We start from the raw sequence: 112158 nt of genomic DNA, 5'->3' as shown, positions 1-112158 counted from the left end.
ACGTCCGCCACGGCCAGGCCGTAGCGGGCGGCGGCGAGGCGGTCCACGTCGACATCGATGTAGCGCCCGCCGGTGAGCCGCTCGGCGAGCGCGGACGACACGCCCGGCACCGCCTTCACCACGGCCTCGATGCGCGTGGTGAGCCGATCGATGGTGGCCAGGTCGGCGCCGGCAACCTTGACGCCCACGGGGCTCTTGATTCCGGTGGCCAGCATGTCGATGCGGTTGCGGATGGGCGGCACCCACACGTTGGACAGGCCCGGTACCCTGACGACGCGGTCCAGCTCCTCCACCAGCTTGTCCGGCGTCATGCCGGGTCGCCATTGCTCGCGGGGCTTGAACTGGATCGTCGTCTCGAACATCTCCAGCGGCGCCGGGTCGGTGGCCGTGTCGGCGCGGCCTGCCTTGCCGAACACGCGCTCGACCTCGGGCACAGTCTTGATGAGCCTGTCTGTCTGTTGCAGCAGCTCGGCCGCCTTGGACACCGAGATGCCCGGCAGCGCTGACGGCATGTAGAGCAGATCGCCCTCGTCCAGCGGCGGCATGAACTCACCGCCCAGCCGCAGCACGGGCACCGCCGTGACTGCCAGCACCAGCGCAGCGATGCCCAACGTGGCCTTCGGGAAGCGCAGCACGGCTTCCAGCGCCGGCCGGTAGATGGCGATGAGGCCGCGGTTGATGGGGTTGGCAGTTTCCTTGGGAATGCGCCCACGGATCAGATAGCCCATCAGCACCGGCACCAGCGTGACCGACAGGCCAGCCGCCGCTGCCATCGCATAGGTCTTGGTGAAGGCCAGCGGCGAGAACAGCCGCCCCTCCTGCGCCTCCAGCGTGAAGACAGGCAGAAAGGACAGGGTGATGACCAGCAGCGAGAAGAACAGCGCCGGCCCGACCTCCACTGCCGCCTTGGCCATCAGCGCCCAGCGCTCGGCGTCGCCAGGCTGGCGGTCGTGCGCCTCCTCGAAATGCTCGACATGCTTGTGCGCCGCCTCCACCAGCACGACGCTGGCGTCCACCATGGCGCCAAGCGCAATGGCCACGCCGCCCAGGCTGAGGATGTTGGCGCTGACGCCCTGCCAGTGCATCACGATGAAGGCCGTCAGCACACCCACGGGCAGCGTCACGACGGCCACCAGCGCCGAGCGCAGGTGGAACAGGAACACCCCGCAGACGAGGGCCACGACGATGAACTCTTCGATGAGCTTCTCGCGTAGGTTGTCCACGGCGCGATCGATGAGCTTGGAGCGGTCATAGGTCTCAACCACCTCCACGCCAGCAGGCAGGCTGGGCTTGAGCGCGTCCAGCCTGGCCTTCACGGCCGCAATGACCGTGCGCGCGTTCTTGCCCGAGCGCATCACCACGATGCCGCCCGCCACCTCGCCCTGGCCGTCCAGCTCGGCCACGCCGCGGCGCATCTCGGGGCCGACCTGGACAAAAGCGACATCGCGCAGCAGCACCGGCGTTGCCCCGACCACCTTCAGCGGGATGGTTCGGAAATCGTCGAGCGAGTTCAGGAAGCCGCGCGAGCGCACCATGTACTCGGTCTCGGCCATCTCGACGACGGAGCCGCCCGAGGCCTGATTGGCCTTGCCCAGCGCCTCGACGACCATCGCATGCGTGACGCCTTGGGCCCGCATGCGATCCGGGTCGAGCACGACCTGGTACTGCCTGACCATGCCGCCCACGCTGGCCACTTCGGCCACATCGGGCACCGTCTTCAGCTCGAATTTCAGGAACCAGTCGTTCAGCGCGCGCAACTGGCCCAGGTCGTTCTTGCCGGTGCGGTCCACCAGCGCGTACTCGTAGACCCAGCCGACGCCGGTCGCATCGGGGCCGAGGGCCGCCGTGGCGCCCGCAGGCAGCTTGCCCTGCACCTGGTTGAGGTACTCGACCACCCGCGAGCGCGCCCAGTAGGGATCGGTCTTGTCGTCGAAGAGGATGTAGACGAAGGAGTCGCCGAAGAAGGAATAGCCGCGCACGGTCTTGGCACCGGGCACGCTGAGCATGGTCGTCGTCAGCGGGTAGGTGACGAGGTCCTCGACCACCTGGGGTGGCTTGCCCGGGTAGGTGGTGCGCACGATGACCTGGGTGTCGGACAGGTCCGGCAGCGCATCGACCGGCGTGTGCAGCGCCGACCAGAGGCCCGTCGCGACCAAGAAGGCGGTGGCAATCAGTACCAGGAAACGGTTGCCCACCGACCAACGGATCAGGGCGGCGATCATGGGACGCTCCCAGCCTTCTGCATAGACATCTCACGACCCGGCGCCGAAGCGCCTGACGCAGGCGACATGCCACCCAGTACCGAACGCAGCCGGGCCTCCGAATCGACCAGGAACTGCCCACTGGCAACAACTTGATCGCCCTCGGTCAACCCTTCAAGGACCTCGAACTGCTCGCCCAGCTCGGCGCCCAGCTTGACGTCGCGGGGCTCGAAGGTGCCGTCACCCTTGCGCACGATGACGACGGCGCGCGTGCCGGTGCGGATCACGGCTTCGGCCGGCACCACCAGTCGGGACACGGCGGGGCCGGCCACCTGCAGCCGAAGCAGCATGCCTGGCGTCAGCCGGCCGGTGCGGTTGTCCACCTCGAAGCGAGCCTGCAGCGTGCGGCTGCTCGCGTTGACCTGGGGCAGGATTTCGGACAGCGTGCCTGCGAAGGTTTGCGTCGCGTCGGCCTGTAGCGCCGCTGTCACCTTCTGGCCAGGCTTGAGAAGTGCTACCTGTGCCTCGGGCACTTCGACGATGGCCCAGACCTTCTCCAAGCCCGAGATCCGGAACAGCGTCGTGCCGGGGCTGACGGCGGCACCTTCGCGCACGCCGAGTTCCGAGATGACGCCACCGGCCGGCGCGCTCAATGTGAAGCGAGCCTGCGCGACGCCGGCGTCCTCGCTCTGGCGCACGAGGGCCTCCGGGATGGACATCGCTCTCAGTCGGTCACGGGCGGCAGCGACGAGTTCGGGCGCCACGCCCGCGCGCTTGAGCGCCAGCAGTTCGTTCTGCGGGCCTAACCACTCGGGCGCGAAGATCGTTGCAAGCGCCTGGCCCTTGTGAACCCGCTCCATCGGCGCGCGAACCAGCAGCTTCTCGACATAGCCGACAACGCGGGTCTGCACGGCAACCTCCAGCCGCTCGTTGAACTGCACGGCGCCAACGGCATCGAAGCTGGACGCGGTGTCAGCTCGCGTCACCATAGCCGTGCGGATGCCCAGGTTCTGCTGGACGGCCGAGCTGATCTTTACGCCAGCGTCGCCTGCCTCATCTGCGTAAACAGGCACGAGTTGCATGTCCATGAAGGGTGACTTGCCCGGCTTGTCGAAGCGGGGGCCCGGGACCATTGGATCGTGCCAATACAGCGCCTTGCGCTCCGGCGCAGGTGGCTCGGCGGCGGCGCCGCCGGCAGTGAGCCGGCCGGCGAAGAACGAGCCCGCGAGCAGGGCCGCCATAGCGATGGCCAACAGGGTCAAGGTGTGAGCGCGCTTCATCGTGCGCCTCCTTCGGTGACAGGCTTGAAGGCGAGCTGGGCCCGAGTCCGGGCCAGCTCGCGCTGGAGCGACAGCAACTTGCGCTGGGCGACGACCTCGGCATGGCGCGCCTCGAAGAGCGCCAGCAGCGGGGTCTGGTTGGAGCGATAGCCCGCCATCGCTGCGGCCGTGCGCTGGCCGGCGGGCTCCAGGACGGACACGCGGTAGCGCGCTATCCGTTCCGCTAGGCGCTCGGCGTCGGCGTCCAGGCTTCTGTACTCGGTGGAAGCGATGCGCTGTGCTTCAGCCAGGCCGGCTTCTGCCCTGTCGACCAGGGCGAACTTTGCGGCGGTCTCGCGGTCTTGCCGGTGGGAAGGCGCGATGGGGATCGGGATGCTGACGCCCACCGAGACCATGTCTGAGTAGCCCGTGCGCTGGCCGTAAGACACGCCCCAAGTCCAGTTGGGCTGCCGGTTCGTCTGCGCGACGCTTGCGTCCTGGCGGGTCAGCTCCACGTCGCTCTGCGCGGAAATCACCGCCGGATGGCTAGCGACGAAGGCGGCTTCGTCGGACACCGCCGCGAAGACCGGAGGTTCAACACCATTGGCAACGGGACCGATCCAACGCTGCAACTGCAGGTCGGCCTGGCGTTGAGCTTGTCGAGCCTCGGCCACCTCGTCTTCAGCGATCCCGCGCGCGCTGGTCAAGGCCAGGACTTCCGGACCACTGCCTGCCGCCGTCGCGAGCTTGGCCTTGGCGGCCTCAAGCTCTTCGTGGCTGTGGTGCGCCATCAGATCAGCAAGCGCGAGAGCCTCGGCCGCGTAGAACGTGTCGACGTAGGCCAGTGCAGCTTGCAGGCGGGTTTCGGCGCCCGCGATGAAAACCATGGCCGCCTCTCGGTCGACCGCGGCCTGGGCCGCAGCCCGCTGGGCGGTGCGCTTTTCCGCAGACAACCATTCCTGGCTGATGCCGATGCGCTTCATCGTCATGCTGTCGGCCGTGGTGCTGAGCCGGTCGCGGCCGGTGACCGGGAGGTTGTCGATGCCTGCGGAGAGCACCGGATCGGGAAGCCGTCCGGCAACGCGGGCAGCTTCCGCGGCGCTAAATGCGCCGGCTTGCGCGCCGCGCGTGGTCGCCGAGCGCTGGACAGCAAGCTCGAGCGCCCGTTCAAGCGAGAGAGGAGCTGCCGGAGCTAGGCCGGGCAGCAAGGCAGCAGCCAACAGGGCCGCGCGCCAGTGAGGGGTGAGCATGGGAACTCCGACGACAAACGAAACGTTTGCCGGCATGCGGACATGCCGCGCCGGCGCCAGTCAGTCGACGGAGGAGGTCAGACTCGGAGTCTGAGCGTGGAAAGGAAGAGTGGGTCCGGAGGCGGCTGAGCCTCGGTCGTGGCCGCAGCGGGGACGGTCGTGGCCTCGACAGGGTCGAGAACCAGCGGCAGTTCCAGCACCTGGACCAACATCGGCAGCGACACCGTCGGGACCTTGACGGCCTCGAAGGACTGCGCAGCACTAGAGGAGTGCTCTGCGCACAGCCCAGGTTGGTCCTGGTCCATGCCTTCGCAGGGCACTCCGGCCGCCATCATTGCAGCCATCGCCGCTGGGTCTGCCTGTTGTGGGCAGACATAGCTTGCCAGCGCCAGCTGTGAGAACAGCAGCGACAGCACCACGAAGAACGCGGTGGTCAGGCGACGGGTGGAGCGGCGGAGCATGGGCACGCAAAGTTTAGCGCCACATATTTAGGCGGCAGGGTCGGGATGTGAATGGCCCTTCTCGTCATGCTCCTCGGCAAGCGCGGCCGTAGCGCTCTTGAAATGGTCCTCCTCATCAGTTTGACCACAAGGCACCAGCTCGCACTGCACGGTGATGTGGTGGATGCCAAATGTCTCCGCCAAGCGCCTGCGCACCTCGGGCAGGACTTGCTTCTCGGCGTTCACCTCCGGCTCCGTCACAAGGTGGACCGTAAGCGTGCTCTTGCCGCTCGTCACCGCCCAGACGTGCAGGTCGTGCAGGCTTTTGACGCCAGGCACTGCCAGCAGGAGCTTCTTCAGCTCGACCATGTCGACGTTTTCGGGCACCCCTTCCAACAGGATGTTGATGCTCGACTTGAGCAACGTCCAGGTCCGGGGCACGACCCACAGGCCGATGAGGATGGCGACCGCTGAGTCGACCCAGGCCCAGCCTGTGAACTTCAGGATGACGGCGCCGACGATGACGCCGACCGAGCCAATCATGTCGGCCCACACCTCGAGATAGGCACCCTTCACGTTCAGGCTCGACTCCTGGCCGCCCTGAAGGACGCGCATGCTGACAAGGTTGACCAGCAGGCCGACGACTGCGATGACGAGCATCGCTGTCGACTGGATTTCTGGCGGTGCCTTGATGCGCAGGTAGGCCTCGTAGAGGATGTAGACCGCCACGCCGAATAGCAGCATGGCGTTGAACGCAGCGGCCAGGATTTCGAAGCGGTGGTAGCCGAAGGTCCTTTGGGCATCGGCCGGCCGCGTGGCTATTCGGATGGCCGCAAGCGCGATGGCCAGCGCCGCGACGTCCGTGAACATGTGCGCTGCGTCGGAGATGAGCGCGAGGCTCTGAGACACGATGCCGCCGACCAACTCGACGAACAGGAACACCGTCGTAAGCCCGAAGGCAATCTTCAGCGAGCGCTGGTTCGCGCCCGCTGTGTGGTCGTGGCCTGCTGACCCGCGAGCGTGGTCGTGCGACATCTTCGGTTCTCCTTAGGCTCTCATCGGAGTCGCAGCCGGCGCTTCGACCTCGTCGTCATCCCGCCGGTGCGCCCACCGATACAGCAGCGGCAGCACCAGCAGCGTCAGCGCCGTCGAAGACAGGATGCCGCCAATGACGACGGTGGCCAGTGGGCGCTGCACTTCGGCCCCGGTGCCGGTGGCGATTGCCATGGGCACAAAGCCAAGCGAGGCAACCAAGGCCGTCATCAGCACGGGACGCAACCGGGTCAGCGCACCCTCCCAGATGGCTTCATCAAGGCTCTTGCCCTCCTCGCGAAGGCTACGGATGAATGACAGCATGACCAGGCCGTTGAGCACTGCAACACCGGACAGGGCGATGAAGCCGACCGCCGCCGAAATCGACAGCGGGATGCCTCTCAGCCAAAGTGCCAGCACACCCCCGGTGAGGGCAAACGGGATGCCGGTAAAGACCAAGAGGCCGTCCTTGGCGTTGCCGAACATGGTGAACAGCAGGGCGAACACCATGGCCAGAGCCAGGGGCACCACAACCTGCAATCGCTGCGACGCGGACTGCAACTGCTCGAAAGTGCCGCCCCAGGCCGTCCAGTAGCCCGTCGGAATCTTCACGCTCGTCATCGCCGCTTGCGCGTCGGCCACGAAGGAGCCAAGGTCTCGACCGGTCACATTGGCGCTGACAACCACCCGGCGTTTGCCGTTCTCACGGGAGACCTGGTTGGGTCCCGGTGCGACTTCAAGCGTTGCGACCTCGCCGAGCGGGATGTACGAGGCTCGACCTTCGCCGCTCGACTTCGGCAGCGGGATGGGTAGACGCTTCAGCGCCTCCACGTCCTGCCGGACGTCCTCTGGCAGCCGGACGAGGATGTCGAAGCGCCGGTCACCCTGGAAGAAGGTGCCAGCTTCTCGCCCGCCGACGGCCGTCGCCACAGCCTCCTGCACATCGGTCATGTTCAGGCCGTAGCGCGTGGCCTTGGCCCGGTCAATGTTGACTGAGAGCATGGGCAAGCCGGTCGTCTGTTCGACCTTCACCTCGGTTGCACCCGGCACTTTCTGCAGCGCGGCCGCAATCTTGTTGGCCGTCTCGTTCAGAGCGTCGTTGTCGTCACCGAACACCTTGACCGCAACATCCGAGCGCACGCCGCTGATCAGCTCGTTGAAGCGGAGCTGGATGGGCTGCGAGAACTCGTAGTTGTTGCCTGGGACCTTTGCTGCTTCGTCGCGGATGGCGGCCAGCAACTCGTCGCGTGTCTTGCGCGGTTCGGGCCACTGGTCCATGGCTTTCAGCATGATGTAGCCGTCGCTGATGTTCGGCGGCATAGGGTCCGAAGCAATCTCTGCGGTGCCAGTGCGCGCAAAGATGCGCTCAATCTCAGGGAACTTGGCCATGAGCGTCGACTCGAGCTGCTTCTGCATCTCCACGGACTGCGTCAGGCTCGTGCCCGGAATGCGCAGTGCCTGGATGGCAAAGTCGCCTTCGTTGAGGTTGGGCACGAACTCGCTGCCCAGTTTGGTGGCCACGATGACCGACAGGGCCACCACAACCGTAACAAGCGTCATCACGACGGGCGCGTTGCCCAGGGTCGCCTTGAGCGCAGGCTCGTAGCGGCGCTTGGCCCACTCCATCAGGCGGTTCTCCTTCTCGGTCACGCGCTCGCCGATGAACAGCGCCACGGCAGCGGGGACGAAGGTCACCGACAGCACCATCGCGCCGAGCAGGGCGAGCAGCACCGTGTAGGCCATCGGATGGAACATCTTGCCCTCCACGCCAGTCAGGGCAAGGATGGGCACATAGACCACCATGATGATGAGCTGCCCGAACAGCAGCGGCCGACGAGCCTCCTTGGCAGCAGCAAACACCTCGTGGAAGCGCTCGGCGCGCGTCAGCGACCGGCCCTTGTGCGCCTGGACATGCGCCAGCCGGCGCACCGCGTTCTCGATGATGACCACCGCCCCGTCCACGATGATGCCGAAGTCCAAGGCGCCCAGGCTCATCAGGTTGGCGCTGATGCCGTACTTGACCATGCCGGTGAAGGTGAAGAGCATCGACAGCGGGATGACCATCGCCGTGATGAGCGCGGCCCGGAAGTTGCCGAGGAAGGCGAACAGCACCGCGATGACCAGTAGCGCACCTTCGACCAGGTTCTTCTGAACGGTCTTGATGGCCTTGTCGACCAGCGTGGTCCGGTCGTAGACCGTGACGGCCTTGACCCCGGCCGGCAGCGTCTTGTTGATGGCCTCCATCTGCTTGTCCACGGCCCGCGAGACAGTGCGGCTGTTCTCGCCCATCAACATGAAGACGGTGCCGAGCACCACCTCCTGGCCGTTTTCGGTGGCTGCGCCGGTGCGCAGCTCCCGACCCAGTTCCACGGCTGCGACGTCACGGACACGGATGGGTTGCCCCTGCGCGGTGCCGATGATGATTTCGCCGATGTCCTCGATGGACTTGACCTGACCAGGGGCTCGCACCAGGTACTGCTCGCCGCGCCGCTCGATGTAGCCGGCGCCGAGGTTGGAGTTGTTCTTCTCCAGCGCGTTGACGACGTCGGCCAGGCTGAGACCGAACGCGCCGAGGCGCTCGAGGTTGGGCGCCACGACGTACTGCTTCGCGAAGCCGCCGATGGAGTTGATTTCGGTGACGCCGGGCACGTTGCGCAGCTGCGGCTTGACGACCCAGTCCTGGATTTCGCGCAGGTCGGTCGGCGTGTAGGCCGTGCCGTCGGGCTTCTTCGCGCCCTTCACCGCCTCGACTGTCCACAGGTAGATTTCTCCGAGACCCGTGGAGATGGGACCCATGCTCGGAGTCACCCCGGCAGGCAGTCGCTCGCGCGCCTCCTGCAGGCGCTGGTTGACGAGCTGGCGCGCGAAGTAGATGTCGGTGCCATCCTTGAAGATGACGGTGACCTGGGACAGGCCGTAGCGCGACAGGGAACGTGTCTGCTCCAGGCCTGGCAGGCCAGCCATGACTGTCTCGATGGGATAGGTGACGCGCTGCTCGGTCTCCAGCGGCGAATAGCCAGGTGCCTGGCTGTTGACGACGACCTGCACGTTGGAGATGTCGACGACGGCGTCGATAGGCAGCTTGGTGTAGCTGTAGGCCCCGAGGGCTGCCATGGCCAGCACTGCGAGCATGACCAGCCAGCGCTGTTCGATGCAGAAGCGGATGATGCGTTCAAACATGTCCGTCCTCCCGCTCAGTGTTCGTGGCCCGCGCTGGCTTTACCCAGTTCGGACTTGAGGACAAAGGTGTTCTTGGACGCGACCTGGTCGCCAGCCTTGAGACCGCTGAGCACCTCGACCGCGCGACCGTCTGAGCGGCCTACCTTGACGGGCGTTGCCTCGAAACCGCCGGACACGGCCTTGAAGACCATCGCCTGGTTCTCGATGGTCTGGACCGCGTCCGACGGCACCGTCAGAGGGACGTCCTGGTTCTCGCCGTAGACAGCGACGGTCACGAAGAGACCGGGACGCCATGCCCCATCGGGATTGGTCAGAGTTACGCGGGCGCGGGCGGTGCGGGTCTGTTCGCCCAGTAGCGCGCCGACGTAGGAGATGGTCCCTTCGACCTTGCTCTCGAACGCGGTCGACGAGACCGACACGCGCTGGCCGACACGAACCGTGGCCAGGTCCTTGGGCGCGACGTTGAACTCCGCCCAGACCGACCGGAGGTCGGAGACGGTGAAGATGCTGGCGTCTTCCTTGACCGCCTCGCCGAGCGCCAGGTGCTTCTCGACCACGGTGCCGTCGAACGGCGCGCGCAGCTCGAAGCGATTGAGGTTCGCCGACGAACCAGTCGCGCCAGGTGCGCCGACGGCTGCGAGCTTCTGGGTCGCGTTGCGGACCGCGATGTCCGCCTCACGCAGGGCAGACTGGGCCTGCAGGTAGTCCTGCTCGGCAGAAATCTTCTCTTGCCAGAGCTTCTTCTCGCGCTCGAAGGTGACACGCGCCGCATCACGGCGCTCCTGGGCGGTCAGAAGCTCGCTGCGCTGCTCGGACAGCGAGTTGCTGGCGATGACGGCCAGCACCTCGCCCTTGCGCACCGACTGGCCGAGATTGGCGACGACCTGCTCGGCCACACCGGCCAAGCGCGGCACGACGTGGGCCGTGCGGTCCTCGTTGAAGCGGATTTCGCCGGTGAACTCGGCGGCGGCTTGGAGCTTTGCCGGGCCTGCGACTTGCATCGCGATGCCCGCTTTCTTGACCTGGTCCTCGGTCAGCTTGACCGAGCGCTCTTCATGCTCCTCGTGTGCTTCCTTGGCAGCCGGCGCAGCCTTCTTGTCGTCTTCGCCCTCTTTGTGTGCGTGGCCGGTCTCTTCGGCATGCTCTGCCTCTTCGCCGGTTTTGTGCCGTTCGGTGAGCAGCAGTCCGCCGCCGGCCAAGATGCCGACAAGGACGATGACCGCCATCGCGATGCGTTGTTTCTTCGTGATTGCCATGTTCGTGTTCCGTTTCAGCGACCGAGCAGGCGGTCGATGGCCGTGGCGGCCTGGTGTGCGTTGGAGAGCGTGCTGAGGTAGCGCGCTCGGGCTTGCAGCAGGGATCGCTGCGCGTCGATGACGTCGAGGAAGCCGAACTTGCCGGCTTCGAAGCCCTTGCTGGCTGAGTCGTAGGCCTGCTGAGCTGCGGGCAGGACCGTCGACTGCAGCGCCTGCAACGATGTGCGGGCAATGGACAACTGCGCCGCCGCTGTCTGCAGTTCGGAAAGAACACGCAGACGCGCGGCCTGGAACTCGTCCTCTGCCTTGTCGGCGCGCTTGCTGGCTTCGTAGACCGCGCCTTGGTTGCGGTCGAAGAGCGGCAGCGGGACGGACAGACCGACGATGGCCTGAGTGCGTCCCAGTTCGTTGTCGCGCTTCGCGCCGACGCTCAGCGTCACGTCCGGCGTCGCCTTGCTGCGCTCGACACCCACCAGCGCCTTGCGGCGCTCCACCTCGGTACGGGCGGCCAGCAGCGCCGGAGCCTCCTCGAGCCGGCCCATCAGCTCGGGCAGAGGTGCGCGTTCCGGGATGACGTTGATGTCGCCTGCGACGCGAACGAACCGTGGCTCTGCGTCGCCCCAGAGGTTGGCCAGTGCATGACGGGAGGTCGTCAGCTCCGCTTGCGCTTCGGCGAGTTCGAGCTGCGCATTGGCCTGGTCCACCTGGGCTCGGGTGGCGTCCACCGGCGAGACCTTGCCGGCCGCTACACGCTTTGATACGGCCTGGGCGCCGCTCGTGGCGAGGTCTGCCGAGTTGCCCGCAAGCTTCGAGCGCTCCTGCGCCGCGAGCACCGCGAAGTACGCCGCGATGGCCGACGAACGAACCTGGGCTTTCGCGTTGGTCAGCTCGACCTGCGCAAGGTCGCGGGCACGCTCAGCCGCGTTGACACGGGCGGCGCGTTTGCCACCCAGTTCCAACGGAATGTTCAGCGTCGTCGTTGTGGTTCGCGTTGCGCTGCGTGTGTCCTCGACGCTTGCAGCGAGTTCCGGGTTCCGGAATGCACCGGCCTGCCGGACGGAGCCGTCGTGGGCTTCAAGCTCTCGCTGCGCCGCCGACACCACGAAGCTTCGCGATGTCGCCAGGTCGAGTGCCTGCTCGAGGGTGAGTGTGTCCGCCGCCTGCTGGGCGCGGACAGTGAAAGGGCTGAGCAATGCGGCCGCCAGCCCGAGCGGCCAAAGAATTCTTCTCATCGAATCTCATAGGTTGAAACCAGGGATTCGGCGAGACGGGTGTGGTTGGAAGTCCTCCTGTCTCGCCGGCTAGGCGAGACGGCGCCACTGCGGGCGGTCTGGCGCCCTGGTGGGCGCGGACGCAAGAGCGTCAGAGGTGACGGCGACCAAGCCGGCCGCAAGGCCTGTGGGCCACAGGCCTGCCAGTGCATCGGCGGCTATGGCCGAACTGCTGATGTGGCAAGAAGCACAGTCGTTGTCCACGACCAACTTCTTCGCCATGGGTTTCTTCGCTTCAGCGTCGTGTGCGTCTGCCTTGTGCTCGTGCTGGTGGTGGCCGAAGTGCTTGGCACCTTGCGTTGTCGTCTCATGCTCGCAGTACGCGGCCGCAGCACCCCAGGCGACCTGAAGAGGCAGCAGGAATGACAGCGCCACCAGGAAGGCGGTGGTCAGGCGGTGGAGGCGACGGATAGTCATCAGTGTTGGCAGTCTAGCGGTTCGGCTTTCGCCGGCGCCCGTCGCACGCCATCATCCCTGCTGCTCCGGCTTGGATGAGGCACGTCCGTGCCAGAGGAAGAACCCGAGCACGAACGCCAGAACGACCGCCTGGGCGGCCAGACCGATGGTGGATGGGTACACCCCCAGGAGTTCAAGGCGCGGGGACGGCAGAGCGCTCGGGACAATCCAACCGGCCTCCTGCAAAGCTGCGACCCCCTTGCCCGTGAGCACGACGGCGAGCACGGCGACAAGCCAGGAGCTGGCGGAGAAGAACTTGCTGATGGGCAACGTTGCGCTGAAGCGCAGAAGCAGGACGGTGATTGCTACCAGGGACAAGATGCCAGCAGCCAGCCCGGCCAGGATGGCGTGGTCGTTGCCCTGGCCCCAAAGCGCCGCGTAGAACAGGATGGTCTCGAAGACCTCGCGATACACCGCGATGAAGGCCAGGCCGAACATGAAGAGCGCTGACTTGCGGTTCAGGGCGGCAGACATGCGCTCACGCAAATATGCCTGCCACTGCCCGGCAACGCTCTTCTGGTGCATCCACACGCCAACGCTCACGAGCACTGCCGCAGCGAAGAGGCTCGACAACCCCTCTGTCACTTCACGGTTCGCTCCACTGATGGTGACAAGGTAAGTTGCCGCACCCCACGTCGCCGCGCCTGCGAGGAGCGCCGTCACCCAACCGGCGTGGACGTAGCCCAGCACATCCGGACGTTCCGCCTTGCGCAGGAACGCAATCATGGCGACCACGACGAGCAAGGCCTCAAGACCCTCGCGCAGCAGGATGGTGAGGCTGCCCAGGAAGGCAGCTGTCCAGTCCGCCTTTGAGTCCGCAAGCACCTTGTCGCCCAGCGTGAAGAGCTGTTCCACATCGGCCGCCGATGCGGCCACTTGTTCGACCGGGGACCTGTCCGAGATGCTTGACCGATAACGGCCCATCGACACTTCAATCTGGTTCTTCAGCGAGCCATCCTTGGCCGCGAGTGCATGCTCGTAGGGCTCAACACCGTCCAGATATGACGACAGGGCAAGGTCCTGTGCCTTCTTGAGATCGCCTGCCTTGTACGCGGCCAGGCTGTCCTTGAGCTGCTTGCGCGCCAGCGACAGGCTGCCGCTTGCAGCCTGGCTCAGTACATCGGGATGCGCGTGCAGGTAGGCCATCACAGCGCTCGCGTCCTTTTCGCCAAGCGACTCAGCCAAGTCGTTCTGCGTCAGACCGACGAAGCGGTCGACGTTGGGAACAGCGGCTTTCGCCTTCTCTCCTTCAACCCATACCTTCTTGCCTTGCCCGACCTCATCGCTGTCATGCGCGAAGGTGCCAAGGTAGGTGGCAACGGCCCATCGGTCTTCTTCGGAAAGCTGACCGAACGCGGGCATGGCCGTTCCGGCGATGCCTTGCGACACTGCTTGGTAGAGCGCAAAGAGGCTGCGTTGGCGCGCACGCTCCTTGTCGGTGAACGCGACGGGCGGCGGGTTCAATGCCTTGCCCACCGGACCCATGCCGTCGCCCGTCGTGCCGTGGCAGCTCGCGCAGTTTTCGGCGTAGACCTTCGCTCCAAGTGCCACGTCCGGGATGTTCGACGGCGCCAGCGGGACGGGATAGGCAGCGACAAGATGCTTGGCCAGAGCCTTGGACAGCGTGCCGACCTGGCTTGCGTCAGCTCGGGCGCCGATGGCCGCCTCAAGCTCGGTGGCCTGGGCAATCAGCGCGGCCTTTTCGCCCTTGGCTTCCAGTCCTTCGATTTTGGTTCGCGCCGTCAGCACAAACTCCTTCATCTCGTCGTACTCGGACTGCGAGACGACCTTGCCATCTTTGACGGCACCGGCGTAGTCGACGGCCAGGTAGTCGAGGATTTGCCAAACGCGCTTCACGTCGGCTTCCGACGCTTGCGAAACGCCTGAGAAGATGAACGCAGCGAGGACGGCGAAGGCCTTGGCGCCTCGTTTGACTGTCTTAGTGAGACTCATTTCGGTTCTTGTGCAAAAAGATGGCCCGCGCGACGCGAGCCATTCGGTCCAGGACTTAACGCGAGCTCTTCAGCAGGCGCAGTCCGTTGAAGACAACCAGCAGGCTGGCACCCATGTCAGCAAAAACAGCCATCCACATCGTGGCGCTACCGAACACCGCCAAGACGAAGAACACGGCCTTGATGCCAAGTGCAAGGACGATGTTCTGCCAGAGGATGGCGTAAGTGCGCTTGGACAGCCTGATGGTCTCGGGCACCTTGCGCAGGTCATCGTTCATGATGAGCACGTCGGCCGCCTCCTTGGCCGTATCGGTGCCAGCGCCACCCATCGAGAATCCCACGGCAGCCGCAGCCAGGCTTGGCGAGTCGTTGACGCCATCGCCGACCATGCCCGTCTGCTGGGCTTGACCCAGCTCGGAAATCACCTTGAGCTTGTCCTCTGGCAGCAGGTTGGCCTGAACGTCGTCGATACCGACCTGGCTGGCAATCGCCTTGGCGGTCGACGGGTTGTCGCCGGTCAGCATGATGGAACGGATGCCGAGTGCCTTGAGGTCAGCGACGGCCTGCCTGCTGGTTTCCTTGACGGTGTCGGCCACCGCGAACAGTCCCAGGACGTGCTCCTGGTCTGCCAGCAAGGACAGCGTGCGCCCCTGCGCCTCGTGCTCCTCAAGCCGCGCCTCCAGCTCGGCGGAGCACAGGCCTCGCTCATGCACCCAGCGGTGATTACCAAGGATGTACTGGCGGCCATTGACCGTGCCGTGAACGCCTCGGCCCATGTCGGCTCCGAAGTCTTCGACGGGAAGTGCGTCACCGTCCAGGCCGGTCGCGACGGCCTTGGACACGGGGTGGTCTGAGCGCGAGGCCAGGCTCTTGGCGATGCGCAGCACCTCCGCTTCCGGCAGGTCCTGCGGCAAGGCCGCGTGGGCGACGAGTCGCGGCTTGCCCTCGGTCAACGTGCCGGTCTTGTCGAGGGCGACCACCTTGAGCTTTCGCGCCTCCTCAAGGTGGACGCCGCCCTTGATGAGGATGCCGCGACGTGCCGCAGCAGCCAAGCCGCTGACGACGGTCACGGGCGTCGAGATGACGAGAGCGCACGGACAGGCGATAACGAGCAGGACCAACGCCTTGTAGAGCGCGGTCAGCCACGGCCAACCCATGAGGAACGGCGTTCCGACAGCGACAGCAAGCGCCAGCACGAAGATGGCCGGCGTGTAGATGGCCGCGAACTTGTCAACGAAACGCTGAGTTGGCGCGCGCTGGCCTTGGGCTTGTTCGACGGCATGAATGATGCCGGCCAGCACTGTGTCGCTGGCGGACTTGGTCACTTCGAACTCGAGCGACCCACTCTGATTGATCGTCCCCGCGAAGACGCTGTCGCCTGGCGCCTTGTCGACAGGAATGCTTTCGCCGGTGACTGGGGACTGGTCGACGGCACTCTGACCGGCGGTGACGCGGCCATCGAGGGCGAAGCGCTCTCCGGGCTTGACGCGGGCGGTCGAGCCAACCGCCACGGTCTTGGCGTCCGCGCTGGCCCAGGCGCCGTCCGTCTGGCGCACCTCCACTTGCGGCGGCGACAAAGCCAGCAGGCCGGTGATCGCGTTGCGCGCCCGCTCCACCGAGCGCGCCTCGATGAGCTCGGCCAGGGAATACAGCGCCATCACCATCGCGGCTTCCGGCCACTGCCCAATGGCAAATGCACCGGCGACGGCCACAGACATCAGGGCGTTGATGTTGAGCTGCCCATGCAACAGGGCCGAAAGGCCTTTGCGGAACACGGCAAGACCCGACAGCGCAATGGCACCTGCCGCGATGGCCATACCCACGGCCTTCCAGGCCAAGGTGTCCGGCGCGACGAAGTGGACCAGCTCCGCGCCGACGGCAACGAGCAGCGCCGCCACCAGGCGAATCAGTTCGGCGCGCTGAGCCTTGGCTGTGTCCTCCGCAGGAGGCGGTGCTGACAGCGTCTCCGTCTTGAAGCCGATGCCATTGATGGCGGCAATGACTGGCTCCCAGGTTGCCTGCGGGGCGTCGATATCCAACGCGCGTGCGGGGAGGTCGAACCGCAAACCGCGCACCTCAGGGAAGCGCTCCAGCGCCCGGCGTATCTGGCCCTCCTCGGTCGGACAGTCCATGGCGGGGATGCGCAGCAGCAGGCCGCCGGACGTCGCGGCGACTGGGGCCTTGGTCTCTGCGCCGCAGGTCGAGCCGCAGCATGGCGACTCCTGGGGGTGCGCATGGCTGGGTTCGCTCCCATGGGCTTGTCCAGCCCCATGCGCATGGTCGTGCTCATCGTGATGGTCGGCATGGTCGCCGTGCGCGTGCTTGTGGGTGCTCATGCTTGCTCGTGTGTCGGGTGCGAAGGTATTTGACAACCTGTAGCTGCTACAGAGTCAAGCCCCTACACTTTCTGCTGGATAGTCGGAGAAATCATGAAGATTGGTGACCTGTCCACCGCGTCGTCCACGCCTATCGAGACCATTCGCTTCTACGAGCGCGAGGGTTTGCTGCCCGCGCCGGGCCGGACGCAGGGGAACTTTCGCGTGTACGAGGCGCCGCACCTGGAGCGGCTGCAGTTCATCCGCTACTGCCGCGGTCTCGACATGTCATTGGACGAGGTGCGGGCTCTGCTGCGCTTCAAGGATGCCCCCGGTGAGGACTGTGGTGACGTCAATGCGCTGCTCGACGAACACATCAGCCATGTGTCCAAGCGCATCAAAGAACTGCGTACGCTTGAAAAGCAATTGAAGGAGCTGAGGCAGCGGTGCGGCGATGTCCGGCCGGCTGACCAATGCGGCATCCTTGCCGGCTTGGCAGAGGCGTCGCAAGAGTCATCGCCGGCCGAGCAGCCCGGCACCCATCTACGCTCCGTGCACAAGCACTGATCACGGAAAGGAACAGAGTTAGCGTTGACTCGTGCAGCAACTGCGATCGACTGCAACGCCCGCTCGACCGCCTGGCACAGCGAGGTCTTCCAGGATGGTGCAGTCGACGGCAGCCCCGCCAGCGCATGCCGTATCGCAGCTATGCACGAACTGGGTCATGTTGGCTTCGAGCGCCCGCAGCTCAGCAAGCTTCTCCCGAACCTGGTCCAGGTGCCGCGCCGCGATGTCGCGCACCTCAACGCAAGGCCGATCGGGTTCGTCGACCAGGCTCACCAGCTCACGCACCTGATCGATGGAGAACCCGAAATCGCGGCAGCGCCGGATGAAGGTCAGGCGACCTACGGCGGCGTCGCCGTAGACCCGCCGGCCGGCTTCCGTGCGCGGCCCCGGCGGCAGCAGCCCGATCTCCTCGTAGTACCGGATCGTCGGCACCGAGCAGCCGGTCTGCTGGGCGACCACGCCAATGGAGCGGTTCGGCGACTTGTTCATGCGCTCAGCTTAGCGTTTGCATCCGCAGCCCGAACCTGACGGGCTTTCAGCTTCCGCAGCGGGCAGGAACTGGGAGAACAGCCAGCGCGCGCTGGCAGCGTTTTGCTCGGGGCCTGTGATGTCCAGTCGAACGGCGTCGGCGTCGGACGTCAATCGGAACTCCAGGAAGGCGCAGCAGCTTCTTTCCAGTTCCACGACCTGCGCCAACTCCTCCTGGACACCAGGGTCGTAGACCAAGTGCAGCGTCGAGCCTCTGAGCTCGTGAGAGCGCAGAAACGCCTGTGTGAGCTGACGAATCCGCACCAGGCGAGGCCCCATCTCAGATGGACCCAACGTGCAGGCAATCGGCGCCGGCTCAGCGGCAAGCATGCTGGGCCTCCGTGGAACACGCCTCGGCGCACTCGCACTTGGCACGGTGGGCGGCGTCGCGTCGCTTCCACCACAAAACGCCAAGCAGGCCTAGCGCGATCACGGCCAGGACGGCTGCAGCGGGCAGGAACTCGTCGGCACATGCCCACAGCGCACTTCCAAACGCTGCGAGCCCGCCAGCGATGCCCAGCAGCGGGATAGCGCAGCACGCGGCACAGGCGGCCCCAAGGCCAAGAGCAAGTTTCCAGGGTTTCATGAGGGCTCCTTGATGATCAGATCGACAAGGTAGAACCTCAAGCCACTTGAGGAGCAAGCGATTCTTGCCAACGCCGTCTGAGGACAATGAGCTGATGGAAATCCTCAAGACCTTCGGCTTGTTCGTCGCGACGGCGTTGGCCGAGATCGTCGGCTGCTATCTGCCCTACCTGTGGTTGAAGCAGGGCAAATCGCCCTGGTTGCTGCTGCCGGCGGCGTTGAGCCTCGCGTTGTTCGCATGGCTGCTGGCCCAACATCCCACGGCCGCCGGGCGCGTCTATGCGGCCTACGGCGGGGTTTACATCGGCGTTGCCATTCTCTGGCTGTGGCTGGTGGACAAGATCGAGCCATCCAGAAGCGACTTGGTGGGCGTAGCCATATGCTTCGTCGGCATGGGCGTCATCATGTTTTGGCCGCAGGGGCGAACCTAAGCACTAAGAAACGACAAGGGCGTTGACGGCACGTCCAGCGGGCGGAGGCTCTTCTGCCACCAGCCCACGTCTCGCCACTCGCGTTCTTGAAGCCAACGTTGCGATAGACGCCCAGCGCCTCGAAACCAACCGCCTCGTGTAGGCCCACGCTGCCAGCATTCGGCAGGGCGATGCCGGCAAAGGCCTGGAAGTAGCCCAGTTCCGCCAGCAGCGGCAGTAGCCGCTCGTAGAGCGCCCGGCCGACACCCTTGCCGCGCATGTCCTCGCGCACGTAGACCCGCGGCCAGCTCGCTTGGCCGGCTGCTTCCCCGGACAGCTGTCATCCCTGCTGGCACGGCGACAGGCGAGCCGATGACGGCTTCATGTCCCATACCGTGAACCTTGCTACTTGCCGCGGAAGGCCGCAATCGCTGCGGCGCCGTCCTTGGTCGTCGATCGCGAGCTTCCGGTTTGGGCACTTTGCAGCCGCTCGACTGCCGGATCCGAGCGGCTGAAACCAGCCTGAAGCGGTCCCGCCACCTGTCGTTGGTTGTCTCAATGGACGATACCCGCCGTGGCTGTTGCCCAGGGAGGGCCTAATCTGATAGCGCTGTAAATTTGGCGCTGGCACCGGGGAGCCCAACCGGCTCTTCCCGCCCAATTATCGAGAATTACCAGCAATTACCAGTACAGGCCGAATCCCGCCGAGGCAGACCTTCCTATGGGAGGCGCTGAGGCGATAGCGCCACCTCCGAGCGACCATCAGCAGAGGTGTTGTAGCCGTGCTGAGCCCGGAAATTTGGGCGGCCAGGCAGACCTTTCATGCACTCCTCGAACCGTCCAGCAACGCCAAAATCAGCCTCATTCGGACCCGTCCAGACACGCGTTCAGGAAATTTGGCGCGCACGCGATATCCCCAACCGACGTGGGCTGAGAACAGTGCCTGCCGGCGTGTTTGGGCACATTGCTGCCCTACGGCTCGCAAAGCCGAGCGGCGTCTACCAGCTTGAAGCAGTCGGCATCTCTGCACGCGGCGCTGAACCGAATGGCCGAGTCGCCGGACACGCTGGCCTGCACTACACGTCCGGACAAGGTGCTCATCAGGCGCTGGATTCCGTGCTCAGAAGACGCTGGACCTGATGCTCAGGGCGCGCCGGATTATGCAAAGCTTGATGAGCGTCTGCGTTTCCAATACTGAGCATCATCTCTGACCTCCGTTGAGGGGATACATGGAAGCTGCGGAAGCACCCGACAACTACTCCCCAATGCTTGGCGATTGGCGGTGCGCCAAGGCCTTATGGGTGGCTGGCGTAGACGGCACGCCACTTCCTGCACCGCGGGCGGCCCATCAGGTCACCACCTTGGTCACGGCCCATAGGCAAACCAGCTTTACGACGCCAAGCGCGACTGCGCTGCACCTGAATGCGGGCTGGAGGGCGGCACGGGCCGCGGCGAACTTGAAGCCGACGATCCAGTGGAAGGAAGCGGTTCTCACTCCAGGCATGGCCGTCGGACAGGCGGACGTCAGCACTGCAGAGGTTCTCTTCGACTACCTGGAGCTCGCGATGACCGCCGCAATGAGCAGCTACGCTGCGGCAGAAGCTTTCGCCAACAGCGTCGTCATCGATGAGGCAACGGGGCCACTCAAGCTTAAACGCAAGAAGGCCTGGGAGCACCTCTCTCCAGAGGACGTGGAGCGAAACGTCACCACGGACGAGAAGCTCAAGCGCATCGTGCCGGATCTGCTGGGCCTACCAACGCCGGCTGGGAAGAAGGTGTGGCAAGACTATGTGGCGCTGAAGCATCTGCGAGATTCCGTGACTCACTTCAAGCGACGCGACCAGGCCCGCCACGCGGACAAGCTGAACGAGCCGACTGCGCTTCAAGACTTGCTCAATGCGGATCCATGCTCGCTTCCAGAAGCGGCCATGGCGATCATTCGCTACTTCTACAAAGCGAGTGAAATTCCGAGGTGGATGGCGAACCCGACGTGGAATCGACACGTCGGCTGAACAGGATTCGCGCTCAGACCTGTATCCGCTGGTCTGTTCGCCCAGCGAGTCATGAAATATGCGGCAGTTGCGTCAGTCGCTCTTCGACTACCTCGCCGTGAGGACGAACGGTCATTGGTTTGGTCGAAGCCGCCTGGCAATGTCGTCGTCATCCGGCTCCCTTTCGGCACTGGCCCGAAACAGCGCGACCTTCACTTGCGAGCCCAGCACGATGGCGTAGTCCAACGCCTCCTCGATGGGCACCACCAAATCCCCTGCGGGCGCGACCATCTCGGCATAGGAGAACAGGTCTTGAATCCGCTCTTGAGGGGACGGATGCGTTTCGCTCTCCGAAGACGGCTGCTCCAGAACCATGTAGCCCACATCGTCGCAAAGGCGCAGGGCGTAAAACAGTAGGGCCGGGCCGATCAGATGCCGAGATGTCTCGCTTCTCTCCGCATCTCCTACTGCACGGCAGATCGCAAAGCCGAGAGCATCGCAACCGAGCTCCATCTCCTTGAGCGTCATGCCAGGAGGAACGCCGTTGGTCTCTGGATGTCGCTCGTGCAGGATGAAGTGGCCCAGCTCGTGCCCAACGATGAAGGTCTCCATGGAGCGGCAAATCTCCAATCGATGAAAATCCAAGCGCGAGTCCTGCTTGAACTCACCGAACCCAAGCATCGAATCCGACCTCACATAGCGCATCAACAGCTTGATGCCTGGAAGAATGACCGCGGCATCACGCACAGCAAGGATCGCGGCCTCGCTCGAGCGTTCCGCCTCCGGGATCTTGGCGATGGCGTAGATGGTCGCTGCGAAAATCTTTGACCAGTAGTTGCAGAAGCTCGACGTCCCTTGCCCTATGAAGAGGATGTGCTTGTCGGCCGAGGGCCAGCCCGAGGGCGACGGCTCTACGCTAGGGGCATTGGCGAGCACAACTGGTCGCTGTATCGACAGGCCCAACTGGCGCGCCGCCGCCAGCGCTTTCTCGAGGATTGGCGTGAAGATCTGCTTTGCAAACACCGAGTCGTACCCGGTCTGGTCCTGGAACGTCAGGAAAGGGTTGTTGAGCGGATTCGGCGTGCCGCCCTGTGAGGCGGCGATGTCGTCGAACTTCGCAGCAAGGCGTTCTCGATTGCTCTCGAACCAGCGTCGTTGTCCCGCCAAGAAATCTTCAGCGCCCTCGCTGACTAGCGTTCCCTGAAGGTGGGCGACAAATCGCTGCCACTCCTGTTCGTTGAAAGCGTCGTCGGCCGGCTCGCCTGAAGTCATCAGAACCTCCCCTGGTATCTGGAATGGATTCTCGGCGCGTGGCCGCAGCCATCGCGTCGATTTCGCACCGACGTCATGGACCGGTATTTCTGGGCATACAACCTATGCCTCGGCGGCATACAGGTTCGTTGGGGTGCCTGTGCGCCGGCCCGTCCGCAGCAGTTTCCAGCGCTAGAGACCGACGTTCAGCCTGCCCGCCAGCGGTGAGCTGGCAAGGCACTGGGCAAGCATCAGCAAGCGCTCATGTTCGGGGCTGCCAGCGGATCAGGACTAGACTTGGATTCAAAGTGCTAGCGGCGCCAATGCGCGCCAAGTGGCCGAGACGCCGCGACGGAGCGCGCAGACTTGCGCGAGGCGAGGAGGAGAAATGACTTTCCATGTGGCGGAGAAGCATGCCGGCCTGTTTGAACAGGTTGAGCGACGCTTTCGCCTGCTGCTCTCCAGGAACGTCGTGACGGGAATCACCGAGACGCAGTTCGACAAGTGGCTCAGCAACCTGGTCACGGACGAAGAGCAGTATCTCGGCGCCCGGCTGCTGGAGAACTTGACCTTCCGCTCGGAGCCAATGGTCGGCAGCGCCATCGGCCACATCCTCGAGTGCATCCTTCCGTCCGAGCTTCGGCGTTCGGGCGCCGCCGTACGCAGCGTCGATGAGTTTGTCGCCTCACTGCGCTCGCCTGGAATGGGGCGTCTGGTCAGGTTTGTTGAGGTTGACGACCCCAAGGGCCGCACGCCAGGTAAGAGTGGCGCCTTGGTGATGCGGGAATTGCATCGCCTCGGAGGCGTCGACAAGTCGCTCACCTGCCTGCCAGAGAACATCGGCACGCTGCCGAAGGCGGTGAAATGCTTGGTCTTTGTCGACGACATGCTGGGCACGGGCACACAGTTCAAGGCGTTCTGCGACAAGTACAAGTTGGAGCAGGAAGCGGCCAATCGCACGTTGATCTACTGCCCGCTTGCAGCCTTCCATACCGGCCTTGACCACCTGGCGACGGAGTGTCCGTGGATGAAGGTCTGTCCCGTCGAGCAGTTCGGTGAACAGCATCGCTTCTTCCGCGGCGACGCGAACAAGCCCGAGATGTGGGCCGTCGACCAGGTCAACACCGTCGCCGATGTCCGTCAGTTCGTCGAGGACCTGTGCAAGTCCCATGGCATCCGTGCTGCCGGCGACTACGCCCTTGAACTGTTGCTTGGCTTTCACCATGCCACGCCGAACAACACCTTGCCGATCATGTACGCGCAGACGGCGACCTGGAACAACCTCTTGATCCGATGAGGGCGAGATGACCGCGATTGCCGATCTCTTCCTAGATCCCCGTGCCGACTACCTGTCATCGGACTCGCTGTTCTCGCAGTTCATCGTGCCGCCTTTCCTGGAGCGCATCCCTACCTTCACGGGGAAGGGTTCGGTGCGCATCTTGGGCGGCCGCGGATGCGGCAAGACGATGTTCATCCGCTACTTCAGCCACGGCTCGTCGTTGAATGCCAAGCGCGTGGACATCCTCGAGTCCGAGCTGAAGTCGGTCGGCCTGTACATCCGCCCGGACACGGGCTTCTGCGGGCTGATGAGCGCGGCTTGGCTGGGCGAGCAGCCAGCCAAGCTGGCGTTCTCGCACTACGTCGCCCTCAACCTGCTGAAGGACGCCTGCCAAGCTGTGGAGTCCATCCGCTCGGCCAACTTCGTCGGCGGGCGCATCGATGTCGGCGACCCGCAGCTCAGCGTAGCGCTCTGCAAGCAACTCGGAGTCGAAGATCGTCGAGTGAGCGCGCTCGAGGACGTCATGGACCTCAGGCTCGTGGATCTCGAGGACTGGGTGCGCAACCCGAAGCATGCGCCGCAGCCCAAGTTCATCGACTTCGCTTCAGCGCTTCCTCGGTTCGCGCGTGACCTCGCGGCTTCAACGCAACGCCTAGCGGAGCTGGAGTTCCGGGCCTTTATCGACGAGTTCGAGAACCTGCCCAGCCCGCACCGGGAGGTCATCTGTGACGCGATCAAGCACCCAAGTGATCGCCTCGTCGTCAACATTGCGCACAAGAAGCAGGCCGTCGTTGATTTCAAGACAAGCAGCGACGAGCGCGTGGTGGAAGGGCATGACCTCCGCACCATCGATCTTGAGGAACAGCTGTCGTACAAGACGGGCGAGTTCGAGCTCCTCGCGGCAGAACTTTTCCTGTTGCGCGTGCACCAGGCCGAGGCCCAGTTCGACTGCCCCCTGTTCAAGCCGGAGCAGCTTCACGATCCCAAGTACCTGAAGCAACGGTTGTCGAAGCCCTACCGCGATCAGGTCTTACGCTGCGTGCGGGAGATCCTTCCGAGCCCGAGCGCGGCCAGCATCGCTGCAGACGCGCTGAAGGACCCTGTCCTCAAGAAGCGGCTGCGCGACATGATCCAGAAGGGTCTTGTCCTGCAGAAGCTCACCAAGAAGGTCACCGCCGATGAGCTGATCGACGACGCACACCCTGAGGTGAGCATCGTCATGGGCGCGCTGCTGAACCGGCGCAGCCAGATCGGCAAGGACCTGCTGGACCAGTACCACGCGGCAATCAAGAGCCCTAGCCCGGCGGACGCCTTTCACAAGGTCGGGGGGTGGATCGACAACAACCTGCACGGTTGCCTGTTCCACCTCTACGCCGGCCTGCCGAGACGAGCCAACATCAACTACGCCGGGTTCGACCGCTTCTGCATGATGGCGGATCCGAACCTGCGCTTCTTCCAGGCGCTGTGCCACGCCACCCTGGCCTTGGCGTTCAAGCGGCAAGGCGGCAAGGACGTCTCCGGACCCTTGCGCGTCGACATCGATACCCAGGCCAACGCGGCCAAGCAGGTGTCGGACAAGCTCTTCCAGGACATCCTCCAGCTCGGTGGACACGGCAATCAGCTGCTGGAGATCACCGGCCGGCTCGGCCGTGTCTTCGAGGCCTTCAATCGTCGCCGCAGTCAAAGCGAGCCAGAGGTGAACCACCTCTCCATCGACAACGCCGACTGGGCGAAGCTGTCCGACAAGGCCAACCTCCTGCTCCGTGAAGCCAAGATCTGGTCGGTGCTCTACGAGGCGAAGGACACCAAGAACAAGTCGGACTACGACATCGCTCAGACAGACCTGATCCTCAACCCGATCTACGCACCTCACTTCAGCATCAGCTACCGCAAGCGCCGCAAGGTCACCCTGCACCCTTCGCAGGCTGACGTTTTGCTGTGCCAGTCGACGGAGAGCTATGAAGTGGTCCTCAAGCAGTTGGTTGACCCCAACGAGCTCGACACCGCCGAGCCACCGCAGGAATTGTTCTGAGGTCGGCCATGCAATTCATCCGACAAGATGTGGTCACAGAGGCCGAGGCGCGCCAGATCGGCCAGTTCGACATCGCCTTCTATGGTCGCGACGACCTGGACGACCGCAGTCGCCACTCGGCCGAGCTGACGCGAGCCGCGGCACGTAAGCACTACCGCGTGCAGTACGACCCAGCGGCCTATTCGCTGACGATCGGCGACAAGGTCTTCAAGGTCGATGACCTTGAAGCGGTTTTCCAGCAGTTCCGGGCGCGGTCCATCGTGCTGGATGCGACGACGATGGAGTACCCCGAGATCCTCTACGTGCTCAGCGCCTACCGTCGCGCCGCTGTGCGCCCGCGTTGCGGCTTCTTCTATGTCGAGCCGGAGGGCTATCGCCAGAAGACGTCTGGATCGGCGATCGTTCCAGGCAATGCCTTTGACCTGAGCGAAGGCTTCCGCGGCAACCTGCATTTGCCGCCGTTCTCACGCATGCTCAGCGGCACGAACAAGGCGCACCTCGTGGCCTTCCTCGGCTTCGAAGGCGACCGCTTGATGCGCGTGCTGGACGCCGACGACGGCCACTTCTACGAGCGCGTGAGCATCGTGTTCGGCATCCCGCCGTTCCAGCCCAGTTGGGACCTCCATGCGCTCATGGCCAACTCCAGTCTCCTCGAGCGCAAGAACACGACAGTCTTGTACTGCGGCGCCAACAGCCCACGCGCGGCATACAACCTCCTCGCGGACGCCCACGCCGGGCTTCAGGCAGGGAAGACCAACCGCCTGTGCGTCGCGCCCTTCGGCACCAAGCCTATGGCGCTTGGCGCGGCGCTATACCGCCTTGACCACGAGGTCCTCTCCCCAATCTACGACCATCCGGTGCGCAAGATGGATCGCACCTTTGGTGTCCATCGGCGCCACTGGTACGAGATCGACATGGCCCAGTAGGGCCGACGTGGCTCAGGACTTCACAGGCACCGGCATCTGGATGAGAGAGGCGACGGTGATGTGCTTGGCACACGACCCCTTGGCGGCGGCCTGGCGCCAACCAGTGCCGGCCTCGCTGAGGACCCAGTCCGCCACTCGGGAGTGGTACTTGCGCGGCACTCGAAGCCGGTACACCGCCTCTGTGTAGTGCCGCTGCCCGCGAGTGACCAACGCCTGCCGGCCCATGCAGCGGGTACCCACGCGAGGCAGCAGGATGTCGCTCGCGGCAGCAACTTGGAACCCGTGATCGCGGTCCACGCCGAACTCCACCTCGAGCCCCTCCTGAGGGAAGTCGGACGTGTGGAAACACGAGATGCCCATCTCGCCGAACTGCGACCGCGTGCGGCTGCCTCGGATGACGGAAGCCCCAAGGTCGTGCAAGGTTGTGCAGCCTGCAGCACCGCGGAGGCTGGCGCTCAACGCCTGAAACTCGTGGAACGCGAAGTCCAAACGATGTGTCGCTTCCTGCGGGCTCACCCACCTCTCCGCAACAACATCAAGGTTGTCCCCCGCCAGCTTGCCAACCCTGACGCGCTGCAGCTTTGACTTTCCGAAGCGAGCCACAAGAACAAAGGACTGCACCTCGGCCTTCCAGTCGAAGGCGTTTACGGGCAACTCGAAGCATTCCACCTCGCTCGCCGAGGACAGCAACGCATGACGGAACGCTACGAGCCGCGCATCCTCAGCAATGGGAGCGCCGACGATGAAGGCAGCCTCGCCCGGACGGCGCAGCCGCGCAAGCGACTCGAGCATGAAGTACAGATCCAACTGCACCCAGTCGAAGATCTGCGGAATGCCCGGGCAGAGCTCAGCGAGCCGACGTTGGGCCTCGATGCCAAGCGCCTGCATGCCGTACGGAGGGTTGCCGACCACGCGCGAGTAAAGGCGCCCGCCGAGCAGCGGCGTTAGCTGGCTAGGCGACAGCACATCGCCTTGAAGGAAGCCGGCGCGTGCGTCCAGTGGACCGCGATCCATTAAGCGCCCATCCAGTTCCACACCCAGGTACGAAGCAGGGTTGCGGCCCTCCAGGCAGGCACGCGCCAGATTGCCCGTGCCAGAGCCCAGTTCAAGCCAAGACTCCCGTTCGCCGGACAGCATGTCGACCACGCGACGAGCCAACGCCGGTGGCGTCATCACCTGAGCGCGTTTCTTCTTAGCGGATCGGGTCAGGCGGTATCGCATCAAAGGCCTTCAGGGCTGCACTTCTCGTCGTTTCGGCACGATCTTGAATAGCTGTTCCTTGCGCGTTAGGATATGCCAATATGCCAAGAATTGCAATGGAGCCAAGCGCCGAAGTAGCCCAGGGCAGGACCCTGTTGGCGGCCTACTTGGCGCGGCCTGGCAACTCTGGATCTGATCTTTCACGCAGGAGTGGCGTCCCGCAATACACGGTCTCGAAGTTCCTCACGGGGCGAATCAAGTCTATGACCCCGCCGGTTAAACAGCTGCTGCAATTTGCCGAAATTGGCATAGATGCAGGCTTGACTAAGCTGACTTCGGATCCACGGATTCAGCGCGCGTTGGGAAGTGCTTGGGATGGCACCGAACAGGGCGTCTCCCTGTTGGCCAGTGCCATCAGTGCTCTGGCACCCGTGATCCGGGACGCCAGGCTCAAGTAGCGAGCCCTACATACGTCCCTCCTCCCGCAGGCGTTGACCAAGCTCGTGAGTTCGAGCCTCGCCCCTAAGGCGACGTCATGGCCATGAGGTGGCTGGCAACGCCAGCTCTCGTCCGCCTTCGGCCTCACGGAAGAGTAGTTGATAGAGCCCCGCGCCTCGACGAACCCTTTGGCCGCCCTGTACTCGCCGAGCAGCAGGGTGAGGTCGTAGATGACTTATTGGCTGTGCGCGTCCGCGTAGTCGCCTCAGAACTCATAGGCCATCTCGGCCAACGGCTGTGCTTTCCACCACGCACGCGGCGCCCTGGCAGCAGCTTTCAGTTAGCTAGCCCAGCAAGCCGTTCATGCAATCGAAATTGGCGCGGCAGATCAGATTGCGGCCGGCATGTTCCTGGGTGTCGAGGCCGGCATTGACCATCTCCTTCAGATGAAAGGACAGGGTTGCCGGTGGCCTCCCCAGGGCATCGTGGATGGCGCCAGGGGTCAGCCCAGACTCGCCGACGACATCCAGGGCATGGAAAACCTGCAGCCGCAGCGGCTGGGCCAGATCGGCAAGCCCCTTGATGACAAGCTGCGTGGTGGACTGCCGTGGAGCCCCGTCGTCAGCAGTGGCAGGCCCGGATTATGGCGTTTTCCCATATTCCCACTTCCCTCTGATCCTGCGCGGCCTCGTGAGCAACCGCTGCAGGATGAGAAGCCCGCTTCATAGTGAGAAGTACCAGCTGTTCCTTGAGGAACTCCACACCCTCAGGGCGGATGCTGGGCTGAGTCAGTCGGAGCTGGCGGCGCGGATGCAGGTGGGCCAAGACCTCATCAGCCGCTGTGAGGCCGGCCGCCGTCGCGTCGACGTGTTCGAGCTGGCTCTTTGGACGCATGCCTGCGATACCACCCTCGAAGCCTTCGTCAAGAAGCTGGACGAGCGCATCCAGCGTCACCAACTGCCGAGCCTGCTTTAGCCCGCTCGCTTCAAGAGGCCTTGTCCGCAGTCGTCGCCACAGCGACCTTGGGCCGCGCAATGGCTAGCGGTTTGGCCGAGCCGATGATCAGACCTGCAGCATGCCGAGGTTCAGTTGCCTGGAGGTTGCGGGCCTGTTCCCGCGTCAGACCAGTGGCGAACACGCGCGCCGCCTTCTCCGCCATCTCAGCCGAAATGACGACGAACTTGCCGGGGGCGACTCGGACTCGCTTCATGCGCGGGCCCCGTCACTTGTCGATGAGTGGGTCGACCTGAAATATCTGGCTGAGCCGTGACCGGGTTGGCCTCGCGGCCCGCTTGCCTGCTTTGCCCGGCTTCGCCCGCAGCCGAAGGGCGTCAAGCCGCCGCAGGTCGACATCGAGTTCCTTCAGGAAGCGCAGGAAGCCATAGTCCAAAGCCTCCAGCCAGTCGCGCAGACCGATGACGTCCAGGCGGGTCTGGCCACACTCGACGTAGCTGACCGCACCCTGGCTGCGGCCCAGCAGGAGCGCGAGGTCGGCCTGGCGCAGGCCGCGGGACTCCCGAAGCTTGCGCAGCTTGTCCAGAAAGATCTTGTTGTGGCGGCTGTGCAGGGTTTTGGCCATGGATTTCTCTCAGCCTCCACCGTAGCCCAGGCGACTCCGTATCAAAAATCTGGATATGGCCGCATGCCGCGAAGAATTGCCGTCAGGTCAACAATCCGGTCGCCGAACGCCTCGCTGTTCGCGGCAGCAACCCGATGCTTCTTTCGCTCCCGCAGTACGAGTGTCAGGGCCCGCAGGACCTGGGAGAACCAGGTAGCAGGCATTGGCGGGTCGTGGAGATGCCGCTGGCTCCATCGTTTCTCTTGACGATCGCGCACCCGGATGGAGAGAAGCTCGACCGTGGCATCCGAGGAAATCCGCCGAGGGCCATAGCCGCGTCCAAGCTGCTGCCACCGCTACCGCAGGTCAAGACCAGGGTGCTGCGGTCGCGGTCGCCGCGAACGGGCCGAGGTCGGCGACGCGCCGCGCGGGCGGCTGAATGAGCACGGAACGCTACTTCGAGATCCGCAAAGAGATCGGGCTCGGGTTCTTCAACGGCAGGGAGCAGTACGACCAGCTGATCGAACCTGGTCAGGGCTTCCTCATTTTCAACGGCCGCGACATCTACTGGGTCGTGGACGGTCAAGAGCGGATGTCCGACACCATCAACGAGGCCATCTCGATTTGGCTGGCGCAGGGGCGCATCGAAGAAGTGTGTCAGAGGCCTGCTGCGTGATGCCTGAACGCTACTTCGCGATATGCAAAGTGACTTCGCTGCGTTGTTGCGGCGGCAGTAGGGAGTACAGCCGCGCGCGCATCTGTGAGGTTGGTGCGTGAGGTCGAGCCAACTCGGAGATCTCGTCTTCAGCTTCGCCAATGACAGGGAAGCTTCGGCAGTTGAGGCGCAACCGACCATGGAAGTGCACTCGTGGCGGGTGATCCGAACGCCGTTAAACAAGCTGCATCTGCTGACACTCTGGAATCTGAGCGCCGAGAGCGGCACAGTGCGAGTGAGTTCGACGATCGCAGCCGTCGACAGTGACGCGTGCGTAGTGACCACGTCGTCCGGGCGTCGCTACGAATTGATGTGCCCGCCCGAGACGCGTGAGTTCGAGCGCGATGTGCTGCAGCGTGGAGCGGTCAAGTTGGGCATGGGGGACGCGGTTGACGTCAGCGTGTTCGCCTGGGATCAACTGAGCATCGATTGAAGCCGCACCTCAACATGGAGAGCGTATGACCGTTCCCGCCAGCGTCGCAGCATTCTTAGCCAAGCAGCGTGATCTGCTGGACCGCCTCGAACAGTTCGCCAAGACGCCGGAGTACTGTCGCCTCTTGACAGCAGCGGCCCCCTTGATCGAAGGCGACTTGGATCCATGGCTCGCCGAGTGGCTGATTCAGCCAGTCGTCCGCCTGGATGAGCAGCCAAACGATGAGGCGATCCGGCATGGCGAGCCTCCAATCCACACCGTGTGCCGCCAAGGCGGTGTTGACTTGATCGAGCAGCAAATTGCTCGAATTGCAGCCTTGGCGTCCTACTGGGCCGACGCATGAGCAATGGTTGACCAGCAAGGTCAGAAAGGAAAGCTAATCGACCGGCATCCATGGGCGGCACGGCTACTTTCGCTTCGACTTCTTGGCACTTTCGAGCCTGGCTCGAAGCAACCGCACCTCCTGCTGCAACTCGATGTACAGCACGAGCAGCGCCTGATTTCTTTTCTTTAACCCTGCGACAGTGTCTCTTTGGTCGACCGCCTTGGGCATCGCCGCCGCGCGCTTCTTGGCCGGAGCTTTGGGGCCGTGGATCTTCCCAACCAACGTGGGATGAGCCGCGTAAAGATTCGACCTGCTAACTCCTGCGCGCCGGCAGATCTCCGCGACTGAGAGTTTCTGACCCGGGTTCTCACGCGTGTGAGCGTCAAGCTCTATCTGGATTCGTTCCTTGACCGATAGATCGGTCTGCGCTGGCTTTGCCACTGCCTAGGGTCCTGAGGCGGCCGTCGGGGAGACCCGCGGAAGCAGGTCGGCAACGATTTTCTCGGAATTGGCGCGGCGTCGCTGAACCCAAACGATCGTTTGCTTGGTTAGGTTAGGTCGCTTAAGGAATTCCTCATCGCGGCTCAACCTCGCCTCCCACCACGGCCGGTGTTGATCGGTCACCGCAAAATTTGAACAGGTGGAACAGACATCAGGGGATCGATGGGTTTCATTGGGACCACGGCTGTCGCCATGGCATGCAGACAGCGCTTGGGAGTAAACACAATATCCCCAGTCACACGGCGCAAGTTGAACACCATCATCGATGAGCTTCTCAATCAGTCGTTTTAGCCCCTTTTTCCCTTTGAAGCCCGGCACCAAGGATCTGGTTCTCGAAATGGCATCAGCCGCTTTTCCAGCTGCGCGAGGCGCACTTAGCAGATTCATCAGATTGGTGGCCAGATCTATCCGCCCCTCTTCGGAGAGCATCTTCTGCAGCTCAATATCGTAGCCGGCATAGGACCCATCCGTGATCGTTGAGCTGATATGGCCGAAATGGCGAGCGAGCGGCCCTAGCGCAGACTTATTTCTGATTACAACGAATCTAGCGAAAGTTTTTCTAGCAGCATGCGGATGAATTCTCTTAATTGGCGGCGCCCCAGATCTAAAGGGAGCGACCGCAAATCTTTTCAGATAATTCGTCAGGATTCCAGAATCAGTCCGATGTAACCGACGCCCAGCCTGAAAAAACGTCCCCGTCTGATGAGCTAGCCACAGTGACGTTCGCCCACTGTCCTTCCTCGCATTTGCCGTAATCCTCAAAAGTAGATTGACCGCATCCACGATTTCCTCGCAAGCGATCCATGACCGCTGACGACCGCCTTGCTTGGCCGCGATTCCCCGTACGCGAATGACGTCAATGCCATTTGAATCTTTGGTTTTAACCACACAATTGTGATCGAGACGAGCGAACTCTCCAATGCGAAAACCAATGAGAAAGAGCATAATGACCGAACAGGCACCATATGTTAACGTGGTCGCCGCCCGAAGAAGCTGATAGGTAGTCTTATCTGGCATCTGAAGCATAGAGCGCAAGCGCGCGACCTCTGGCTCATGCTCAAGCTGCAGATAAAGGCGCGTCCTTGCTGCGGATCGAGCTCCCTTGGTTAATCCAACGATTTTCGACTGAGCCCAGATCCTGTCGAGAATCTTGACCACAAATGAGCCGAAACTTTGAACCCAATCAAAGGCGTCGTTTAAGAGTGCCAAGGCAGCTTCTTCCTCGATTGCCTTCCAGCTTGATAGTGGCTTCGCCCTAGACGTCGGGACCTCAAGCGTCAGCGGGTTTACTCGAAGGGGGGCCAAATATCTTGATCGGAGCATCCACATTTGGTTCAGGACATTCGTGCGGAAAATTCGCGTATGTTTTGAGACCGGGCCAGCTCCATCCCCGCGCTGCGAACGCTCCTCCATAAAGGTGTACAGATCATCCGACGTGAGGGAGGAAAATCTCCAAATGTCCCTTTGGGTCATCCAAATTACCAGTTTCCGCACTTCCCAGTAACAGTTCAATACTGTTCCATGCGCCAAATGGTCTACGCCGACTGACCGCTTTTGATCTCTAGGTGCCTCAATCCAGGCATCCATGAAACTCTGGACAGATTTGAGCAAGTAGCTGCGCTGATGTTTGGTTCCGCTTGATATTTGTGCCAACAACGTTTTCCAGTCGATATTTGGCTCGCCGTTATCGCGGTCATAAAGCTCATTCGTAGCTAGAAACCATTTGGTCTTGGTGCGACGCACTATGGTGGAAGTTGTCATTTGCCTATTACTCCAAGCGCGGAATTAGTCGAGGTGACGCCAACGGTTTGGCGCGCTCAAGTATTGGTGCGCTCACCGCAGGGAGGAGTTCATCCACGATCTTGAGTCGGGTAGGCTCATAGATCGCCTCGTAGCGCTTCCACCAGCCTTCCACTTGAGAACGAGTTCGGGCCTCCTCCAACGCCTCGGCAGAGGAAAGCAGGCGAGCCACGACCGAAACGTCGTCAAGTGGAATGACAGCACCAGGGCAAGCTGAGCAGCCGAAGAACTTGACGCACATGCTTCCGCGGATGCTGCCCGGCGCTATTCCTGCGAGCGGATCCTTGCACCTGAATCCGAAGGTTGTTTCCATGCCTTGAGTAGGAATATCGAGATCCGGTCTCTCCGCCTCTTTTTCCTGATCAAAGGAACGAACGCCCTTAGCCAATTGAACAAATTTCACTTGATGCGCGTGAATTACCTGCTCTTCTCGATCCAAAACGGACTGCGTTGCCGTATAGCGCCGGGTGGTTGAAGGCTCTTCATGATTCAACCGATCTTGCGCATCTCGCTCACTACCGCGCACGGCTTGGACTACCTGAGCTCCAGTGCGGCGCAAATCCCGGAACTGAAATTGAGGCAACGAATGTCTTTCAATGAACGCTCTCAGTTCTTGCAGCAATGCTTCTTTGCCCGGCATTCCGACCGTCCTGGTGTACCAGCGGTAGCAAATGAAGAGCTTATTCCGACTGTTTCGAACGGCCCGCGACCTCAGCTCATCGGTGAGCCTATTCAGCCTGCGAACCAAATTTGGCGCGCTCCATTCCTTTCCTTTCGGAAAGTCTGCACGCTGTTCACGTGAGCTACGCTTCTTGAGCCAGATTATCCGTTCTATATCATCCCGAATTGGATGATTTATGACGCAATTCGATTCGGCAATCTTTATAGATTCCGGATTTCCGCTTGATTGAGCCAAAATCGCAACGAGAAAAGGCAATAGGTCTTTTGGAGAAAGATACGCAACGTCAGCTATACGACGCGAGCCACCAAACCTTTCGACTCTTCGTGAAAGTGCTCCGCCGGCGCGATGGTAGGCTGGCTGCTTGGCAAAGCGACCCTTTCCAGCGATCATTAGGTCGCGGGTTAAACTTAGAAAATCCCGCTCCTCAGGGGATTCTGTTTTTCCGGAATAGATTCTTCGAACTTGCGCTCGTTCTTTCTCTGTTCGCTCAATGTCGTCGTAGCACGCGCGCAATATTTCTTTAAGCAGGGGCTCGGGGATCCCGGCTTTTGCCACCCCGAATTCGAGTTTTCGAATTTTCGGAACTACTAGACTGAGATCCTTGGCGACAATATTTGGTGTATTTCTCTCACACCATGCCAGCAGCTGACGAACTTTGGTAAGCGAGACTTGTGCACTGGGGCCCAATGATGACTTATCAAGCCAATCAGCAAAAGTCGACAGCACGTCTCTTGAAAGTGGAAACTGATCGATGATTCCAAGTTCCAACAGGCATCTCGACAGCTTTCTTAGCGCTATGAATGCTTTGCTTTGGGTTTCTATACTTCGGTGACCTAAATTTGCCTCAAGCGATCTTCGAAGCGCTCGAGAAATACCAAAAGGCAATCCAAGTTCTGCAAAATCAAATATGAATGGATCCATCCCTTCTCTCGGGATTTTGTAAACGAGCAAGGCAAGTCGCGGCGCACCCATATTTATCTCTCAAAAAGGGAATCGAGCGCGTTCATAACCGCTTCGTTTGTAATTGATGCGGCCTGGGTATATATCTCCGAGGTTTCCGAGTTCGCGTGACCGAGGAGTATCTGAAGCGTCTTGAGTGGGTTAACTTCTTCGTCCTTCAGCCTGTGGCGTTCGAGGCTGCTGTGCACTTTTATTGCGAAGGTATGCCTCAAGTGATGCAATGTCGCTCTACTCCCTATTCGGTCGGCGACCTTTCTAAATTCCCTGCTGAGCATTTGGCGTGAGATTTCATTGCCAGCGTCAGACAGAAATGTCAGGCCTTTAAACTGCAAGCTCGATGGATTTGGACGCTCCGTCAGGACATACCAGTTCGTCTCTTCGACGAGAGCTGATGGTGCGTAGACGGTAACTTCTCGCGATCCCTTTCTGAGAAGCTGGAATGAGGCCAATCCACCGTCATTAAGTGCGATCTGTTCTGGTGTCGGTAGGAGGGCCTCTCGCAAGCTGCAGACCTCGAATCTGCGGAAGCCCGTCGCTACTGACCACTTCCACATCAATCGATACGGCATGGGCGCAAGGCGCATGAGCCGTCGAATCTCTTCTTCTGAGAGCGACACAGGCAGGCGCTTGATAGTGCGCGTGCTGGACCGAGGACCACCTCTGCTGAGACGTCCTACGCCGCCATTCCAGGTGCCACCACGTCCATAGTTCGATTCAACTAGGAAGGCCCCGAACGGCGATCCAAGGACTCCGCGTTGCTCGCCCCACAGGTGGAACAGCTCCGGCACGACGATCCGCAAATTGACTGTCGCACTGGAATAGCCTTGACGGTCCGACATTCGGACGTGACTGACCTTCGCGCGGTAAAGCCCGTGAGTCTCTTCATCAACGTCCTCAAGGGCAATGCGCTTCCCGCGCAAGTACCGCAGCCAAGGAAGAAGTGCTTCACCGTAGGTCCGGACCGTGTCACCGCAGATTGACTTGCTGCGAAGGGCTGTGAACCCAAGGAACATCGTGGCCTCCCAACAGGGCAGGCCTGATGGATCTTCGATGACCGCAAGCAGCGGCAAGTCGCTGCAGTTTCGCGGGACCTCATCAAGGTCTTCGATTTCCGGAACCAGCTCGCGTAGGAGTCCAAGGTCTCCTGCGATACGCTGCGGATCAATGAGCACTAAGCGAAAGTCATTCGCGTTCGGCATGGCAAGCCTCCGTTTCAAGGCGAACCGTAGCCGCGTGGCTCACATTCAGGACCGGACGGACAGTCTTGTACACCTAATGCCCGAATTTCCCCGCGCCGCGCTGGAAGCCCTGCGCGAGCCGCTGGAGACCGGCCGCATCCTGATCTCGCGCGCCGCCCGCCAGGCCGAGTTCCCGGCGCGCTTCCAGCTCGTCGCCGCGATGAACCCCTGCCCCTGTGGTCATCTGGGCAGTCCCCTGAAAGCCTGCCGCTGCTCGCCGGACCAGGTCTCACGCTACCAGGGCCGGCTCAGCGGTCCCTTCCTCGACCGGCTCGACCTGCTCATCGAAGTGGCTGCCGTGCCGCCGCGCGACCTGCAGGACCTGGCCCCGGGCGAGCCCAGCGCCGTCGTCGCGGAACGGGTCGCCGCAGCGCGTGAGCGGGCCGTGGCGCGCCAGGGCGTGGCCAACGCCCAGCTGCAGGCCCAGGACCTGGCCGAACATGCGGTGCTGGAGCCCGCAGCCAAGGCTTTGCTGGAGCGCTCGGCCGAGCGCCTGGGCTGGTCGGCACGCAGCTTTCACCGCGTGCTGCGCGTGGCCCGCACGGTGGCCGATCTGGCGGGAGCGGCGGCGATTGGCAGCGCCCATGTCGCCGAAGCCATCCAGCTCCGCCGGGGGCTGCCCGGGCAGGCGGGCTGACCATGCGCCGCCGCATCGGGCTGGCGCTCGGGCTGGCCACCGCGCTGCTGCTGGCGGCGATCGCGGTGCCGTCGCAGGCCGCGACGATCAGCATTGCCGTGCCCAGCGGCCCGGTCGCCCTGCCGCTGCTGGTCGCCATCGAGCAGCACCTGTTCCAGGCCGAGGGGCTGGACGTCGTACGCATTCCCTGCAACAGCGGCAAAGCCTGCCTGGCCGCGCTGCGCTCTGGCGTCGCCGAAGTCGCCGCGGGCGCCGAATTTGCCGTCGCGATGACGGCTGCGCAGACACCGGCCGTCACCATCCTGGCGTCCATCGGCGAGTCGACCGCTCAGATCAAGCTCATCGCCAGCCGGCGCGCCGGCGTGCGCGAGAGCCGGGACATGGCCGGCAAGCGCATCGCCACGGTGGCGGGCACCTCGGCCGAGTACTTCCTGGACCGCTGGCTCACCTATCAAGGCATCGACCCCGACCGCGTCAAGCTGAGCTTCGCCGAGCCCGGCGCGTTGGGCGATCTCGTGCAGCAGGGCAAGGCCGCCGCGGCGGTCGTGTGGGAGCCGGAGGCGGCCCGCATCGAGGAGCGGCTTGGCGCCGATTCGATCCGCCTGCCCTCGGCCCATGTCTACACCCAGCACTTCTGCATCGTCGCCCAGGCCCGCGCCGTCGAACGGGACCGGCCGCGTTTCGAGAAGGTCCTGCGCGCCCTGCTGCGGGCCCAGCGCTTCATCGCAGAGTCGCCCAACGAGGCCCAGGCCATCCTGGCGGCCAACCTGAAGGTCAGCGCCGCGGTGGCGCAGCGCCTGATGGCCGAACAGGACTACCGGCTCGCCCTGCATACCTCGCTGCCGGCGACGATGCTCAGCCAGATCCGCTGGCAACTGGGCCAGGACGGCAAGGCGACGGAACCGGTCCCTTCCATGCAGCAGCTGATCGACGCCCGCCCGCTGCAGTCACTCGCCCCGGGCTCGGTCACGCTGACACGATGAGGTTCGCCTTGAACGCACGACGCCTGCTGGCATTGCTGGTGGCATGGCTGGCAGGTACCGTCACCGCGGCGCCGCTGACCGTGGCGGTGTCCCGGTCGCCGCATTCGCTGCCGGTGCTGGTGGCCCTGTCCGAGGGGCTGTTCGAGGCCGAAGGCCTGACGGTCAAGGCCATCGAGGCGCCCAGCGGCCGCCGCTGCCTGAAGCTGATGGCCGAAGGCCAGGCCGACCTCGGCACGGCCGCCGACACCGCCATCGCCTTCGAATCCTTCGAACGCACCGATTTCTCCGTCATCGCGACCTTCTCCAGTACATCCAGCGACGTCGAGCTGGTCACCCGCCGCAGCGCGGGCATCAAGACCGCCCGCGACCTCGTCGGCAAGCGCGTCGGCGTCGTCAAAGGCACCTCGGCGCAATACTTCCTGGACACCTTCCTGCTCAACAACGATGTTGATCCCAAGAACGTCCTGCAGGTCGCCATCCAGCCCGAGGGCGCGCTGGACGCCATGGCCGCCGGCCAGGTGGATGCAGTGGCCGTCTTCCAGCCCTTTGCCTATGCGGCGGCGCACAGCCCGCGCGTGAATGGTGTCGTGCTCAGCGAATCCGGGGACTACAAGCAGACCTTCAACCTCGTGGTCCAGACGAGCGTCCTGAAGGCGCGGCGGCCCGACCTGGAGCGCTTCCTCAAGGCCATCCACCGCGCCAACGAATTCATCCGCGCCCAGCCACGCCGGGCCGAGGCCATCTTCGTGAACCGGCTGGGCGTCGAGCCCGGCTTTGCGCGCTGGTCGATGCAGCGCACCCACGCCGAGCTGTCCCTGGACGAGGCCTTGCTGCGCACGCTGCAGTCGCAGGCGAACTGGGCGGTGAGGGAGGGCTATGCCACCGGCAGAAAGCCTGCCGATTACCGCACCCTGGTCGACGCCGCGCCGCTGCGCGCCGTGCTGCCCAACGCCGTCGGCCTGCCTCGCTGACCTGCACCACCATGAAGATCCGCTCCCTCTTCATTGCCGCTGGGGCCGTTGCCGCGCTGGTGGGCACGTCGGCCATCGTCGCGATGTGGACGGCCACCCGGCTGGAAGGCCGCGCGGAAGCCCAGCAGCAACGGGCGCAGCAGGTGGCGCGCGACGTGGCAGGCCTGGTCGGCGCGACCTACGTGTTCCAGCGCGAGCGCGACGAGCTCTCGATCTCGGAATGGAAGAGCTGGCACGCCAACATCGTGCGTGACCTGGCAGGCGCCGATCTTCAGGGATCAGCGCATGCCGAAGTCGAATTGCTGAGAGACGCGGCCGGCCGGCTGCCTGCTCTCTTTGAGCGCGCGCTGAAGACGGCGGCCGCGCCAGACAGCGACTTCCAGCGCCGCCGCCACGACCAGGCCTTCGAGCTGCTGCTCGGCGACACCCAAGCCATGGCGGACGCGGCCTTCCGCTGGTCACGCAACGCTGGCGACGCGCGCAGGCTCGCGGAGGACGTGCACGAGCAGGTCACCATGGCCGCGGTAGTCGCCTTCAGCATGCTGCTGGTCGTGCTGGCCAGTGTTGGTGTGCGCCGCGTGCTGCGGCCGCTGGCCCTGCTCACGCAGGCCACCGAGGCCCTCGAGCGCGGCGAGCAGGTGCCGTTGTTCGGCAGCACGGCCCGGGACGAGCTCGGCACCCTCAAGCGCCGCTTTGACGCCATGACCATCGCCCTGCAGCGCCGCACGGGCGAGCTGCGCGAAGCCGAGCAACGCATGCGCGCCGTTGCGGACAACGTCCCCGTGCTCATCACCGAGTTCGATGCCGGCGCCCGCATCGTGTTCGCCAATGCAACGGCCGGGCGGATCTACGGCGTGCCGGCCGAAGCGCTTGTCGGCAAGCATGTCAGCGACGTGCGCGGCGAGGACGGGGCGCGGCAACTGCAACCCCACATCGAGGCTGTGCTGCAGGGTCAGTCCGTCGAGTTCGACAGCACGCAGGCACTGCCCGGGGCGCAGCGGCATTTCCATCAACTCTATGTACCCAGGCGCGACGCGTTCGACACGGTGGTGGGCTTCTATTCGGTGTCGATGGACATCACCGAACGCAAGGCCGCCGAGCTGGCCGTCCAGGCTTCGGAACATCGGCTGAAGGACATCACGGACAACATCCCCGTCGTGGTCTCCCACTTCGACAAGGACCTGCGCGCGGACTTTGGCAACCTGGCCGCCGAGCGCGTGCTGCGCCGCCCCATCTCCGAGCTGCTGGGCCAGACCTTCCGCGAGATCCGGGGAGACGCGGTGTGGGAGATCGCCAAGCCCCATATCGACGCCGTGATGCAAGGGCAGCCCCGCCAGTTCGAATCCTTCGTGACCCATGGCGATGGCACCCTGTACTTCGCGCAACGCTATGTGCCCGACGTCGATGCGGCCGGCCAGGTCCAGGGCTTCTATTCCGTCTCCTTCGACATCACGGAGCGGCGCCAGGCCGAGGCGAAGCTGGCCGAAAGCGAGAAACGGTTGCGTGACATCGCCGACAACCTGCCGGTGATGATTTCCTATATCGACAAGGACCAGCGCCTGCTGTTCCTGAACGAGACCTTCAGCAAGTGGACGGGCCTGGATCACCGCACCACCGTCGGCAAGACCGTGGCGGAGGCCGTGCCGGCGGCGCTGTACGAACAGCGCCGCGAGCACCTGGCGCGGGCGCTTGGCGGCGAGCGTGTCGAGTTCCATGTCGAATCCACGGCGGCCGGCGCGGCCCGCTCGCTGCACAACCTCTACCTGCCCGACATCGCCGAGGACGGCTCAGTCCGCGGCCTCTATGCGCTCAGCACGGACGTGACCGAACGCCGGCAGCTCGAGCGCCAGCTTGCCGAGCTGGCCCGCACCGACGCCCTCACCGGGCTGCCCAACCGCTACAGCTTCAACGAGCAGCTGGCCGCGGTGATCAAGCGGGCCCACCGGGCGCAAAGCTTCACGGCGCTGCTGTTCCTCGACATCGACCGGTTCAAGCTCATCAACGACAGCCATGGCCACGGTGTCGGCGACGAGGTGCTGCGCGAGTTTGCGCGGCGGCTGCAGCAACTGGTCAGGGGCACCGACTTTGTCGGCCGGCTGGCGGGTGATGAATTCGTCGTCGTGCTGGAAGGCCTGCGCGCTGCCACCGAGGCCGAGATCGTCGCCGGCAAGATCATCGAGGCCATCAACCGGCCGTTTGCCACATCGGCCGGCGAACTGTCGATAGCGACGAGCATCGGCATCGCCGTTCACCCGCGCGACGAACTCGGCGGCGAGGAACTGCTCGGCCGGGCCGACCAGGCCCTGTATCTCGCCAAGGGCGCGGGGCGCAACCAGTACCGGTTGCACGCGTCGTAGCGGGCCTCGTCAGGGCCTGACGAGCTGGCCGTCCCGCTCGCGCACCGTGTCGCCGGCCCTCAGCATGGGATCGGCGCCGAGTTCGACGCGGTGCATCTGGCCGTGGCGATCGACGACCTGCGCGACCCAGACGGTGGACTTCTTGGCGTTCTTCTCGACCTCATTACCGGCATAGCCGCCAGCGGCAGCCCCGCCGACGGTCGCCAGCTTCTTGCCGGTGCCGCCGCCCACCTGGTTGCCCAGCAGGCCGCCAATGACGGCACCACCCACGACACCCAGGCCGCTGCCCTTGCCCTTGCGGGTCTCGCTGTGGATTTCCTGCACCCACAAGCAGCCGTCGCAGAGCGCGCTGCGCTGAGCCTGCGTCGGGACGGACAGCACCGGGGCCGGGTTGTCCTCGGCGCGAACGGAAGTGGACAGGGTGGCCGCCAGGGCCGCGGTGGCAATCAGCAACTTCATCGCATCACTCCTTGGAACCCGCCCTGCCCTGGCTTCGCGCCGCGTCAGGCGCGCACGAAGCCGTTCTCGGTCAGCCTGACCTCATCGCCGACGCGCAGGCCCGGGTCGGCGCTGCGCTCGAAGCGGCGCAGACGGCCATCACGCTCGCGCACCTGCACGATCCAGACGTTGTAGCTCTTCTGGTTCTTCTCGATCTCGTTGCCGGCATAACCGCCACCCACGGCGCCCGCCACGGTGGCGAGCTTCTTGCCGTTGCCGCCACCCACCATATTGCCCAGCAGGCCGCCGACGACGGCGCCGCCCACGGCACCGACGCCGCTGCCCTTGCCACGGCGCGCCTCGGTATGCACGTCGGTCACGCGGCCGCAGCTGTCGCACAGCGCGGGCGGGGCCTGGGTTTCAACCACGGGCGCCGGCTGGGCCTGGCGTACCGGGTCGGCACTGGCCAGCCGTTGCGGTGCGGCGGTGGTCTGCTGCTGTGTCGTCGCGGCAATCGGCTCACTGGTGACCGTCTGCGACCGGCCCACTGCATAGGCGCCACCGAGCAGCGCCAGCACGACGGCGACGCCGGCGACGATCTGCGTGGACTTGACGGAATTCATGGGGGTCGACATGGGGCCTCCGATGTGGTTGGTATGACCCGAAGCATGCCGCCCCTACAGCGGCCCTCCCTGTAGGACGAAACCGCTTCAGGCCCAGGGTGTCGACCTAGCCCAACAGCGGCGCCAGCGCGCGGCGCGCCTCGGTCTCGTCCAAGCCACAGCGCACGGCCCAGTCGGCGAGCTGGTCGTCGCCGATGCGGCCGACATTGAAGTACGCCGCGTCAGGGTGCGCCAGGTAGAAGCCGCTGACGCTGGCCGCTGGCGTCATTGCCATGCTGTCGGTCAGGCCCATGCCGATCTCGTCGGGCGCGAGCACGCGAAACAGGTCGCGCTTGGAGAGATGGTCGGGGCAGGCCGGGTAGCCGGGCGCGGGGCGGATGCCTTCGTACTTCTCGGCCACGAGCTCTGCATTGCTCAGCGCCTCGGCCGGCGCATAGCCCCAGAACTCACGCCGCACGCGCTCGTGCAGCCACTCTGCGGCGGCCTCGGCCAGGCGGTCGGCCAGGGCCTTGAGCATGATGGCCGAATAGTCGTCATGGGTGGCGAGGAAGTCCGCCTCCTTCTTGTCGACGCCCAGGCCCGCGGTGACGGCGAACATGCCGACGTGGTCGCCCTCTTCCGCAACAAAATCGGACAGGCAGCGGTTGGGGCGCTTCACTCCTTCGACGACGGGCCTCTCTGACTGCATGCGCAGGCCGTGCCAGACCATGGGCGGTTCGCTGCGAATGGCAATGTCGTCCTCGTTGACGCGCGCGGCCGGGTAGAGGCCGAAGACGGCATGCGCCTGCAGCCAGCGGCCGTCGATGATCTTTTTCAGCATCGCCTGCGCATCGGCAAACACCTTGCGCGCCTCGCTGCCAACGACAGCGTCATCAAGGATGGCCGGATACGGGCCAGCCAGGTCCCAGGTCTGGAAATAAGGGCCCCAGTCGATGTAGCGGGCCAGTTCCGCAAGGTCCAGGTTCTTCAGCACACGACGACCGGTGAACTTCGGGGCGGGCGCGACGCGGCTCAGGTCCAGCACGGCCTTGTTGGCCCGTGCGGCAGCCAGCGTCACCAGCGGCGTCTGCTTCTTGTTGGCATGCAGTTCGCGGGTCTTCTCGATGTCGGCTTTCAGCTCTGCGATATAGGCCGCGGCGCGGTCGTCGCTGAGCAGCTCGGTGCACACGCCCACGGCGCGCGACGCATCGGGCACGTAGACCACCGGGCCGTCGTAGTGCGGCGAGATCTTGACGGCCGTGTGCACGCGGCTGGTCGTGGCGCCGCCGATCAGCAGCGGCATGTGGCGCGAAGCGAAGTAGTCGTCGCGCTGCATCTCGGCCGCGACGTGCTGCATCTCCTCCAGGCTCGGCGTGATCAGCCCGGACAGGCCGATGATGTCCGCGCCCTCTTCCTTGGCTTTGCGCAGAATGTCCTGGGCCGGCACCATGACGCCCATGTTGACGACCTCGTAGTTGTTGCACTGCAAGACCACCGTGACGATGTTCTTGCCGATGTCGTGCACGTCGCCCTTGACGGTGGCGATGACGATCTTCCCCTTGGGCTTGGCGTCGCCGCCGCCCTCGATCAGCAGCCGCTTTTCTTCCTCGATATAGGGCAGCAGGTGGGCCACGGCCTGCTTCATAACGCGCGCGCTCTTCACCACCTGCGGCAGGAACATCTTGCCCTGGCCGAACAGGTCGCCGACGACATTCATGCCGGCCATCAACGGGCCTTCGATGACGTGCAGCGGCCGGCCGCCCTTGGCCAGAATGGCCTGCCAGGCTTCCTCGGTGTCTTCGGTGATGAAGTCGGTGATGCCATGCACCAGCGCGTGCGACAGCCGCTGGTTCACATCGCCGGCGCGCCAGGCCAGACGGGCCGAATCGTCCTTGCCGGCACTCTTGGCGCGGTCGGCGATCTCGATGAGGCGCTCGCCCGCATCCGCGCGGCGGTTCAGCACAACGTCCTCGACGCGCTCGCGCAACTCGGCATCAAGGTCGTCGTACACGCCCACCATGCCGGCATTGACGATACCCATGTCCATGCCCGCCTGGATGGCGTGGTACAGGAAGACGGTGTGGATGGCCTCGCGCACCGGCTCGTTGCCACGGAAGCTGAAAGACACGTTGGACACGCCGCCTGACACCTTGGCGCCGGGCAGGTTCTGCTTGATCCAGCGCGTGGCTTCGATGAAGTCCACGGCGTAGTTGTCGTGCTCCTCGATGCCGGTCGCGATGGCGAAGATGTTGGGGTCGAAGATGATGTCCTCGGCCGGGAAGCCGACCTCGTCGACCAGGATGCGGTAGGCCCGCTCGCAGATTTCGGTCTTGCGGGCGAAGGTGTCGGCCTGGCCCTTCTCGTCGAAGGCCATCACCACGGCCGCGGCACCGTAGCGGCGCACGAGCTTGGCCTGGCGGCGGAACTCATCCTCGCCTTCCTTCATCGAGATGGAGTTGACGATGCCCTTGCCCTGGATGCACTTGAGGCCAGCCTCGATGACGCTCCACTTGGACGAGTCGATCATGATCGGCACGCGCGCGATCTCGGGCTCACCGGCGATCAGGTTCAGGAAGCGCACCATGGCCGCCTGGCTGTCCAGCATGGCCTCGTCCATGTTGATGTCGATGACCTGGGCGCCGTTCTCGACCTGCTGGCGCGCGACGGCCAGCGCCTTCTCGAACTCCCCCGCCAGGATCATGCGCGCGAAGGCCTTGGAGCCGGTGACGTTGGTGCGCTCGCCGATGTTGACGAACAGGCTGCCGGCATCGATGGCGACGGGCTCGAGGCCAGAGAGCTTCAGTGCAGGAGGCGAAGGGGGCGTGGTCATCGATGGGGCTCAGGCAGAGGATCGATGAGCGCCGTTTTCAGAAATCCGAGCCTGGCAGGCAAGAAAACCCGTCGCAGCGCTCCTCGGATGGCCGGGAATTCTACGCAGCCACCCCTTCGTCCTCGCTCAAGATCGGCTTGCCGAAGCCGAAGGCCGTTGAGAATGCCTCAATCCATGGCCTCTGAACTCATCCCTCTACCGACCCGCACGCTGCGCCTGGGCATGACCCTGCCGTACGACCTGTTCGACGCCAACGGCAAGCTGCTGTTCGCGCGCGGCCAGGTGCTGCGCGACTCGCCGCTGGTGCGCAGCCTCGTCGATGGCGGCGCGTGGGTGAACTCCGCAGACACCATGGAGTACCAGCGCGCGCTGGCCCATCGGCTGGACACCATGGTCATGCAGGACGTGCCGCTGTCCGACATCGTCAAAGCCGACGGCAGTTTCCGGCTCGACACTCTGGCCCCGACCAAGGTGGAACTCGGCCCGCGCGAGGCCTGGTCCAACCTGCTGCTGCACACCCACAGCCTGCTGCGCGAGGCCGATCCGGTTGATTTCACCGCCCGGCTGGCCGCGCTGCGCGACACCGCATTGAAGCGCCTGCACGCCCACCCCGACGCAACCCTGATGCTGCTGATCTTCGAGAGCAGCCAGGAATTCGGCGACTACAGCGCCCGTCACGCGCTGTTGACGCTGCTGCTCTGCGACCTGGTCGCCCAGCAGATGCAACTGGCACCGGAACTGCGCAGCGCGCTGCAGGGCGCCGCGCTGACGATGAACTACGGCGCCGGCCCCGCCCACGACCGCTTGGCCAGCCAGCTCGACGCTGCCACGCCCGCCCAGCGCCAGGCCCTGGCCGCTCACGGCGACCGCGCCGCGCAGCGCCTGGCCCAGGTCGGCGTCACCGACCCCGTCTGGCTGACCGCCGTGCGCCTCCATCACGAGGCCGGGCCCGGCCCGCTCGGCAGCCGCAGCGATGGCGAGAAGCTGGCCCGACTGCTGCGCCGCATCGACCTCTTCGGCGCGCGCTTGTCGCCCCGCCGCAGCCGCCAGGCCATGAGCGGCGCCGCGGCCGCCCGCGCCGTCTTCCTCGACGAACTCGGCCAGCCCGACGAAGCCGGCGCGGCGCTGATCAAGACCGTGGGCCTGTACCCACCTGGCAGCATCGTGCGCCTGGCCAATGGCGAAGTCGGGCTGGTCTTCAAGCGCGGCTTCAGCGCCAACGAGCCTCTCGTCGCTGCACTGATCGGCAAGAGCGGCAGCCCGTTGAGCAACCCCGTGCCACGCGATACGCGACTGGCCGCCCAGGCCATCTCGGCCAGCCTGGCACCGGCGGATTTCAAGCTGCGCGTGAATCTGGAAGCCCTGCTGAAGCTCTAGACGGCGGTTGATTTCGACCGGCAAGAGCGGCCCGCGGGCCGCTCTTTTCATTCCGCCGCTTGCATTCGCCGGACTGTGCATATATTCTGTGTATACACATTATGCACAGTAGTCTCTTCATCTCGCAGACCGACGCGAGGCCGATGTACCTCCAGATCGTCGAGCAGATCCGCCAACGCGTGGCCGCCGGGGACTGGCCGGCGGGGCAGGAGCTGCCGTCCATCCGCGCGCTGGCGGCGGACCTGCGCGTCAGCGTCATCACCGTGAAGCGCGCCTACCTGGACCTGGAATCCGAAGGCGTCATCGTCACCCGCCACGGCAAGGGCTCCTTTGTGGCCGATGCGCAAGGCCTGGCCAAGGACATGCGCCTAGCCCAGCTCGATACCCACCTCGCCGCCGCCGGCGAGATTGCCAGATCACTGGCCATGCCCGAGCCCGAATTGATCGAACGACTGCGCAGCGCGCTGAATCAGGAGCCCGACAAATGAGCGCGAAAGCCATTGAGATGAACGGCGTGCGCAAGGCGTTCCGCTTCTTCACGCTGGAGAACGTGTCCCTCGACCTTGAGCAGGGCCAGATCATGGGGCTCGTCGGCCCGAACGGCGCCGGCAAGAGCACCACCATCCGGCTGCTGATGGGCCTGCTGACACCTGACGCTGGCAGCATTCGCCTGCTCGGCCACGACATGCCTCAAGACCAGGCCGCCGCCAAAGCCGATGTCGGTTTCGTCAGCGACGACATGAAGCTGCTGCCGCAGGCGACGCTGGCCTGGCACATGGACTTCGTCGCGTCCCTCTACCCCGGCTGGGACGCGCAGTACGCCACCCAGTTGCTCAAGCGCTTTGGCCTGCATGCGGGGCAGACCGCCAAGAGCCTGTCCACCGGCGAGCAGGCCAAGGCTCTGCTGCTGCTGGCCTTGGCTCGCCGCCCGCGCCTGCTGGTGCTGGACGAGCCCACCTCGGGCATGGACCCGGTCGCCCGCCAGGAACTGCTGACCGAGTTCATGGACGTGCTGCGCGACGACAGCCGCTCCATCCTGTTCTCGTCGCACAACACGCTGGACGTGGAGCGCATTTCCGACCGCATCACCTTCATCGATCGTGGCCGAGTCGTGGCGTCCAACAACAAGGAGGACTTCCTCGAACGCTGGCGCACGCTGCGTTTGCGGCTACCGGACGGTGCGCCCGATTGGCGTCTGCCAGAGATCGTCCACCGCGACGTCGACGGCCCCAACGTCACGCTGACCATCGACGGCTTCAACGACGACTTCCTTGCCCGCCTCGGCGCACCGGTGCAAGAGGTGCACCGCATGAGCCTGGAAGAAGTCTTCGTCGCCACCGTCATGCACAGCCGGCAAGCCCAAGAGGCACACCCGTCATGAAGCTGCTCACCCGCAAGCTCGTTGCCAAGGAGCTCTACGTCTACCGCTGGCTGCTCGTCGGCGCCACCGCTGCCGGCTTTGCCGGGCTGCTGACCGCGGCCAGCGGCGAGGTGGGCTTCAACATCGGCTTCATCGTCTGGCTGACGGCGATCATTGCGTTGGGCGTCATGCTGGCGCTGTTCGGCGTCGCCTCCGAACGCAAGGACCGCTCGCTGCTGTTCGTGCTGAGCCTGCCGCTGTCGCCAGGCGACTATGTGCGCGCCAAGCTGCTGGGCCTGCTCGCCAGCTTCCTGTTGCCGTGGGCTGGCTTAAGCGCCGGCGCGGTGGCGCTGATCCTCGTCATGCCGGGCATTGCCGATGGGCTGCTGCCCTACGCCGTGCTGCTGTGCGTCTTCCTGCTGCTGAACTTCGCGCTGGTGCTGTGCGCCGCGCTGAACATCAGCTCCGAGGCGGGCATGGGCGGCGTCATCATCCTCACGAACATGTCGGTCTCGCTCTTCATGATGGGCGTCGGCCGCATTCCCGAGGTGGGGCAGTACATGCTCGCCGCCACCCCCGTCTGGAACGGCACGTTCTGGCTGCTCCTCGCCGCTGAAGCGGCGCTCACCGTCCTCGCCCTGTCCCTGCCCCTGTTCACCGCCGCACGTCGGCGCGACTTCCTGTGAGGAGGCATGAACCAACCCCTCACGCCCGCTCATCCCACCGCAACGCCGCCACTCGGCGTTGCAAATGCTCGCCGTAGCACGGGCTACGGCTCCGCTTTGCGCCTTGATTGGCGACGCCGCGACGGCCTGCTCGGCCGCGCGGGGTCGATCCACACCTCCTAGGGAAACACCATGACTTCACAACCCAACGGCGAGAGGCTGCACGCCCTCGACGCAGTGCGGAGCTTTGCCCTTTTGCTGGGCGTGGCCTTCCACGCCAGCATGTCCTTCATCCCCGGCATCCCCAAGGGGCTATGGGCCATGAGCGACAACTCGCCCAGTGCCTTCCTGGGCGACGCGGCCTTCGTCGCGCACAGCTTCCGCATGACGCTGTTCTTCTTCATCGCCGGCTACTTCGCGCGGCTGCAGCACCAGAAGCTGGGCACCGCGGGCTTCTGGCTCAACCGCGGCAAGCGCATCGCCGTGCCGCTGGTCGTCGGCTGGCCACTGCTGTTCGTCGCCATCATCTTCGTGTGGGGACTGGGCATGCAGAAGGTGTTTAACGGCGCGCCGCCGGCCCCTCCGGAAATGCCCAGGACCTTTGGCGCGCTGCCGCTGTTCCACCTGTGGTTCCTCTACCAGCTGTTGTGGCTGTATGCCGGCGCCCTGCTGCTGCGCAGTGCCATCGCGGCGCTGGACCGGGGCCAGGTGCTGCGCGGCTGGCTGGACCGCATCACGACCGCTGCCTTGCGCTGGCCGGCCGGTGCGCTGCTTCTGGGCCTGCCGCTCGCGGGCTGCCTGCTGTCCCTGCAGATGTGGATGCCCGCGGTCGGCATCCCCACACCGGACCAGTCGTTGATCCCGCAACTGCCCGCCACGGTCGGCTTCGGCACGGCCTTCATGTTCGGCTGGCTGGTGCATCGCGCGCCAGATGCGCTGGCGGCGCTGCGCGCACGCTGGCTGCCGCATCTGGCGCTGGCCATCGCGTCCTCGGCCGTCTGCCTCTACATCCTGAGAACCCAGCCGCCATTCGGGATGCCTGATACGCCGAAGCTGATCTTCGCGTTGTCCTTCGTTGCTTCGGCCTGGTCGTGGACCTTCGCCATCACGGGCCTCGCGCTGCGTTTCCTGTCCGGCCACAGCCCGGCCCTGCGCTACGTGGCCGATGCGTCCTACTGGATCTACCTCGTCCACCTGCCGTTGGTGTGCGCCGTGCAGGTCTGGGTGGGCGACTGGCCGCTGCACTGGAGCGTGAAGTACCTGCTCGTCCTGCTGGGCAGCCTCGCCGTGCTGCTGCTGAGCTACCAGGGGCTGGTGCGCTCGACGGTCATCGGCAAGGTCCTCAACGGCAAGGCTTATCCCCGACGCGCCGTTGCCGTCTCCACCGAAGAAGCGACGACCGATGACGTCGTCGCCTCGCTGTGCGGCGTGTCCAAGCGCTACGGCAAGCTGGAGGCGCTGAGCAGCGTCGACCTGCAGCTCAAGCGCGGCGAACTGCTCGCACTACTGGGCCCCAACGGCGCCGGCAAATCCACGGCCATCTCGCTGTGGCTGGGCCTGCACGACGCCGACGCCGGCATCGTGCGCCTGCTCGGCGGCTCGCCGCAGGACATTGCGCGGCGCCAGGGGCTGGGCGTCATGATGCAGGATGTTGAGTTGCCAAAGGATCTCAAGGTGCATGAGCTGGTCGCGCTGTCGGCCAGCTACTACCAGCACCCGCTGAGCGTGAAGGACGCGCTGGACCGCGCCGGCATCACGGCACTGGCCAACCGGCCCTACGGCAAGCTCTCCGGCGGCCAGAAGCGCCAGGTGCAGTTCGCCATCGCCGTCTGCGGGCGCCCTCGGGTGCTGTTCCTGGACGAGCCCACCGTCGGTCTCGACATCCAGGCCCGCGAGCTGATGTGGGCCAACATCCGTGCACTGCTGCGCGAGGGCTGCTCCATCCTGCTGACGACGCACTATCTGGAAGAGGCGGAAGCACTGGCGACCCGCGTGGCCGTGCTCGGCAAGGGCCGCGTCATCGCCTCGGGCAGCGTGGCTGAGATGCGCGCGCTCGTATCTCGCCGCCACATCCGCTGCGAGACCTCGCTGGTGCCGGGCGACGTGCGCCGGTGGCCGGGCGTGGTGGACGTGAGTTGTGACCACGACCAGCTCGCCATCGTCGCCACGGATGCCGAAGCGGTGGTGCGCCGCCTGCTCGCGGCCGACCCGCAGCTCTCGCGCCTGGAAGTGAAGCAGGCCGGGCTCAATGACGCTTTCAACGAACTGACCCGGGAGGCCGCATGACCACCTTGACCCGCCCCACCCCGGCTTTCGCGCCGGCCCACCGCACCACATCGCCCTACACGGCCGAGATCCGCCTCGAACTCATCCGCCTGCTGCGCGCGCCGGCCTTTGCGCTGCCGATGTTCGTGCTGCCGGTGGCCCTGTACCTGCTGTTCGCCTTCGCGGTGGCCGGCGAGATGACGGCCAAGGACCCGGACGCCGCCCGCTTCATGTTCGCCGGCTTCTCGCTGATGGCCGTGACCATGGCCGCGGTGTTCGCCACCTGCCCGTCCATCGCCATGGAACGAGAGCTGGGCCTGCTGACCCTCAAGCGCGCCCAGCCCGCGCCGCCCGGCGCCTGGCTGACGGCCAAGATCGTCGCTGGCGTCGTGACCGGCGTGATCGCCTACCTGCCCATCCTCGTCGTCACCGCCGTCAGCGGCCAGGCTGGATTGAGCGCCGGCCAACTCGCGGCCATGAGCGTCGTGCTCATCACCGGCGCCATCCCTTTTTGCGCCCTGGGTCTGATGGTCGGCGCGCTGGCCAGCGGTTCGGCCGCGCCGGCCTACGCCCACCTGCTCTACCTGCCGGGGCTCTACCTGTCGGGCGTGTTCTTCCCGCTGCCCAAGTCCATGTACTTCCAGGCGCCGTTCTGGCCGCAGTTCCACCTCAACCAGCTCGTCTTCGCCGCGGGCGGGGTGGAGAAGTTCCGCTGGATCGCACCGGAGATGGCCTTCGCCATGCTGTTCGGGTTCACGGTGCTTTGCTCCGGGATTGCGCTGTACCGCCTGAAGCGGCGCGGCTGACAAACACAAGGGCGGCCCGCAGGCCGCCCTGGCTCTTCAGCCTCAAGGCCGATCAGCGCTTGACCGAGCCATTGGCCGCGCCGTCCACGGCCACCGACTTGTCGGCGCGCGAGGCCTTGGCCGAGGCGCCGCCCGCAGCCTGGGTCTGGCGGCCGGTGGCCTGGCCGCTGGCATTGCCGCTGACTTCCTTCTTGCTGGCGCTGCCCGCGGCGGCACCCCCCAGCGTCAGCGGCGAGGCGGCGGCGGGCGCGGTGGAGGCCGTGGGCGTGGCCGGAGTTGCCGGCATGGCGGGTGTCGTGGCCGTCGGCGTGGCCGGGTTGGCGGGCGTCGTCGCGGCCGGCGTATCGCCACGGCTCAGCGTACCGTTCAGCATGCCGCTGCCTTGGCCCGCCAGATTGCCACTGACGCCGTTGGCCGTGCCATTCAGCGCGCCGCTGACGCTGCCATCGGCGCTGCCCGAGGCATTGCCCAGCGAGTCCTTGGCGCCTTCGCCGGCGGTCTTCAGCTCACCCACCTTGTCGGTCGCGGTGGACTTCACCTCGCCGACCTTGGCCGTCGCCGTGTCCTTGACGCCGCCGACGGCGCCCTTGGTCTTGTCCAGCGTGCCCTTGACGAGGGAACCGTCCGCCGAGCCGCTGGCATTGCCGTTCGCGCGGCCACCGACATCGAGCTGGCGGGGCGACAGCGCGCCATTCACACCGCCGGTCAAGCCACCGGTGAGGCCGCCACCGCCACCGCCGAGCAGGCCGGCGTGGGCGTTGGAAGCGAGCAGGCCGGCCGCGACGGCCGAAATGGTCAACACGGTGCTCAGCGTGGTGCGAAGAACTTGGGTGCGACGAGTTGCAAACATGATGGATCTCCGGGTGGTTGTTGCGGAAGAGCCAGCCATTCCGGCCCTTTCACTGAGTACAACGACCGCTGCCGAGACTTCCTTCCCGATCGAGATGCAAGTGTCTGTTTCAGCGTGCCTGGCGTGCTTGCAGCTGCTCGGGTACCACGCGCAGGTCTTCGGCGACGAGGCCACGGCCATAGACTGGATCGCGGCCGGGCGCGCCCAGATCGATGGCGGCAGCGGCCAGGCGCTCCAGCACTGCCGCAGCGGCGGCCGGGTCGGGCTCGCGCAGTTCCGCAGCAAGCAGGCCCGCCACCAGCGGTGCCGCAAACGAGGTGCCGCGCGCGATGCCATAGCCGCCTCCACTGCGGGCCACGGCGACATCGGCGCCCGGCGCCGTCAGCAGCACCTGTGGCCCCTGCGCCGCCTCGGGCAGCACGCGGCGCGATGGGTTGACGCCGGTCACGCCGACGACGCCGGCATAGGAAGCCGGGAACAGCGGTGGCGCGGCCGGGCCGTCGTTGCCGACCGCCGCGACCAGCAGATGCCCGCGCTTGACCAGGGCCGCGACGCCCTGCTCCAGCAGCCGGTTCGGTGGGCCGACCAGGCTCAGGTTGATGACGGCGACGCGCTCGCGCGCCATCCAGGCCAGGGCGCGCACGACCTCCTCGGCCGAGCCGCCGTCGGGCTTGTCACAGTACACGTCGGCAGCAAACAGCTCGGCCTTGGGTGAAGCGCCAGCAAAGCCGCGGTCGCGGCCGACGAGCAGGGAGGCGATGGCCGTGCCATGTTCGCTCGCTACCACACTGCCAGCGCAGCCGAAGCTGCCGCCGGCCGCATGGCGCAGGGCGGTGTGACGGCGGTCCACGCCGCCGTCGATGAGGCCTACCCGCACCGGGCCGCGCGGCTTGGCTGGGGCGACAGCGGCGCCGGGTGCGAGCTCGCCGCTGCGCGAATACAGATGGTTGAAGTCGGCCTGCAGATCGGGTTGGGCGGCGCGCAGCTTGTCCAGCGCCTCGGCTGTGCCCAGGCTCGCGGGCACACTCAGCACGACCTCGCGAAGTTCCAGCTCGGGCCAGGCCTCCTCGCGCAGCTTGACGAGGCCCAGGGCCGCCGCTGCGGCCAAGGCGGCAGCGCTGGGCGAGAGCAGCACGAGTTCGCGGCGGCGCATCAGCTCGCCCCGCGGGTCGGCCTCGACGACGTCCGAATGGCGCTGCAGCAGGTCGCGCACCGTCGTCGCGCGCAGGTCGACCAGCTGCGTGGCCGACGACAGCAGCTCGGGCAGGGGTTGCACGACGCGGTCCACGACACGGTCCACCACACCGGGCAGGCGCGACACGCCCGGCAGTTGCGGCAGGCGCAGCTGGGCCTGGGCCGGCACGGCCAGGGCGGCGAGGGTCAAAGCGAGAAGAGGTTTCATGGCGTCGCAACAGCTTTTGTGAGGATAACGAGCGAGGGAGGGAAGAAAATCCATGCCTCGTCCGTTGTCCCTGTATCGATGCCCGAGAACCTTTCCGAACTTCGCCAGGAAATTGCTGCCCTGCTGCCGCGGCTGCGCCGTTTCGGCCGCACGCTGGCCCACTCCCGCGAAGACGCCGACGACCTTGTGCAGGTCGCCATCGAGAAGGCGCTGAACCGCACCGACCAGTGGACGCCTGGAACGCGTCTGGACAGCTGGATGTTTCGCATCATGCAGAACGCGTGGATCGATGAACTGAGGGCCCGTGAACGGCGCGGCCAGACTTTCCTGCCCGAGGAGGAAGGCGAGCACGTGGGCGATGACGGCGCTTCGGGTTCTCAGCTCGACGCCATCCTCGTGCGCAAGGCCGTGGCCAGGCTCAGCGAGGAGCACCGCACGGTGGTCGGCCTGGTGCTGGTTGAGGGCCTGAGCTATCAGGAAACCGCCGAGACGCTGGGCGTGCCGGTCGGCACTGTGACGAGCCGCGTCGCCCGCGCCCGCGAGGCGCTGCAGGAACTGCTGGGAGAGTGGCCATGAACATGAACGAGGATCAACTGAAAGCCGAGCGCCGCCGCCTGGCCGCCGCCTTCGACGGCGTGCTGAAGGAGCCCGTGCCGGAGCGCCTCAGGGCCTTGCTGGCCGAGCCGGCCGCGCAGGTCGTGGACCTCGGCACCGTGCGCGCCCAGCGGCGGGCCATGTCCAGCTGGGCCGCCTGGGGCGGCATGGCCGCAACACTGCTGCTGGGCACGCTGATCGGCACCCGCCTGACGCCACCGGGCGCGACCGATGAAAACCGCCTTGTCGCCACCGGCGCCATCGCCCAGGCGCTGGACCGCCAGCTCGCCAGCGCACCAGGCGGCGCAGTGGCCGTGCAGGTCAGCTTCAAGGCCAGGGACGGCCGCTACTGCCGCAGCTTCACGACCACCGCCTCGGCCGGCCTGGCCTGCCGCGACGGCGACGGCGCCTGGGCCCTGCAGCAGGTCGCGGCCGTGGCGCCCACGCCCGGCACCGGCATGCGCCAGGCCGCCACCGCCCTGCCACCCGCCGTGCTGGGTGCGATGGACGGGCTCATCGCCGGCGAAGCCCTCAACGCCGAGCAGGAGCGCACCGCGCGCGACGCCGGCTGGCACTGAAAGCACCGCGGCTGGGCTAGCATGGGGCAGCCGGGGAGGGCAAACCACATACCAACCCCTAACTTTGCCTTCGCATGCCCTGGCGAATCTCTGCAAGCCTGCTGCGCTTCAAGCGCTACCTGATCCTCGGCAACCTCGTCATCCTGGCGATGGTTGTCCTGGTCGCGCTGCGGGTCGCCTATGCCAGCCAGCAGACCCATGAGGCGCAGGCGCGCCAGACGGCGGCCAATCTGGCGCACACGCTGGGGCAGAACGTCAGCGCGGGCTTCAGGCTGGTGGACAACAGCCTGCAGTCCTTGCTGAAGCGGCTGGATGAGCTGCCGGCCAAGGGGGCGGACCTTCGCGAGATCGCGCGCATTGCCGAGGAGCAGCGGGCCCTGGTGCCCACCATCGATGCGCTGCGCGTGACCGACGCCAACGGCCTGGTGCTCAACCCCGGCGACAGGCCGGCCGTGTCCATGGCCGACCGCGACTATTTCCGCGCGGCGCAGGCCGACCCGACGCGCACGGCCATTTCCGAGCCCCAGCGCGGGCGCATCATCGGCGGCTGGGGCCTGGTCCTGGCACGCGCCCGCACCGCCGCCGATGGCCGCTTCTTGGGCGTGGTCTACGCCAGCATCAAGACGGAGCGCTTCCGGGACGACTTCAAGCGTGCCAACGTCGGCGCCCAGGGGGCCGTGACGCTGCGCTCCAGCTCGCTGCAGCTGATCGCGCGATATTCACCGCTGGATGCCAACCCCGAGGCCGGCACGGGCACGACCCGGGTGTCCGAACAGCTGCGCGCGGCACTGGCCGCGAACCCGAGGCAGGGCAGCTTCGTCACGCGCACGGCGCTGGATGGCGTGGAACGCGCCACCGCCTACGAGACCGTGCCCGACTACCCGATGCTGATGCTGGCGGGCCTGGCCACCGAGGACTTCTACGCCGGCTGGCGCCGGGAGGTCGGCGTGCTGGCCGCGCTGCTGTTGCTGCTGGAGGCGCTGCTGGTCGCGTTCTCGGTCTTCATCTACCGCGCCCAGGCCCGGCAGGTGCAGGAGCGCAGCCGCGTCGAACTGCTGGCCGCCGAGCGCGGCGCGCTGCTGGACAACGAGCTGGTGGCGATGGTCAGGCTGCGCGGCCGCAGCGAGGTCTGGCACAACGCCGCCCTGGACCGGCTGTTCGGCTACGAGCCTGGCGAGCTGAGCGGCCAGCCCTCACGGTTGCTCTATCTCGACGATGAGTCCTACGCCCAGATCGGCCGCGCCTCCCAGCGCCTGGAGGCACCGCACCGCTACCGCACCCAGCTGCGCATGCGGCGCAAGGACGGCAGCCCGGTCTGGATCGACCTGAGCGGCACAGCCCTGCCGGACGGCGAGTCGTTGTGGCTGATGCTGGACATCACGGCCATCAAGCACAGCGAGGAGCAGGCCCGCCACCTGGCCTTCCACGACATGCTGACCGGCCTGCCCAACCGGCACCTGCTGTTCGAGCGCCTGGCCTTCCTGCTGCGCGACGCCGAACGCAACGACCGCTGGCTGGCTGTCTGCTATCTGGACCTGGACGGCTTCAAGGCCATCAACGACGCCCAGGGCCATGACGCCGGCGACGCGCTGCTGCGCATCACCGCCGAGCGCCTGAGCGCCAGCGTGCGCGGCAACGACGTGGTGGCGCGTATCGGCGGCGATGAGTTCGTGCTGGTGCTCAACCAGCTCAACGGCCTCTACGACGAAAGGCATGCGCTGAACCGGCTGCTGACCGCCTTCGAGGCGCCCATCCCCCTGCCGGGCGGCGGCGAGGCCCGGGTGGGGATCAGCATCGGCGTGGCCATGTACCCGCGGCATGGGCGCGACGTCAACACCCTGATCACCTGCGCCGACCGGGCCATGCTGGCCGGCAAGCGCACCGGCAAGGGCCGCTGGGTCATGTATGAAGACGAGGACGGGTCGACAGCTTGAGCCGCGCGCTCAACGGCCACCCCCCTGGGTCAGCAGGTCACGGTTCGGGGATGCGGCTGATCTGCACGCTGACGATCTTCCAGGCGCCGCCACGCTTCACGTAGATGTCGATGTAGCGGTAGTGGCTCTTGAAGGCCTGGCCCTGATAGCGGCCCGTCATGCGCGTGCGGCCGCTGAGCAGGGCCGTGTCGCCATAGACGCGCACCTCGAAGTCCTCGACGGTGTAAGGGTCGATGACAAGGTCGGGCGAGACCAGCCCTTCGACAAAGCTGGCCTTGGTTTCGACATTGCCGCGGCCGTCGATCTGGCGGAAGTCGTCGGCCATGTTGGCCTCGATGGCGGCGCGGTCCCGGCGGACGATGGCCTGGTCCCAGACATCCGACTGGGCCTTGAGCTGCGCGAGCAGCTCGGCCGGCGGGGCGGCCTGGGCCAGGCCGGCTGCCAGCATCAACCCCATCAAGAGACCGCGACGCTTCATCAGACCACTTTCAGACTGCGCCAGATCAGCCCCGTGATCAGCTCGCGGGCACGGTCGAAGTCCTCTTCTTCCAATGCTGGCTTGCCCATGTAGAGAGCGAACTGCGGCCCCAGATCGGCATAGGCCTGGGTGGACGACCAGATCAGGAACATCAGGTGGGTGAAATCGACGCGCCGGATGCGGCCCTCGGCCGCCCAGCCCTCGAAACGCGCCACGTCGGCATGCAGCAGCGGCATGACCTGGGCCTTGAGCACGTCCTGGTAGCGCGGCGCGCCAGCCATGATCTCGCGCGTGAAAACGGCGTTGCCGCTGGGCCGTTCACGGCTGAATCGTAGTTTTGCCGACACATAGGTGTGGATGGCGGCTTCGGGTTCGTCGGCCTCGGTGATGGCGTTCATGTTGGCCATCCACTCGCCCATCACGCTGTCCAGCACGGCGCGGTAAAGCTCCTCCTTGCTGGGCCAGTGATAGAGCAGGTTCTGGCGCGACAGATCGAGCACGGCAGCGATGCTGTCGAGGCTGACACCTTCGAATCCGTATCGGGCGAACTGGCGTTCGGCTTCAGCGAGGATGGCCTCCTGCTTGCGCAGGGTGGCGGCGCGCGGGGTGCGCGCGGCAGCGGTCACGGTCATGCCCGCATTCTGACGGCGCGCACCAAGCTGAAGCTGCGGGTTTTTACGCTTAGGTCAATTTTTACGGAGTAGTAATGTTTGGGTGTTTTCCACCCGGAGATTCCCGTGGACCTTGCCGATCTGAAATCCGGGCGCCTGACGCCCGATGACTACGCGCAGAATTTTGCCGACGCCCATCCGCCGCTGAACCGCACGCAGGCGCTGATCGAGGCGGAGCGCTGCTATTACTGCTATGACGCGCCCTGCCAGACGGCCTGCCCGACCGGCATCGACATCCCCAGCTTCATCCAGCGCGTGGCGCAGGACAACGTGCGCGGCGCGGCCGAGGCCATCCTGACGGCCAACCCGCTGGGCGGCATGTGCGCCCGCGTCTGCCCGACCGAGGTGCTGTGCGAGCAGGCCTGCGTGCGCAACACCAACGAGAGCAAGCCGGTGGAGATCGGCATGCTGCAGCGCTATGCGGTGGAGGGTCACTTCGCCAACCCCGGCGCCAAGCCGCTGTTCGAGCGCGGCATGCCGACGGGCCGGCGCATCGCCGTCGTTGGCGCCGGGCCGGCCGGCCTGGCTGCGGCCCACGGCCTGGCGTGGCGCGGTCATGACGTCGTGCTGTTCGACGCCAACCCCAAGCTCGGTGGCCTGAACGAATACGGCCTGGCGACCTACAAGGTGGCCGGCGGCTTCGCGCAGAAGGAGATCGACTGGCTGCTGAGCATTGGCGGCATCACGCCCAAGTTGAACTGTCGACTCGGCCGTGACATCACACTCGACGGCCTGCTGGCTGAATACGACGCGGTCTTCCTCGGGCTGGGCCTGGGTGGCGTCAATGCATTGGGCATTGCCGAACCGCAGGTCACGGGCCTGCGCGACGCCGTCGACTTCATCGCCGAGCTGCGCCAGAGCGCGCCCGAGATCGTCACAGTGGGCCGCAAGGTCGTCGTCATCGGCGGCGGCATGACAGCCGTGGACGCGGCCGTGCAGAGCCGGCTGCTGGGTGCCGAGCAGGTGACCATGGTCTACCGCCGCGGGCCCGACGGCCTGTCGGCGTCGACCCACGAGCAGCACTGGGCGCAGACGAACGGCGTGACCATCCGCTGCTGGGCTCGGCCGCTCGGCGTGGAAGGCCAGGGCGGCGTGCTGCGAGGCATGCGCTTTGCGGCGACGAAGCTGGAAGGCGGCAAGCTCGTCGACACCGGCGAACAGTTCTTCATCGAAGCCGACATGGTGCTGCGCGCCATCGGCCAGACCTACCGGGCCGAAGCGGCCGGCGATGGCATCGAGCTGGAAGGCGGGCGCATCAAGACCGATGCGGACGGCCAGACCAGCCTGGCTCGCGTCTGGGCCGGCGGTGACTGCCGCGCCGGCGGCCGCGACCTGACCGTGGAAGCCGTGGAGCACGGCAAGCGCGCCGCCATCAGCATCGACCGCGCCCTGGGCCTGAGCGCCGTCCGCCATCACGATACGGAGGCCTCCCATGGCTGACCTGAGCACCAACTTCCTCGGCATCCAAAGCCCCAACCCCTTCTGGCTCGCGTCCGCACCGCCGACCGACAAGGAGATCAACGTGCGCCGCGCCTTCGAGGCCGGCTGGGGCGGCGTCGTCTGGAAGACGCTGGGCGAGGACCCGCCGGTCGTCAACGTCAACGGCCCGCGCTACGCCACGCTGTGGAGCCAGGACCGGCGCGTCATCGGCTTCAACAACATCGAGCTGATCTCCGACCGGCCGCTGCAGATCAATCTGGACGAGATCAAGCGCGTGAAGCGCGACTTCCCGGACCGGGCCATGATCGTCTCGCTGATGGTGCCGGTCAACGAGGCGAGCTGGAAGGCCATCCTGGAGCGCGTGGCCGACACCGGCGCCGACGGCGTGGAGCTGAACTTCGGCTGCCCCCACGGCATGAGCGAGCGTGGCATGGGCTCGGCCGTCGGCCAGGTGCCGGAGTACATCCAGCAGGTCACCGAGTGGTGCAAGAAGCACACGAAGATGCCCGTCATCGTCAAGCTGACGCCCAACATCACCGACGTGCGCTTCCCGGCCCGCGCGGCCAAGAACGGCGGCGCCGATGCGGTCAGCCTCATCAACACCATCAATTCGGTCATGGGCGTGGACCTGGACCGCATGACGATGAGCCCGGTCACCGACGGCCTGGGCTCGCACGGCGGCTACTGCGGCCAGGCTGTGAAGCCGATTGCCCTGAACATGGTGGCCGAAATCGCCCGCGACGCGGCAACCGCCGGCCTGCCAATCAGCGGCATCGGCGGCATCACCACCTGGCGCGACGCGGCCGAATTCATCGCCATGGGCTGCGGCACGGTGCAGGTCTGCACGGCCGCCATGGTCTATGGCTTCAAGATCGTGCAGGACATGTGCTCGGGCCTGAACACCTTCATGGACGAGAAGGGCTACAAGAGCATTGCCGACTTCCAGGGCCGCGCGGTGCCCACGGTGAAGAACTGGAACCAGCTCAACCTGAACTACGTCGAGAAGGCCGTCATCGATCAGGACAGCTGCATCAAGTGCGGCCGCTGTCATGTCGTCTGCGAGGACACGTCGCACCAGGCCATCTTTGCCACCAAGAATGGCCAGCGCCATTTCGAGGTCAACGACGCGGAATGCGTCGGTTGCAATCTCTGCGTGTCGATCTGCCCGGTCCCTGGCACCATCTCGATGCGCGCGCTGCAGCCCGGCGAGACGGATGCGCGCACGGGTCGCGTCATCGACGGCAGCTATGCGAACTGGACCACGCACCCGAACAACCCGATGAGTGCCGGATGCACTTGAAGGAATCGAGATGAGTCCCTACGAAGTCGGTCATTGGATCAGCGGCGCCATCACGCGCGGCAGCGGCGAGCGCCAGCAGGACATCTACAACCCCGCCACCGGCGCGGTGCAGGGCAAGCTGCTGCTGGGCAGCGTGGCCGACCTGGACGCCGCGGTCGCGTCCGCTGCCAAGGCCGCCAAGGCCTGGGGCCAGACGCCGGCACTGGCCCGCTCCCGCGTGCTGTTCAAGTTCCTGTCCATCGTGCAGGACAAGCGCGAAGAACTGGCCGCCGCGCTGGTGCGCGAGCATGGCAAGACCATGCCGGATGCCTTGGGCGAAGTGGCCCGCGGCATCGAGAACATCGAGTTCGCGACGGCCATGCCGCAGCTGCTCAAAGGCGAGTACACCGAGCAGATCGCGCGCGGCCTGGACGCCTGGAGCGTGCGCCAGCCGCTGGGTGTCGTCGCCGGCATCACGCCGTTCAACTTCCCCGCCATGGTGCCCATGTGGATGTACCCGCTGGCCATCGGCTGCGGCAATGCCTTCATCTTGAAGCCCAGCGAGCGCGACCCAAGCGCGTCGCTGTTGATGGCGCAATGGCTGAAGGAAGCCGGCCTGCCCGACGGCGTGTTCAGCGTCGTGCAGGGTGACAAAACAATCGTCGACGCCATCCTCGCCCACCCCGGCATCGCGGCCGTCAGCTTCGTCGGTTCCACGCCGGTGGCCGAGCACATCTACAAGGTCGGCTCGGCCCACGGCAAGCGCGTGCAGGCGCTGGGCGGCGCGAAGAACCACATGGTCGTCATGCCCGATGCGGACCTGGAACAGGCCGTGGACGCGCTGATGGGCGCGGCCTACGGCTCGGCCGGCGAGCGCTGCATGGCGATCTCGGTGGCCGTGGCGGTGGGCGATGCGGCCGATGCGCTGGTGGCGGCGCTGGCACCCAAGGTGGCCGCGCTGAAGATCGGTGAAGGCCATGGCAGCGGCATCGAGATGGGGCCGCTGATCACGCGAGCTTCACAGCAGCGCGTGGAGAAGCTGATCGGCGAAGGCGTGGCGGCCGGTGCGAAGGCCGTCGTTGATGGCCGTGGCCACCGTGTAGCCGGCTTCGAGGACGGCTTCTTCGTCGGTGGCACGCTGCTGGACGGCGTGTCGGCCGACATGAGCTGCTACACCGAAGAGATTTTCGGCCCGGTGCTGTGCGTCGTGCGCGTGCCGGACCTGGCCGGCGCCATCGCGCTGATCGAAGCGAACGAGTACGCCAACGGCGTCGCCATCTTCACGCGTGACGGCCACGTGGCGCGCGAGTTCGTGCATCACATCCAGGTCGGCATGGTGGGCGTCAACGTGCCGCTGCCGGTGCCCATGGCCTTCAACAGCTTTGGCGGCTGGAAGCGCAGCCTGTTCGGCGACCACCATGCCTATGGCCCCGAGGCGGTGCGCTTCTATACCAAGCACAAGGCGGTCATGCAGCGCTGGCCGGATTCCCTGCCCAAGGGCCCGCAATTTGCTTTCCCGCAGAACACCTGAACTCGACGGAAGCTGACCATGAACGATCCGACGCTGAGCAATCCTGACCTGGTCCCGACCACGGCCGCCCAGCGGACCTGGCGCTGGTACCACTTTGCAGCACTGTGGGTGGGCATGGTCATGTGCATCCCGGCGTACACGCTGGCGGCCAGCCTCATCGAGTCGGGCATGAGCTGGAGCCAGGCCGTCGGCACGGTCTTCCTGGGCAACCTCATCGTGCTGGTGCCCATGCTGCTGATCGGCCATGCCGGCGCCAAGTACGGCATCCCATATGCGGTGCTGGCGCGGGCCTCCTTCGGCACGCAGGGCGCGCGGCTGCCGGCGCTGCTGCGGGCGCTGGTCGCCTGCGGCTGGTACGGCATCCAGACCTGGTTTGGCGGCCAGATGATCTACACGCTGGCCGGCGTGCTGATCGGCCACCCGCTCACGGGCGACCCGCTGCCGGGCCTGGGCATCAACGCTGCGCAGCTGGGCTGTTTCCTGCTGTTCTGGGCCCTGCAGTTCTGGTTCGTCGTGCACGGCATCGAAGCCATCCGCAAGCTCGAGACCTACACGGCGCCGATCAAGATCGTCATCTGCTTCGTGCTGCTGTGGTGGGCCTGGGACAAGGCCGGTGGCTTCGGCCCCATCCTCGACCAACCCTCGGCCTTCGTCGAAGGCGGCAAGAAGGCCGGCCAGTTCTCCGCCGTGTTCTGGCCGTCGCTGACCGCGATGGTGGGCTTCTGGGCGACGCTGGCGCTGAACATCCCTGACTTCACCCGCTTCGCCAAGACCCAGCGCGACCAGCTCATTGGCCAGGCCATCGGCCTGCCGCTGCCGATGGGCCTGCTCGCGGCGCTCGCCGTGTTCGTCACGTCGGCCACCGTCGTCATCTACGGCAAGGCGCTTTGGGACCCCGTGGACGTGGCCAGCCGCATGACCGGTGCCGCGGTGCTGATCGCCTTGCTGGTGCTGCTGATCGATACCGTCAGCGTCAACCTCGCCGCCAACCTGGTCGGCCCGGCCTACGACTTCTCGGCATTGGCGCCGGGGCGCATCAGCTACAAGACCGGCGGCATGCTCACGGCGGGCATCGCCATCGCCATGATGCCGTGGAAGATTCTTGAGTCCACGCAGGGCTATATCTTCACGTGGCTGATCGGCTACTCGGCGCTGCTGGGGCCGGTGGCGGGCATCCTCATCGTTGACTATTACGTGCTGCGCAAGACCGAGCTGGTGGTGGAAGAGCTCTACCGCGAAGGCGGCCGCTACAGCTACCGCGGCGGCTGGAACATCGCCGCCGTCATTGCCTTCGCCGTCGGCGTCGCGCCCAACATCCCCGGCTTCCTGAATGCCGCTTTCCCGGCGGCATTCCCCGAGGTCGGCGCGGTCTTCAAGGCCGTCTATACCTATGCCTGGTTCGCCGGTCTAGCACTGGCGGCCATGGTCTACGCCGCACTGATGGCCGGCAAGACCCAACCCCAAACGCTCACAAGGCGCGCGACATGACTTCTTCTCTCTTGATCCGAGGCGCCGTCGTCGTCAATGCCGACGCCGAGTCCCGCACTGATGTGCTGTGCGTCGACGGCCGCATCGCCGCCATCGGCGAACGCGCCGCGCGCGAAGCACCGGCCGGCACCACGACGCTGGATGGCACCGGCCAGTACCTGATCCCCGGCGGCATCGACCCGCACACGCATATGCAGCTGCCCTTCATGGGCACGGTGACGCAGGACGACTTCTTCACCGGCACCGCCGCTGGCCTGGCGGGCGGCACGACGTCCATCATCGACTTCGTCATCCCCAACCCGCAGCAGCCGCTGATGGACGCCTACCAGCAATGGCGCGGCTGGGCCGAGAAGAGCGCTTCCGACTACGCCTTCCACGTCGCCGTGACTTGGTGGAGCGAGCAGGTCCACGCCGACATGGGCACGCTCGTGCGCGAGGAAGGCGTGAACAGCTTCAAGCACTTCATGGCCTACAAGAACGCCATCATGTGCGACGACGAGACGCTGGTGAACAGCTTCAAGCGCGCCCTCGAACTCGGTGCCATGCCGACCGTGCACGCCGAGAACGGCGAGCTCGTCTACCTGCTGCAGGCCGAGGTCGCCAAGATGGGCATCACCGGCCCCGAGGGCCACCCGATGTCGCGCCCGCCGATGGTGGAAGGCGAGGCCGCCAACCGCGCCATCGCGATTGCCGACGTGCTGGGCGTGCCCATCTACATCGTGCACGTCAGCTGCATCGAAAGCGCCGAAGCGATTGCGCGTGCGCGTGCCCGTGGCCAACGGGTCTACGGCGAGGTGCTGGCCGGCCATCTGCTCATCGACGACAGCGTCTATCGCGACCCGTCGTTCGAGAAGGCTGCCGCCTATGTGATGAGCCCGCCCTTCCGCCCCAAGATCCACCAGGAGTTCCTGTGGCGCGGCCTGCAGTCGGGCCAGTTGCACACGACGGCGACCGACCACTGCACCTTCTGCGCCAGCCAGAAGGCCGCCGGCAAGGACAACTTCGCCAAGATCCCCAACGGCTGCGGCGGCGTGGAAGAGCGCATGGCCGTGTTGTGGGATGCCGGCGTCAACTCCGGCCGCCTCACGCCGAGCGAGTTCGTCGCCATCACATCGGCCAACGCGGCCAAGCTCTTCAATATGTACCCGCGCAAGGGCGTCATCGCCGAGGGGGCGGACGCCGACCTCGTGCTGTGGGACCCGGCCGGCATCAAGACGTTGAGCGCCAAGACACAGTTCTCCAGGAACGACTTCAACATCTTCGAGGGCCGCACGGTGCGTGGCATCCCCAGCCACACCATCGCGCAGGGCCGCGTGGTGTTCGCTCGGGGCGAGCTGCGGGCGGAACAAGGCAAGGGTCGCTATCTGAAGCGCCCGCCGTTCGGCCCGCAGTTCGATGCGGCCGCCAAGCGCGCCCACGATCTCGCGCCGACTGCCGTCGCGCGATGAACATGAAGCCCCCACGCTCGCTTCGCTCTCTGCCCCCCGCGGGGGCGCGTCAGCGCCTTCGGGCGGCCGGGCGCCGCTGACCATGCAAACTGTCATCCCTCAGCTGCGCATGACGGATGCGGCGCGAGCGCAAGCCTTCTACATCGACCAGCTCGGTTTCAGCATCGACTGGCAGCACCAGTTCGAGCCGGGACTGCCGCTGTTCCTGCAGCTCACGCGCGAGGGCCAGACCATCTTCCTGACCGGCCACGCGGGCGACTGCGCGCCCGGCGGCGCCGTCTATTTCTGGGTGCCGGATGCCGATGCCGTCTACGCCGCCTTCATTGCCACGGGCGTGAAGCCCGTCAAGCCCATCGAAGACATGCCCTGGGGCGTGCGCGAGTTCCTGCTCGTCGACCCCGACCACAACAAGCTGCGCTTCGGCACCAAACTCTGAGGAGTCCACCATGGACATGCCCACCACCAAGCCCGACATCACCCAACTGCGCGTCAACGGCCAGCGCCTCTGGGACTCGCTGATGGAACTGGCCCAGATTGGCGCCACCGAGAAGGGCGGCGTCTGCCGCCTGACGCTGACCGACCTCGACAAGCAGGGTCGCGACCTCGTCACGCGCTGGGCGCGCGAGGCCGGCATGACGGTCACCATCGACCAGATCGGCAACGGCTTCATGCGCCGTGCCGGCCGCAACAACAGCCTGCCACCCATCATGACTGGCAGCCACATCGACACCCAGCCCACCGGTGGCAAGTTCGATGGCAACTACGGCGTGCTGGCCGGCATCGAGGTCGTGCGCACGCTCAACGACCACGGCATCGAGACCGAGGCGCCCATCGAGGTGGCCTTCTGGACCAACGAGGAAGGCTCGCGGTTCGTGCCCGTCATGATGGGTTCGGGCGTCTTCGCCAAGGCCTTCACGCTCGATCATGCCTACGCGGCGACGGACACCGAGGGCAAGACCGTCAAGGGCGAGTTGGAGCGCATCGGCTACATCGGCGATCAAATCCCCGGCGACCACCCCATCGGTGCCTACTTCGAGACCCACATCGAGCAGGGCCCGGTGCTGGAGGACCATGACAAGACCATCGGCGTCGTTACCGGCGTGCTGGGCATCCGCTGGTATGACTGCGTCGTCACCGGCATGGAGGCCCATGCCGGCCCCACACCGATGGCGCTGCGCAAGGATGCGCTGCAAGTCGCGACCAAGCTGATGCAGGAGGTCGTCGCCTGCGCCCACCGACACCCGCCGCACGGCCGTGGCACGGTGGGCATGGTGCAGGTGCACCCCAACAGCCGCAACGTCATCCCCGGCCGCGTCAAGTTCAGCATCGACCTGCGCAACGCGACCGACGCGCTGTGCGAGGCGATGGACGCCGACATCCGCGCCGTCGCCGCCAAGCTGAGTGCCGACAGCGGCCTGCCCATCGAGATCACGCCCGTCAGCGCCTACCCGGCCCAGCCCTTCCACGCCGACTGCATCGCCGCCGTGCAGAAGGCCGCCGATGCGCTGGGCTACAGCAATATGCGCGCGGTCTCCGGCGCCGGCCACGACGCCGTCTACATGGCGAGGTTGGCGCCCGCTGGCATGATCTTCATCCCCTGCAAGGACGGCATCAGCCACAACGAGATCGAGGACGCCAAGCCCGAGCACATCGAGGCGGGGTGCAATGTGTTGTTGCAGGCGATGCTTGAACGAGCGGGCTGATTGATGTGAGCGCAGGCGCGGGCCGCATCGCGTTGAGGTTCGCCATGCTGGCGATGGCCTGCCCGCTAGCTGCTTTCGCCGCACCTCCCAGCTGCCCCGAAGTCACAGGCAGCTTCACCGTCAACGGCGACCCCGCCGTCGTCAGTGACGCGCTGCGAGCGCTCGGTACCGGTGGCGGCGACGCGGCCGGCGCCAGCCTCACGCTGAGCGGCTCGCCACGGGCCACGCTGCGCCTGAGCGTCATGCCGGCTCGGCCCGATCGATTCAGCCGACCCACCGAGTGGACCTTGAACAACCCTGCAGACTTCCGCTGCGAGGGCGGCTGGCTGGTGCTGAGCCGGCCCGTCACCGCGTCCCGGCGCGTCAGGGACGGCCTGTTCAGCGGTCGCTCCATCGTCCGCCTGGCGCCCGCCGCCGGCGGCGACCTGCAGATCGAGGTGCGCTTCAAGGGCGGGGAGACCACCCGCATCTACAGCTACGACTCGGCCACGATCGACCTCCCACTGCCCTGGTCGCGCGCTGCCGCGACCGACCGGCTGGCGTGGCCCGAGGGCCTGGTGGCCGTGTTCAGACCCGAGCCGGCGCCGGTGGCGGAGCCCGCCCGCGTGGCGGAGGCGCGCCGGCTGCTGGGCAGTACCGGGCTGCGGGTGGGCAACATCGTCGCGGATGAGACGGCCGTGCGCGCCAAGGTCTCGGCCACGCCGCGGGACCTGGTGCGCCTTGAAGACAAGTTGCGGGCGGCGGGGGTGGCCTACGAAGTCCCGGCGTCGCCGGTACAGACCGCCAGCGCCTACGTCGTCGACCTCGTGCTGCCTCAGCGGCCCGGTGCCACCAGCCAGCCCAGCCGCCAGTGGGTGGAGCAGGAGTTGACGTCTTGGCGACACCCGTCCGCGGATGTGAACAAGGTCGACTGTCGCGACGGCGCCTGCATCGCACAACTCGGCCTGAGAAGCGGCTTGAGCGCCGAAGACGCCGTGCAGCGGGTGCGCTCCATGAGCCAGGCCTTCAGCGACGTGCGCGTGCTACCCGGCACCGAGCGCGCCCTCAGTCCCAGCCTGCGGGTCGTCGATGTGCAACTGCGGCCCCGGTAGGCGGCAAGAGCGGGCCCGGCCGGCATGATCTTCATCCCCTGCAAGGACGGCATCAGCCACAACGAGATCGAGGACGCCAAGCCGGAGCACATCGAGGCGGGGTGCAATGTGTTGTTGCAGACGATGCTGGAACGGGCGGGCTGACGCTTCGCTTGAGAATGCGGAATGCAGTGGAGGCGAAAACTGATTTGGTGCGGCAGCGTCGTCCTAGCAGTTGGGCTGCTCTTCGCCGACAACCTTTGGGGCTACTACCGCTTTAAAACCGTGTGCGCGGCCCAAGGGGGAATGCATGGCAACCAATTGCTGGAGCGAGATGCGGGTTGGATGGTTCGTGAAGGCCACGTTGCGAGCGTTCGATACCCATTGAGCTTTGAGGCCGTCAAGTTCGTCCGATATCGCAACGAGCAGGACGGCCTGACCTACGACGTGTACAGGCAGGAGAAGCACACTGTGACTGACCCCGGCTACGTCGAGACCGCGGCGAATCTGAATGAGCCCGTCTTCTACGAGCATCGGTTTCGCTTGGAGGACGTACCGAACGAGCTACGACTGCGCTCTTCATCGCACGAGGTCATCGACTTGAGGACTTCGGAGGTTATTGCCTCTTACAGGACTTTTTTGTTCAGCCAGTTTGAGCAGTCTCGAACGCTTCTCGCGGCGCCTTCGTTGGTCCACTGCCCTGATGACACGCTCCGAATTGATCCGAAAACTGGCAAAAACATGCCTGGCCTGATGGATCAGGCGTTCGCCAGCCTCTTCAAGAAATAGCCCCGGTAGGGCGGGTCGCGACCCGCGCGGATTTCGAATTCGTGATCCGCGGGGCGCCCTACCCCGCCTCAGGCGCGACGGGAATCCTATGAACCTCACAACGCCTTACTTGGTAAGCTACACCCACTCGTTGCCAAGAGCCGCACCATGTCATCCGTCCTCGTCTCCGCCAAAGGCCAGGTGGTTCTCCCCGCCGCCCTTCGCCGGCGCCTCGGCCTTAACCCGGGCGCCCGGCTAGAAATCACCGAAGAGCCCGACGGCCTGAGGCTGCGACTTCAACGCACCGTGTCTACGGCCGCCGCGGGCGATCTTGCCGGCATGGTGACAGCACCTTCACGGGGCAAGCCGCGCAAGTTGTCGGACTTCGATCCAGCCTCGCTGACGACCAAGGCCCGTCGCTGAAGCGCGATGAAGGCCGTCGACACCAACGTACTCGCCCGCTTCTTCGTCAACGATCCCGACGACCCAGAAGCCGGCAAACAGCGCCCGGCCGCCATCCAGGCAATGGCGGGCCGTGCGTTTGTCAGCCTCACCGTGGCGCTGGAATTCGAGTGGGTGCTGAGGGGGTTCTACGAACTCTCGAGCGCCGACGTGATCCGCGTGCTGCGCGCGCTCGCAGGCATGCCAAACGTGCATCTGGAAGGCCGTGACGAGATGCTCACGGCGCTTGAGGCCTGTGAGTCGCACAAACTCGATTTCGCCGACGCGTTGCACGTTGCTCGCAGCGGAAGATGCACGGGCTTCGTGACATTCGACAAGGCCCTGGCCAGGCGAGCCGCGAAAGCGGCACTTGCGGTGCCTGTGAAACTGGCCTGAATCAGGCCCGCCGTACCCGCCATGCCTGCACGACCGCCCAGGCCATCTCCGGCACGATGAACAGCAGCAGCACCGGCGCGCCCGACTGCATCCAGGCCCACCCCATCCAAACGCCGAACAGTACCCGCGCCGCCGCGTCATAGCGGCCGAACTGCTGCGTCGGACCGCGCAGCCGCAGTACCGCCCAGACCATCACGACGCTGCCCATCAGCACCGCGAACAGCGTCTGCATCGGGTCGAAAGGCGGCAGCGGCTGGCCGCCCAGGGCTTGGTTGATGGCGCTCAGCTGCGCCCGGTTCAGCTCGAAGGTCCAGGGCGTCGCAAAGGGCGCGGTGACGATGAGGTCGTAGAGTGCGCTGAACCAGACGACGCGCAGGAAACTGGAGTTGCTGAAAGCAGGCATGGAGAGGCACGAAACAGGGACGTGCGCATGCTCGACCTTGGACCACACTCCAAGGTCAAGCCATTTCGGATGCCCCATGCTCATCGGCACCCTCTCCACACTGACCGGCCTGAGCCGCGACAGCCTGCGCTTCTACGAGAAGCGCGGGCTGCTGCAGGCGCGCCGCGCTGACAACGGCTACCGCGACTACCCCGAGGAGACCGTGCAATGGCTGGGCTATGTGCGCACGGCCCAGCAGCTGGGCTTCACGCTGACCGAGATCGCGGCCGACATGCCCTTGCTCGCCCAGGGTGAAGAGGCCGGCCCGGCGCTGCGGGCGGCGCTGGCGCGCAAACTGGCAGACATCGACGCGCGCATTGCGGCGTTGCAGGGGCTGAGGGCCGAGCTGTCCATGCGGTTGGCCGAGACTCCCGAGACAGGCGCGAGCTGCCCGCTGCGACCTACCGCCTGACCGATCAAGCCACCGCGCTTCTCACGGCCTCGCGCACCAGGCCGTCGAGCTTGCCGGTGATCTGCGTGAACTCTCCCGACACGACCGCGAACTCGCGGCCCGAGGTGCCCGCCCGCGCCGCGACGACCTGGGCGTTGAAGGACACGATGCGCGCATGCCTGGCGATGAGCTCGATGTCGCCCATGACGGCCGTCAGCTGTTTCTTGGCCGAGGCGGCCTGCTGGCGGGCGAGGTCTTCGTAGATCTGGGTCAACCGGTTCAGCGTGGCAAGCAGCGGCGTCGCGGCCTCGACGAGTTCCTCAAGCAGGGCCGGTGCGCTGTGTGCGCTGGCCGAGATGGCCTCGATGGCGCGCCGGGCCAGTTCGATGAAGCCGACGATGCGCTCGTTGGCGCGGTCAGGGCCGAAATAGGCCTGTTTCAGCTCGCCGCCCAGCGCGTCGGGTGACAGCTCGCCCTGCAGCAGCGCCCCATGTGCGTCGCCGAAGGTGGTCAGTGCGTCGCGGGCAATGGTCAGTGCACCGTCGCGGCCCTGCGAGGCGAGCACTGCATAGAGCACGACGCGCTGCGACGTGAAGCGGCGGCGGCCCGACAGGTTGATGGTCTTGCCGAACAGCTCGCCCGCGGTCTGCTTGGGTGCAGCAGACGCCCGCTTTGGTGCATCGGCAAGCGCACGCGTGTGGTGCAACATGAAGGACTCCGTGAACTGGTTCTCGACCGACGCCTCGTACAGCGGGCGTGCCGGTCATGTGACCTCGGGTTTGCACGGAGCGTGCCAGCGCCAGGGACGGGCGCCCTTCAGCGGGGCAAGCCACGTTGCAAACGCTGCGTCGCCAGTGCCAAGGTCTCGTCCCGCTTCGCAAAGCAGAACCGCACATGCCCTCGCTCCTGCGGCTGCTGGTAGAAGACCGACAACGGGATGGCAGCGACGCCGACCTCGGTGGTCAGCCATTTGGCGAAGTCCAGCTCGGACCGATCCGACACCGCGCTGTAGTCCACCGTCTGGAAGTAGGTGCCCTCGCAGGGCAGCAGCTTCAGCGGCGTGGCTTCCAACGCGGCGCGGAAGCCATCGCGCTTGGCTTGATAGAAGTCGCTCAGGCCTTGCCAGGGGGCCGGGTTGGCGAGGTAGGCCGCGATGGCGTGCTGCGTCGGCGTGTGGACCGTGAACACCGTGTACTGGTGCAGGCGCCGGAAGGCCGCACTCAACGCTGGCGGCGCGGCGACGAAGCCGACCTTCCAACCCGTTACGTGAAAAGTCTTGCCAAAGCTGCTGACGAGGAAGCTGCGCTCGCGCAAGCCGGGGTAACGCGCCACGCTCTCATGCGGCGCACCGTCGAACACCATGTGCTCGTAGACCTCGTCGCTGACGATGAAGAGGTCGTGCGCTTCGGCGATGCGCTCCAGCTCGCGCAGGTCCTCGGCGGTCGCGATGCGGCCACTGGGGTTGTGCGGTGTGTTGATCACCAGCGCCCGCGTGCGCGGCGTGATGGCTGCGCGCACCGCCGTCCAGTCGATGCGGTAGTCCAGAGTCATCGGCACGCCGACGGGCACCGCGCCGGCCAGGCGGATGGCCGGGTCGTAGCTGTCGTAGGCCGGCTCGATGATGATGACCTCATCACCTGCGCCAACGCAGCTGTGCAACGCCGTGATCAGGCCTTGCGTGCCGCCAGCCGTGATCGTGATGTCGCGGTCCGCGTCGTAGGCCGAGCCGTAGAGCGCATTCAGCTTGGCGGCCACGGCCTGGCGCAGCGCCGGCACGCCGGTCATCGGCGGGTACTGGTTGTGGCCGGCGGCCATCGCGTCGGTGACGGCCTGCATGAGCGCCGGGTCGGCACCGAAGTCCGGGAAACCCTGGCCGAGGTTGACGGCGCCATGCTCGGCGGCCAGGGCCGACATGACGGTGAAGATGGTGGTGCCGGTGTTCGGCAACTTGGTGGGCAGGACGGGCATGGCGGCAATTCTGCCGGCGCCAGGTTTCAACGCACTGGCGGGCCCAGCAGACAACGCCGCGCCGCCAGCGCGATGGGCAACCCGAACACGAAGCAATGCGCCGCAATCGCCGCCGCATCCAGCTTGGGCGGCCAGAACGGCGTGTGCAGGGCCGACAGCGGCAGCACGACGTTGTTCATGCCGAAGTAGACGACAAAGCCGTAGGCCAGGCCGGCGGCGGTCGCATTGCGCAGCAGGACGGGCAGGCGCAGCGCCACCACGCAGAAGATGGCGGCCCAGATCCATGCGATGCCGTAGTGCAGCGCCACGCCCAGCGCAAAGGTCTCCGGCCCGCCGCCAAAGGCCGCCTCGCGGCCGATAAGGCCGGCGGCGACGCCCTGGAAAACGCGCAGCTTCATGCCGTAGTAGCTCAGCGCAAAGATCAGGTCGCCGGTGCCGGCCAGCAGGCCGCCCCAGAAGATGGCGCGGGTCAGTGGTTTCATGCTCATGTGATGCTCCCGGGCGGGCCCTTGAGTTCGACGACATTGCCTTCGGGGTCGCTCAGATAGATGGACGGCCCCTCGCCTTCGGCGCCGTAGCGGCTCTCGGTCTTGCCGGCTTCGACACCGTGAGAAACCAGGTGGGCACGGATGGCTGCCGCGTCGAAGGGTTCGACGCGCAGGCAGAAGTGGTCCATGTTGCGACCCTCGGCGCCGGGCGCTGCGCCACCCATGCGGCCGAGCTTGCCGTCCACCGGCACGAGGTCGATCAGCGAGTGGCCGGCACGCAGTTGCACCAGGCCGATCTCGTCCTGGCGGCGCTCGATCGAGCAGCCCAGCGTGTCGACGTAGAAGCGCACCATCGTGTCCAGGTCGATGACACGCAGCACGAGGTGGTCAATGCCTTGCAGCTTCAGCATCGCGGCGTTCTCCTTTTTTCGGTGCGCAGCATCATGCCGCGCCGGGCCTGTGCTGAAAGTGACGGCGGGTTTGTCCGGAGTAACGAAAGGGCCTGCCCACGCTCAATAGAGGCATGCAAACCCCGCAGGCCCTCACACCATGCTGCCCGGAATGAGCTGGCTGACCCGCCTCGGCTTTGTCGCGCCGGCCGCTTCGGCGTCAGGGGACGAGGCCGCCCTGATGGCCCGCGTGGCCAATGGCGATGCCGATGCGCTGGCCCTGCTCTACCGGCGCGAGAGCGGCTCGGTGTATCGCTACGCGCTGGCCCTGGCCGGCGACGAGGCCACCGCGCTGGACGCCGTGCAGGAGGCTTTTGCCCAGCTGCTGCGCGGCCCGCAGGCTTACCAGCCCGGCCGCGGCTCGCTCGGCGCCTACCTCGCCGGCATGGCCAGGCACCAATTGCTGACCCAGTGGCGCGACGCACGCCGCCACGTGCCGCTGGACGACTCGCTCGACACCGACGACACCGCCGAGCTCATGCCGAGCAGCGACACGCGTTTGAATCAAAACCAGCAGCAGGATGGCCTCTGGGCCGCCATCCGCCGGCTGAGCTGGCCGCAGCGCGAGGCCATCGTGCTGGTGGACCTGCAGGAGCGCAGCTACGACGACGCCGCGGCGATTGCCGGCGTCAGCGTCGACGCGCTGCGCACCCGCCTGCACCGCGCCCGCCAGCGGCTGGCCGACCTGCTGGCCGTGGGAGAACGACCATGAGCATCGACAACGACACGCCAGCCTGGCTGCTGCCAGCCCGCGCGGACTTTTCCAAGCTGCAACCCGGCGCGGAACAGGACGCCGCCGTACTTGCCTGCTTGGCCGAGCAGCAGCACCTGCTGCGCGTGCGCCGCATGGCGGCTGAAAGGGCCGAAGCCCATGAGCCGCGCTGGCTGCGCCGTCTCGCCTGGGGCAGCGGCGCGCTCGGCGCCACGGCCGCCGTGCTGTTGAGCGCCATGCTTTTGCTCGACCCGCCGGGCAGCCAGACCGCCCAGGCCGCCACGGCCGGCAGCGGCTTCATCCCGCTGGTGTCCGAGCGCGAGTTCCAGGCCGCGCTGACGGCCGAGCGCAGCGCCGCCGTGTGGCTGCAGCCCACCGAACTGCCGCGCGAGCGCCTGGCGCTGCTGGGCCTGCCCTTTGACGCCGCACGCGCCGACGAAACGGTGCGCGCCGAACTGATGCTGAACCCGAGCGGCCAGGTGCTGGCCGTGCGCATCCTGAATTGACTTGACGACGGAGAACGACATGAAGAAACCCATCACCGGCCTGGCGCTGTTGGCCCTGGCGGCCTCGGCCACCGCGCTGGAGGCCGACCGCCTGATCGAGCGCGATTTCGAACGGGATATCGAGCGCAGCGTGCAGATCGCCCTGTCTGACATGCCCGTGCGCATCGCTTTGGGCGACCAGGCCTTGAGCTTCGCCGGCCGCGAGCTGGAGAGCGAGCGCGTCGTCAGGGGCGCGCCCTACTGCGCCACCGCCGTGCACGAGAACGTACAGACGCTGGGTGACGGCAACCGCATCGTGCGCAAGCAGCAAAGCCAGCTCTGCCGCGACGGCGAGGGCCGCACTCGCCGCGAGGTGCAGCGCGAAGGCGGCCCCAAGGCCATCTACCTGAACGACCCGGTGGCCAAGGAGAGCTGGGTCGTCTACCCCGACCAGAAACGCGTGCAGCGACTGCGCAGCAACGCGGCCTGGGCGCCTGGCGCCGACGCGGCGGCCCATGCCGCCTGGGAAGCTTCGATGCAGGACTGGGGCGAGCGCATGAAGGAACAGGCGGCGCGCTGGAAGGAATGGGGAGGTCGGGTCGCCGAGCGGGCGCGCAGCGTGGATGCGGAGCGCGTGCGCGCCCGGGCGATGGCCGGTGAGCCGGGCATCGTCATCGAGCAGGAGCTGATGACAACACCCGCACCGGGTGCCAGCGCCGTCGAGCGTCGCCGTGAGCTGCGCGTCATCCGCGCCAGCGAAATGCCCGCGCCGCCTGCCATGCCCGCCCCACCCACACCGCTGATGGTGCCCACGCCGCCGGTGCCGCCCATGCCGCTGCTGCTGCCTGGCCCCATGCTGCCGCGCGAAGGCGGCACGACGACGGCACTGGCGCCCAAGGAGATCGACGGTCTCAAGGTCACCGGCGAGCGCACCAGTTGGACCATCGAGGCCGGCAAGATCGGCAACGAGAAGCCCATCGTCAGCACGCGCGAGGTCTGGCGCAGCCCCGAGCTAATGCTGACCGTGCAGAGCCGCGACGCCGACCCGCGGGTGGGCGAACAGAACTACCGGCTGGAGAAGATCAAGCGGGGTGAGCCCGACCCGGCGCTGATGAAGCCGCCGGCGGAATTCAGCGAGAGCCCGCGGCGCAGCGCCAAGCCAGCAAGCGCGCCGAACCGCGCCTCCTGAGGCTCAGGCCGCCGCCAGCATCTGGCTGAAGAACTTCTCGCCGCTGACGCGCGGCTTGTAGGCCGACACGGCCTTGGCAATCGCCGCGATGTGGTCGGGCGTGGTGCCGCAGCAGCCGCCGGCGATATTCAGGAAGCCGGCCTTGGCGAACTCGCCCACGAGCCGCGCGGTCACGTCCGGCGTCTCGTCGAAGCCGGTGTCGCTCATTGGGTTGGGCAGGCCGGCGTTGGGGTAGCAGCTCACCGCCACGTCGCCCGCCACCTTGGACAGCTCCTCGATGTAGGGCCGCATCAGCGTCGCACCCAGGGCGCAATTCAGGCCGATGGCGATGGGCCGGGCGTGGCGCACCGAGTGCCAGAAGGCGGTCACCGTCTGGCCGGACAGGATGCGGCCGGAGGCGTCGGTCACCGTGCCGGAGATGATGACGGGCAGGCGCTCGCCGGTGTCTTCCATCAGCTCGTCCAGCGCAAAGATGGCGGCCTTGGCATTGAGCGTGTCGAAGATGGTCTCGACCAGGAAGAGGTCGCATCCGCCTTCCAGCAGCCCCTTGGCCTGCTCGTAGTAGGCGGCCCGCAGGGTGTCGAAGTCGACGTTGCGTGCGCCCGGGTCGTTGACATCGGGGCTGATCGACGCGGTGCGGGGCGTGGGGCCCAGGGCGCCTGCCACATAGCGCGGCTTGTCGGGCGTCGAGTACTTGTCGCAGGCCGCGCGGGCCAGCTTGGCGGCCTCGACGTTCATCTCGTAGGCCAGGCCGGCGAGGTCGTAGTCCTCCTGGGCGACCGAGGTCGCGCCGAAGGTGTTGGTCTCGATCAGGTCGGCGCCGGCGGCGAGGTATTGCTCGTGGATCTCGCTGAGCACGTCGGGCCGCGTGAACATCAGCATCTCGTTGTTGCCCTTCAGGTCCTTGTGGTGGTCCTTGAAACGCTCGCCGCGGTAATCGGCCTCGACCAGCTTGTAGCGCTGGATCATGGTGCCCATCGCACCGTCGAGCACGGCGATGCGTTGCTGGAGCAGGGCGGGCAGGCCCTGGGCGCGGGTGTAAGCAATGGACTTCATGCCGCCATTTTCGCAGGCTCCGGACGCACGAACCGCTGGCATGGCTTCTCGGCCGATGCCGTCGCCAGCGATCACGGCGATGTTCTGCGTCACTGCTCGTCGTTGAAAAAAGCTTGCGCCTCGCCCAGCACCACCTCGGGCACTTCTTCGGCGATGTAATGGCCGCTGTCGACGGCGCGGCCGCTGACGTGTTCGGCCGCCGCCTGCCAGAGCTTGAGCGGGTCAAAGCAACGCCCCACCACGCCATTGGCGCCCCACAGCACACGCAGCGGCGGAATCACACGCCGGCCCGCGGCGCGGTCGGCACGGTCGTGTTCGAGGTCGATGCCGGCGCTGGCACGGTAGTCGGCGCAGACGCCCGCGGCCGAACCCGGTCGCACCATACAGCGCTCGTATTCCGCCCAGGCCCGCTTGTCGAAGAAGCCGCTGCCGCGCCGGCCCATGCCGTCGCGCAGATAGGCGATCGGATCAGCCTCGATCAGGCGCTCCGGCAGCGGCGCCGGTTGGATCAGGAAGAACCAGTGCCAGTAGGCACGCGCAAAAGGCTCGGTCGTGCCCTCGTACATGGCCAGCGTGGGCGCGATGTCCAGCAGCATCAGTCTTGTCACAGCCTGGGGGTGGTCCAGCGCCAGCCGGTGGGCCACGCGCGCGCCGCGGTCATGGGCGAGCACGGCGAAGCGCTCATGGCCCAGGGACTGCATCAGCGCGATGGCATCCCGCGCCATTTCTCGCTTGGCATAGGCCGCGCTGCCCTCACCGGCCGGTGGGCGGTCGCTGTCGCCATAGCCGCGCAGGTCCATCAGCACGACGCGTCGCGTCTTCGCCAAGGTGGGCGCAACCCGGTGCCACATCGCCATGGTCTGCGGGTGGCCGTGCAAAAGCAGCAAGGGCGGTCTGCCGGATGCCGACGGGCCGCCCTGGCGGGCGAACAGCGTGACGCCGTCGCGCTGAACGGTTAGCGGTTGGAAGTCGGCCCACATCGTGGACCGATTCTGCCGCCACCTTCAGTTGTCCGCGGCGCAGTGCCGGTGCCGCAGCCGACGGGGTCAACATCTTGCGGGCCGAGCGCTGGGCCGCTCCCGAGCCGGCCCGCGCTGGCGATGTGCTTGCGGTTCGATGCCGCAAGCATCGCCGCCCCCCGGGGGCTGAGGCCGGACACATGGCGCCCAGTGGGCGCCATGTGCCTGCCGAAGGGCTGCGGCACTGCCGCAGCGCGGTCTGCAAGACCGGTCGGTCGCACCGCGTTCAGCGGTGTGCGGCCGGACGAGGGGCTGCATGTCAGGCCGTGCGCAGGAAGTAGAGGTTGGCGCTGCCACGCGTCAGCAGCACGAAGCCACGCAGAGCCGGCACGTAGCGCATGCGGTTCTGCAGGCCGCTGCCGTTGTCGGGGGTGGGCGCGATCTTCTGGCTGCCACCATTGAGCAGGCTCATGTCCCAGACATTGCTGTCATTGGGCGTGACGACGTAGACACGGCCCGCCGCTTCGCCCTGGCCGCTGTAGAACAGGAAGCGGTCACTGTCCGGGTCATAGTCCATCGCCGCATAGCTCGGCTTTTCGTTCTGCCATTGCGTCAGCGCGCTGCTGGCGTTGAATGTGACGGCGATCTGCTGGCCGCTGCCCAGCGGAACGCGGCTGGCCACCATGCGTTGCGGGTCGAAGCCCTGGCCGTCGCCCCATTGCAGGCAGAACATCTGGTTGCGTCGCGCATCGAAGGCGATGGGCCAGCGCACCGCGTCACCCACGGGGTTGGTGACGAGGTCCGTCCACTTCTTATCGACGGGCGACCACTTTTTCAGGCCGGTGCTGACAACCTCGCCGGTCGCGCGGATCTGCGCAGCACCGTAATAGCCCGAGGGCATGTCGGCCCAGGTGCCGGCCTTGTCCCAGGTGTTGGTGTCGAGGTTGAAGGCGTCGACCTTGGCAAAGTCCCAGGATGAACCGTACACACCGCGCGCACCGAACAGCATCAGGCGGTTGATCTGCGGAATGAAATGAGCCGTGCTGTAGATATGGCGCGACGACGGCATGCCATCGGTGTAGTGGGCAACATTCTGCGCGTAGCTCTTGCTGGCCGCCAAGCGCACCTTCCAGGTCGGCGCGTCCGACGCGAGGCTGATGGAGACGACCCGGTTGTCATAGGAATCGGTATGGCCACCGGCCGCCGCGATGATGATTTCGCTGGTGCGGTCGTTGATGGCGATGCCGCTGTAGGCATCGACTGCCGCGCCGCCGGCGCCAGCCGTGCCGGGGATCTCGAACCAGGTGTTCAAGGGCTTGCTGGCCAGCCAGGTTGGAATGACCCGCGCCGGCGCCACCGACCAGACCGGCGCGCTGTTGAAGGCATCTCGCAGCGCCGGATAGTTGCTGGCCGAAATGAGGCGCTGGTAGGCGGTGGCGGCGCCGTCGACGCCATGCCTGACTGCATAGGCCATGGCCGTCGTCAGGTTGCCCCAGGCCGCGCGATCGCCCGGCATGATCTCGCCCGCCAGCTTGCCTTCAACGGCGCCGAACCAGGCCGGTAGGCTGGCATAGCTGGCCAGGTAGACGGCCGCATCGTTGGGATACCAGGGTCCCTTGCCGGTCTGGAAGTCGGGCACCGCAACAGGCGAGATGCTCATGGTGTACACGGCCGCATTCACGTACCAGAAGCCGGTGGCCGGCCCCAGGCGCATGACGGCGCTGCGCGCCTTCCAGCGGAAGAAGGCCGCGTGCTTGGTTTCGACGGCCGCCGGTACCGGCAGACCCATGGACAACGAGTAGCCGAAGGCGGCGGTGACGAAGTCCTGCTGCCAGACCGCACCGAACTGCATGATGTTCTCGTAGCCCTCGCCCGGCTGGATCCAGCCATAGGGGTTGTTGGGCTGGGCGACGTAGACGGCGTGGAAGTTCTCGATGTTGGACTGCACGCAGTTGATGAACTCCTGGCGCAGCGTGGTGTCGTCGTCCGGCGTCACGTTCAGCGCCTGCGTCAGAGCGCGCCACTGCCACGCAGCGGAACGGGTCTGCCAGCCGCCGAAGCAGGACTGCACCAGGCCTTGCGAGCCACGGCGCATATTGGGCTCGTCGGCCTTGCTCAGGTAGTTCAGCGTGGCGGCGAACTGCACCTGCTCCATGAAGTACCAGCGGCCCGTGACCAGATAGGCCATATAACCCACCGACGGGCTGTGGGCGCAGTCCCAGCGCGGCGACTGCGTGCCGGTAGGCTGGGGCGTGAACTGGCTGCGCGTTGAACTGCCGAGGTCGCTGACGCGGCTGTCCTTGTGCAACACCAGGTTGGGGTACTGGGAAAAGCGGATCGGGCGCTGCGTCTTCTCGTCGCGATAGAACAGCGGATAGCGACCTGCCGCGAAGCCGTTGCGCACCACGGCCGCATAGGTGTTGCTGCTTTCGCAGGTCAGATAAAGCGCGTCATGCATCGGCAGCAGGCCGATGGGTTCCTGGTAGCCGGTGGCCGCCATGGAGTCGCCTGCGTAGGTGAAATTGGCCTTGTCCAGCGGCGTGTAGCTGGTCACCAGCCACTGGGCGACGGCGCCATTGGCGTCCACGCGGGCGCTGTAGGTCGGCACCTGCTCGGTGGCCTGCAGATAGGCCAGGTCATGGCGCGGCGTCACGTCGGGGTCGGTGCCTAGCCAGTAGGACAGGGCCGTGCCGTTGATCAGCGCCGTGCGGCAATGGTGGGACAGGTCGATGGTGGCCGAGAAACGCTGCGTGCCATTGATCTTGAAGGTGTAGGTCGCCGCCTTGCTGGTCGGGCCCGCCACCATCAGGTAGCCGTTCTCGATCCAGGGCAGCACCTCGACAGCGCCGCCAGCGAACAGGCGCACCTCCAGCCAGGCCACCAGGTGGGCGTCACTGCCCACCGGCTTGCGGAAGACCCAGGACGACATCTGCGCGCCACTGACCCAGGTGGCCTGCGGCGCATCCCAGTCGGCGGCGCCAAAGCTGGCCGTGCCGAGGCTGCCGGCGCCAACCTCGGCGGTGATGCCAGTTTTCTTCAGGTCCGCAACGGTCAGCAGCGCAGCGCTGCCAGCGCTGGCTGCAACGCGACGCAGCCGCACGGTCAGCAAGCTGTTGGCCGTCAGGTCGGCAAAGCCGGCGATCTGGGCGAACTTCAGGGAGCCGTCAGGCCAGGTCGTACGTGGTGTGACCTGCAACACAGACAGGCTAGAGCCCACCGTGCTGCCCGCCGGGATGTCGCCGCGCTTGAAGGCGAAGCCCAGGCTGAAGGGCGCCTTGGCTTGCGTCTTGGTACTGACCAAGCTGAACTGCATCGCGCCAGTAAACAGGCCGAGCGTCGGAGTGGCCACAGGTGCGGGGGCCGGAGCTGGAGCCGGGGGCGGAGCCGGAACGGGTGCGGGGGCAGGAGCGGTCGTGGGCAGCTTGATCACCGAAGCAGTGACGGTCGCTCCGTCCGACGCAGTCGCCTCGGCCATGGCCTCTCCCCCTCCACCACCGCAACCGGCCAAGGGAACAGCTCCGCCAAGAGCGGCTGAATACTGGAGGAATTTACGGCGCTGGGGGTCAGTCATGGAAAAGCAATCCTTAGCAGCGAACGTCGCTGCACTTCGGTACTAGGGGGGTGGCCTAGGGGGGCGGAACGGATTCTGATGGCAGGCCCTGACGGGACCGTGGCTAAACGTTACGAACTAGGGGGCGCGGAGGGTATAAGTTTGGGTTATGCGTCTCGACCTTCGCCGCCCTTGCCGCGACGGGTCGTGCTCCAAACAATTCCCGCCCGTTCTCCCTCTGAAAAGCCACCGTCATGAAGCCCCTGCACTTCGCCCTGCTGACCCTGGTTGCGCTGGCCAGCGCGCCTGCGGTGCAAGCCCAAAACAAGCCGCTGATCTACTGCGCCGACGCCAGTCCGGAAGGTTTTGACCCTGGAATGTGGGACAGCGCTAGCACCAACACGGTCAGCGCACAGATGTTCGACGGGTTGCTTGGCTTCAAACGACCCACGACGGAGCTGATCCCCAAGCTCGCCACAAGCTGGGAAATCTCGCCCGACGCGAAGAGCTTCATTTTCAGATTGCGGGACGGCGTGAAGTTCCACACCACCCCCTGGTTCAGGCCCACCCGCAACCTCAATGCAGATGATGTGCTGTTCACTTTTCAACGCTTCATCGACCCCAACCACCCGTTCAACAGGGCGTTTCCGGCAAATTTCATCTACCCACAGAACCTTGGACTGGCCAAGCTGATCGAGGGCATCGACAAAATCGACGACCGCACAATTCGTTTCCGGCTCCGTCAGCCCAATGTGACATTCGTCGCAAACTTCGCCTTCGCCTGGGCGGGCATCCAGTCCGCCGAGTACGCCGCGCAGCTACTGAAGGAAGGAAAGGCCTCGCAAATCAATGTGCAGCCGGTCGGCGCGGGGCCCTTTCGCTTCAAAAGTTATGCCAAGGACGACGTGCTGCGTATGGAAGCGCACCCAGATTACTGGGGCGGCAAGCAGCCCACGTCGAATCTGGTCTTCAGCATCAGCCGTGAGCCCAATGTGCGCGTGCAGAAGATCGCCGCCGGCGAATGCCATGTAACGGCAGCCCTGCGCGACGTCGACATTGCCCCGCTGGCGAACAACGCCAACATCAGCATCGAGAAGATCCAGGCGCTCAACATCTCCTACCTGAGCTTCAACCTGAAGAAGCCGCCCACGGACAAGCGCGAGGTGCGCGAGGCCCTGGACATTGCCGTCGACCGCGACGCCATCTTCAAGACCCTGTTCCCGCGCGGCGACGCCATGCAGGCCGTCAGCGCCTTCCCGCCCGCCATCCCCGGCTACAACAAGAAGCTGAAGAACGAGTTCGACCCGGCGAAGGCCAAGGCGCTGCTGGCCAAGGCGGGCTTTCCCAACGGCTTCGAGATCGACCTCTGGGCCCTGCCCGTGCAGCGCCCGACCAACCCGAACGGCCAGCTGATGGCCCAGCTGATCCAGCAGGACTGGGCCAAGATCGGCGTCAAGGCCAGCATCAAGACCTTCGAGTGGGGCGAGTACCTCAAGCGCGCCAACAACGGCGAGCACAACGTCTACATGAGTGGCTGGAGCGGCGAGACCGGGGATGCGGACGACTTCCTGACGCCCAACCTGAGCTGCGCGGCCAACAAGAGCGGCATCAAGTTCTGCAACGCCGAATTCGAGAAGCTCATCGACGAAGCCCGCGCGACGCCCGACCAGAAGAAGCGCGTCGCGCTGTACGAGAAGGCCCAGGAGATCTTCAAGCACGAGCGGCCCTGGATCACGATGGCCCACTCCACCGTCTACATCCCCATCCGCAAGGACGTCGTCGGTTTCAAGATGGCGCCGAATGGCAGCGTCAACTTCGAGGGCGTCTACCGGAAATGAGACTCCGACATATAGAAGTCTTCCACGCCATCATGCAGGCCGGCACCATCAGCGGTGCGGCCCAGCTGCTGCACATCTCCCAGCCGGCCGTGACCAAGGTGCTGCAGCACTGCGAGCTGCAGCTCGGCATGGCCCTGTTCGACCGCGTGCGCGGCAAGCTCTACCCGACGCCCGAGGCGCAGCGCCTCTTCGTCGAGATCGACAAGCTCAACCGCGACCTCGTCGGCATCCGCCGCCTGGCGGCCAACCTGAAGAGCGGCGAGAGCGAACAGGTGCGCCTCGTTGCCACACCAGCCCTCGCGATGGCCATCGTGCCCGCCGCGATGACGCCCTGGTGCAAGGCCTACCCGAACGCGAGCTGCTCGCTGGCCACCCATCACACGCGAGAGATCGTCTCGGCGCTGCTGCTGGGCGAGGCCGACCTGGCCCTGTCGCTGCAGGACCCGCGCCACCCCGGCATCAAGGCCGAGGTCATCGCCAGCGGCGCCATGGTTGCCCTGTGCCCCTTGAACAGCCCCGAGGCCAAGGGCGAGGGGCCGCTGGGCCTGGCCGACATCCGCACCGAGATCGTCGGCCTGCAGAGCGACGACCCGCTCGCCGGCCTGCTGCACCACGCCGGCGAGGCCCTGGGCCAGCCGCTGGCCAGCCGCATCACCGTGCAGACCTACCAGCTCGCACGCGCCCTCGTCGAGGCCGGCGTCGGCATGACGCTGGTGGACCCCTTCACCGCCGCCAGCGCCGACGCCAGCAAGGTCCGCGTGCGGCCGCTGTCACCCACCGTGCCGGTGCAGCTCTATCTGCTCAGCGCCGCCAGCGCGCCGCTGGGCCAGGCCTCGCGCCGCCTGGTCAAGTTCATCACGGCCGCTGCGCACGAACACCTTTCTCGACTGCCGTGATTCGCATCGAAGACATTGCCTCGCATTCGGACTTCCGCCCGCTCGCCTCGCTGCAGCACGGCATCGCCGTGGATCTGCGCTACGCGACGGCCGACAACTTCGTCGGCCACTCGGTGTATGCCGGCATCGATTGCGCCTGGCTGCGCCGCGAGGCCGCGGACGCGCTGGAGCAGGCCGCCGCCTGGCTGCACGAACGCCGCCCCGGCTACCGCCTGCTCGTGCTGGACGCCCTGCGCCCCCAGCGCGTGCAACAGCGCCTGTGGGACGAGCTGCAGGGCACGCCGTTGACGATGTATCTCGCCAACCCCGAGCGCGGCTCCATCCACAGTTTTGGCATGGCCGTGGACCTGACGCTGCTCGACCCGCAAGGCCGCGAGGTCGACATGGGCAGCGGCTTCGACGAGATGACGCTGGCCTCCCACCCCGATCATGAAGCCGAGCATCTGGCGCTGGGGGCGCTGACGCCCGAACACCTTGTGGAGCGTGGCTGGCTGCGCGCAGCGATGCGCGAGGCGGGCTTTCACGGCATCACCACCGAGTGGTGGCATTTCGACTTCGGCGACCGCGTGGCGGTCAGGCGGGATCTGCCGCGGGTGCTTTGACGTCGATGCGCTTCTCCATGAAGACGCTCAAGGGATCGTCGGCATAGCCGCCGTAGGGCCCGCGGCGGACGTAGCCGCATCGGGCATACAGCGCCAGCGCTTCGAGCTGGTAGGGCCCCGACTCCAGCGTCACCAGCCTGCAACCCCGAGCGGCCGCTTCGGCTTCCAGCTCAGACAGCAGCCGCTGGGCCAGCCCCTGACCACGTGCCGCCGGGCTGATGAACATGCGCTTGAGCTCGCCGAACTCCGGGGTCAGCACGACTGCGCCGCAGCCCACGGCCCGCCCCACCGTATCCCGGGCCACGGCGAAGACGACGTTCGGCTGGGTCAGCGAAGCCAGGTCCAAGGCATACCGGGCTTCGGGCGGATAAAGGGTGTCCTGGTAGGCGTCCAACTCGGCGATGAGGGCGATGACCTCCGGCTGGTTGGCAGATTCAAAGGCGATGCTCGTCAAGCAAATGGCTCCATGGCTTGTAGGGAAGGCATAACTCGCCTGACGCGCCGGTCTGCGTCACGGCCTGCTCACTCAGTTAGGTGGTGGGCCCAGACATCATCCATTCCGATGGCGCGATGTCATAGGAGTCTTGTGCACAGGCAACGGCCTCCTCAAGGGTTTCATGCCAGGTATCGGCGGCATAGCGCCCATCCAACGAATGGCAAACAAGCAAGAAGTTCTTGTTTCCATCGTCCGTGATCTCGAATCGAAACTCGATCTGCAGCGCGTTATCGTCATCAGGATCTGCGGGCGACCACCCACTGTTTGGGTGCCCGAGGATGCGTACCGCTCGGCGAGCGATGGTTGCGTAGGATTTCATTGATGCGCTCTGACGTGTGAGCTCAGCGGACGGCGAAGCTGTCCGCTGCAGCGAAGGGTTAAAGCGCACGGCGCTCACCAGAACCTCCACCAAGGACGGTCGCCTGCCTTGCTGTTGCTTCCAGCCGCTCCCGCTTGCTTAGAGGCGAAGTCAATCATTCCAGGAATAGCGGTGAAGAGGCCGAGTACTGAGTCGCCATCCTCATTGGCGAGATGCTTCGCGACCTTGTTAAACGGAAATACTGATACGCCGTCATTGATCTTGACCTGCCAACCGTGTGTTGAATCTTCAACCCACTGACCGCCATAGGTTTGGCGAATGCATTCTCCGAGGAACGAACCCAAGGTATTTGGCAGTTTGGCCCTCACGTCGGTGCTGGCGTTCTCTCGCTGACCATCTATATACCTGTCGAGCCAGCGAACTCCGGCTTCGTCGTACTGAACCACAGTGTCAAGTTGCTCGGCCGCTACTTTACGAACCAGCTCAGCGTTGGCGAGGATGTGATGCTCCATCTGGTGCGCTTTAACGTTCGCGCTCAGCGGGCGGCGAAACCGTCCGCTGCGGCGAAAGGTTAAGTTGCATAACCGCGCTCCTTCCCTGGGGGGATGAAGAGCAGGTTGTCATGCTTGCGCGCCCGACATTCATCCGCAAAGGCACCGAGCTGAGTTGAGTTGGCCGGGTAGCGTTCGTGGGCCGTAGCGTCGATTTGGTAGTACTCCTCGTAGTCAACAAGCCGATTCGAAACGGGTATGGCCAAATAGAAGCGACCGGATTCAACCTCTTTGCCGATGGAATACCGCTCGGTCTTGTTGATGGCCGTATCAACGAACTTCATGCTGCAACTTAACGTCGAAGCTCAGCGGACGGCGAAGCCGTCCGCTGGAGTGAAAGGTTGGGCCGCTTGATCATGGGCAAGCAGGCAGCTGTCGCTCTGCAAGCTCAGCCTCCGACGCGTCCTGAACATATGCCCCAGCCACTTCAAGCACTTTGAGATCTTCGCTCCAGGAAGCTCCCAGTCGTTCAAGATTCCGGCGAGACAGTGATTCCTCTGTTTCACGCGCCATGAGATCTGCGCAAATGTATTTAGGAATCCATTGCTTCTTTCGAGCGCACTGCGTGAATTCCGGCGACTTAAGCCTCAGTCGGCCTTCTGCAATCCAGCGCCCGAGGAAGGTATCGGCGTACGCCGCATCTTGCGCAACGCAAAGCCGAATCACCGGAAACACCCACATTGGCCCGGCACCGCCCGCCAATACCGGCGCGGCACAGGAAAGAGCTAAGGCAGCGAAATAGCTTCGGAATCTCATGCGGTTCAACGTGGAAGTGAGCGGACGCCGAAGGCGGTCCGCTCCAATGGCAGGTTATGCCGCGGCATGGCGAGTGGACATGAACTCTGAGATCCACTCGGCCACCTTCGCAGATTGGCAACGGTGGGGGATGACATATTTGCCTGCGTAAGTCTGCCCGTCATCTGTGAATCCGATGCCTACGAAATAGTTTGATGTGAGATCCAAAGCTTCCACGGACGCAGTTGTCTTGAAGTTGCGCAGCGAACCAACCGAACGTATCGAGTTCCACAGCGCGCGATACGCGGGAATGGAAATCGGCACATCCACTGTCTGCGGCACAGAACTACCTATGACCCACATTGCTCGTCCAACGCCATCCACGTGTGTCAGCTTCCCGTGTTGTTCTTCGCCGTTGAAGACGGTGTAGAGCTCGATTACATGGTTGCGCCGCACGTCAAATGTCGGTGCGTGCGGCATGGAACGCTCGACGACATAAGTGAGAACGGGGATGCTGACGAGCAAAAGGGGGAACAGAAGAATTGAAAGTACTCCCCACCCGTGGACATAGGGAATGATGGCCGTTGCTGCCCAGATTGAAAACAGGACGCCGTACTCGCGCCAGCCCCAGTGCGACACGGCTCGACGGAAAGCTCGGATTGCTGATGCAGTGCTCATCTAAGCGGCATAACGTGTTCTCGGGCGACAGCCACTGCTGCATAAAACCGGAGCAGCCGTTGCAAGTGTTTGATGGGCAATGACTATGCCAATAAAACATCGACAAAAGCGGCGCGAAGTTACAAGTTCTCCGCCTGATGGCACTGCAGCGAGTTGCCTATGCCATTGCATGACGCCGCACCAACTCTCCTGCCCATTCCGCCACCCTCGCCCTCACCGCCACCGGCTCCATCGCTTCAGCCTCCGGCGCCAGTGACATCACGAGCCGCGCCGCCTGGTCCACGCTCTCGATAGGCAACTTGACCCTGGCCCAACGCTGCGGCCCCGCCGGCTTCTCGGGCACCGCGGCAGCGACGGCCTGGGCGGCATAGCTGCCCTTCTCGGCCAGCCGCCGGCGGCCCTCGGCGGTGATGCGGATGACGGCGACCTCGGGCCGCAACTCCCTCTCAAAGCGCTGCAGCGAAGCCTGCCACCAAGTCGACAGGTCGAAGTCAGCCGGGCGCTCGAAGCTCTCCTCGCCGACGCTGAGCGACTGGATGTTGGCGACCTTCAGCGTCAGCGTGCGCGCCCCGGCCCGTGCGACGGCATACCAACTGCCGCCCTTGAGCACGAGGCCGAGCGGCTCGGCGCGCCAATCCCGTTCGCCCTTCCAGCTCAGATAGCGCAGTTCGACGCGGCGGCATTCCAGCACCGCCTGGGCCAGCGCCGGTAGGTGCGCTGCCGGCTCGCCGCCTTGGTACCAGTCCAGCGGGTCCACATGCAGGCGTGCCTGCAGCCGGCCGGCCAGCGCGGCGCTCTCGCCCGGCAGCGCCGACTGCAGCTTGAGCCGCAGCCGCTGCGACGCACCGCCCAGGCCCAGTTCGCTGGCCGCCCCCGGCAGGCCCAGCAGCGGCAGGGCCTGGGCCTCGTCGCCGAGCAGGCCGTTGAGCCGCGTCGCAAAGCCCTCGCGCAGCTTGAAGCCGCCGCTGCGGCCGCGTTCGGCATAGACGGGCACGCCAGCAGCCGACAGCTCGTCGATGTCGCGCAGGATGGTGCGCACCGACACCTCGAACTCGCGTGCCAGCGCCGGCGCCGTGATCTGCGGGCGCAGCTGCAGCAGGATCAGGATGGAGAGGAGTCGGCTGGCGCGCATGCTTGAAACCTGGACTCGGCAGTTGGCCGCTTGCTACTCATCAAAAACCTCGGCGCTTTATGAAGTGGCCGTGGCCCCCACCCTCACCACTTCGTTGCCAGGCGCTGCACGTCCGCTGGTTCGGCGCTTCGGGCCGCTGGCTGCGTTGCTTCTCCTTGTGGGCTTGAGCCCACATCGTCGGCGCGCCTTGCCCGCGGCCCGCCTCGCCACCCCCTCGGGCGCGCCCAACAGCCGAGTCCAGGTTGGATGATGTTCCGCAAAACATGACGCCGATTGTCATGTCATGCCGTGCAGCATGCGCCACCTCCACTCACTCACGAGATGCGCATGACCGACAACTCCGAACGCCGCCGCCTGCTGCAAGCTGCCGCAGCCCTTGCGCTGACGCCGAGCAGGGCCGCGCCTGCCGAACCCGCCGAACCCCAGCCCGGCCCGGCCATGACGGGCGCCCTGCCCACCACGCGCACGCCCGGCAAGCCCGGCGACTTCGACTTCCTGAGCGGCCGCTGGAAGATCCTCAACCACAGGCGTCGCAATGGTGTCTGGGATGTCTTCGAGGGCGAGGCCACGGTGCACGCCATCCTTGCAGGCGTCTGCAGCGTCGAGGAGCTGCGCATCCCAGCACGGCAGTTCGGCGGCATGGGCCTGCGGCTGCTGGACGTGAAGAAGGCGCAGTGGTCGGACTTCTGGGTCAACGCCGCTTCGGGCGAGCTGGGCGCACAAGGTCTGCCAGGCAGCTTCGAAGGCGGGGCGGGCATCTTCCAGGAGCAGTCCGAGGAAGACGGCAAGACCGTCATCTACCGCAGCGTCTGGGACCGCATCACGCCGACGAGCTGCCGCTGGCAGCAGGCCGCATCGCGCGACGGTGGCAAGACCTGGGTGATGGACTGGTCTATGGATTGGACACGGGTGGCGTGATCAGCGCGCACGCTCTTCCGCCAGCCGCTTCAGCACGCCGCGGATGCCGGCGCCCTCGCTGATCTGCGGGTTGGAATAGCCGTCGCTCTTGCCCGCCTCCTTCTCCCTCACCTCGATGACCTGGCGGGCCCATGCATGTGCCTCAGTGAAGGACCAGGTCTTGCGCAGCGCCTCCTCGTACATCGCCCGGCCGAAAAAGGTCAGCTCGGAGCGCTTGCCGCAGCCGTAGGAGGTGTGGTCCGCGTCGGCCGCCGTCATCACCAGCGTGCCGTCGCCGGCCAGCGGCGCGATCCAGCTGCCCGAGTAGCAGGCCGACACCGAGATCACGCGCCAGCGCACGCCGGCTTCGTCCAGCCAGCGCTTGAGCAGGTCGGGCGTGACGGGCTCGGTCTTCAGGGGCCAGGTGTCGTTGGCCAGCTTGCCGTCGCGGCCGCCGTGCGAGGTCAGGTGCAGAAAGAGCACGTCCCGGTCGCGGTCCATCACCGCGGCCATGCGGGCGATGGTCTGGCGCAGGTTGGCCGGCGTGCCCCAGGGCAGCGTGTCAGTGGCGGCGCGGTTGGCCACCAGCTCCACCAGACGACCGTCCGCGCCGAAGCGTTCGCGCATGGTCTTGGCAACGGTGGCACTCTCGCGCATGAAGACGTCTTCCGAGGCGTTGGGCGCGTAGGTCGCTGCATAGACGTTGACCCGGCCCGGCTGCGGTGGTCGCAGGCCCTGCAATGCAACAGCGACGAGCTGCGCTTGCCTGCCTATGGTCTCGTCGGTCAACGGCAACCCGACCTCGGGTTCGGCGTCCGCCTCGGCACTGGCCACTGGCTCGGCCCACCAGAATGTCGGCGGCGCGAGCCAGCCGTTCAGCATCAGCGGGATAGGGACCAGCAACAGGGCAGCACCACGCGCCAGCCCGGAACCCGCTGCCCGCCACAGCAGCACGAGCTGCGTCAGGCCAGCCCAGCACAAGGGCACCAGCCATGCCGTCAGCTGCAGGCTCAGGGGCCAGCTCTCAAACGGATCGAGCGCGGCTCGCATCCCAAAAAAGACACCGCCGGAAAACAGGCCGAGCATCAGCCCGGCAATGCAAACCAGTGCAAACAGCGTGGCTGGCCTTGGCGTCGCTGGCGCTTGTGTCGAGCGAGACCGCGCCACCACCCAGCACAGCCAGGCCATGATGGCGATGCCCGCCCAGCCTGCGAGAAAGCCTTGCCAGAGCAACATCGGCGCGCCCTGCATCATCACGCGCTGAGCAATGAACTGCAGCAGATAGCCCGCCAGGATCGGCGCCGCCACCGTCGCCGGCGAGGCTTCCAGGCCCTCCCAGCGCGGCGCGCGGAACGCCAGCACGCGCGCGCCTTCGCGCAACCATGACGCGCCACCCACTGCGGGCGCACCGTCGTCCAGCGCCGCAGCCGTCAGCAACGGCCCGCCTGCAGGCGCGTCCTGCGCCTGATCTTCTTCATTCATCCACCCGCCCTCCCCTACCGGCCATCGTCTCTAGCCGATGCGCTCGAAGCGCTGCCGCACGACGCCGTCAACCTCCAGTGTGCCGGTGAACATCTCGTAAGGCCTCACCCACCAGCCGCTGTCGTTGTACAGCGGCCGGTAGACCACCACGACCTCCAGCGTCTCGCTGTGGCGGGCCACATGAAGGACCTCGTATTCGCCGCCCTTGTAATGGCGGTAGCGGCCGGGGGCCAGGGTGGGCAATGCAGGCAGGTCGGATTCGCTCATGCCTCCATTGGATCAGGGCTTGAATGCGGGGTCGCTTTCCGCGCCGCGGCGCGGCTGCCAGCCCAGGCCGTAATACTCGCCGCGGTCACGCGCCCAGGGGTCGAAGGCATTGGTCACGTGGGCCAGCTCGGGCGCCAACTCGGGCACGGTGCGCAGCAGCACGCGCTTGAAGGGTGAGACCTCGATGCGGTGGCCGTTGCTTTCCTTGGCCTCGAACTGCTTGCCCGTCGGGCCGTTGTTCATCAGCCATTCGATGCCCAGGTTGCCGTAGAACTCGGGGCGGAAACTGCTGGTGAAGAAGCGGTCGCTGAACAGGCGCCGCGACGCATTCAGGATGAAGACCTGGAACTGCGTCTCCGAGATCGCATAGCCATGCGGCCGCGTGAACTCGGACAGCCAGCCCACCACCGTGTCCACGTCCTCGATGTTGTCCACCAGGCTGCCGTCGGGCTTGCCCAGGCAGTCGTTGATGGGGCTGCCGTCGAGGTTCCTCTGCGCGGCGGTGATGACCTTCTTCGCATCGCATTTGTGCTGACCATAGATGCCGCGCAGGTCGTTGATGACCTTCTGCTGGCGCGCGCGTTCGGGTGAATCCGCCGGCAGGCGGGCGTCGATGAAGTCGTCGAAGCTGGTCAGCTGGCGCAGCCCGTACTGGCGGCGGAACTCGTTGAAGCGCGGCACGCCGTGTTCGCGGTCGCGGATGATGTCCAGGGCGGCGACGTCGATCTTGCCGGTGCTGGACTGCAGCCGCGGGATCGCCAGGTTCTGCAGGAAGGCCGGCGTGTTGCCCAGCGTCAGCAGGCCCAGGCGTTGGCGGCCCATGGACAGGGCCCAGTCCGCCGCGCCTTCGTTGGCGAGCGCGCCGGTGGCCTTGCCGCGGAAGGTCTCGATGACGGGCACCTTGGCGGCGATGCGATTGGGGTCGCTGTCCCAGTGGCGCAGCTCGATGAGGTCGGGCACCAAGGCATGCAGGCGGTAGACGCTGACGAACTCCTCGGGGAAGTTGAAGGGCGAGCCGAAGTGGTTGACGCCGCCGTTCACGTGCTCGGGGTTGGCGAGGTTCCAGATGTCGTCCTTCTTGGCGTCATGGCGCGCAAAGAAGCTGTCGTCCTTGTAGACCCGCGCACCGAGGCCAAAGATGCCCGGCCCCGAGGCCAGGGCCGAGTACCACTGGCCGGCTTTCTTGGCATCGGTGCTCTTGCCGTAGTTCTGCACGACGATGGCTTCGAGGGCGTTCTCGACGAACGGATGCCCTTCGAACAGGCCGCCCCAGTTGGCGTTCATGCCGAGGTAGAGCGGCTCGTCGTAGAGCAGCTGCGTCGTCCACTCGATGGTGTGGATCTTGGCGATCTCGGCGGCGACGACGAGGCGCCCCACCTCGAACAGCACGTCGGGCGACACGTCGCGGTAGCGGATCACGGCTGTCGGGTTCGCCGGGTCGCGCAGGCCCGAGTCGGCATCCGGCGTGGCCGCGGCGCGGCGGCGGAACTCGGCGACGAAGGCGTTGTGCTCACGCGAGAACACCGTCTGATAGAAGCCGACGCCGATGCTCCAGTTGTCCGGGAAGGCTGCCGCACCCTGGCCGGCCCACTGCGGCAGGATGGGGTCGTTCGCCGCGAAGACGGGCAACTGGCCCAGGGCCTCGCCCGCGCCGCCACGTGCGCCGGGCGGCATCAGCAGCTTGGCCGGGTCGGCCGGGTCGCGCTTCACGCGCTGGCGCGAGACGTTGTTGTAGCCATAGATCTGCGAGGCGTCCCACCAGGCCGTGTTGTTGTTGGCATGGGTGCGGAAGGCGCGTGCCAGCGGCTTGGTTCCGTCAGCCGCCGTGTAGCGCGGCGGCGCATTGCCGTCGGCGACAAAGGCGCGGTCGATGCGGTCATCGGGCCGGCAGCCCAGCTTGGCCGCATCGCCCGTGCAGCCCACCGGCATCCACTTGGGTTCGTTGCGGCCCTCCTCCATGTGGGAGAACCAGTCATGCGTCATGTACTGGATCCAGAACGCCGCCAGCACGTTGAAGAAAGGCGCCTTCTGGTAGTCGCAGTTGGCGTCCACCGGATTGCCGGGCAGGCCTTGCCCGTCGCGGCATTTGGCGGGGTCGCTCTGCGCGCGGGTGAAGAGCTTGCGGCTGATCAGCTGCGGGTCGGGCTGCAGCAACGCGATGCGGTCACCATGGCGGTTGCGCGCCAGGGCGTCGTCGCTGATGTCGGGGTAGGTCGCCTCGAACTGCACATTGCGCGCGAACAACGCGCCGGCCGAGCCCATCTTGGGATTGCGGATGTCGTTGCAGACGCCGCTGAGCTGGCGCCAGCGGATCAGATCACCCTGGCAGAGCTGCTGCCCGTCGCCGCCCACGGCCGCGTAGAACGGTGAATCGGCCGCCAGCCGCATCGAGGGCCAGGTCTTGACGGCCGCGCCCGCCACGCCTTCACGGCCCTGGGCGTAGTCGGCAAAGCTGCCGGAGTTGTCGAACAGGTTGAACTTGATCAGCTCCATGCGCTGGTACTCGAGGTCCAGCAGCGCACCGTCGACGCCCCGGCCGTTGGGCCCGAGATGACTCCCGACGCCACTCGTTCCCGGCAGCAGCGTGGCCTTGTCGCCGGTGGCCCAGTAGTTGGACCAGTCGACATAGGGCGTGTTGCGGAAGGCCGCGGCCTTGTCGCTGCCGCGGCAGCGCGCCACCTCTTCGCCGACCTTGCCATTGAAGCGCTCGCCGCGCTCGTCGGCCACCTTGCGAAAGCCCCCGGCCACCATGGCCGCGCAGTTCCTGGTGTCGTCCAGGCTGGCCTGGGGGGTGGTGCTGATGCAGCCGGCCAGCAGCATCGGCGTGAGCAGCAGCCAGGTGAGTGCATGCTTCATGAGCTTCTCCTCGTCTTGTTCTTCGCAGATCGCGCAACATAGCGAGGCTACGGCCATAGCGTCAATCCTTCGAAGGCCCCGAAAAATTCACCTTGAGGACAGCCACCCGTGCCTGCCCTTGCACGCGACTGGCAACAGGCCGCGGCAGCTGATGCCGCCAGGGCGCACACAATGCCGCGCAAATCGTCGAATCCGCGCGACCGAGCACGCGGCCAGCCCCTCATCTCTGATTGTTTGCGAGCGATATGAACCCGTCACGCCGTCAACTCCTGCAGTTCAGCGCCGCCACGGCCGGCCTGCTGGCCGCCGCCCAACCGGTGCGCGCCGCGGGCGGGCCATTGCTCGCGCCACGGCTGCGCCCGGGCGACACGATCGGCCTCGTCAGCCCCGCCAACGCCACCTTCGAGCGCGAGCCGCTGAAGATGGCCGTCGAGGTGCTGCAGGCCCTGGGCTTCAAGGTCAAGCCGGGCGAATTCGTCGCCGCACGCCGTGGGCCCTTCGCCGGCACCGACGCCCAGCGTGCCGCCGACATCAACGCCATGTTTGCCGACGATTCCGTGGCCGGCATCCTCGCCATGACCGGCGGCTCGGGCTGCAACCGCATCGTCGACAAGCTCGACTACGAGCTGATCCGCCGCAAGCCGAAATTCTTCGGCGGCTTCAGCGATCTGACCTGCCTGGTGAACGCCATCCACCGCCAGACCGGCCTCGTCGCCTTCCACAGCCCCGTGGCCGTGTCGGAATGGAACGACTACTCGGTGCAAAGCTTCAAGGCCATCGCGATGAATGCCGAGGCCGCCGTGCTGCGCAACCCTGTCGTCAAGCCGGTGGACGACCTGATCGCCCGCGAGGAGCGCATCACCACCGTGCGCCCCGGCAAGGCGCAAGGCCGGCTGGTGGGCGGCAATCTCACCGTGCTGGCGTCGATGGCCGGCTCGGCCTATTTCCCCGATTGCCGTGGCGCCCTGCTCTTCCTCGAGGACATCAACGAGTACATCTACCGCATCGACCGCTGCCTCTCCACGCTGCGCCTGGCCGGCGCGCTGTCGCAACTGAGCGGCGTCGTGCTCGGCCGCTTCACCAAATGCGAGCCCGGCGAGGGCTACGGCAGCCTGACACTGGACGAGGTGTTCGACGACTACTTCCTGCCGCTGAACGTGCCGGTCTACCGGGGCGCGGCCATCGGCCACATCAAGCGCAAGCTGACCGTGCCGGTCGGTGCGCCGGCCGAGATGGATGCCGACGCGGGAACGATCCGGCTGCTGAGCCCGGCCGTGGCCTAGGTTCCCCGGCGCCCGGCCCCCAGACTGCCGCATGCGTGCCAGCGGACCCCGCCTGCTGCTCATCCTCACCGAATGGCCGCCCGCCATCGGCGGCATGCAGACGCACGCGAGGTATCTGGCGGCGCACTTCGCGCGCCACGCCGCCTGCGTGGAAGTGCTGACCTATCGCGTGACCGACCCGGCCATGGCCGAGGCCGCGCGCGCGTTCGACGGGGGCTGCTCCCATGCGGTGCATCGGGTCCTGTCGCGGCTGGGCTATTGGCACAACCAGGAGCTGCTGCTGGAACGCATCCGCGTGTTCCGGCCCGATGCGATCTATGCATCGACCGTGTTCTACGGCCTGCTGCGCTCGCGCGCCGGCGTACCGGTCGTCTGTCGCTCGGTGGGCAACGACGTGCTGCGGCCCTGGCTGGGCTATCCCTATCCCTGGGGCAGCCGGGCCATCGGCTCGGCGGCCATGCAGCGTGCGCTGAGCTGGTGGCTGGAGCATGGCCAGCATCCCGACTGGGTCGACCGCCTGTTCCGTGACGGCCGCCAACGAGTGATGCGCCACGCCGCGGCGGCCCACAACGGCATCCTGGCCAACAGCGACTACACGGCCAACCTGCTGCGGGCGATTGGCGTGGCGGGCGAGCGGATCGAGGTCGTCTCGGGTGGGGTCGCCGCTGGCGAGTTCCGCCCGCCGCCCGGTGCGCGGGCTGCCGCGCGCGCGGAGCTCGGCGTGCCCGAGGCTGCGCAGGTGGTGCTGACGGTGTGCCGGCTCGTCGAAAAGAAGGGCGTTGAAGTTCTGCTCGATGCCCTCGCCAGGTTGCGCGGTGAATTCCCGGCCATCCGCCTGTTGATCGTCGGCGACGGCCGCCGCCGCCGAGCCTACGAGGCCTGTTGCGCGCGCCTGGGGTTGGCTGACGTGGTGCGCTTCGAGGGCCGTGTACAGCACGAAAAGATTGCCCGCTACTACTGGGCGAGCGACGTGTTTGCGTTGGCCAGCTACGAAAGCCACCACGCCGGCGCGCGCGACGTGGAGACCATGGGCCGGGTGCTGTGCGAGGCCAACGCCGCCGGCGTGCCCGTGGTGGCCACCGCCAGCGGCGGAACGCCGAGTGTGCTGCGTGACGCCGACAACGGCCTGCTCGTGGCGCCGGGCGACGCCCAGGCGCTGGCCGCGGCGATCAGGTCGCTGCTGCGCACACCGGCGCAGGCCAGCCGCCTGGCCGGCAACGGGCTGGCGCGTGCGCGGCTGGAATTCGATTGGTCGGCGGTGATGGCACGCAACGAGGCGGTCGTGGCTCGGTCGCTGGCGTCGCCACCGGCGCAGTGAACCAGCGGCGGTCGCAAGGCCGCGCCGTCAGCGCTGCGCCGTGACCCAGTTCACGAGCGCATCCAGCATGGTGTTGGAGGGCAAGATGCGCTGGCGCATCGAGCGCGACTACCAAGACCTCAAGCAGCAGCTGGGGCTGGGGCACTACAAAGGCAGAGGCTGGCGGGGCTTCCATCATCACGCCAGCCTGAGCATTACCGCTTACGGCTTCTTGATGACGCTACAGCTCCGGCATCCCGAAGGCGCCGGATCGACTGTCACGCACCCCAGCGCAGGTCATTGAACGTGAAAGCTTGTCTTGCAGAAAGAGGAAACGCACGTCGCCACCAGCGCAAGACCTTCCTCCCGCGGCCAGCCGTAGCCGTCGAGGATCGCGAAGACCAAGGACGCCTCCAGGTTCTCGTCATCATGAGAGCCTCGGCCCGCCCGCAGTGCCTCGCGCAGGCGCTGCAGGCGCGCGTTCAACAACGGCCGGTCGTCCGCTGCACCGATGCTGGCCAGCACCATCGCCGCCTGCGCCGTGTCGTGCGCGGAACCGTTCTCCAGAGTCCTGCGATAAAAGGCGCGCATCGCGTCAGCGGGTAAGTGGCTGGTGACCTTGGCGGTGTAGCTCATCACATCGCCCTCGTCTTGTTGCGCAGCGACCTCGAACTGCGCCGAATAGGTCTTGGGGTCCCAGCGCATCAGGTAGACAAGCGCGGCAGCTCTGGCATTGGGCAACCAGCGCCCCTGAAGCGAGGGCATCAGCCGGGCGACGTCCTGGATCAGATCCGGTGTGGCGAAACGCGCCACGAAAGCCAGGGTCACACCCAGCCCGATCTGACCGGAGGTTGTTGCCGCTGTCGGCGCCTCCTTCAGCAGCTTGCGGCGAAGACAATCGTCTACATCGGCCAGCGTCGCCACGGGCAAGTCTCGGACCTGCTCGAAATACATCGGGTGATCGCCGCACGCGTGGCGGACGACATAAGGCTGGGCCAGGTCGGGATATTGGTTCACGGCCAGGCTCAGCGCGTTGGCGTCGTCCGGATGCGCGTCCAGGTAGTGCTGCAACGCGGCGACGACGGCGAGGCCGTCGAAGGCGCCGCGGAAGTCGCGCGCCAAGCCGACCAGTTGGTAGCTTTGCAACTTGTCGAGATGCGCGGCAATGAAATCCCGAGCGACGACAAAGTCGGTCACATCCATGGCCGCTGCGTCACCGCGGAAGGGTTCGAGAACCAGCCAACTGGCCTGCAGACGGGACTCCCCATCGCGCAGCGGCAGGGTCGCAGCGAGTCGATGCAGCGCCGCCGCGCGGATGCGCTTGCTGAGCGCGGCGTCTGCCGCCCAATCCGCCGGCCATGAAGCCTCGACGCTGCTCTTCAGGAGCACGAGGTCGTCGATCAGATCCGTGCGCGCCGGCGCCGGGTCCATGACTGCCTTTTCAAGCGCCTCGATGACTCGTTGACGGTCGCTGGCATGCCAAAGCCCCCGCAAGGCATCGATGCGGTACGGATGAGCGCCCTGCGGTTCGAGAACCAGATCGAGCTTGGCCTGCGCCGCGGCATCGGAAGACATTCGGGCCAGCGCTTGTACGGCCGCCGCCGACTTGCGCCCTGACGGCGCGCCGGTGATTTCTGCAGCCAGCATGCGGACGCGCGCCGCATCCTCCTCGGGCGACGGCATCTCCACGGCAAACGTGACGTCGTTCGTGGTGAGTGCCTTGCGTCCCGCCCGCCGAGTAACGACGTGCACCGAATAACGCCCCGGGCGATCGAAGCGGTACCGCTGATCGAGAACCAGCGGTACCGACAACTCCTGCCCCTCAGGCACAGCCTGCCGGTTGATCACGTCATGCTGCTGCGGCATCCAGCGCTCGCGATCGATCGCGGCGGGAGGACTGCCATCAAGCGCCGTGATGACGACCTCGTCAGAGAGGTAGTCACCCAGCGAATTGGTGACGATGCGCTCCGGCGCCTGCAGCGCGCGAAATCTCAGATCCAGCGCAATGGGCTCGCCGGCCTTGAACGCCGCCCGGCCACTCTTGACCGACAAACTGACCGTGACTGGCGCATCGGCCGCATCGGCCTGCGCTGGCGCAGGCTGGATCGTCAGGCAGGCGATGAGGAGCGACAGTAGCGACAAGCGCATAGAGATATCCCGGTTCGGAAACGGGATCGTAGGACCATCACGCAAAACCTGGACGTCGCTCCCGTTTCGATGGAATCCCGCCTCCGCGCGTTCGCCGCGAGCAGCTCAGGCGGCGGCACGAAGCGCCCGCGCCTGTGGCCATTGCGTCGCAAGCGTCTACGCATGGATTTCAACGCCCGATCGGCACGAAGACGGTCGCCGGTGAGCACTGCGGGATGACAACACAGGGTCGGCGTCGGGCTGGGCTCGCTTCACGACGCGCGAGCCCGGCGACGACTACTTCCTGCCTCTGAACATCCCCGTCTTCCGCGGCGCAGCCATCGGCCACATCAAGCGCAAGCTGACCGTGCCGGTGGGAGCGATGGCCCAGATGGATGCCGACGCCGTCACGCTGCGCCTGCTGGCGCCGGCCGTCGCCTGAGGGCCGCGGCCGAAGCCGCCTCCCCGGCGGCGCCCTCAGTCCTTGCGCTGGCTTGCCCGATGAAGGCGCTGCCGTCACGGTGGGACGTCCCGACGCAACTGCGACGGACCGCCTGCCGCACGCCCAAGAGCCTCAACCCAAGCGCCGCCTGCGCGCCAGCAGACCCACCGCCCCAATCCCGGCGAGCAGCAACGCGTAGGTGCGCGGCTCGGGAACCGCGCTGATGGAAATATTGAGCACCGCATCGCGCACTGCAGTGCCATTGGCCACCAGGTGATAGGTGCCGGGACCGATGGCCCCGTCGAAGGCCGACACGGCGTATCCGCCCAGGACACCACCGAACGCATCGCTGATAACGAGGGTGTTGCTGGCATCGAAGATGTCGATGTTGACGCCGACGAGGCGCGGCCCCGGGCCGGCGGCAGTCGAGATCTCCCACACCGCACGCCCGGTCAAGCCGGTGATGCCCGCCCCTAGCGTGAACGTGACGCTCTGCGACAGCGCGCCGGTTTCCTGCGTCACCACCGTGTCGACGATCAGCGTGTCGCCAGAGCCGAACGTTCCCTGGAGCGTCGCTGTGGCATTGAGCACGTTGAAGTCGACCTCCCGGGTCATCGCGTGCGCTTGCCCCACCATTGTCGCGAACCACGTCGCGGCCAATGCCAATGCCAATGCCGCCTGCCTGAACCCTGCAAATCTAGCCATCGCGATCTCCTGTTGCCTTGGCATGGCGCCCGATACCTAACCGGGTGCCGAGCAGAAAACATAGGTGACGCTGCGGCTTAAGCAACTTTCCAACTAGGGGTTCGGCAAGGCGATTGACACACACGATCCGGCGTGATGTCGACGGGTCGTGTTGCAGCGCGGTCAGTCGGCCAACAAACGCCGCCGCCTGACGCCGCTCGGGATCAAGCCTTCAGCGCTGCCCTGCCACCCACTCCACCAGCGCATCCAGCACCGGCCGCCCCTTGGCCGCAGCCTCGGGATGGTTGAGCAGCGCGACGAAGACCCAGGGCTTGCCCGACGCATCCGGCACGAAGCCGGCCAGGCCGACGGCATCGCGCAGCGTGCCGGTCTTGAGCCGCGCTCGGGCCGTGGCCGGGCCGTCCTTCAGGCGGCGTGACAGCGTGCCGTCGACACCGGCGATGGGCAAGGTGCCGAGCAGCTCCGGCCCCTGGGCGCCGCGCTGGCCCGCACGCAGCACGCCGGCCAGCAGGGCCGGGCTGACCCGCTCGCCGCGCGACAGGCCCGAGCCGTTGTCCAGCACCAGCGCTGCCGTGTCGACGCCATGGCCCGCAAGCCAGTCGCGCACGACGCGCTCAGACGCCGCCAGCGTCGGCTCGCCGGGTTGCGCCGCCTGGGCGCCGAGCTGCAGGTAGATGAGCCTTGTTGCCGCGTTGTCGCTGCGCTTCATCACCCCGCGCAGCACCTCGGCCAGCGGCCGGCCGCGGTGCGTGGCCAGCACGACGGCGCCGGCCGGCGCGGCCGCCTCGGCGTCACCCGGCCCCACGCTGCCGCCCAGTTCGGCCCAGAGCTGGCGCACGGCCCGTGTGGCCAGCCACTGCCGGTCGACGATCTGCAGCGGGGCGCGCTGATGGCAGCCAGCCGGGAAGGCCCCTTGCAGCTTCAGCGCCCAGCCCTCGCTGGCGGGCTGGACAAGAGCGGGTTTCCAATCCTCGTCCCAGTCCTTGCACGGCCTTGCTGACAAGGTCATCGAGCTCGCATCCACGCTCAGCCCTGGCAGGGCCGGCAGGGCGCGCGCCGTAACGCCGGTGGCCGTGGCTTGCAGCTCGAAGTCGAGCAGGCTGCCGTTGAGATGCAAGGCGTCGGGGATGACGTTGTAGTCGAACTCGGGCGCATCGTCGAAGGGCGGCAGGCCGACATCGAAGCGGGTCGGTTTGAACAGTGTGCGGTCGATGACGAGGCCGCCGCGGATCTCGCGCACGCCGCTTTCGCGCAGCTGGCGCAGCAGCCACCACAACGCCGGCCAGTCAAGGTCGGGATCGGCGCCTCCTCGCAGGATCAACGGGCCGTCAATGGTCCCTCCGACAGGAACCGAACCTGCCAGCAGCTCGGTGCGGCCGCGGTGGTTGATGCCGAGCTTGTCCATGGCGACGGTCGCCGTCACCAGCTTCATCGTCGAGGCCGGCGCCATCGCCGCGTCGGCGCGTTGGCTCAAGGCCGGCCGAGAGCCGTCCAGCGGTTGCAGCACAAAGCCGAGGCTTTCCGCCGGCAGGCCGGCCTTGGCCAGCGCGGCCTGTACGGGGTCGGGCACCGAGGTCGTCGCGCAGCCGGTCAGCAGCACCACTGCGACCGGCAAAGAGATCCGCATCAGCCATCGCAGGAAACCTGCGCATTGCGGGCCGAGCGCCGGGCCGCTCCCAAGCCGGCCCGCGTTGGCGATGTGCTTGCGGCTCGATGCCGCGAGCATCGCCGTCCCCGCGGGGGCTGAGGCCGGACACGGCAAGTCCTGTGGACTTGTTGAGCCTGCCGAAGAGCAGCCGCTCCGGCGGCTGCGCGGTCTGCAAGACCGACCGGGATTGCCGGCGTTCAGCCGGCGCAAGACCGGGCGAGGGGCTCGTTTCACTTCAGCAGGCTCCCAGGCGGTGGGCGACGAGGCGAGCCAGGGCCACGTCCTCCAGGCCGATGCCGACGCTCTTGTAGACGACGATGTCCTGCGCCTCGCGCGGACGCGGGCTGACGATCAGTTCGCCCAGCTCAACGAGCCGCTCGGGCACGATGACGCCCGGCACGGCCTGCACGATGTCGCCGGCTTCCAGCTCGGCGGCGGTGCGCCATTCAACGACGACCAGGGCCGCACGGGCCAGCAACGCATCGTCCAGCTCGCGCGCCACCTTCGTGCTGGAACCCACGGCAGCGATGAAGGCGCCTTGCTTGACGAGAGCGCCGTCGAACAGCGGCACGGCCGAGCGCGTGGCCGTCGCAATGACATCGGCCTCGGCAGCGGCCGTGGCGGCATCCACGACCTGGGCTGGAAAACCGATCTGTGCCTCGATCTCGCCTGCGAAGGCCTCGCCGCCACTGCGCGCGCAGACCAGCACGCGCTCGAAGCGCCGCACCCGTGTCAGCGCCTCGACATGGGCTCGCGCCTGGATGCCGGCGCCAAAGACGGCCAACGTCCTGGCCTCTGGCAAAGCCAGCAGGTCGGCCGCCACGGCGCTGGCCGCGGCCGTGCGCAGCCGCGTGAACTCGTTGGCCTCCAGCGTCGCAATCGCCTCGCCGGTCTCGGCCGAGAATAGGCTGACGAGGAAGTGGTACTTGCCGTTGCGCGCCGAATAGGCCTTGGTGCCGAGCACCGCCGGCAACTCACCGTCGGCGTCGAGGATGGCCCCCATCGCGCTGATCGCGAGCGCGGCGCCGCCCTGCGTGGCAGTGGCACGGTGGCGGGCCAGCACCTGCGCCTGGCCGCGGCCGTGCTGGGCAAAGGCGGCACGCAGGGCGGCCACGGCGCTGTCCGGGTCGAGTACGGCCGCGACATCGGCCTCAGTGATCAATCGCATGAAGAAAACCTCCGCCGGCACTGTATGAGGGCCGCCGCGCACCGTGCGCGTGCTTTCACATCAGCACGCATTCCCGCAGGTTATGTGCAGCCCACAAGCATTCATTGAACAGCGCGCAACACCTGGGGTGCGGCCCCCTGGGCGCTCCCCAGCGCGCCAGCGAACATCGGCGGCAATCGAATCACATGCAGGAGTCCTTGAGATGAAGTTGAATCGTCTGGCAACCCAGCTCGCCATCGTCGGCCTCGCCGGCCATACCGGCGCTGCCCTGGCGCAGAACGACAGCGCGCGACTGGAGCGCGTCGAGGTGACGGGTTCCAGCATCAAGCGGATCAAGGATGAGGGTGCCCTGCCCATCCAGGTGATCAGCCGGCGTGAGCTGGAGCGGGCCGGCATCGCGTCGGCCGAGCAGATGATCATGCAGCTCAACATCAACGGCAACGGCCTGGACAACCTGGCCGGCAATGCCGACGTGGTGGACGGCGCCGCGCGTGGCAACAACGGCGCCAGCAGCGCCAACCTGCGCGGTCAGGGCAGCAATGCGACGCTGATCCTGCTGAACGGCCGCCGCGTGGCGGCCCACGGCTTGAACGGCGGCACGGTCGACCTGAACCAGATTCCTTTCGCCGCCATCGACCGCGTCGAGATCCTCAAGGACGGCGCCTCGGCCATCTACGGTACCGACGCCATCGGTGGCGTCATCAACTTCATCCTGCGCCAGAACTACAGCGGCGTGACGATCAACGCGCTGGCCGACGTGCCGCAGCAAAAAGGCGGCGAGATCTACGGCGCCTCGGTGACGGCCGGCTACGGCAACCTGGATACCGACGGCTTCAACTTCCTGGCCTCGCTGTCGGTGCGCGACAACAAGGTGCTGCGCGGCGACCAGCGCGACTTCGTCAACACCTACCAGCCCGATCGCGGCCTGTCGCCCGACACGCGCGGCACGCCGATTGCGACGCTGTTCGCTGTGGCCGGCACCACGCCAACCGGCGCTGCGCTGGGCAACGTGCTCAGCCAGGGTGGCAACAACACCGCCGGGCCGTTCGACTTCGCCAACCCGGCGCTGCGCGTCAACGGCATCAATATCCTCGACCTGCCCGGCGGCGCCGGCTGCTCGTCGGTGGATGGCATGAGCCCTTACCAGGAGACGCTCTGGGCCACCGCGGCGTCCAAGTACGGCTGCGCCTGGGACACCGGCCGTGCCGCCGTCATCCAGCAGCCGATCAAGAACACCAACCTCGTCAGCCGCCTGACCTTCAAGCTGGGCGACCACCGCGTGTTCGGCGAGGCCGTGCTGGGCCGGGCCGAGTCCACCAAGAGCTTCTCGCCCAACCAGATCACCAGCGGCTCGGGCACCGCCACCATCAATCTGGCCGGCACTGTTTACCCCAGCCCCTTCCGCAACCTGCGCTACCCCAGCACCGGCGCAGGCTACAACGACGTGTTCAACGCGCTGGTCAAGTCATTCCCGGCGCTGGAGGCCAACCGCGGCCTGCCGATGGCCTTCCGCTGGCGCTGCATGCCCTGCGGCAACCGCGAGATCGACACCACGGCCGACACCGCGCGCTTCCTGGTCGGCGCGGACGGTGCCTTGCCTTTCCTCACCGATTGGGACTACCGCGTCGGTTTCTCGCGCGCCGAGAGCAAAGGCAGCTCCACGGTCGGCAAGGGCTATCACTACTGGCAGCCCTTCGCCGACCTGATCAACACCGGCGTGCTCAATCCCTTCTCGCTGACGCAGACGCCCGAGGCCCTGAAGGCGCTGGACGCCATCAAAGCCGAGGGCGTGACGCTGTACGGCGGCAAATTCACGATGGAGCAGGCCGACGCGACCGTGTCGGGCCCGGTGTTCAAGCTGCCCGGTGGCACGGTGATGGCTGCATTGGGCGTTGACTCGCGCACCGAAAAGTACAAGTTCGACGGCGACCAGCGCTCCAATGCCAACACCGTCGCCGCACAGATCTTCAACGTGCCCTTCGACAACGCGCTGGCCACGGCCGGCACTCTCAAGCGCACCATCAAGGCGGTGTTCGCCGAGGTGGCCGTGCCAGTCATGAAGGACATGGAGATCACCGGCGCCATCCGTCGCGACGACTACACCGGCTTCGGCTCGACGACCAACCCCAAGGTCTCGCTGCGCTACAACCCGACCGAGCAGCTGCTGTTCCGCGGGGCCTACAGCACGGGCTTCCGCGTGCCGACCTTCAAGCAGATGTTCGACCCGATCACGGAGAGCACCTTCGTCGGCGCCGACTTCACCGACCCGGCCACCTGCTCCTCGCGCGTCGTCTCCAACACGCCGGGTTGCCAATCCGTGCGTGACTTCAGCACCCTGTTCGGCGGCAAATCGACCTTGGGCCCTGAAGAGGCCAAGATGTACAGCGCAGGCGTCGTTTTCCAGCCAACGAAGGACCTGGTGGCCAGCCTGGACTGGTGGTCGATCGAACGCACCGGCACGATCCAGTCCTTCGGTCTGACGACGCTGGCCGAGAACTACCAGTACTTCAAGGACAACTTCATCCGTGACGGCAGCGGCAAGCTCCTCGCCGTCGACACCCGCTATGTGAACGCCGGCGAGACCAACACCAAGGGTCTGGAACTGGGCCTGCGCGGCAACACCAACGCCTTCGGCGCGGCGTGGACGGGCAGCTTCGACGTGTCCTACCTGCTCGACAAGAAGTCGCGCCTGGTGCCGAGCGCGCCGATGGGCAGCAGCGAGGTCGGCCGCTTCACCCGCGCCGGCGACCTGGGCATCCGCTGGAAGCACACCGCCACGCTGACCCGCACCGAGGGCGACTGGGCGGCCACGTTCCAGCATGTCTACCGCACCGGCTACCAGGACTTCGTGCTGCCCGGCGTGGCTAACGGCACCGTGACGCCGGCGAACTGGAACCCGCGCGTGGCGGCCTACTCCATCCTGAACGCCAGCCTGGCCTACGGCGGCATCAAGAACCTGACCATCACGGCCGGCATCAAGAACCTGCTCAACGAAGACCCGCCGTTCAGCGTCACCTACGACACCAACACCGGCGCCGGCTCCAGCTGGGAACCGCGCGTGGCCGACCCGCGCGGCCGCTCGTTCACGCTGCGCCTTGAGTACCGCATGTTCTGACCCCTCTGACTCCCTGCCGGCCCCGGAAGCCGGTTTCCAGCCCCGCCTGTGTCGGGGCTGTTTTTTTGATGAGTGCCAGTTGTGCCGCGAGGCGGCCCAACCCGCGCAAGCGCGGCACGCCTGGCGGCGCGTGACTGGCCCTCCTCACTCGGCTGCTTCGCAGTCGAGAAGGCCGTTCACACGAGGGTCAGCGTGCCGGCAGCGACGGCCATCTCGGCGGCTACGCCCAACGGCAGCGGCCGGTTGGGCTGACCATGGCCCGAAGGCCAGCCGGCGAGCACCGGGCAGCGCAGACGCGGGAGGTGATCGGCCAGCACAGCGGCCGGGCTCTCGGCGCCGCTGAAGCTGCCGACCAGCAGGCCGGCAATGCGGTCCAGCACGCCGGCCAGGCGCAATTGGGTCAGCATGCGGTCGACACGATAGGGCTCCTCGCTGATGTCTTCGATGAAGAGCAAGGCACCGTCGGCATCGGGCAGATAAGGCGTGCCGAGCAACGCACAGAACATCGCCAGATTGCCGCCGATCAGGTGGCCCCTTGCGCTACCGCCGTGGCTGAGCGCATGTGGTGGAGCCTGACCGATGACGTCACCGACGCGCCAGCCGCGCGCCAGGCCCTCGAACAGCGCATCGGTGTCGGCTTGCGCGCCGGGCAGGCCCCAGTCGCTGGCCGGCATGGGCGCGTGCAGGGACGGGATGCCCGCCTGGCTGCGCAGTGCATGCAGCACGGTCAGGTCGCTGTAGCCGATCAGCAGCTTGCGCGTGTGCGCCAGCAGGCCGAGGTCGATGCCATCCATCAGCCGGATGCAACCGGAGCCGCCGCGCAGTGCAAGCACGGCGTCGAACTGCGGGTCGCCAAAGGCCGTGTGCACGTCGGCCAGGCGCACGGCGTCGGGTGCGGCGAGGAAGTCCAGCGGTGGCGGGCCGAAGCAGCTTGGCAACAGACGGGCTTGATAACCGCGCTCGCACAACCAGCCTTCAACTGAATCGAGCCGACCTGGCTTGGGCGGGCCGGCCGGCGCGATGACGGCGACGCATGCGCCCGGGCGCAGCGGCGGGATCAGGAATTCGTCTTCAGCCATTGGTGAACGGCTGCGCCCAGGGCCGGCAGCTTCCAGGTTGTCGAAGCCTCCGGATGCGGTGCGTAACGCATCCCCAGGCTGGTGGTCACCGCGATCAGGTAGTGCAGGTCGCCGTCGTGGACGATGCCGGCATCGCTGGCGTAGTTCTGCGTGTTGCCGGTCTTGTGGGCATAACTTGCTGGGGGCGCCGGAATGCCGGGCACCCAACCCGGCAAGGCTCGCAGCGACTCGCTGCTGAGGTTGTGGTGCAGCTTCTGTGCATCGAGCGCGCGGCGGATGACTTCGCGGCTGGCGGGGCTGATCAGCGTGGGCTGGGCGGGCGCATCAGCGTCCAGCCGCCACATCAGCCGCAGTGCGTCCCAGGCCGTCATCTGGATCTGGCCCACGCCCGAGCCGGCCGCATTGCCCCAACCGCCATCGGGCTGGGTGTTGGCGATCATCAAGCCCGGCAGGCCAGCGGCAGCGAACAACTCGTGCATCTCGTTGTGCACCTCGCGGCCGCCTTCGCGACGGATGGCACCGCGCTCGTGCAGATGGGCGACCAGCGCCGAGGTCGCCTCGTTGCTGCTGACGGTGATCATGTCAAACAGCCAGTCGGCCATTGCGCGGGTCTTGCCCGTGAAGTTCAGAGGCAGCGCCCAGTCGCTGCGACCCGCATCGACGAGATGACCCATGCCGACGGCCACCATCATCTTCAGCAGCGAGGCCGGATAGGGCGCGACAAAGCGCGGCCCGCTGCCGAACCAGGCCGGGAAGTCGATGCGAGTCCAGTCCGCGCCAGGCAGCCAGGCGTAGGAATCGCCCTTGGCGTCGCGCACGTCGGCATGAAAGGCGATGTTGGCGACGGCACCGGTGGTGGCATCGAAGCGCGCAATCAGCCCCTGCGGATGCTCGCGCGAGAACAGCACATTGGCGCAGACCGGCGCCTTGCCGTCGCGCGGAAAAACCGCCACCGCGAGGTCGATGCTGGGCGGGGCATCCAGCGGCTCGCCGCCACGCAGGCTGTCGGCCGTCTGCTCGAAATGCCGGGCCTGGACGGCTTGCAGCAGCGCTGCAGCCAGGTCGTCTTTCCTCACAAGCTCAATCCCTCCAGGGGCAGCGGGCTCGCGCGGCCCGACACCAGTTCGGCCACGATGTTGGCCGTTGCGAAAGAGAACGTGAACCCCAGGGCACCATGCCCGACATTCAGCCACAGCCCGGGCACGCCGCTGGCGCCGAGGATGGGCGCGCCGCTGGGCGTGGCCGGGCGCAGGCCGGCCCAGGGCATGGCGCGGTCATAGTCGGCCGCGTGCGGGAAGGTGGCTCGCACCGAACGCTGCAGCGAGGCCAGCCGCCTGCCGTCCAGACTCAGGTCGTCGCCGACAAGGTCGACCATGGCGGCGATGCGCAGTTCCTGGCCGATGCGGGCGTAAAGGATCTTCTTCTCGAAGTCGGTCACGCTGACCTCGGGCGGCCGGTGGCCGGTCTCGATGGGCGCAGTCAGGCTGTAGCCTTTGAGCGGATAGAGCGGCAGCTCGACACCCACCTTGGCCGCCAGCGCCCGGCTGTGCAGGCCGGCCGCCAGGATGACGGCGTCTGCGCCGATGCCGCCGAGCTCGGTCTGCACGCCCAGCACCGTGCCCTGGGCATCGCGCTGCAGGCCGTCGACGCGGGCGCCGAGCCGGCCGCGAAAGCGCTCGTGCTGGCCCAGCCGCTCGTACAGCGCCGTGCAGAAGGCATGGCAGTCGGCCACCGCCTCGCCGGGCGTGAAGATGCCGCCGGCCAGCGTGGCCTCGGTGTCAGCCAGGGCGGGTTCCAGCGCGACGCACTCGTCATGCGACAGGGCCTGTTCGGCACCACTGCCCTTCACACGGGCGGCGACACGCGCGAACTCCGTCGGCTTGCGGTAGACGACCAGCTTGCCCGGCGTGCGCAGCGCGATGCTGTCGCCCAGCTGCGCCTGGGCCTGCAGCCGCGCGAACGAGGCCTGGCTGTAGGCGCCCAGGGCCAGCAGCCTCTCGGTCGTGCGCCGGTTCACGGGCCCGCGGCAATTGCGCAAAAAGGCGATCAACCAGGCCCATTGCGCCCAGTTCGCCTCGGGTTTGAAGCGCAGCGGGCCGTCGGGGTCGAGCAACCAGCGCAGCGCCTTCAGCGGCACGCCGGCGTCGGCCAGCGGCGACACATAGCGATAGCTGAGCTGGCCGCCATTGGCACGGCTGGCGCCCTGGGCGACCTCACCGTCGCGCTCGATCAGCGTGACGCCGTGGCCACGCTCCAGCAGCGCCCAGGCGGTGGTCAGGCCCACCACACCGCCGCCGATCACCACGCAATGCTTCATCCTGCCCTGAACTTCTTGAACCTGGCGGCAGGGTAAAGACGGCGTGCGGCCGCTGCCAATGAAACCGGCGGCCACGGCCATAACCGTGCGACATGGGAGCGGACGCACTCAGAGGCCGGGCGTCGGCCTGGCGCGGCGGTTGAAATGATCGTCAAGCACATCCAGATAGGCGCGCTGTGTGTCGGGCGGCAATGAGATGCGCAAGGTGTCGCGCAGCATCGCGGCGCCCTCTGGCGTGCCCAGAGCCGCGTCGATGATGCGGATGGCCGCGTGGCCCCAGGCGGTGCGCGGGCAGGCGATGCCGCTAACGATGGCCTCGCTCGCACCCTTGATGGGCAGCGCCGCCAGCGCCGGTTCGCCCGATTGTTCGTCCGCGGGCTGGCTGGCCTGGGCGATCAGGACGTTCGGGTAGTCGAGGGTGTAGTCCGCCCGGCGCTGCATGAGCATGGGCAACAGGCTGCTGCCGTAGTCGCCGCCGAACAGGTGCTGCACCTGCGGGCCGGCGGGCTGGGCCTTGATCAGCGCATCCAGGGCCGGCCCGTAGCTGCGTCCCTGGGCCAGCACGCCGCGCAGCGAGGCGTCGGCCAGCAGGGCCTTGAGGTCCACGGCGCCGTTTGCGTCCAGCGGCAGCGCGGCGCGGCGGTCCCGGCGCACGATGAGCTGGGGCGGTGGCACCAGCCAGGTGTCAGTGAAATAGGCCAGGCGCTCGCGCTCCGGTGTGCGCGCGGCGCCGGCATGGCAGGCCCGCCGCCGCTCGCGGATGAGCACCCAGCTGCGCTCGGCATTGGCCACCGTGGGCTGGAAGGCTACGGCGGGCAAACGCGCCTGCAGCCAGCGCGTCAGCTCGTCTGCGGGGTGGCGCATGACGTCGCCATCCGGCACCACCATGGTGTTGCTGACCAGCCAGAGGATGGAGTCGACCGCCGGCGGCGCGTCGGCGGCCTTGCCGGTGCTGCTGGCTACCGCAATAGCAAGGGCAAGGCCGGCCTCCCGGACTCGCATGCGCGGGTCCTCAACCAGCCAGCACGGCCGCCATCGCCTCGGCGGTGGCTTCGACGTTGCGGGTGTTCAACCCGGCCACGCACATGCGGCCGGAGCGCAGGATGTAGACGCCGAACTCGGTCTTGAGCCGCTCGGCCTGCTCGGCGGTGAGGCCGGTGTAGCTGAACATGCCGCGCTGGGTCAGGAAGTAGCTGAAATCGCGGCCCGGCAGCTTGGCGGCGAGCACATCGTGCAGTTGGCGGCGCATGGACTGGATGCGCTCGCGCATGTCGGCCACTTCGGCCTCCCACATCTCGCGCAACACCGGCGTGGTCAGCACCTTGGCCACGACCTGGCCGCCATGCATGGGCGGGTTGGAGTAGTTGCGGCGGATCATGAATTTCATCTGGCCAAGCACGCGCGCGGCCTGGTCAGCATCCGGGCAGACAACGCTCAAGCCTCCGCAGCGTTCACCGTACAGGCTCATGCTCTTGGAGAAGCTGTTGGCGATCAGGAAACTCAGGCCCTCGTCGGCCAGCAGGCGCGGCGCGAAGGCGTCTTCGTCGATGCCGTCGCCATAGCCCTGGTAGGCCAGGTCCAGGAAGGGCAGCAGGCCGCGCTCGCGGATCACGGGCACCAGCGCGCGCCATTGGTCCTGCGTCAGGTCGACGCCGGTCGGGTTGTGGCAGCAGGCGTGCATGACGACGATGCTGCGCGTGGGCAGGGCCTTGAAGAAGGCCAGCATCGCGTCAAAGCGCAGGCCGCCGGTGGCCGGGTCGTAGTAGGGATAGGTCTCGCAGGTGTGGCCCGAACCCTCGAAGACCGCACGATGGTTGTCCCAGGTCGGGTCGGAAAGATAAATCTTGCTGTCCGGGAAATAGCGCTTCAGCAGATCGGCGCCGACCTTCAGGCCGCCGCTGGAGCCGACGCCCTGGATGGTGGCGATGCGGCCGGCCTTGATGGCCGGGTGATCGGCGCCGAACAGCAGGGCCTGCACGGCGCTACGGAAATTGGCCGCGCCTTCCATGGGCAGATAGGGCCGTGGGCCGGCCACCTCGACAACGGCCAGTTCGGCCGCGCGCACCGAGGGCAGCATGGGGATGCGGCCGTCGTTGTCGAAATAGATGCCGATGGACAGGTTGATCTTGCCGGCGCGGGGGTCCTTCTGGAAGGCCTCGTTGAGGCTCAGGATGGGATCGCCGGCATAGGCATCGACGTGCTCGAACATGGGGTGGGTCTCCGATGGGAAGTGCCGATTATCCAGAGCCTCGTCATCAAGGCTGTGGACTGCGGTTGAACCCACCGGTGCTAGCCTGCGGCGGCTCAGGGAGAGCCCTATGCCGGTGCGTCATGTCTTCGTGTTGATGTTGGAGAACCGCTCCTTCGATCACTTCTTCGGGCTCAGCGGCCGCGTGCCCCGGCCCGCCGACCCTCGCTTCGGCCCCGGCGCCACGGACCGCGCCAGCGCTGATCCGCCGCACGAGTTCGATGCCGTTCGCCAGCAGATCAACGGCGGCGCGATGGACGGCTTCCAGGGCATAGCCTGGCAGGGCTTCAAGCCTGAACAGGTGCCCGTGATCCAGCAGCTCGCCGACGAGTTCCTGCTGTTCGACAACTGGTTCTCTTCCCTGCCGGGCCCGACCTGGCCCAACCGCTTCTTCGTGCATGCCGCGTCCAGCGGCGGCCTGGCCACCAGCCCGACGAACCTGCAGATCGCCGGCTCGGTGATCGCGAGCAATTCGGTGTTCCGCTTCGAGCACGGCACCCTCTTCGACCGCCTCAACCAGCGTAGCCAGCCCTGGCGCATCTATCACGGCGACGTCGTTCCCCAGGTGCTGGCCCTGCCCGGCATGGCCAGCACCTTCATCAAGCCCAACGAACGCTTTCATCCGTTCAGCAATGGCGATGAAGAGCACCCCGTGCACAGCGATTTCGCGACCGACGTCGCCCACGCCAACTACGCCCCCGTCTACACCTTCATCGAGCCCGCCTATGACCCCAGCGGCAGCTTCGGCAGCGGCAACTCCCAGCACCCGCTGGGCCGGGTCAGTGCCGGCGAGGCGCTGATCAAGTCCACCTACGAGAGCCTGCGCAATTCGCCACTGTGGCCCGACAGCCTGCTGCTCATCACCTGGGACGAGCATGGCGGCTTCTACGATCGCGAA

Annotated in this window: 102 protein-coding genes, 3 pseudogenes and 1 riboswitch (2 of these 106 running past the window's edge); of the genes and pseudogenes, 49 read left to right on the top strand and 56 right to left on the bottom strand. The window is 66.3% G+C overall.

What is annotated here, in order from left to right; all coding sequences use genetic code 11:
* From ASC91_RS03740 to ASC91_RS03690, 11 genes are all read right to left on the bottom strand, one after another.
* On the bottom strand, nt 1–2222 hold the 5' portion of the coding sequence (locus ASC91_RS03740) for an efflux RND transporter permease subunit (RefSeq protein WP_056192276.1). 955 nt of this gene lie to the left of the window's left edge; the window shows 2222 of its 3177 coding nt (coding positions 1–2222); its start codon is at nt 2220–2222; its stop codon lies off the left edge, out of view.
* Nucleotides 2219–3481 carry an efflux RND transporter periplasmic adaptor subunit gene (locus ASC91_RS03735; protein ID WP_082532388.1) on the bottom strand — a complete coding sequence of 421 codons (1263 nt, stop codon included), beginning with the start codon at nt 3479–3481 and terminating at the stop codon, nt 2219–2221. The genes ASC91_RS03740 and ASC91_RS03735 overlap by 4 nt, the downstream gene beginning before the upstream one ends.
* Nucleotides 3478–4710: a TolC family protein gene (locus tag ASC91_RS03730; protein ID WP_056192273.1), complete on the bottom strand. Its 1233-nt coding sequence runs from the start codon at nt 4708–4710 to the stop codon at nt 3478–3480. The genes ASC91_RS03735 and ASC91_RS03730 overlap by 4 nt, the downstream gene beginning before the upstream one ends.
* Before the next feature lie 77 nt (nt 4711–4787).
* Nucleotides 4788–5171: a hypothetical protein gene (locus ASC91_RS03725; RefSeq protein ID WP_056192270.1), complete on the bottom strand. Its 384-nt coding sequence runs from the start codon at nt 5169–5171 to the stop codon at nt 4788–4790.
* 27 nt (nt 5172–5198) lie between these two features.
* Nucleotides 5199–6185, bottom strand: a complete 987-nt coding sequence (locus tag ASC91_RS03720) for a cation diffusion facilitator family transporter (protein WP_056192267.1) — start codon at nt 6183–6185, stop codon at nt 5199–5201.
* A gap of 12 nt (nt 6186–6197) precedes the next feature.
* Nucleotides 6198–9362, bottom strand: a complete 3165-nt coding sequence (locus ASC91_RS03715; protein ID WP_056192265.1) for a CusA/CzcA family heavy metal efflux RND transporter — start codon at nt 9360–9362, stop codon at nt 6198–6200.
* Between the two features lie 14 nt (nt 9363–9376).
* On the bottom strand, nt 9377–10618 hold the full coding sequence (locus ASC91_RS03710) for an efflux RND transporter periplasmic adaptor subunit (protein WP_056192262.1): 1242 nt from the start codon (nt 10616–10618) through the stop codon (nt 9377–9379).
* A 14-nt stretch (nt 10619–10632) separates the two neighbouring features.
* Nucleotides 10633–11811 (bottom strand): TolC family protein, encoded by a 1179-nt coding sequence (locus ASC91_RS03705; RefSeq protein ID WP_327082868.1) that lies wholly within the window; start codon nt 11809–11811, stop codon nt 10633–10635.
* Between the two features lie 108 nt (nt 11812–11919).
* A complete protein-coding gene (gene czcI, locus ASC91_RS03700) occupies nt 11920–12306 on the bottom strand; it encodes a cation efflux protein, CzcI family (protein WP_056192257.1) in 387 nt (128 codons plus the stop codon).
* A gap of 51 nt (nt 12307–12357) precedes the next feature.
* Nucleotides 12358–14298 carry a cytochrome c/FTR1 family iron permease gene (locus ASC91_RS03695; protein ID WP_056192256.1) on the bottom strand — a complete coding sequence of 647 codons (1941 nt, stop codon included), beginning with the start codon at nt 14296–14298 and terminating at the stop codon, nt 12358–12360.
* A 55-nt stretch (nt 14299–14353) separates the two neighbouring features.
* Nucleotides 14354–16633 (bottom strand): cation-translocating P-type ATPase, encoded by a 2280-nt coding sequence (locus tag ASC91_RS03690; RefSeq protein ID WP_082532387.1) that lies wholly within the window; start codon nt 16631–16633, stop codon nt 14354–14356.
* Nucleotides 16634–16726: 93 nt separating this feature from the next.
* Between ASC91_RS03690 and cadR the strand changes: the two genes are divergently transcribed.
* A complete protein-coding gene (gene cadR, locus ASC91_RS03685) occupies nt 16727–17179 on the top strand; it encodes a Cd(II)/Pb(II)-responsive transcriptional regulator (protein ID WP_056192253.1) in 453 nt (150 codons plus the stop codon).
* 18 nt (nt 17180–17197) lie between these two features.
* On the opposite strand, the gene ASC91_RS03680 is transcribed toward cadR, so the two are convergent.
* Nucleotides 17198–17668: a helix-turn-helix domain-containing protein gene (locus tag ASC91_RS03680; protein ID WP_056192250.1), complete on the bottom strand. Its 471-nt coding sequence runs from the start codon at nt 17666–17668 to the stop codon at nt 17198–17200.
* 9 nt (nt 17669–17677) lie between these two features.
* A complete protein-coding gene (locus tag ASC91_RS03675) occupies nt 17678–18037 on the bottom strand; it encodes a hypothetical protein (protein ID WP_157281095.1) in 360 nt (119 codons plus the stop codon).
* Between the two features lie 350 nt (nt 18038–18387).
* On the opposite strand from ASC91_RS03675, the gene ASC91_RS03670 reads away from it, so the two are divergent.
* Nucleotides 18388–18723 carry a YnfA family protein gene (locus ASC91_RS03670; protein WP_200955207.1) on the top strand — a complete coding sequence of 112 codons (336 nt, stop codon included), beginning with the start codon at nt 18388–18390 and terminating at the stop codon, nt 18721–18723.
* Here the strand turns inward: ASC91_RS03670 and ASC91_RS28705 are convergent.
* A complete protein-coding gene (locus ASC91_RS28705) occupies nt 18695–18994 on the bottom strand; it encodes a GNAT family N-acetyltransferase (RefSeq protein WP_235531796.1) in 300 nt (99 codons plus the stop codon). The genes ASC91_RS03670 and ASC91_RS28705 overlap by 29 nt on opposite strands.
* A gap of 937 nt (nt 18995–19931) precedes the next feature.
* Between ASC91_RS28705 and ASC91_RS03665 the strand changes: the two genes are divergently transcribed.
* On the top strand, nt 19932–20714 hold the full coding sequence (locus tag ASC91_RS03665) for a hypothetical protein (protein WP_157281093.1): 783 nt from the start codon (nt 19932–19934) through the stop codon (nt 20712–20714).
* 111 nt (nt 20715–20825) lie between these two features.
* Here ASC91_RS03665 and ASC91_RS03660 read toward each other — a convergent pair whose 3' ends face one another.
* Nucleotides 20826–21965 (bottom strand): hypothetical protein, encoded by a 1140-nt coding sequence (locus ASC91_RS03660; RefSeq protein ID WP_056192241.1) that lies wholly within the window; start codon nt 21963–21965, stop codon nt 20826–20828.
* A gap of 367 nt (nt 21966–22332) precedes the next feature.
* On the opposite strand from ASC91_RS03660, the gene ASC91_RS03655 reads away from it, so the two are divergent.
* From ASC91_RS03655 to ASC91_RS03645, 3 genes are read left to right on the top strand one after another with little or no spacing between them, the layout of a single operon-like run.
* Nucleotides 22333–23241 (top strand): hypothetical protein, encoded by a 909-nt coding sequence (locus ASC91_RS03655; RefSeq protein ID WP_056192238.1) that lies wholly within the window; start codon nt 22333–22335, stop codon nt 23239–23241.
* 7 nt (nt 23242–23248) lie between these two features.
* A complete protein-coding gene (locus tag ASC91_RS03650) occupies nt 23249–25255 on the top strand; it encodes a hypothetical protein (protein ID WP_056192234.1) in 2007 nt (668 codons plus the stop codon).
* 8 nt (nt 25256–25263) lie between these two features.
* On the top strand, nt 25264–26181 hold the full coding sequence (locus ASC91_RS03645; protein WP_157281091.1) for a hypothetical protein: 918 nt from the start codon (nt 25264–25266) through the stop codon (nt 26179–26181).
* Between the two features lie 12 nt (nt 26182–26193).
* Here the strand turns inward: ASC91_RS03645 and ASC91_RS03640 are convergent, their stop codons facing one another.
* Together ASC91_RS03640 and ASC91_RS03630 are read right to left on the bottom strand one after the other, a co-directional pair.
* Nucleotides 26194–27402 carry a hypothetical protein gene (locus ASC91_RS03640; protein ID WP_157281089.1) on the bottom strand — a complete coding sequence of 403 codons (1209 nt, stop codon included), beginning with the start codon at nt 27400–27402 and terminating at the stop codon, nt 26194–26196.
* Nucleotides 27403–28163: 761 nt separating this feature from the next.
* Nucleotides 28164–28403, bottom strand: a complete 240-nt coding sequence (locus ASC91_RS03630) for a helix-turn-helix transcriptional regulator (protein ID WP_082532386.1) — start codon at nt 28401–28403, stop codon at nt 28164–28166.
* Here ASC91_RS03630 and ASC91_RS30755 point away from each other — a divergent pair.
* A complete protein-coding gene (locus ASC91_RS30755) occupies nt 28309–28794 on the top strand; it encodes a helix-turn-helix domain-containing protein (protein ID WP_082532385.1) in 486 nt (161 codons plus the stop codon). The genes ASC91_RS03630 and ASC91_RS30755 overlap by 95 nt on opposite strands.
* A 247-nt stretch (nt 28795–29041) precedes the next feature.
* On the opposite strand, the gene ASC91_RS03615 is transcribed toward ASC91_RS30755, so the two are convergent.
* Complete coding sequence (locus ASC91_RS03615; protein ID WP_056192216.1) at nt 29042–29398, bottom strand: helix-turn-helix domain-containing protein; 357 nt, start codon at nt 29396–29398, stop codon at nt 29042–29044.
* 418 nt (nt 29399–29816) lie between these two features.
* Here ASC91_RS03615 and ASC91_RS03610 point away from each other — a divergent pair, with 418 nt between their 5' ends.
* From ASC91_RS03610 to ASC91_RS03600, 3 genes are all read left to right on the top strand, one after another.
* Nucleotides 29817–30053, top strand: a complete 237-nt coding sequence (locus ASC91_RS03610; protein WP_056192213.1) for a hypothetical protein — start codon at nt 29817–29819, stop codon at nt 30051–30053.
* A 178-nt stretch (nt 30054–30231) separates the two neighbouring features.
* The gene (locus ASC91_RS03605) at nt 30232–30525 is read left to right on the top strand and encodes a hypothetical protein (protein WP_056192210.1); all 294 of its coding nucleotides are present in this window, start codon (nt 30232–30234) and stop codon (nt 30523–30525) included.
* Between the two features lie 25 nt (nt 30526–30550).
* Nucleotides 30551–30868, top strand: coding sequence for a hypothetical protein (locus tag ASC91_RS03600; RefSeq protein ID WP_056192208.1), 318 nt, complete (start codon nt 30551–30553; stop codon nt 30866–30868).
* Nucleotides 30869–30931: 63 nt separating this feature from the next.
* Here ASC91_RS03600 and ASC91_RS30155 read toward each other — a convergent pair whose 3' ends face one another.
* The 4 genes from ASC91_RS30155 to ASC91_RS28695 form a co-directional block, all read right to left on the bottom strand.
* Nucleotides 30932–31132 carry a hypothetical protein gene (locus ASC91_RS30155; RefSeq protein WP_056192204.1) on the bottom strand — a complete coding sequence of 67 codons (201 nt, stop codon included), beginning with the start codon at nt 31130–31132 and terminating at the stop codon, nt 30932–30934.
* 162 nt (nt 31133–31294) lie between these two features.
* Nucleotides 31295–33112 carry a site-specific integrase gene (locus ASC91_RS29205; RefSeq protein WP_157281087.1) on the bottom strand — a complete coding sequence of 606 codons (1818 nt, stop codon included), beginning with the start codon at nt 33110–33112 and terminating at the stop codon, nt 31295–31297.
* Between the two features lie 7 nt (nt 33113–33119).
* Nucleotides 33120–34805 carry a hypothetical protein gene (locus ASC91_RS29200; protein ID WP_157281085.1) on the bottom strand — a complete coding sequence of 562 codons (1686 nt, stop codon included), beginning with the start codon at nt 34803–34805 and terminating at the stop codon, nt 33120–33122.
* A 2-nt stretch (nt 34806–34807) separates the two neighbouring features.
* On the bottom strand, nt 34808–35992 hold the full coding sequence (locus ASC91_RS28695) for a tyrosine-type recombinase/integrase (protein ID WP_082532384.1): 1185 nt from the start codon (nt 35990–35992) through the stop codon (nt 34808–34810).
* A 76-nt stretch (nt 35993–36068) separates the two neighbouring features.
* Between ASC91_RS28695 and ASC91_RS03590 the strand changes: the two are divergent.
* From ASC91_RS03590 to ASC91_RS03575, 4 genes and pseudogenes are all read left to right on the top strand, one after another.
* Nucleotides 36069–36668: pseudogene (locus ASC91_RS03590) on the top strand (ATP-binding protein); the annotation flags it as partial.
* A 2-nt stretch (nt 36669–36670) separates the two neighbouring features.
* Nucleotides 36671–37651 carry an ABC transporter substrate-binding protein gene (locus tag ASC91_RS03585; RefSeq protein ID WP_056192196.1) on the top strand — a complete coding sequence of 327 codons (981 nt, stop codon included), beginning with the start codon at nt 36671–36673 and terminating at the stop codon, nt 37649–37651.
* Between the two features lie 8 nt (nt 37652–37659).
* The gene (locus ASC91_RS03580) at nt 37660–38622 is read left to right on the top strand and encodes an ABC transporter substrate-binding protein (RefSeq protein WP_162247731.1); all 963 of its coding nucleotides are present in this window, start codon (nt 37660–37662) and stop codon (nt 38620–38622) included.
* A gap of 11 nt (nt 38623–38633) precedes the next feature.
* Nucleotides 38634–40979 carry a diguanylate cyclase domain-containing protein gene (locus ASC91_RS03575; protein ID WP_056192185.1) on the top strand — a complete coding sequence of 782 codons (2346 nt, stop codon included), beginning with the start codon at nt 38634–38636 and terminating at the stop codon, nt 40977–40979.
* A gap of 9 nt (nt 40980–40988) precedes the next feature.
* Here the strand turns inward: ASC91_RS03575 and ASC91_RS30750 are convergent, their stop codons facing one another.
* From ASC91_RS30750 to metH, 3 genes are all read right to left on the bottom strand, one after another.
* Nucleotides 40989–41438, bottom strand: a complete 450-nt coding sequence (locus tag ASC91_RS30750; RefSeq protein WP_056192179.1) for a glycine zipper 2TM domain-containing protein — start codon at nt 41436–41438, stop codon at nt 40989–40991.
* A 44-nt stretch (nt 41439–41482) separates the two neighbouring features.
* The gene (locus tag ASC91_RS30745) at nt 41483–42052 is read right to left on the bottom strand and encodes a glycine zipper 2TM domain-containing protein (RefSeq protein ID WP_056192176.1); all 570 of its coding nucleotides are present in this window, start codon (nt 42050–42052) and stop codon (nt 41483–41485) included.
* A gap of 94 nt (nt 42053–42146) precedes the next feature.
* Nucleotides 42147–44849: a methionine synthase gene (gene metH, locus ASC91_RS03560; protein WP_082532383.1), complete on the bottom strand. Its 2703-nt coding sequence runs from the start codon at nt 44847–44849 to the stop codon at nt 42147–42149.
* 19 nt (nt 44850–44868) lie between these two features.
* A riboswitch (S-adenosyl-L-homocysteine riboswitch) is annotated at nt 44869–44940 on the bottom strand.
* Nucleotides 44941–45023: 83 nt separating this feature from the next.
* Between metH and ASC91_RS03550 the strand changes: the two genes are divergently transcribed.
* The 6 genes from ASC91_RS03550 to ASC91_RS03525 all read left to right on the top strand — a co-directional run bounded on the left by ASC91_RS03550 (nt 45024) and on the right by ASC91_RS03525 (nt 51322).
* Nucleotides 45024–46226 carry a hypothetical protein gene (locus ASC91_RS03550; protein WP_056192170.1) on the top strand — a complete coding sequence of 401 codons (1203 nt, stop codon included), beginning with the start codon at nt 45024–45026 and terminating at the stop codon, nt 46224–46226.
* A gap of 143 nt (nt 46227–46369) precedes the next feature.
* Nucleotides 46370–46714: a GntR family transcriptional regulator gene (locus ASC91_RS03545; RefSeq protein ID WP_056192167.1), complete on the top strand. Its 345-nt coding sequence runs from the start codon at nt 46370–46372 to the stop codon at nt 46712–46714.
* Complete coding sequence (locus ASC91_RS03540; protein WP_056192164.1) at nt 46711–47607, top strand: ABC transporter ATP-binding protein; 897 nt, start codon at nt 46711–46713, stop codon at nt 47605–47607. The genes ASC91_RS03545 and ASC91_RS03540 overlap by 4 nt, the downstream gene beginning before the upstream one ends.
* Entirely contained in the window at nt 47604–48272 is a 669-nt protein-coding gene (locus ASC91_RS03535) for a hypothetical protein (protein ID WP_056192162.1), read from the top strand. Before ASC91_RS03540 ends, ASC91_RS03535 begins: the two co-directional genes overlap by 4 nt.
* A gap of 171 nt (nt 48273–48443) precedes the next feature.
* Nucleotides 48444–50537: an ATP-binding cassette domain-containing protein gene (locus ASC91_RS28690; protein WP_082532381.1), complete on the top strand. Its 2094-nt coding sequence runs from the start codon at nt 48444–48446 to the stop codon at nt 50535–50537.
* On the top strand, nt 50534–51322 hold the full coding sequence (locus tag ASC91_RS03525) for an ABC transporter permease (protein WP_056192159.1): 789 nt from the start codon (nt 50534–50536) through the stop codon (nt 51320–51322). The genes ASC91_RS28690 and ASC91_RS03525 overlap by 4 nt, the downstream gene beginning before the upstream one ends.
* 52 nt (nt 51323–51374) lie before the next feature.
* Here ASC91_RS03525 and ASC91_RS03520 read toward each other — a convergent pair whose 3' ends face one another.
* Both ASC91_RS03520 and ASC91_RS03515 read right to left on the bottom strand, forming a co-directional pair.
* Nucleotides 51375–52172 carry a hypothetical protein gene (locus tag ASC91_RS03520; RefSeq protein ID WP_157281081.1) on the bottom strand — a complete coding sequence of 266 codons (798 nt, stop codon included), beginning with the start codon at nt 52170–52172 and terminating at the stop codon, nt 51375–51377.
* Between the two features lie 109 nt (nt 52173–52281).
* Complete coding sequence (locus ASC91_RS03515; protein WP_082532380.1) at nt 52282–53574, bottom strand: S8 family serine peptidase; 1293 nt, start codon at nt 53572–53574, stop codon at nt 52282–52284.
* 78 nt (nt 53575–53652) lie between these two features.
* On the opposite strand from ASC91_RS03515, the gene ASC91_RS03510 reads away from it, so the two are divergent.
* The 3 genes from ASC91_RS03510 (at nt 53653) to ASC91_RS03500 (ending at nt 56680) form a co-directional block, all read left to right on the top strand.
* Nucleotides 53653–54150, top strand: coding sequence for an RNA polymerase sigma factor (locus ASC91_RS03510; protein WP_056192153.1), 498 nt, complete (start codon nt 53653–53655; stop codon nt 54148–54150).
* Nucleotides 54147–54746 carry a hypothetical protein gene (locus ASC91_RS03505; protein WP_157281079.1) on the top strand — a complete coding sequence of 200 codons (600 nt, stop codon included), beginning with the start codon at nt 54147–54149 and terminating at the stop codon, nt 54744–54746. Before ASC91_RS03510 ends, ASC91_RS03505 begins: the two co-directional genes overlap by 4 nt.
* A 74-nt stretch (nt 54747–54820) precedes the next feature.
* On the top strand, nt 54821–56680 hold the full coding sequence (locus tag ASC91_RS03500; RefSeq protein ID WP_056192149.1) for a diguanylate cyclase domain-containing protein: 1860 nt from the start codon (nt 54821–54823) through the stop codon (nt 56678–56680).
* Nucleotides 56681–56717: 37 nt separating this feature from the next.
* Here the strand turns inward: ASC91_RS03500 and ASC91_RS03495 are convergent, their stop codons facing one another.
* A complete protein-coding gene (locus ASC91_RS03495; protein ID WP_082532379.1) occupies nt 56718–57158 on the bottom strand; it encodes a nuclear transport factor 2 family protein in 441 nt (146 codons plus the stop codon).
* Complete coding sequence (locus ASC91_RS03490) at nt 57158–57790, bottom strand: TetR family transcriptional regulator C-terminal domain-containing protein (RefSeq protein ID WP_056192143.1); 633 nt, start codon at nt 57788–57790, stop codon at nt 57158–57160. Before ASC91_RS03490 ends, ASC91_RS03495 begins: the two co-directional genes overlap by 1 nt.
* A 105-nt stretch (nt 57791–57895) precedes the next feature.
* Between ASC91_RS03490 and ASC91_RS03485 the strand changes: the two genes are divergently transcribed.
* From ASC91_RS03485 to ASC91_RS03440, 12 genes and pseudogenes are all read left to right on the top strand, one after another.
* Nucleotides 57896–59269: an NAD(P)-dependent oxidoreductase gene (locus ASC91_RS03485; RefSeq protein ID WP_235531791.1), complete on the top strand. Its 1374-nt coding sequence runs from the start codon at nt 57896–57898 to the stop codon at nt 59267–59269.
* The gene (gene preA / locus ASC91_RS03480; protein WP_056192140.1) at nt 59262–60569 is read left to right on the top strand and encodes an NAD-dependent dihydropyrimidine dehydrogenase subunit PreA; all 1308 of its coding nucleotides are present in this window, start codon (nt 59262–59264) and stop codon (nt 60567–60569) included. The genes ASC91_RS03485 and preA overlap by 8 nt, the downstream gene beginning before the upstream one ends.
* 10 nt (nt 60570–60579) lie before the next feature.
* Nucleotides 60580–62079 carry a CoA-acylating methylmalonate-semialdehyde dehydrogenase gene (locus ASC91_RS03475; RefSeq protein WP_056192137.1) on the top strand — a complete coding sequence of 500 codons (1500 nt, stop codon included), beginning with the start codon at nt 60580–60582 and terminating at the stop codon, nt 62077–62079.
* An 18-nt stretch (nt 62080–62097) separates the two neighbouring features.
* Nucleotides 62098–63567: an NCS1 family nucleobase:cation symporter-1 gene (locus ASC91_RS03470; protein ID WP_056192134.1), complete on the top strand. Its 1470-nt coding sequence runs from the start codon at nt 62098–62100 to the stop codon at nt 63565–63567.
* Nucleotides 63564–65015 (top strand): dihydropyrimidinase, encoded by a 1452-nt coding sequence (gene hydA, locus ASC91_RS03465; protein WP_056192131.1) that lies wholly within the window; start codon nt 63564–63566, stop codon nt 65013–65015. The genes ASC91_RS03470 and hydA overlap by 4 nt, the downstream gene beginning before the upstream one ends.
* Before the next feature lie 82 nt (nt 65016–65097).
* Nucleotides 65098–65451, top strand: a complete 354-nt coding sequence (locus ASC91_RS03460) for a VOC family protein (RefSeq protein WP_056192128.1) — start codon at nt 65098–65100, stop codon at nt 65449–65451.
* A 10-nt stretch (nt 65452–65461) separates the two neighbouring features.
* A complete protein-coding gene (locus ASC91_RS03455; protein WP_056192125.1) occupies nt 65462–66718 on the top strand; it encodes a Zn-dependent hydrolase in 1257 nt (418 codons plus the stop codon).
* A 5-nt stretch (nt 66719–66723) separates the two neighbouring features.
* Nucleotides 66724–67809, top strand: coding sequence for a hypothetical protein (locus ASC91_RS03450; protein ID WP_056192122.1), 1086 nt, complete (start codon nt 66724–66726; stop codon nt 67807–67809).
* A 3-nt stretch (nt 67810–67812) separates the two neighbouring features.
* A pseudogene (locus tag ASC91_RS29195) lies at nt 67813–67953 on the top strand (Zn-dependent hydrolase); the annotation flags it as partial.
* Between the two features lie 21 nt (nt 67954–67974).
* Nucleotides 67975–68577, top strand: coding sequence for a hypothetical protein (locus ASC91_RS03445; RefSeq protein WP_056192119.1), 603 nt, complete (start codon nt 67975–67977; stop codon nt 68575–68577).
* A 147-nt stretch (nt 68578–68724) separates the two neighbouring features.
* Complete coding sequence (locus tag ASC91_RS28685) at nt 68725–68979, top strand: AbrB/MazE/SpoVT family DNA-binding domain-containing protein (RefSeq protein ID WP_082532378.1); 255 nt, start codon at nt 68725–68727, stop codon at nt 68977–68979.
* Between the two features lie 6 nt (nt 68980–68985).
* Nucleotides 68986–69393, top strand: coding sequence for a type II toxin-antitoxin system VapC family toxin (locus ASC91_RS03440; RefSeq protein WP_056192117.1), 408 nt, complete (start codon nt 68986–68988; stop codon nt 69391–69393).
* 1 nt (nt 69394) lies between these two features.
* Here ASC91_RS03440 and ASC91_RS03435 read toward each other — a convergent pair whose 3' ends face one another.
* Complete coding sequence (locus tag ASC91_RS03435; protein WP_056192114.1) at nt 69395–69796, bottom strand: hypothetical protein; 402 nt, start codon at nt 69794–69796, stop codon at nt 69395–69397.
* 76 nt (nt 69797–69872) lie between these two features.
* Here ASC91_RS03435 and ASC91_RS03430 point away from each other — a divergent pair, with 76 nt between their 5' ends.
* Complete coding sequence (locus ASC91_RS03430; RefSeq protein ID WP_056192111.1) at nt 69873–70247, top strand: MerR family transcriptional regulator; 375 nt, start codon at nt 69873–69875, stop codon at nt 70245–70247.
* 4 nt (nt 70248–70251) lie between these two features.
* On the opposite strand, the gene ASC91_RS03425 is transcribed toward ASC91_RS03430, so the two are convergent.
* From ASC91_RS03425 to ASC91_RS03410, 4 genes are all read right to left on the bottom strand, one after another.
* On the bottom strand, nt 70252–70935 hold the full coding sequence (locus ASC91_RS03425) for a type IV pili methyl-accepting chemotaxis transducer N-terminal domain-containing protein (RefSeq protein WP_056192108.1): 684 nt from the start codon (nt 70933–70935) through the stop codon (nt 70252–70254).
* A gap of 107 nt (nt 70936–71042) precedes the next feature.
* Nucleotides 71043–72194 (bottom strand): methionine aminotransferase, encoded by a 1152-nt coding sequence (locus ASC91_RS03420; protein WP_056192105.1) that lies wholly within the window; start codon nt 72192–72194, stop codon nt 71043–71045.
* A 26-nt stretch (nt 72195–72220) separates the two neighbouring features.
* Nucleotides 72221–72676 (bottom strand): hypothetical protein, encoded by a 456-nt coding sequence (locus tag ASC91_RS03415; RefSeq protein WP_056192103.1) that lies wholly within the window; start codon nt 72674–72676, stop codon nt 72221–72223.
* A 2-nt stretch (nt 72677–72678) separates the two neighbouring features.
* On the bottom strand, nt 72679–73092 hold the full coding sequence (locus ASC91_RS03410) for a VOC family protein (protein WP_056192100.1): 414 nt from the start codon (nt 73090–73092) through the stop codon (nt 72679–72681).
* 151 nt (nt 73093–73243) lie between these two features.
* Here ASC91_RS03410 and ASC91_RS03405 point away from each other — a divergent pair, with 151 nt between their 5' ends.
* The 3 genes from ASC91_RS03405 to ASC91_RS03395 are packed head-to-tail and all read left to right on the top strand — an operon-like array spanning nt 73244 to nt 75517.
* On the top strand, nt 73244–73843 hold the full coding sequence (locus ASC91_RS03405; RefSeq protein ID WP_056192097.1) for an RNA polymerase sigma factor: 600 nt from the start codon (nt 73244–73246) through the stop codon (nt 73841–73843).
* Entirely contained in the window at nt 73840–74349 is a 510-nt protein-coding gene (locus ASC91_RS03400; protein WP_056192094.1) for a hypothetical protein, read from the top strand. Before ASC91_RS03405 ends, ASC91_RS03400 begins: the two co-directional genes overlap by 4 nt.
* 19 nt (nt 74350–74368) lie before the next feature.
* Nucleotides 74369–75517 carry a hypothetical protein gene (locus tag ASC91_RS03395; RefSeq protein WP_157281077.1) on the top strand — a complete coding sequence of 383 codons (1149 nt, stop codon included), beginning with the start codon at nt 74369–74371 and terminating at the stop codon, nt 75515–75517.
* Between the two features lie 3 nt (nt 75518–75520).
* On the opposite strand, the gene ASC91_RS03390 is transcribed toward ASC91_RS03395, so the two are convergent.
* The 3 genes from ASC91_RS03390 to ASC91_RS03380 form a co-directional block, all read right to left on the bottom strand.
* Nucleotides 75521–76573 carry a homocysteine S-methyltransferase family protein gene (locus ASC91_RS03390; protein WP_056192651.1) on the bottom strand — a complete coding sequence of 351 codons (1053 nt, stop codon included), beginning with the start codon at nt 76571–76573 and terminating at the stop codon, nt 75521–75523.
* Between the two features lie 89 nt (nt 76574–76662).
* Entirely contained in the window at nt 76663–77553 is an 891-nt protein-coding gene (locus ASC91_RS03385; RefSeq protein WP_056192087.1) for an alpha/beta fold hydrolase, read from the bottom strand.
* Nucleotides 77554–77851: 298 nt separating this feature from the next.
* Nucleotides 77852–80845, bottom strand: a complete 2994-nt coding sequence (locus ASC91_RS03380) for a hypothetical protein (RefSeq protein WP_056192085.1) — start codon at nt 80843–80845, stop codon at nt 77852–77854.
* A gap of 491 nt (nt 80846–81336) precedes the next feature.
* Between ASC91_RS03380 and ASC91_RS03375 the strand changes: the two genes are divergently transcribed.
* The 3 genes from ASC91_RS03375 to ASC91_RS03365 are packed head-to-tail and all read left to right on the top strand — an operon-like array spanning nt 81337 to nt 84418.
* A complete protein-coding gene (locus ASC91_RS03375) occupies nt 81337–82920 on the top strand; it encodes an ABC transporter substrate-binding protein (RefSeq protein WP_056192082.1) in 1584 nt (527 codons plus the stop codon).
* Nucleotides 82917–83816: a LysR family transcriptional regulator gene (locus tag ASC91_RS03370; protein WP_056192080.1), complete on the top strand. Its 900-nt coding sequence runs from the start codon at nt 82917–82919 to the stop codon at nt 83814–83816. Before ASC91_RS03375 ends, ASC91_RS03370 begins: the two co-directional genes overlap by 4 nt.
* The gene (locus ASC91_RS03365; protein ID WP_082532375.1) at nt 83813–84418 is read left to right on the top strand and encodes a M15 family metallopeptidase; all 606 of its coding nucleotides are present in this window, start codon (nt 83813–83815) and stop codon (nt 84416–84418) included. Before ASC91_RS03370 ends, ASC91_RS03365 begins: the two co-directional genes overlap by 4 nt.
* On the opposite strand, the gene ASC91_RS03360 is transcribed toward ASC91_RS03365, so the two are convergent.
* The 7 genes from ASC91_RS03360 to ASC91_RS03345 form a co-directional block, all read right to left on the bottom strand.
* Complete coding sequence (locus tag ASC91_RS03360; RefSeq protein WP_056192078.1) at nt 84390–84872, bottom strand: GNAT family N-acetyltransferase; 483 nt, start codon at nt 84870–84872, stop codon at nt 84390–84392. The genes ASC91_RS03365 and ASC91_RS03360 overlap by 29 nt on opposite strands.
* Nucleotides 84873–84948: 76 nt before the next feature.
* Nucleotides 84949–85233, bottom strand: a complete 285-nt coding sequence (locus ASC91_RS29190; protein ID WP_162247729.1) for a hypothetical protein — start codon at nt 85231–85233, stop codon at nt 84949–84951.
* A gap of 74 nt (nt 85234–85307) precedes the next feature.
* Complete coding sequence (locus ASC91_RS29185; RefSeq protein ID WP_157281073.1) at nt 85308–85745, bottom strand: hypothetical protein; 438 nt, start codon at nt 85743–85745, stop codon at nt 85308–85310.
* Nucleotides 85746–85804: 59 nt separating this feature from the next.
* Nucleotides 85805–86068, bottom strand: a complete 264-nt coding sequence (locus ASC91_RS03350) for a hypothetical protein (RefSeq protein WP_056192074.1) — start codon at nt 86066–86068, stop codon at nt 85805–85807.
* 70 nt (nt 86069–86138) lie between these two features.
* Nucleotides 86139–86540, bottom strand: coding sequence for a hypothetical protein (locus tag ASC91_RS30140; RefSeq protein WP_157281071.1), 402 nt, complete (start codon nt 86538–86540; stop codon nt 86139–86141).
* 54 nt (nt 86541–86594) lie between these two features.
* Complete coding sequence (locus ASC91_RS29175) at nt 86595–87197, bottom strand: hypothetical protein (protein ID WP_157281069.1); 603 nt, start codon at nt 87195–87197, stop codon at nt 86595–86597.
* A 157-nt stretch (nt 87198–87354) separates the two neighbouring features.
* The gene (locus ASC91_RS03345) at nt 87355–88329 is read right to left on the bottom strand and encodes a YafY family protein (protein ID WP_056192071.1); all 975 of its coding nucleotides are present in this window, start codon (nt 88327–88329) and stop codon (nt 87355–87357) included.
* 327 nt (nt 88330–88656) lie between these two features.
* Here ASC91_RS03345 and ASC91_RS03340 point away from each other — a divergent pair, with 327 nt between their 5' ends.
* The gene (locus tag ASC91_RS03340; RefSeq protein WP_157281067.1) at nt 88657–89247 is read left to right on the top strand and encodes a hypothetical protein; all 591 of its coding nucleotides are present in this window, start codon (nt 88657–88659) and stop codon (nt 89245–89247) included.
* Here ASC91_RS03340 and ASC91_RS03335 read toward each other — a convergent pair whose 3' ends face one another.
* Genes ASC91_RS03335 through ASC91_RS03325 form a run of 3 tightly spaced genes read right to left on the bottom strand, consistent with a single transcriptional unit; the run spans nt 89248 to nt 93831 of the window.
* Complete coding sequence (locus ASC91_RS03335; protein ID WP_056192065.1) at nt 89248–90708, bottom strand: C13 family peptidase; 1461 nt, start codon at nt 90706–90708, stop codon at nt 89248–89250.
* Nucleotides 90709–90738: 30 nt separating this feature from the next.
* On the bottom strand, nt 90739–90975 hold the full coding sequence (locus ASC91_RS03330) for a DUF1653 domain-containing protein (RefSeq protein WP_056192063.1): 237 nt from the start codon (nt 90973–90975) through the stop codon (nt 90739–90741).
* Nucleotides 90976–90987: 12 nt separating this feature from the next.
* On the bottom strand, nt 90988–93831 hold the full coding sequence (locus tag ASC91_RS03325) for a peroxidase family protein (RefSeq protein ID WP_056192645.1): 2844 nt from the start codon (nt 93829–93831) through the stop codon (nt 90988–90990).
* A 245-nt stretch (nt 93832–94076) separates the two neighbouring features.
* Here ASC91_RS03325 and ASC91_RS03320 point away from each other — a divergent pair, with 245 nt between their 5' ends.
* The 3 genes and pseudogenes from ASC91_RS03320 to ASC91_RS03310 form a co-directional block, all read left to right on the top strand.
* On the top strand, nt 94077–95114 hold the full coding sequence (locus ASC91_RS03320) for an LD-carboxypeptidase (RefSeq protein ID WP_056192060.1): 1038 nt from the start codon (nt 94077–94079) through the stop codon (nt 95112–95114).
* 31 nt (nt 95115–95145) lie between these two features.
* The gene (locus ASC91_RS03315; RefSeq protein WP_056192057.1) at nt 95146–96432 is read left to right on the top strand and encodes a glycosyltransferase family 4 protein; all 1287 of its coding nucleotides are present in this window, start codon (nt 95146–95148) and stop codon (nt 96430–96432) included.
* A 79-nt stretch (nt 96433–96511) separates the two neighbouring features.
* Nucleotides 96512–96664: pseudogene (locus tag ASC91_RS03310) on the top strand (transposase); the annotation flags it as partial.
* A gap of 44 nt (nt 96665–96708) precedes the next feature.
* Here the strand turns inward: ASC91_RS03310 and ASC91_RS03305 are convergent.
* On the bottom strand, nt 96709–98559 hold the full coding sequence (locus ASC91_RS03305; RefSeq protein ID WP_056192054.1) for a hypothetical protein: 1851 nt from the start codon (nt 98557–98559) through the stop codon (nt 96709–96711).
* 208 nt (nt 98560–98767) lie between these two features.
* On the opposite strand from ASC91_RS03305, the gene ASC91_RS30855 reads away from it, so the two are divergent.
* Nucleotides 98768–98980 (top strand): hypothetical protein, encoded by a 213-nt coding sequence (locus ASC91_RS30855; protein ID WP_162247734.1) that lies wholly within the window; start codon nt 98768–98770, stop codon nt 98978–98980.
* A 132-nt stretch (nt 98981–99112) separates the two neighbouring features.
* On the opposite strand, the gene ASC91_RS03300 is transcribed toward ASC91_RS30855, so the two are convergent.
* The 3 genes from ASC91_RS03300 to ASC91_RS03290 all read right to left on the bottom strand — a co-directional run bounded on the left by ASC91_RS03300 (nt 99113) and on the right by ASC91_RS03290 (nt 102501).
* Nucleotides 99113–99685, bottom strand: a complete 573-nt coding sequence (locus tag ASC91_RS03300) for an FxDxF family PEP-CTERM protein (RefSeq protein WP_157281065.1) — start codon at nt 99683–99685, stop codon at nt 99113–99115.
* 211 nt (nt 99686–99896) lie between these two features.
* Nucleotides 99897–101312: a D-alanyl-D-alanine carboxypeptidase/D-alanyl-D-alanine-endopeptidase gene (gene dacB, locus ASC91_RS03295; protein WP_056192642.1), complete on the bottom strand. Its 1416-nt coding sequence runs from the start codon at nt 101310–101312 to the stop codon at nt 99897–99899.
* A gap of 256 nt (nt 101313–101568) precedes the next feature.
* A complete protein-coding gene (locus ASC91_RS03290) occupies nt 101569–102501 on the bottom strand; it encodes an ornithine cyclodeaminase family protein (protein WP_157281063.1) in 933 nt (310 codons plus the stop codon).
* A gap of 202 nt (nt 102502–102703) precedes the next feature.
* Here ASC91_RS03290 and ASC91_RS03285 point away from each other — a divergent pair, with 202 nt between their 5' ends.
* The gene (locus ASC91_RS03285; RefSeq protein WP_056192045.1) at nt 102704–105616 is read left to right on the top strand and encodes a TonB-dependent siderophore receptor; all 2913 of its coding nucleotides are present in this window, start codon (nt 102704–102706) and stop codon (nt 105614–105616) included.
* A gap of 176 nt (nt 105617–105792) precedes the next feature.
* On the opposite strand, the gene ASC91_RS03280 is transcribed toward ASC91_RS03285, so the two are convergent.
* From ASC91_RS03280 to ASC91_RS03260, 5 genes are all read right to left on the bottom strand, one after another.
* A complete protein-coding gene (locus tag ASC91_RS03280) occupies nt 105793–106695 on the bottom strand; it encodes an LD-carboxypeptidase (RefSeq protein ID WP_056192042.1) in 903 nt (300 codons plus the stop codon).
* Nucleotides 106674–107771, bottom strand: a complete 1098-nt coding sequence (locus tag ASC91_RS03275; RefSeq protein ID WP_056192039.1) for a serine hydrolase — start codon at nt 107769–107771, stop codon at nt 106674–106676. The genes ASC91_RS03280 and ASC91_RS03275 overlap by 22 nt, the downstream gene beginning before the upstream one ends.
* On the bottom strand, nt 107768–109012 hold the full coding sequence (locus ASC91_RS03270; RefSeq protein WP_056192036.1) for a D-amino acid dehydrogenase: 1245 nt from the start codon (nt 109010–109012) through the stop codon (nt 107768–107770). Before ASC91_RS03270 ends, ASC91_RS03275 begins: the two co-directional genes overlap by 4 nt.
* Before the next feature lie 108 nt (nt 109013–109120).
* Complete coding sequence (locus ASC91_RS03265; protein ID WP_056192033.1) at nt 109121–110014, bottom strand: hypothetical protein; 894 nt, start codon at nt 110012–110014, stop codon at nt 109121–109123.
* A gap of 10 nt (nt 110015–110024) precedes the next feature.
* Nucleotides 110025–111221, bottom strand: a complete 1197-nt coding sequence (locus tag ASC91_RS03260; protein ID WP_056192031.1) for an amino acid aminotransferase — start codon at nt 111219–111221, stop codon at nt 110025–110027.
* A gap of 109 nt (nt 111222–111330) precedes the next feature.
* On the opposite strand from ASC91_RS03260, the gene ASC91_RS03255 reads away from it, so the two are divergent.
* Nucleotides 111331–112158, top strand: partial view of an alkaline phosphatase family protein gene (locus tag ASC91_RS03255; RefSeq protein ID WP_056192028.1) — the 5' portion only. It continues 636 nt past the right edge of the window; 828 of the gene's 1464 nt are visible here — the first part of the coding sequence; it begins with the start codon at nt 111331–111333; its stop codon lies off the right edge, out of view.

It is taken from the genome of Pelomonas sp. Root1237 (genome assembly GCF_001425055.1).
GTDB lineage: Bacteria > Pseudomonadota > Gammaproteobacteria > Burkholderiales > Burkholderiaceae_C > Pelomonas.
Note: the sequence above shows the minus strand (reverse complement) of the source record. Positions and strands in the feature narration are given on the sequence as shown.

Bases quoted from the DNA above. Each gene is read 5' to 3' on its own strand.
- ASC91_RS03735 (WP_082532388.1), bottom strand. From the start codon at position 3,481: ATGAAGCGCGCTCACACCTTGACCCTGTTGGCCATCGCTATGGCGGCC.
- ASC91_RS03730 (WP_056192273.1), bottom strand. From the start codon at position 4,710: ATGCTCACCCCTCACTGGCGCGCGGCCCTGTTGGCTGCTGCCTTGCTG.
- ASC91_RS03725 (WP_056192270.1), bottom strand. From the start codon at position 5,171: ATGCTCCGCCGCTCCACCCGTCGCCTGACCACCGCGTTCTTCGTGGTG.
- ASC91_RS03720 (WP_056192267.1), bottom strand. From the start codon at position 6,185: ATGTCGCACGACCACGCTCGCGGGTCAGCAGGCCACGACCACACAGCG.
- ASC91_RS03715 (WP_056192265.1), bottom strand. From the start codon at position 9,362: ATGTTTGAACGCATCATCCGCTTCTGCATCGAACAGCGCTGGCTGGTC.
- ASC91_RS03710 (WP_056192262.1), bottom strand. From the start codon at position 10,618: ATGGCAATCACGAAGAAACAACGCATCGCGATGGCGGTCATCGTCCTT.
- czcI (WP_056192257.1), bottom strand. From the start codon at position 12,306: ATGACTATCCGTCGCCTCCACCGCCTGACCACCGCCTTCCTGGTGGCG.
- ASC91_RS03695 (WP_056192256.1), bottom strand. From the start codon at position 14,298: ATGAGTCTCACTAAGACAGTCAAACGAGGCGCCAAGGCCTTCGCCGTC.
- ASC91_RS03690 (WP_082532387.1), bottom strand. From the start codon at position 16,633: ATGAGCACCCACAAGCACGCGCACGGCGACCATGCCGACCATCACGAT.
- cadR (WP_056192253.1), top strand. From the start codon at position 16,727: ATGAAGATTGGTGACCTGTCCACCGCGTCGTCCACGCCTATCGAGACC.
- ASC91_RS03680 (WP_056192250.1), bottom strand. From the start codon at position 17,668: ATGAACAAGTCGCCGAACCGCTCCATTGGCGTGGTCGCCCAGCAGACC.
- ASC91_RS03675 (WP_157281095.1), bottom strand. From the start codon at position 18,037: ATGCTTGCCGCTGAGCCGGCGCCGATTGCCTGCACGTTGGGTCCATCT.
- ASC91_RS03670 (WP_200955207.1), top strand. From the start codon at position 18,388: ATGGAAATCCTCAAGACCTTCGGCTTGTTCGTCGCGACGGCGTTGGCC.
- ASC91_RS03665 (WP_157281093.1), top strand. From the start codon at position 19,932: ATGGAAGCTGCGGAAGCACCCGACAACTACTCCCCAATGCTTGGCGAT.
- ASC91_RS03660 (WP_056192241.1), bottom strand. From the start codon at position 21,965: ATGACTTCAGGCGAGCCGGCCGACGACGCTTTCAACGAACAGGAGTGG.
- ASC91_RS03655 (WP_056192238.1), top strand. From the start codon at position 22,333: ATGACTTTCCATGTGGCGGAGAAGCATGCCGGCCTGTTTGAACAGGTT.
- ASC91_RS03650 (WP_056192234.1), top strand. From the start codon at position 23,249: ATGACCGCGATTGCCGATCTCTTCCTAGATCCCCGTGCCGACTACCTG.
- ASC91_RS03645 (WP_157281091.1), top strand. From the start codon at position 25,264: ATGCAATTCATCCGACAAGATGTGGTCACAGAGGCCGAGGCGCGCCAG.
- ASC91_RS03640 (WP_157281089.1), bottom strand. From the start codon at position 27,402: ATGCGATACCGCCTGACCCGATCCGCTAAGAAGAAACGCGCTCAGGTG.
- ASC91_RS30755 (WP_082532385.1), top strand. From the start codon at position 28,309: ATGGCGCCAGGGGTCAGCCCAGACTCGCCGACGACATCCAGGGCATGG.
- ASC91_RS03615 (WP_056192216.1), bottom strand. From the start codon at position 29,398: ATGGCCAAAACCCTGCACAGCCGCCACAACAAGATCTTTCTGGACAAG.
- ASC91_RS03610 (WP_056192213.1), top strand. From the start codon at position 29,817: ATGAGCACGGAACGCTACTTCGAGATCCGCAAAGAGATCGGGCTCGGG.
- ASC91_RS03605 (WP_056192210.1), top strand. From the start codon at position 30,232: ATGGAAGTGCACTCGTGGCGGGTGATCCGAACGCCGTTAAACAAGCTG.
- ASC91_RS03600 (WP_056192208.1), top strand. From the start codon at position 30,551: ATGACCGTTCCCGCCAGCGTCGCAGCATTCTTAGCCAAGCAGCGTGAT.
- ASC91_RS29205 (WP_157281087.1), bottom strand. From the start codon at position 33,112: ATGACAACTTCCACCATAGTGCGTCGCACCAAGACCAAATGGTTTCTA.
- ASC91_RS29200 (WP_157281085.1), bottom strand. From the start codon at position 34,805: ATGGGTGCGCCGCGACTTGCCTTGCTCGTTTACAAAATCCCGAGAGAA.
- ASC91_RS28695 (WP_082532384.1), bottom strand. From the start codon at position 35,992: ATGCCGAACGCGAATGACTTTCGCTTAGTGCTCATTGATCCGCAGCGT.
- ASC91_RS03585 (WP_056192196.1), top strand. From the start codon at position 36,671: ATGCGCCGCCGCATCGGGCTGGCGCTCGGGCTGGCCACCGCGCTGCTG.
- ASC91_RS03575 (WP_056192185.1), top strand. From the start codon at position 38,634: ATGAAGATCCGCTCCCTCTTCATTGCCGCTGGGGCCGTTGCCGCGCTG.
- ASC91_RS30750 (WP_056192179.1), bottom strand. From the start codon at position 41,438: ATGAAGTTGCTGATTGCCACCGCGGCCCTGGCGGCCACCCTGTCCACT.
- ASC91_RS30745 (WP_056192176.1), bottom strand. From the start codon at position 42,052: ATGTCGACCCCCATGAATTCCGTCAAGTCCACGCAGATCGTCGCCGGC.
- metH (WP_082532383.1), bottom strand. From the start codon at position 44,849: ATGACCACGCCCCCTTCGCCTCCTGCACTGAAGCTCTCTGGCCTCGAG.
- ASC91_RS03550 (WP_056192170.1), top strand. From the start codon at position 45,024: ATGGCCTCTGAACTCATCCCTCTACCGACCCGCACGCTGCGCCTGGGC.
- ASC91_RS03545 (WP_056192167.1), top strand. From the start codon at position 46,370: ATGTACCTCCAGATCGTCGAGCAGATCCGCCAACGCGTGGCCGCCGGG.
- ASC91_RS03540 (WP_056192164.1), top strand. From the start codon at position 46,711: ATGAGCGCGAAAGCCATTGAGATGAACGGCGTGCGCAAGGCGTTCCGC.
- ASC91_RS03535 (WP_056192162.1), top strand. From the start codon at position 47,604: ATGAAGCTGCTCACCCGCAAGCTCGTTGCCAAGGAGCTCTACGTCTAC.
- ASC91_RS28690 (WP_082532381.1), top strand. From the start codon at position 48,444: ATGACTTCACAACCCAACGGCGAGAGGCTGCACGCCCTCGACGCAGTG.
- ASC91_RS03525 (WP_056192159.1), top strand. From the start codon at position 50,534: ATGACCACCTTGACCCGCCCCACCCCGGCTTTCGCGCCGGCCCACCGC.
- ASC91_RS03520 (WP_157281081.1), bottom strand. From the start codon at position 52,172: ATGTTTGCAACTCGTCGCACCCAAGTTCTTCGCACCACGCTGAGCACC.
- ASC91_RS03515 (WP_082532380.1), bottom strand. From the start codon at position 53,574: ATGAAACCTCTTCTCGCTTTGACCCTCGCCGCCCTGGCCGTGCCGGCC.
- ASC91_RS03510 (WP_056192153.1), top strand. From the start codon at position 53,653: ATGCCCGAGAACCTTTCCGAACTTCGCCAGGAAATTGCTGCCCTGCTG.
- ASC91_RS03505 (WP_157281079.1), top strand. From the start codon at position 54,147: ATGAACATGAACGAGGATCAACTGAAAGCCGAGCGCCGCCGCCTGGCC.
- ASC91_RS03500 (WP_056192149.1), top strand. From the start codon at position 54,821: ATGCCCTGGCGAATCTCTGCAAGCCTGCTGCGCTTCAAGCGCTACCTG.
- ASC91_RS03495 (WP_082532379.1), bottom strand. From the start codon at position 57,158: ATGAAGCGTCGCGGTCTCTTGATGGGGTTGATGCTGGCAGCCGGCCTG.
- ASC91_RS03490 (WP_056192143.1), bottom strand. From the start codon at position 57,790: ATGACCGTGACCGCTGCCGCGCGCACCCCGCGCGCCGCCACCCTGCGC.
- preA (WP_056192140.1), top strand. From the start codon at position 59,262: ATGGCTGACCTGAGCACCAACTTCCTCGGCATCCAAAGCCCCAACCCC.
- ASC91_RS03475 (WP_056192137.1), top strand. From the start codon at position 60,580: ATGAGTCCCTACGAAGTCGGTCATTGGATCAGCGGCGCCATCACGCGC.
- ASC91_RS03470 (WP_056192134.1), top strand. From the start codon at position 62,098: ATGAACGATCCGACGCTGAGCAATCCTGACCTGGTCCCGACCACGGCC.
- hydA (WP_056192131.1), top strand. From the start codon at position 63,564: ATGACTTCTTCTCTCTTGATCCGAGGCGCCGTCGTCGTCAATGCCGAC.
- ASC91_RS03460 (WP_056192128.1), top strand. From the start codon at position 65,098: ATGCAAACTGTCATCCCTCAGCTGCGCATGACGGATGCGGCGCGAGCG.
- ASC91_RS03455 (WP_056192125.1), top strand. From the start codon at position 65,462: ATGGACATGCCCACCACCAAGCCCGACATCACCCAACTGCGCGTCAAC.
- ASC91_RS03445 (WP_056192119.1), top strand. From the start codon at position 67,975: ATGCAGTGGAGGCGAAAACTGATTTGGTGCGGCAGCGTCGTCCTAGCA.
- ASC91_RS28685 (WP_082532378.1), top strand. From the start codon at position 68,725: ATGTCATCCGTCCTCGTCTCCGCCAAAGGCCAGGTGGTTCTCCCCGCC.
- ASC91_RS03440 (WP_056192117.1), top strand. From the start codon at position 68,986: ATGAAGGCCGTCGACACCAACGTACTCGCCCGCTTCTTCGTCAACGAT.
- ASC91_RS03435 (WP_056192114.1), bottom strand. From the start codon at position 69,796: ATGCCTGCTTTCAGCAACTCCAGTTTCCTGCGCGTCGTCTGGTTCAGC.
- ASC91_RS03430 (WP_056192111.1), top strand. From the start codon at position 69,873: ATGCTCATCGGCACCCTCTCCACACTGACCGGCCTGAGCCGCGACAGC.
- ASC91_RS03425 (WP_056192108.1), bottom strand. From the start codon at position 70,935: ATGTTGCACCACACGCGTGCGCTTGCCGATGCACCAAAGCGGGCGTCT.
- ASC91_RS03420 (WP_056192105.1), bottom strand. From the start codon at position 72,194: ATGCCCGTCCTGCCCACCAAGTTGCCGAACACCGGCACCACCATCTTC.
- ASC91_RS03415 (WP_056192103.1), bottom strand. From the start codon at position 72,676: ATGAAACCACTGACCCGCGCCATCTTCTGGGGCGGCCTGCTGGCCGGC.
- ASC91_RS03410 (WP_056192100.1), bottom strand. From the start codon at position 73,092: ATGCTGAAGCTGCAAGGCATTGACCACCTCGTGCTGCGTGTCATCGAC.
- ASC91_RS03405 (WP_056192097.1), top strand. From the start codon at position 73,244: ATGAGCTGGCTGACCCGCCTCGGCTTTGTCGCGCCGGCCGCTTCGGCG.
- ASC91_RS03400 (WP_056192094.1), top strand. From the start codon at position 73,840: ATGAGCATCGACAACGACACGCCAGCCTGGCTGCTGCCAGCCCGCGCG.
- ASC91_RS03395 (WP_157281077.1), top strand. From the start codon at position 74,369: ATGAAGAAACCCATCACCGGCCTGGCGCTGTTGGCCCTGGCGGCCTCG.
- ASC91_RS03390 (WP_056192651.1), bottom strand. From the start codon at position 76,573: ATGAAGTCCATTGCTTACACCCGCGCCCAGGGCCTGCCCGCCCTGCTC.
- ASC91_RS03385 (WP_056192087.1), bottom strand. From the start codon at position 77,553: ATGTGGGCCGACTTCCAACCGCTAACCGTTCAGCGCGACGGCGTCACG.
- ASC91_RS03380 (WP_056192085.1), bottom strand. From the start codon at position 80,845: ATGCAGTTCAGCTTGGTCAGTACCAAGACGCAAGCCAAGGCGCCCTTC.
- ASC91_RS03375 (WP_056192082.1), top strand. From the start codon at position 81,337: ATGAAGCCCCTGCACTTCGCCCTGCTGACCCTGGTTGCGCTGGCCAGC.
- ASC91_RS03370 (WP_056192080.1), top strand. From the start codon at position 82,917: ATGAGACTCCGACATATAGAAGTCTTCCACGCCATCATGCAGGCCGGC.
- ASC91_RS29190 (WP_162247729.1), bottom strand. From the start codon at position 85,233: ATGAAATCCTACGCAACCATCGCTCGCCGAGCGGTACGCATCCTCGGG.
- ASC91_RS29185 (WP_157281073.1), bottom strand. From the start codon at position 85,745: ATGGAGCATCACATCCTCGCCAACGCTGAGCTGGTTCGTAAAGTAGCG.
- ASC91_RS03350 (WP_056192074.1), bottom strand. From the start codon at position 86,068: ATGAAGTTCGTTGATACGGCCATCAACAAGACCGAGCGGTATTCCATC.
- ASC91_RS30140 (WP_157281071.1), bottom strand. From the start codon at position 86,540: ATGAGATTCCGAAGCTATTTCGCTGCCTTAGCTCTTTCCTGTGCCGCG.
- ASC91_RS29175 (WP_157281069.1), bottom strand. From the start codon at position 87,197: ATGAGCACTGCATCAGCAATCCGAGCTTTCCGTCGAGCCGTGTCGCAC.
- ASC91_RS03345 (WP_056192071.1), bottom strand. From the start codon at position 88,329: ATGCGCGCCAGCCGACTCCTCTCCATCCTGATCCTGCTGCAGCTGCGC.
- ASC91_RS03340 (WP_157281067.1), top strand. From the start codon at position 88,657: ATGACCGACAACTCCGAACGCCGCCGCCTGCTGCAAGCTGCCGCAGCC.
- ASC91_RS03335 (WP_056192065.1), bottom strand. From the start codon at position 90,708: ATGAATGAAGAAGATCAGGCGCAGGACGCGCCTGCAGGCGGGCCGTTG.
- ASC91_RS03330 (WP_056192063.1), bottom strand. From the start codon at position 90,975: ATGAGCGAATCCGACCTGCCTGCATTGCCCACCCTGGCCCCCGGCCGC.
- ASC91_RS03325 (WP_056192645.1), bottom strand. From the start codon at position 93,831: ATGAAGCATGCACTCACCTGGCTGCTGCTCACGCCGATGCTGCTGGCC.
- ASC91_RS03320 (WP_056192060.1), top strand. From the start codon at position 94,077: ATGAACCCGTCACGCCGTCAACTCCTGCAGTTCAGCGCCGCCACGGCC.
- ASC91_RS03315 (WP_056192057.1), top strand. From the start codon at position 95,146: ATGCGTGCCAGCGGACCCCGCCTGCTGCTCATCCTCACCGAATGGCCG.
- ASC91_RS03305 (WP_056192054.1), bottom strand. From the start codon at position 98,559: ATGCGCTTGTCGCTACTGTCGCTCCTCATCGCCTGCCTGACGATCCAG.
- ASC91_RS03300 (WP_157281065.1), bottom strand. From the start codon at position 99,685: ATGGCTAGATTTGCAGGGTTCAGGCAGGCGGCATTGGCATTGGCATTG.
- dacB (WP_056192642.1), bottom strand. From the start codon at position 101,312: ATGCGGATCTCTTTGCCGGTCGCAGTGGTGCTGCTGACCGGCTGCGCG.
- ASC91_RS03290 (WP_157281063.1), bottom strand. From the start codon at position 102,501: ATGCGATTGATCACTGAGGCCGATGTCGCGGCCGTACTCGACCCGGAC.
- ASC91_RS03285 (WP_056192045.1), top strand. From the start codon at position 102,704: ATGAAGTTGAATCGTCTGGCAACCCAGCTCGCCATCGTCGGCCTCGCC.
- ASC91_RS03280 (WP_056192042.1), bottom strand. From the start codon at position 106,695: ATGGCTGAAGACGAATTCCTGATCCCGCCGCTGCGCCCGGGCGCATGC.
- ASC91_RS03270 (WP_056192036.1), bottom strand. From the start codon at position 109,012: ATGAAGCATTGCGTGGTGATCGGCGGCGGTGTGGTGGGCCTGACCACC.
- ASC91_RS03265 (WP_056192033.1), bottom strand. From the start codon at position 110,014: ATGCGAGTCCGGGAGGCCGGCCTTGCCCTTGCTATTGCGGTAGCCAGC.
- ASC91_RS03260 (WP_056192031.1), bottom strand. From the start codon at position 111,221: ATGTTCGAGCACGTCGATGCCTATGCCGGCGATCCCATCCTGAGCCTC.